The organism is Vibrio nereis NBRC 15637 (assembly GCF_001591105.1).
GTDB classification, from domain to species: domain Bacteria; phylum Pseudomonadota; class Gammaproteobacteria; order Enterobacterales; family Vibrionaceae; genus Vibrio; species Vibrio nereis.
This window is the reverse complement of sequence record NZ_BCUD01000007.1, coordinates 115,344-227,762: the sequence shown is the minus strand read 5'-3', so window position 1 is coordinate 227,762 and position 112,419 is coordinate 115,344. Positions and strand designations below refer to the sequence as shown.

The 112,419-nt window shown below is 45.3% G+C and carries 95 protein-coding genes and 1 pseudogene (1 of these 96 cut by a window edge); 58 read left to right on the top strand and 38 right to left on the bottom strand.

What is annotated here, in order from left to right:
- Positions 1-415: 415 nt before the first annotated feature.
- The 3 genes from pdhA to VNE01S_RS10140 are packed head-to-tail and all read left to right on the top strand — an operon-like array spanning position 416 to position 3,640.
- Complete coding sequence (gene pdhA, locus VNE01S_RS10150) at positions 416-1,507, top strand: pyruvate dehydrogenase (acetyl-transferring) E1 component subunit alpha (RefSeq protein ID WP_053394915.1); 1,092 nt, start codon at positions 416-418, stop codon at positions 1,505-1,507.
- Positions 1,500-2,483: an alpha-ketoacid dehydrogenase subunit beta gene (locus VNE01S_RS10145; RefSeq protein WP_053394916.1), complete on the top strand. Its 984-nt coding sequence runs from the start codon at positions 1,500-1,502 to the stop codon at positions 2,481-2,483. The genes pdhA and VNE01S_RS10145 overlap by 8 nt, the downstream gene beginning before the upstream one ends.
- Positions 2,480-3,640, top strand: coding sequence for a dihydrolipoamide acetyltransferase family protein (locus tag VNE01S_RS10140; RefSeq protein ID WP_053394917.1), 1,161 nt, complete (start codon positions 2,480-2,482; stop codon positions 3,638-3,640). Before VNE01S_RS10145 ends, VNE01S_RS10140 begins: the two co-directional genes overlap by 4 nt.
- 86 nt (positions 3,641-3,726) lie before the next feature.
- On the opposite strand, the gene VNE01S_RS10135 is transcribed toward VNE01S_RS10140, so the two are convergent.
- On the bottom strand, positions 3,727-4,686 hold the full coding sequence (locus VNE01S_RS10135) for an electron transfer flavoprotein subunit alpha/FixB family protein (RefSeq protein ID WP_053394918.1): 960 nt from the start codon (positions 4,684-4,686) through the stop codon (positions 3,727-3,729).
- A gap of 125 nt (positions 4,687-4,811) precedes the next feature.
- Here VNE01S_RS10135 and VNE01S_RS10130 point away from each other — a divergent pair, with 125 nt between their 5' ends.
- The 5 genes from VNE01S_RS10130 to VNE01S_RS10110 all read left to right on the top strand — a co-directional run bounded on the left by VNE01S_RS10130 (position 4,812) and on the right by VNE01S_RS10110 (position 12,366).
- Positions 4,812-6,482, top strand: a complete 1,671-nt coding sequence (locus VNE01S_RS10130) for an electron transfer flavoprotein-ubiquinone oxidoreductase (protein WP_053394919.1) — start codon at positions 4,812-4,814, stop codon at positions 6,480-6,482.
- Between the two features lie 289 nt (positions 6,483-6,771).
- On the top strand, positions 6,772-8,004 hold the full coding sequence (locus tag VNE01S_RS10125) for an L-lactate MFS transporter (RefSeq protein WP_053394920.1): 1,233 nt from the start codon (positions 6,772-6,774) through the stop codon (positions 8,002-8,004).
- 63 nt (positions 8,005-8,067) lie between these two features.
- Positions 8,068-9,678, top strand: a complete 1,611-nt coding sequence (locus VNE01S_RS10120; RefSeq protein WP_053394921.1) for a VRR-NUC domain-containing protein — start codon at positions 8,068-8,070, stop codon at positions 9,676-9,678.
- Between the two features lie 103 nt (positions 9,679-9,781).
- Positions 9,782-12,139 carry a fatty acid cis/trans isomerase gene (locus VNE01S_RS10115; protein WP_053394922.1) on the top strand — a complete coding sequence of 786 codons (2,358 nt, stop codon included), beginning with the start codon at positions 9,782-9,784 and terminating at the stop codon, positions 12,137-12,139.
- A 38-nt stretch (positions 12,140-12,177) separates the two neighbouring features.
- Positions 12,178-12,366 carry a hypothetical protein gene (locus VNE01S_RS10110; protein WP_053394923.1) on the top strand — a complete coding sequence of 63 codons (189 nt, stop codon included), beginning with the start codon at positions 12,178-12,180 and terminating at the stop codon, positions 12,364-12,366.
- Between the two features lie 131 nt (positions 12,367-12,497).
- Here the strand turns inward: VNE01S_RS10110 and VNE01S_RS10105 are convergent, their stop codons facing one another.
- Genes VNE01S_RS10105 through VNE01S_RS10095 form a run of 3 tightly spaced genes read right to left on the bottom strand, consistent with a single transcriptional unit; the run spans position 12,498 to position 17,402 of the window.
- Positions 12,498-13,763 (bottom strand): sigma-54-dependent transcriptional regulator, encoded by a 1,266-nt coding sequence (locus VNE01S_RS10105; RefSeq protein WP_053394924.1) that lies wholly within the window; start codon positions 13,761-13,763, stop codon positions 12,498-12,500.
- Entirely contained in the window at positions 13,750-16,110 is a 2,361-nt protein-coding gene (locus VNE01S_RS10100) for an ATP-binding protein (protein ID WP_053394925.1), read from the bottom strand. The genes VNE01S_RS10105 and VNE01S_RS10100 overlap by 14 nt, the downstream gene beginning before the upstream one ends.
- Positions 16,107-17,402 (bottom strand): ABC transporter substrate-binding protein, encoded by a 1,296-nt coding sequence (locus VNE01S_RS10095; protein ID WP_053394926.1) that lies wholly within the window; start codon positions 17,400-17,402, stop codon positions 16,107-16,109. Before VNE01S_RS10095 ends, VNE01S_RS10100 begins: the two co-directional genes overlap by 4 nt.
- Positions 17,403-17,689: 287 nt before the next feature.
- On the opposite strand from VNE01S_RS10095, the gene VNE01S_RS10090 reads away from it, so the two are divergent.
- The 5 genes from VNE01S_RS10090 (at position 17,690) to VNE01S_RS10070 (ending at position 25,394) form a co-directional block, all read left to right on the top strand.
- Positions 17,690-19,066: an MFS transporter gene (locus VNE01S_RS10090; protein ID WP_053394927.1), complete on the top strand. Its 1,377-nt coding sequence runs from the start codon at positions 17,690-17,692 to the stop codon at positions 19,064-19,066.
- Positions 19,067-19,183: 117 nt separating this feature from the next.
- Positions 19,184-20,644 (top strand): pyruvate kinase, encoded by a 1,461-nt coding sequence (gene pyk, locus VNE01S_RS10085; protein ID WP_053394928.1) that lies wholly within the window; start codon positions 19,184-19,186, stop codon positions 20,642-20,644.
- Positions 20,645-20,888: 244 nt separating this feature from the next.
- Positions 20,889-22,637: a formate--tetrahydrofolate ligase gene (locus tag VNE01S_RS10080; RefSeq protein WP_053394929.1), complete on the top strand. Its 1,749-nt coding sequence runs from the start codon at positions 20,889-20,891 to the stop codon at positions 22,635-22,637.
- Positions 22,638-22,780: 143 nt separating this feature from the next.
- A complete protein-coding gene (locus VNE01S_RS10075; protein WP_053394930.1) occupies positions 22,781-24,667 on the top strand; it encodes a putative nucleotidyltransferase substrate binding domain-containing protein in 1,887 nt (628 codons plus the stop codon).
- Between the two features lie 7 nt (positions 24,668-24,674).
- Positions 24,675-25,394 carry a 3'-5' exonuclease gene (locus VNE01S_RS10070; protein WP_053394931.1) on the top strand — a complete coding sequence of 240 codons (720 nt, stop codon included), beginning with the start codon at positions 24,675-24,677 and terminating at the stop codon, positions 25,392-25,394.
- Between the two features lie 94 nt (positions 25,395-25,488).
- Here the strand turns inward: VNE01S_RS10070 and VNE01S_RS10065 are convergent, their stop codons facing one another.
- A complete protein-coding gene (locus VNE01S_RS10065; RefSeq protein WP_053394932.1) occupies positions 25,489-27,066 on the bottom strand; it encodes a BCCT family transporter in 1,578 nt (525 codons plus the stop codon).
- Positions 27,067-27,455: 389 nt separating this feature from the next.
- On the opposite strand from VNE01S_RS10065, the gene VNE01S_RS10060 reads away from it, so the two are divergent.
- Positions 27,456-27,932, top strand: a complete 477-nt coding sequence (locus tag VNE01S_RS10060; RefSeq protein WP_053394933.1) for a MarR family winged helix-turn-helix transcriptional regulator — start codon at positions 27,456-27,458, stop codon at positions 27,930-27,932.
- Positions 27,933-28,005: 73 nt separating this feature from the next.
- Here the strand turns inward: VNE01S_RS10060 and VNE01S_RS10055 are convergent, their stop codons facing one another.
- Entirely contained in the window at positions 28,006-28,461 is a 456-nt protein-coding gene (locus VNE01S_RS10055) for an Lrp/AsnC family transcriptional regulator (RefSeq protein WP_053395115.1), read from the bottom strand.
- A gap of 146 nt (positions 28,462-28,607) precedes the next feature.
- Here VNE01S_RS10055 and VNE01S_RS10050 point away from each other — a divergent pair, with 146 nt between their 5' ends.
- The 4 genes from VNE01S_RS10050 (at position 28,608) to VNE01S_RS10035 (ending at position 32,961) form a co-directional block, all read left to right on the top strand.
- Positions 28,608-29,531, top strand: a complete 924-nt coding sequence (locus VNE01S_RS10050; RefSeq protein ID WP_174522330.1) for a DMT family transporter — start codon at positions 28,608-28,610, stop codon at positions 29,529-29,531.
- Between the two features lie 400 nt (positions 29,532-29,931).
- The gene (locus tag VNE01S_RS18905; RefSeq protein ID WP_082331659.1) at positions 29,932-30,240 is read left to right on the top strand and encodes a DUF1289 domain-containing protein; all 309 of its coding nucleotides are present in this window, start codon (positions 29,932-29,934) and stop codon (positions 30,238-30,240) included.
- 211 nt (positions 30,241-30,451) lie between these two features.
- On the top strand, positions 30,452-31,657 hold the full coding sequence (gene emrD / locus VNE01S_RS10040) for a multidrug efflux MFS transporter EmrD (RefSeq protein WP_053394935.1): 1,206 nt from the start codon (positions 30,452-30,454) through the stop codon (positions 31,655-31,657).
- 227 nt (positions 31,658-31,884) lie between these two features.
- Positions 31,885-32,961: a DUF4382 domain-containing protein gene (locus VNE01S_RS10035; RefSeq protein ID WP_053394936.1), complete on the top strand. Its 1,077-nt coding sequence runs from the start codon at positions 31,885-31,887 to the stop codon at positions 32,959-32,961.
- A 61-nt stretch (positions 32,962-33,022) separates the two neighbouring features.
- Here VNE01S_RS10035 and viaA read toward each other — a convergent pair whose 3' ends face one another.
- The gene (gene viaA / locus VNE01S_RS10030; protein WP_053394937.1) at positions 33,023-34,468 is read right to left on the bottom strand and encodes an ATPase RavA stimulator ViaA; all 1,446 of its coding nucleotides are present in this window, start codon (positions 34,466-34,468) and stop codon (positions 33,023-33,025) included.
- A 10-nt stretch (positions 34,469-34,478) separates the two neighbouring features.
- Positions 34,479-36,143, bottom strand: a complete 1,665-nt coding sequence (locus VNE01S_RS10025; protein ID WP_053394938.1) for an ATPase RavA domain-containing protein — start codon at positions 36,141-36,143, stop codon at positions 34,479-34,481.
- Between the two features lie 269 nt (positions 36,144-36,412).
- Between VNE01S_RS10025 and VNE01S_RS10020 the strand changes: the two genes are divergently transcribed.
- The 3 genes from VNE01S_RS10020 to VNE01S_RS10010 all read left to right on the top strand — a co-directional run bounded on the left by VNE01S_RS10020 (position 36,413) and on the right by VNE01S_RS10010 (position 38,049).
- Entirely contained in the window at positions 36,413-36,943 is a 531-nt protein-coding gene (locus tag VNE01S_RS10020; protein WP_053394939.1) for an NUDIX hydrolase, read from the top strand.
- Positions 36,944-37,100: 157 nt separating this feature from the next.
- Positions 37,101-37,421: a c-type cytochrome gene (locus VNE01S_RS10015; RefSeq protein WP_053394940.1), complete on the top strand. Its 321-nt coding sequence runs from the start codon at positions 37,101-37,103 to the stop codon at positions 37,419-37,421.
- A gap of 118 nt (positions 37,422-37,539) precedes the next feature.
- Entirely contained in the window at positions 37,540-38,049 is a 510-nt protein-coding gene (locus VNE01S_RS10010) for a glycine zipper 2TM domain-containing protein (RefSeq protein WP_053394941.1), read from the top strand.
- Between the two features lie 100 nt (positions 38,050-38,149).
- Here VNE01S_RS10010 and ppiC read toward each other — a convergent pair whose 3' ends face one another.
- The gene (gene ppiC / locus VNE01S_RS10005) at positions 38,150-38,428 is read right to left on the bottom strand and encodes a peptidylprolyl isomerase PpiC (protein ID WP_008074841.1); all 279 of its coding nucleotides are present in this window, start codon (positions 38,426-38,428) and stop codon (positions 38,150-38,152) included.
- A 203-nt stretch (positions 38,429-38,631) separates the two neighbouring features.
- On the opposite strand from ppiC, the gene VNE01S_RS10000 reads away from it, so the two are divergent.
- The 3 genes from VNE01S_RS10000 (at position 38,632) to VNE01S_RS09990 (ending at position 41,137) form a co-directional block, all read left to right on the top strand.
- On the top strand, positions 38,632-39,567 hold the full coding sequence (locus VNE01S_RS10000; RefSeq protein WP_053394942.1) for a chemotaxis protein: 936 nt from the start codon (positions 38,632-38,634) through the stop codon (positions 39,565-39,567).
- A gap of 266 nt (positions 39,568-39,833) precedes the next feature.
- Positions 39,834-40,850: a GGDEF domain-containing protein gene (locus VNE01S_RS09995; protein WP_053394943.1), complete on the top strand. Its 1,017-nt coding sequence runs from the start codon at positions 39,834-39,836 to the stop codon at positions 40,848-40,850.
- 23 nt (positions 40,851-40,873) lie between these two features.
- A complete protein-coding gene (locus VNE01S_RS09990) occupies positions 40,874-41,137 on the top strand; it encodes a putative hemolysin (protein WP_053394944.1) in 264 nt (87 codons plus the stop codon).
- A 5-nt stretch (positions 41,138-41,142) separates the two neighbouring features.
- Here VNE01S_RS09990 and VNE01S_RS09985 read toward each other — a convergent pair whose 3' ends face one another.
- On the bottom strand, positions 41,143-41,997 hold the full coding sequence (locus tag VNE01S_RS09985; RefSeq protein WP_053394945.1) for a YdcF family protein: 855 nt from the start codon (positions 41,995-41,997) through the stop codon (positions 41,143-41,145).
- 136 nt (positions 41,998-42,133) lie between these two features.
- On the opposite strand from VNE01S_RS09985, the gene VNE01S_RS09980 reads away from it, so the two are divergent.
- Positions 42,134-43,504, top strand: coding sequence for an L-serine ammonia-lyase (locus VNE01S_RS09980; RefSeq protein WP_053394946.1), 1,371 nt, complete (start codon positions 42,134-42,136; stop codon positions 43,502-43,504).
- Between the two features lie 412 nt (positions 43,505-43,916).
- Positions 43,917-45,392, top strand: coding sequence for a peptide MFS transporter (locus tag VNE01S_RS09975; RefSeq protein WP_053394947.1), 1,476 nt, complete (start codon positions 43,917-43,919; stop codon positions 45,390-45,392).
- Positions 45,393-45,462: 70 nt separating this feature from the next.
- Here the strand turns inward: VNE01S_RS09975 and VNE01S_RS09970 are convergent, their stop codons facing one another.
- The 7 genes from VNE01S_RS09970 to VNE01S_RS09940 all read right to left on the bottom strand — a co-directional run bounded on the left by VNE01S_RS09970 (position 45,463) and on the right by VNE01S_RS09940 (position 52,344).
- On the bottom strand, positions 45,463-45,819 hold the full coding sequence (locus VNE01S_RS09970) for a DUF3316 domain-containing protein (protein ID WP_053394948.1): 357 nt from the start codon (positions 45,817-45,819) through the stop codon (positions 45,463-45,465).
- Between the two features lie 319 nt (positions 45,820-46,138).
- A complete protein-coding gene (locus VNE01S_RS09965) occupies positions 46,139-47,041 on the bottom strand; it encodes an EamA family transporter (protein WP_053394949.1) in 903 nt (300 codons plus the stop codon).
- Between the two features lie 68 nt (positions 47,042-47,109).
- Positions 47,110-47,814, bottom strand: a complete 705-nt coding sequence (phnR, locus tag VNE01S_RS09960; RefSeq protein ID WP_053394950.1) for a phosphonate utilization transcriptional regulator PhnR — start codon at positions 47,812-47,814, stop codon at positions 47,110-47,112.
- A gap of 9 nt (positions 47,815-47,823) precedes the next feature.
- A complete protein-coding gene (locus VNE01S_RS09955) occupies positions 47,824-49,542 on the bottom strand; it encodes a putative 2-aminoethylphosphonate ABC transporter permease subunit (RefSeq protein WP_245649881.1) in 1,719 nt (572 codons plus the stop codon).
- A gap of 24 nt (positions 49,543-49,566) precedes the next feature.
- Positions 49,567-50,679 carry a putative 2-aminoethylphosphonate ABC transporter ATP-binding protein gene (locus VNE01S_RS09950; protein ID WP_053394952.1) on the bottom strand — a complete coding sequence of 371 codons (1,113 nt, stop codon included), beginning with the start codon at positions 50,677-50,679 and terminating at the stop codon, positions 49,567-49,569.
- A 136-nt stretch (positions 50,680-50,815) separates the two neighbouring features.
- On the bottom strand, positions 50,816-51,226 hold the full coding sequence (locus VNE01S_RS09945) for a GNAT family N-acetyltransferase (protein WP_053394953.1): 411 nt from the start codon (positions 51,224-51,226) through the stop codon (positions 50,816-50,818).
- A gap of 107 nt (positions 51,227-51,333) precedes the next feature.
- Complete coding sequence (locus VNE01S_RS09940) at positions 51,334-52,344, bottom strand: putative 2-aminoethylphosphonate ABC transporter substrate-binding protein (protein WP_053394954.1); 1,011 nt, start codon at positions 52,342-52,344, stop codon at positions 51,334-51,336.
- Positions 52,345-52,637: 293 nt separating this feature from the next.
- Between VNE01S_RS09940 and phnW the strand changes: the two genes are divergently transcribed.
- From phnW to phnX, 3 genes are read left to right on the top strand one after another with little or no spacing between them, the layout of a single operon-like run.
- Positions 52,638-53,753: a 2-aminoethylphosphonate--pyruvate transaminase gene (gene phnW / locus VNE01S_RS09935; protein ID WP_053394955.1), complete on the top strand. Its 1,116-nt coding sequence runs from the start codon at positions 52,638-52,640 to the stop codon at positions 53,751-53,753.
- A gap of 2 nt (positions 53,754-53,755) precedes the next feature.
- Positions 53,756-55,150: an aspartate aminotransferase family protein gene (locus tag VNE01S_RS09930; protein ID WP_053394956.1), complete on the top strand. Its 1,395-nt coding sequence runs from the start codon at positions 53,756-53,758 to the stop codon at positions 55,148-55,150.
- Between the two features lie 10 nt (positions 55,151-55,160).
- Positions 55,161-55,982, top strand: coding sequence for a phosphonoacetaldehyde hydrolase (gene phnX, locus VNE01S_RS09925; RefSeq protein WP_053394957.1), 822 nt, complete (start codon positions 55,161-55,163; stop codon positions 55,980-55,982).
- A 60-nt stretch (positions 55,983-56,042) separates the two neighbouring features.
- Here the strand turns inward: phnX and yjjG are convergent, their stop codons facing one another.
- Complete coding sequence (yjjG, locus tag VNE01S_RS09920; RefSeq protein WP_053394958.1) at positions 56,043-56,717, bottom strand: pyrimidine 5'-nucleotidase; 675 nt, start codon at positions 56,715-56,717, stop codon at positions 56,043-56,045.
- 95 nt (positions 56,718-56,812) lie between these two features.
- On the opposite strand from yjjG, the gene VNE01S_RS09915 reads away from it, so the two are divergent.
- The 5 genes from VNE01S_RS09915 (at position 56,813) to VNE01S_RS09900 (ending at position 61,145) form a co-directional block, all read left to right on the top strand.
- Positions 56,813-57,742 carry a LysR family transcriptional regulator gene (locus tag VNE01S_RS09915; RefSeq protein ID WP_053394959.1) on the top strand — a complete coding sequence of 310 codons (930 nt, stop codon included), beginning with the start codon at positions 56,813-56,815 and terminating at the stop codon, positions 57,740-57,742.
- A gap of 125 nt (positions 57,743-57,867) precedes the next feature.
- A complete protein-coding gene (locus VNE01S_RS19705; protein WP_281178091.1) occupies positions 57,868-58,002 on the top strand; it encodes a hypothetical protein in 135 nt (44 codons plus the stop codon).
- Positions 58,003-58,075: 73 nt separating this feature from the next.
- The gene (gene elbB, locus VNE01S_RS09910) at positions 58,076-58,726 is read left to right on the top strand and encodes an isoprenoid biosynthesis glyoxalase ElbB (protein ID WP_053394960.1); all 651 of its coding nucleotides are present in this window, start codon (positions 58,076-58,078) and stop codon (positions 58,724-58,726) included.
- Between the two features lie 302 nt (positions 58,727-59,028).
- On the top strand, positions 59,029-60,177 hold the full coding sequence (yiaY, locus tag VNE01S_RS09905; protein WP_053394961.1) for an L-threonine dehydrogenase: 1,149 nt from the start codon (positions 59,029-59,031) through the stop codon (positions 60,175-60,177).
- A 236-nt stretch (positions 60,178-60,413) separates the two neighbouring features.
- Positions 60,414-61,145, top strand: a complete 732-nt coding sequence (locus VNE01S_RS09900; protein WP_053394962.1) for a dienelactone hydrolase family protein — start codon at positions 60,414-60,416, stop codon at positions 61,143-61,145.
- Between the two features lie 98 nt (positions 61,146-61,243).
- On the opposite strand, the gene VNE01S_RS09895 is transcribed toward VNE01S_RS09900, so the two are convergent.
- Positions 61,244-61,909: an SH3 domain-containing protein gene (locus tag VNE01S_RS09895; protein ID WP_053394963.1), complete on the bottom strand. Its 666-nt coding sequence runs from the start codon at positions 61,907-61,909 to the stop codon at positions 61,244-61,246.
- 55 nt (positions 61,910-61,964) lie between these two features.
- Here VNE01S_RS09895 and VNE01S_RS09890 point away from each other — a divergent pair, with 55 nt between their 5' ends.
- Entirely contained in the window at positions 61,965-62,531 is a 567-nt protein-coding gene (locus VNE01S_RS09890) for a hypothetical protein (RefSeq protein ID WP_053394964.1), read from the top strand.
- Positions 62,532-62,602: 71 nt separating this feature from the next.
- Here VNE01S_RS09890 and VNE01S_RS09885 read toward each other — a convergent pair whose 3' ends face one another.
- Positions 62,603-62,935, bottom strand: coding sequence for a 4a-hydroxytetrahydrobiopterin dehydratase (locus VNE01S_RS09885; RefSeq protein ID WP_053394965.1), 333 nt, complete (start codon positions 62,933-62,935; stop codon positions 62,603-62,605).
- Positions 62,928-63,719 (bottom strand): phenylalanine 4-monooxygenase, encoded by a 792-nt coding sequence (phhA, locus tag VNE01S_RS09880; protein ID WP_053394966.1) that lies wholly within the window; start codon positions 63,717-63,719, stop codon positions 62,928-62,930. Before phhA ends, VNE01S_RS09885 begins: the two co-directional genes overlap by 8 nt.
- A gap of 198 nt (positions 63,720-63,917) precedes the next feature.
- Here phhA and VNE01S_RS09875 point away from each other — a divergent pair, with 198 nt between their 5' ends.
- Positions 63,918-65,933 (top strand): acetoacetate--CoA ligase, encoded by a 2,016-nt coding sequence (locus tag VNE01S_RS09875; RefSeq protein WP_373278544.1) that lies wholly within the window; start codon positions 63,918-63,920, stop codon positions 65,931-65,933.
- A 67-nt stretch (positions 65,934-66,000) separates the two neighbouring features.
- Here VNE01S_RS09875 and VNE01S_RS09870 read toward each other — a convergent pair whose 3' ends face one another.
- Positions 66,001-66,579, bottom strand: a complete 579-nt coding sequence (locus VNE01S_RS09870) for a class I SAM-dependent DNA methyltransferase (protein WP_053394967.1) — start codon at positions 66,577-66,579, stop codon at positions 66,001-66,003.
- Positions 66,580-66,725: 146 nt separating this feature from the next.
- Here VNE01S_RS09870 and VNE01S_RS09865 point away from each other — a divergent pair, with 146 nt between their 5' ends.
- Together VNE01S_RS09865 and VNE01S_RS09860 are read left to right on the top strand one after the other, a co-directional pair.
- The gene (locus VNE01S_RS09865) at positions 66,726-67,604 is read left to right on the top strand and encodes a LysR family transcriptional regulator (RefSeq protein ID WP_053394968.1); all 879 of its coding nucleotides are present in this window, start codon (positions 66,726-66,728) and stop codon (positions 67,602-67,604) included.
- A 196-nt stretch (positions 67,605-67,800) separates the two neighbouring features.
- Positions 67,801-68,694, top strand: a complete 894-nt coding sequence (locus tag VNE01S_RS09860; RefSeq protein ID WP_053394969.1) for a cation diffusion facilitator family transporter — start codon at positions 67,801-67,803, stop codon at positions 68,692-68,694.
- Positions 68,695-68,761: 67 nt separating this feature from the next.
- Here the strand turns inward: VNE01S_RS09860 and VNE01S_RS09855 are convergent, their stop codons facing one another.
- Complete coding sequence (locus VNE01S_RS09855; protein ID WP_053394970.1) at positions 68,762-69,202, bottom strand: GNAT family N-acetyltransferase; 441 nt, start codon at positions 69,200-69,202, stop codon at positions 68,762-68,764.
- A 188-nt stretch (positions 69,203-69,390) separates the two neighbouring features.
- On the opposite strand from VNE01S_RS09855, the gene VNE01S_RS09850 reads away from it, so the two are divergent.
- The 10 genes from VNE01S_RS09850 to copI all read left to right on the top strand — a co-directional run bounded on the left by VNE01S_RS09850 (position 69,391) and on the right by copI (position 85,134).
- A complete protein-coding gene (locus VNE01S_RS09850) occupies positions 69,391-72,738 on the top strand; it encodes a PAS domain S-box protein (RefSeq protein ID WP_053394971.1) in 3,348 nt (1,115 codons plus the stop codon).
- A 17-nt stretch (positions 72,739-72,755) separates the two neighbouring features.
- Positions 72,756-73,751 (top strand): HD-GYP domain-containing protein, encoded by a 996-nt coding sequence (locus tag VNE01S_RS09845; protein ID WP_053394972.1) that lies wholly within the window; start codon positions 72,756-72,758, stop codon positions 73,749-73,751.
- 280 nt (positions 73,752-74,031) lie between these two features.
- Positions 74,032-74,895, top strand: a complete 864-nt coding sequence (locus VNE01S_RS09840) for a DMT family transporter (RefSeq protein ID WP_053394973.1) — start codon at positions 74,032-74,034, stop codon at positions 74,893-74,895.
- Positions 74,896-75,256: 361 nt separating this feature from the next.
- On the top strand, positions 75,257-75,736 hold the full coding sequence (locus tag VNE01S_RS09835) for a putative pterin-binding protein (RefSeq protein WP_053394974.1): 480 nt from the start codon (positions 75,257-75,259) through the stop codon (positions 75,734-75,736).
- Positions 75,737-75,772: 36 nt separating this feature from the next.
- A complete protein-coding gene (locus tag VNE01S_RS09830; protein ID WP_053394975.1) occupies positions 75,773-77,686 on the top strand; it encodes a putative bifunctional diguanylate cyclase/phosphodiesterase in 1,914 nt (637 codons plus the stop codon).
- Between the two features lie 114 nt (positions 77,687-77,800).
- Positions 77,801-78,199: a hypothetical protein gene (locus VNE01S_RS09825; protein ID WP_061781638.1), complete on the top strand. Its 399-nt coding sequence runs from the start codon at positions 77,801-77,803 to the stop codon at positions 78,197-78,199.
- A 136-nt stretch (positions 78,200-78,335) separates the two neighbouring features.
- Positions 78,336-79,643: a TolC family protein gene (locus tag VNE01S_RS09820; RefSeq protein ID WP_245649883.1), complete on the top strand. Its 1,308-nt coding sequence runs from the start codon at positions 78,336-78,338 to the stop codon at positions 79,641-79,643.
- A 12-nt stretch (positions 79,644-79,655) separates the two neighbouring features.
- Positions 79,656-81,356 carry an efflux RND transporter periplasmic adaptor subunit gene (locus VNE01S_RS09815; protein WP_053394977.1) on the top strand — a complete coding sequence of 567 codons (1,701 nt, stop codon included), beginning with the start codon at positions 79,656-79,658 and terminating at the stop codon, positions 81,354-81,356.
- On the top strand, positions 81,353-84,481 hold the full coding sequence (locus VNE01S_RS09810) for an efflux RND transporter permease subunit (RefSeq protein WP_053394978.1): 3,129 nt from the start codon (positions 81,353-81,355) through the stop codon (positions 84,479-84,481). Before VNE01S_RS09815 ends, VNE01S_RS09810 begins: the two co-directional genes overlap by 4 nt.
- Before the next feature lie 71 nt (positions 84,482-84,552).
- Positions 84,553-85,134, top strand: coding sequence for a copper-resistant cuproprotein CopI (gene copI / locus VNE01S_RS09805; protein ID WP_053394979.1), 582 nt, complete (start codon positions 84,553-84,555; stop codon positions 85,132-85,134).
- Between the two features lie 49 nt (positions 85,135-85,183).
- Here copI and VNE01S_RS09800 read toward each other — a convergent pair whose 3' ends face one another.
- The 10 genes and pseudogenes from VNE01S_RS09800 to VNE01S_RS09755 all read right to left on the bottom strand — a co-directional run bounded on the left by VNE01S_RS09800 (position 85,184) and on the right by VNE01S_RS09755 (position 95,967).
- Complete coding sequence (locus VNE01S_RS09800) at positions 85,184-85,534, bottom strand: DUF3147 family protein (RefSeq protein WP_053394980.1); 351 nt, start codon at positions 85,532-85,534, stop codon at positions 85,184-85,186.
- Positions 85,535-85,758: 224 nt separating this feature from the next.
- Positions 85,759-86,775, bottom strand: a complete 1,017-nt coding sequence (locus VNE01S_RS09795) for a manganese-dependent inorganic pyrophosphatase (protein WP_053394981.1) — start codon at positions 86,773-86,775, stop codon at positions 85,759-85,761.
- Between the two features lie 279 nt (positions 86,776-87,054).
- A complete protein-coding gene (gene gabT, locus VNE01S_RS09790) occupies positions 87,055-88,329 on the bottom strand; it encodes a 4-aminobutyrate--2-oxoglutarate transaminase (protein WP_053394982.1) in 1,275 nt (424 codons plus the stop codon).
- Positions 88,330-88,341: 12 nt separating this feature from the next.
- Positions 88,342-89,772 carry an NAD-dependent succinate-semialdehyde dehydrogenase gene (locus VNE01S_RS09785; RefSeq protein WP_053394983.1) on the bottom strand — a complete coding sequence of 477 codons (1,431 nt, stop codon included), beginning with the start codon at positions 89,770-89,772 and terminating at the stop codon, positions 88,342-88,344.
- 64 nt (positions 89,773-89,836) lie between these two features.
- Positions 89,837-90,920, bottom strand: a pseudogene (gene aguA, locus VNE01S_RS09780) (agmatine deiminase).
- Between the two features lie 12 nt (positions 90,921-90,932).
- Entirely contained in the window at positions 90,933-91,799 is an 867-nt protein-coding gene (aguB, locus tag VNE01S_RS09775; protein WP_053394985.1) for an N-carbamoylputrescine amidase, read from the bottom strand.
- Positions 91,800-91,816: 17 nt separating this feature from the next.
- Positions 91,817-93,094, bottom strand: coding sequence for an NAD(P)/FAD-dependent oxidoreductase (locus VNE01S_RS09770; protein WP_053394986.1), 1,278 nt, complete (start codon positions 93,092-93,094; stop codon positions 91,817-91,819).
- Between the two features lie 31 nt (positions 93,095-93,125).
- Positions 93,126-94,610: an aldehyde dehydrogenase gene (locus VNE01S_RS09765; RefSeq protein WP_053394987.1), complete on the bottom strand. Its 1,485-nt coding sequence runs from the start codon at positions 94,608-94,610 to the stop codon at positions 93,126-93,128.
- Between the two features lie 36 nt (positions 94,611-94,646).
- Entirely contained in the window at positions 94,647-95,204 is a 558-nt protein-coding gene (puuR, locus tag VNE01S_RS09760; RefSeq protein WP_053394988.1) for an HTH-type transcriptional regulator PuuR, read from the bottom strand.
- 16 nt (positions 95,205-95,220) lie between these two features.
- Positions 95,221-95,967 carry a gamma-glutamyl-gamma-aminobutyrate hydrolase family protein gene (locus VNE01S_RS09755; RefSeq protein WP_053394989.1) on the bottom strand — a complete coding sequence of 249 codons (747 nt, stop codon included), beginning with the start codon at positions 95,965-95,967 and terminating at the stop codon, positions 95,221-95,223.
- A gap of 344 nt (positions 95,968-96,311) precedes the next feature.
- Between VNE01S_RS09755 and VNE01S_RS09750 the strand changes: the two genes are divergently transcribed.
- Positions 96,312-97,655, top strand: a complete 1,344-nt coding sequence (locus VNE01S_RS09750) for a glutamine synthetase family protein (protein WP_053394990.1) — start codon at positions 96,312-96,314, stop codon at positions 97,653-97,655.
- 13 nt (positions 97,656-97,668) lie between these two features.
- Positions 97,669-99,144, top strand: coding sequence for a Na+/H+ antiporter NhaC family protein (locus VNE01S_RS09745; protein ID WP_053394991.1), 1,476 nt, complete (start codon positions 97,669-97,671; stop codon positions 99,142-99,144).
- 353 nt (positions 99,145-99,497) lie between these two features.
- On the opposite strand, the gene VNE01S_RS09740 is transcribed toward VNE01S_RS09745, so the two are convergent.
- Positions 99,498-100,148 (bottom strand): hypothetical protein, encoded by a 651-nt coding sequence (locus VNE01S_RS09740; protein ID WP_053394992.1) that lies wholly within the window; start codon positions 100,146-100,148, stop codon positions 99,498-99,500.
- Between the two features lie 339 nt (positions 100,149-100,487).
- On the opposite strand from VNE01S_RS09740, the gene VNE01S_RS09735 reads away from it, so the two are divergent.
- Positions 100,488-102,245: an ABC transporter ATP-binding protein/permease gene (locus tag VNE01S_RS09735; RefSeq protein WP_053394993.1), complete on the top strand. Its 1,758-nt coding sequence runs from the start codon at positions 100,488-100,490 to the stop codon at positions 102,243-102,245.
- Between the two features lie 207 nt (positions 102,246-102,452).
- Here the strand turns inward: VNE01S_RS09735 and VNE01S_RS09730 are convergent, their stop codons facing one another.
- The 3 genes from VNE01S_RS09730 to VNE01S_RS09720 all read right to left on the bottom strand — a co-directional run bounded on the left by VNE01S_RS09730 (position 102,453) and on the right by VNE01S_RS09720 (position 106,247).
- A complete protein-coding gene (locus VNE01S_RS09730; protein WP_053394994.1) occupies positions 102,453-103,496 on the bottom strand; it encodes a GMP reductase in 1,044 nt (347 codons plus the stop codon).
- Between the two features lie 486 nt (positions 103,497-103,982).
- The gene (locus tag VNE01S_RS09725; RefSeq protein WP_053394995.1) at positions 103,983-105,611 is read right to left on the bottom strand and encodes a methyl-accepting chemotaxis protein; all 1,629 of its coding nucleotides are present in this window, start codon (positions 105,609-105,611) and stop codon (positions 103,983-103,985) included.
- Positions 105,612-105,806: 195 nt separating this feature from the next.
- Complete coding sequence (locus tag VNE01S_RS09720; protein WP_053394996.1) at positions 105,807-106,247, bottom strand: Lrp/AsnC family transcriptional regulator; 441 nt, start codon at positions 106,245-106,247, stop codon at positions 105,807-105,809.
- 133 nt (positions 106,248-106,380) lie between these two features.
- Between VNE01S_RS09720 and VNE01S_RS09715 the strand changes: the two genes are divergently transcribed.
- Positions 106,381-106,965, top strand: a complete 585-nt coding sequence (locus VNE01S_RS09715; RefSeq protein ID WP_053394997.1) for a LysE family translocator — start codon at positions 106,381-106,383, stop codon at positions 106,963-106,965.
- 94 nt (positions 106,966-107,059) lie between these two features.
- Entirely contained in the window at positions 107,060-107,833 is a 774-nt protein-coding gene (locus VNE01S_RS09710) for a siderophore-interacting protein (RefSeq protein WP_053394998.1), read from the top strand.
- Here the strand turns inward: VNE01S_RS09710 and VNE01S_RS09705 are convergent.
- Positions 107,830-108,699 (bottom strand): LysR family transcriptional regulator, encoded by an 870-nt coding sequence (locus VNE01S_RS09705; protein WP_053394999.1) that lies wholly within the window; start codon positions 108,697-108,699, stop codon positions 107,830-107,832. The genes VNE01S_RS09710 and VNE01S_RS09705 overlap by 4 nt on opposite strands.
- Before the next feature lie 147 nt (positions 108,700-108,846).
- Between VNE01S_RS09705 and VNE01S_RS09700 the strand changes: the two genes are divergently transcribed.
- From VNE01S_RS09700 to VNE01S_RS09680, 5 genes are all read left to right on the top strand, one after another.
- On the top strand, positions 108,847-109,248 hold the full coding sequence (locus VNE01S_RS09700; protein ID WP_053395000.1) for a hypothetical protein: 402 nt from the start codon (positions 108,847-108,849) through the stop codon (positions 109,246-109,248).
- 90 nt (positions 109,249-109,338) lie between these two features.
- Positions 109,339-111,018, top strand: a complete 1,680-nt coding sequence (locus VNE01S_RS09695; RefSeq protein ID WP_053395001.1) for an RluA family pseudouridine synthase — start codon at positions 109,339-109,341, stop codon at positions 111,016-111,018.
- Between the two features lie 163 nt (positions 111,019-111,181).
- The gene (locus tag VNE01S_RS09690; protein WP_053395002.1) at positions 111,182-111,661 is read left to right on the top strand and encodes a hypothetical protein; all 480 of its coding nucleotides are present in this window, start codon (positions 111,182-111,184) and stop codon (positions 111,659-111,661) included.
- A 108-nt stretch (positions 111,662-111,769) separates the two neighbouring features.
- Positions 111,770-112,243, top strand: coding sequence for an OsmC family protein (locus tag VNE01S_RS09685; RefSeq protein WP_053395003.1), 474 nt, complete (start codon positions 111,770-111,772; stop codon positions 112,241-112,243).
- 73 nt (positions 112,244-112,316) lie between these two features.
- A protein-coding gene (locus VNE01S_RS09680; protein ID WP_053395004.1) for a DEAD/DEAH box helicase crosses the window boundary here: on the top strand, positions 112,317-112,419 show its 5' portion. The gene runs 1,097 nt beyond the window's last position; 103 of the gene's 1,200 nt are visible here — the first part of the coding sequence; its start codon is at positions 112,317-112,319; the stop codon falls past the right edge of the window.

The window sequence follows — 112,419 nt, the reverse complement described above, 5'->3', positions numbered from 1 at the left end:
TAAGTCTGCTGTTTTTTTATTTTCTATTATTTAATACATTTCACTAACTCGCGATTAAAAACCAGAGAATCACTCTCACCTGTGTTTCTTACATTCCTCAAATTCCACACATATCCCTACAAAATCATCGATGTAAACCTCAATTTACTCTCTACCTTCGAGTCAAATTAAGCATTTTTTAACATTTTGATTACACTTAGATAAACTTTTGGACACTAAAATTGATCGCTGTTTCTTTCTGTTATATCAGCAAAAAACAATGGCGATTGAGCAACCAATAGCGATTTGTGTTGATTACCCCAACTTTTGGCTATTGCAGGCGTCTGTTAAGGCTTAAACCGAAACATGGTCAATAAGTCATGATTCGTCACTTGAAGGTGCGATCCACCTGAGAGCGACAACAAAGGAGATTCCCATGAATGTGCAATCTTTGCCTATGCTCCGCTTTATCAACCATCTAGGGGAAACGGTAGAGCAATTACCCGCATGGGCAAACAATGAAACCTTAGTTACGTTTTATCAGGATATGGTGTTAAGCCGTACCTATGATAATAAAGCCGTGGCGCTACAGCGCACTGGAAAACTGGGTACTTACCCTTCTCATTTAGGGGCCGAAGCCTTTGGTATTGGCATTGGCCATGCACTACAACCCAACGACGTTCTTATTCCCTACTATCGAGATATGCCTGCGATGTGGGTGCGTGGCATCCCGATGGAAAAGAATCTGCAATATTGGGGCGGCGATGAACGCGGTAGCGATTTTACACCGAGCGAAGATGTGCACTGCCATGACCTGCCTTTCTGTGTTCCCATCGCGACACAATGCACTCATGCCGTTGGTGTCGCCGCTGCACTAAAAATAGAAGGCGCTCATAAGGCGGCATTGGTCACTTGTGGTGATGGCGCAACCTCGAAAGGCGACTTTCTTGAATCCATCAATTGTGCAGGCGCTTGGAATCTACCTTTGGTATTCGTGATTAATAATAACCAGTGGGCAATATCTGTCCCTCGAGCACTACAGTGCGCCGCCGATTTTCTGTCTGAAAAAGCAAGAGGAGCGGGAATGAACGGCGTTACGGTGGATGGTAATGATGCCGTCGCGGTACATGACTGTGTTTTAGCGGCTTTAGATAAAGCAAGAAAAGGAAAAGGTCCAACACTCATCGAAGCCGTAAGCTATCGCCTGAGTGATCATACAACCGCCGATGATGCTAGCCGATACCGTAGTGACGATGAGCTACAACAAGCTTGGCAATATGAACCAATTCAAAGGCTGAAACTATACTTGACCAATATCGGCGCGTGGTCCGACGAACAAGAGCAAGCATGGCTGCAAGAGTGTAAAAGTTTGGTAGAAGCGGCGGTCGATAACTACACCAACCTAGTCCCGCAAGCACCAGAAAGTGCGTTCGATTACTTGTATGAATCGCCCCCTGCCGAGCTAAACGCACAGCGAGACGAACTGATTCATAAAGTCATGCGTATGCAAGGAGGTCAACATGGCTGAGATAACGTTAGTTGAGGCAGTGAACCTTGCGCTCCACCATGAGATGGATTGCGATAAAAATGTGGTTGTCTTGGGGGAAGATGTCGGTGATAACGGCGGTGTGTTCCGAGCAACTGTCGGGCTAAAAGAGAAGTTTGGTCTTCGCCGAGTAATAGACTCTCCTCTAGCAGAAGCCTTGATCGGCGGCGTGGCGGTTGGGATGGCTTCTCAAGGATTACGGCCAGTAGCAGAGTTTCAGTTCCAAGGGTTTGTCTTCCCGGCTTTGGAACACTTGATGTGTCATGCCGCACGTATGCGCAACCGAACCCGAGGGCGCCTAACCTGCCCTGCGGTATTTCGCGCTCCCTTTGGCGGCGGGATTCACGCACCAGAGCACCATTCAGAAAGTGTCGAGGCCTTATTTGCGCAGATTCCAGGCTTTAAAGTGGTGATCCCATCTTCGCCACAGCGTGCGTATGGCTTACTGCTGGCGTCAATTCGAAGCAATGATCCGGTGATGTTCTTTGAACCTAAACGCATCTACCGGACGGTGAAGTCCAATGTTATCGACAACGGTGAGGCACTGCCTCTCGACACCTGCTTTACACTGCGTAAAGGCCGAGACATCACCCTTGTGACGTGGGGGGCTTGCGTAGTTGAGTCGCTGCAAGCCGCACAGGAACTGTCAAACCAAGGCATTTCTGTAGAAGTCATTGATCTTGCCTCAATCAAGCCTATCGATATGAATACCATTATTAAGTCGCTTGAGAAAACGGGCCGACTGCTGGTGGTTCATGAAGCCAGCCGAACCTGTGGCGTTGGCGCAGAGATTTTGGCAAGAGTGTCAGAAAGTGCAATGTGTATACTTAAAGCACCACCAAAGCGTGTTACAGGGATGGACACCATTATGCCTTACTACCGTAATGAAGATTACTTCATGATTCAGGAACAAGACATCATACAAGCTGCGCGAGAGCTGGTGGAGGGATGGAAATGAAACGCTTCTTATTACCTGACCTTGGTGAAGGGTTAGCCGAATCAGAGATCGTCGAGTGGCACGTCAAAGTCGGCGATCATGTCGAACTCGACCAAGTTGTGCTTACGGTCGAAACCGCCAAAGCCGTGGTTGAAGTCCCCTCGCCTTGCAGTGGAAAAATACTCAGCCGTCATGGTGAAGAAGGCGATGTAGTCAATATTGGCGCGCTACTGCTCGAGATTGAAGAAGTGAATGCGGATAATGCTGTGCAGTCAAAGCAATCCGAGCAAAGCAAACAAAATGCCGACGCCGCTACAGTAGTGGGCAATGTGTCACACCAAACCCATCAGGTTAATGTGGATGACTTTTGGATCGGTGGCAATAACACCCCTATGGATCAGTCTCCGGTAACGGCTATGCCCTCTGCGCGTCTTCTGGCGAAAAAGCTAGGCGTTAATTTGGATAAAGTAAGTGGTACTGGACCAAATGGGTTAATTATCGACAGCGATATTTACCATGAAGCTGGACGACAAGAGCCCGGCACTGAGTTGCTTAAGGGCGCTCGTCGAACCATGGCCACAACCATGACGGAATCTCACCACGCTGTTGCTGCCGTTACCATTACCGAAGAGGCCAGTTTAGCCAATTGGAATCAGGAGGAGGATATCTCGGCTCGCCTAATCAAAGCGGTAGTTTATGCATGCAAGCAAGAGCCAGCACTGAATGCGTGGTTTGACGCCGATACCATGACCCGTTGCGTTCATAGCAAGGTCAACATCGGTATTGCTGTTGATAGTGAACACGGCCTGTATGTGCCGGTATTAAGGGATGCCGATAATTTCTCTTCGGAGGGCGTTCGTCGCTGGCTTAATGAAACCATTGAGGGCATCCGTTCAAGAAAAGTGGGGCGCGAGCAGCTTCAACATGCCACCATCACACTGTCTAACTTTGGCGCGATTGCCGGAATCTATGCGACCCCCGTCGTCTCACCGCCTCAAGTCGCTATTGTTGGAGCAGGTAGAATCATCGACAAAGTCGTCATGAAAAACGACCAGCCTGTCGCGATTAAAGCAATGCCGTTATCCATAACCTTTGACCATCGAGCGTGTACAGGCGGCGAAGCTGCAAGGTTTACCAAAAAGCTCGTCTGGCATTTAGAAAGTCAATTTAGAGAGTAACCAAACCTTGAGATGACTCACTGCCATCTCAAATAGAAAGTGGGCCCAGTTGGGTCTACTTTCCATAAATCGTGACATTGTAACAATTAAAGATTTTCTATTAGTTCCGGCACAATGGTAAACAAATCACCGACTAACCCATAATCAGCCACCTCAAAGATGGGTGCATCAGGGTCATTATTGATCGCGACGATCACTTTAGACTCTTTCATACCCGCGATGTGCTGTATCGCGCCTGAAATCCCCACAGCAATATACAGGTCAGGGGCAACCACTTTACCCGTTTGCCCAACCTGTAGATCATTCGGGACAAAACCCGCATCCACCGCAGCCCGGGACGCACCGATAGCACCACCCAACTTATCGGCCAATGTTTCGACGAGTGTAAAGTTCTCTTTGCTACCAAGGCCTCTTCCTCCTGAGACAACAACTTTGGCAGATGTAAGATCAGGCCGAGCAGATTCTGTCATGATTTGCCCGACAAACTCCGTCGAAATTGGCGAGTTAACCCGTTGCAAACGAGTCACTGTGGTCGAGCCTTCAGTCGGCTGGATATTATCAAACGCCGATTCGCGTACAGTCATCACTTTAATCGGGTCGCTCGACTGAACCCGAGCGTAAGCGTTGCCTGCGTAAATAGGCCTGATAATGGTATCGGCAGATTCTATCGCGGTAATATCAGAAAGCTGGCCAACATCAAGCAAAGCCGCAACGCGGGGCATTAAATCTTTACCAAATGTCGTTGCTGACGAGAGCACGTGGGAATAGCGTTGACTGACTTCTGCCACCACAGGTGCAATACGCTCACTTAAGGGATGAACATACCATTCGTCATCTACCAGATTCACTTGGTTGATAATGCCAAGTTGCTGCAACTCTTCGCAGACTGGCTGGCATTGATAACCCACCAGCAAAGCATCAATCGGGCACTTCGCACACAATGTTGCAAGCTGCTGCGCAGCAGAAAAGGTCGATAATGTACTCGGGCTGCAATGAGTACCATCATGCTGAACCACAACTAAAACTCTTGGTGAAGATTGACTCATGTCCCCGCTCCTTATCCCATCCCATCCCATCCCATAACTCTGGCACGCTAATCTCAGCTTAGTAAAGTTTGGGTTAACTGAACTATATTTAATGGGACAAGCTGAGCAATAGGTTGGGTTGTAAGATGGAAAGAGACACCATGGAGTTTGACGTAGTCATTGTTGGCGCAGGGCCTGCTGGCCTATCTTGTGCCTGCCAGATCGCCCAACTGAATGAATCTCATGGATTAGATTTAAATATTTGTGTGATTGAAAAAGGCTCCCAAGTAGGGGCTCATATTCTATCTGGCGCCGTTTTCGACCCCAAAGCCTTAGACGAACTCTTCCCGGACTGGCGAGACAACCCCAACCCACCACCAATGACGCCAGTGAGTGATGAATCGCTTATTTACCTAGCAACAAAACACAACCACTTTGGCCTGCCCCACTTTATTGTCCCGAATACGTTGCACTGTGATAGCCATCAGTATGTTATTAGTTTAGGTCAACTGTGTGTTTGGTTGGCCGAACGAGCAGAACAACTTGGCGTGGAAGTATTCCCCGGCTTTGCCGCAAGAAGTATCCATTACGATAACGAAGGTAATGTGGCTGGAGTTGTTACGTCTGACTTAGGGTTAGATAAAGAAGGCAAACCAAAAAGTAATTTTGAACCCGGCGTGATCCTTAAAGCTAAGTACACCGTATTTTCAGAAGGTGCCAGAGGACACTTGGGCAGAAAGCTGATCCGAAAGTTCAAACTCCACAAGGGTAAACAGCCCCAACATTATGCGCTGGGTATTAAAGAGTTATGGCAACTCCCTGACAACGATCCTAGACATAAGCCGGGCACAGTTATTCACGGTTTAGGCTGGCCGTTAAGTGAGTCGCACACTAATGGGGGCAGCTTTTTATACCATCTAGTCAACAACCAAGTTGCCGTAGGGTTAATTGTGGATCTCAATTACAGCAACCCTTACCTTGACCCTTTTGAAGAGTTTCAACGATTGAAACACCACCCTGCGTTCTCTAAACATTTGCAAGGCGCAGAAAGACTCTGTTTTGGCGCCAGAGCCCTCGCGAAAGGTGGATTATTTTCACTCCCTAAACAACAATTCCCTGGTGGCTTACTCATTGGTTGTGATGCAGGCACACTAAACAATGCCAAAATCAAAGGTTGCCACACCGCGATGAAGTCTGGCTTGATCGCCGCCGAAGCCATTGCCAAAGAGCTAACAAGTAGTCATCCAAGCTTTGAAGCCGACTATCAAACCCATTTTGAGCAATCTTGGCTTTACGAAGAATTAAGCCAAGCGCGCAATTTCAACGGAGCCATTCACAAACACGGTAACGTGTTAGGCGGCGCGATCGCGGCTATAGAGCAAAACATTTGGCCAAGGTTCAGCAAAAAACCTGTGCCTTGGAACATCAAAGATCTGCAAGCCGATTACCTTTGCTTAAAAGAAAAACACGTTTGTCCAAAAATCGATTACCCAAAACCCGATAAAAAGCTGAGCTTTGATAGACCGTCGTCGGTGTACTTGTCTGGTACAAAACACGAAGAAAATCAACCTAATCATTTGCACGTTGCTAGCCGTCGGCGTGCCATTTGCAATCATATCCCCATGTTTGACGAACCCAGCCAGAGGTATTGCCCCGCGGGTGTTTACGAGATTGTTGAGTTAAATAGCGAGAAACAGCTACAAATTAACCCAACGAATTGTCTTCATTGCAAAACTTGCGATATTAAAGACCCATCCTGCAATATCACTTGGTTCCCTCCCGAAGGTGGCGGTGGTCCGGATTACCGAAATATGTAAGCCTATGTTTTTATTGGTTATCCTCCACAAAAACTGCAACACACCATACCAATAAACGATGCGTATTATACTTCCGTTACCGAATGTCAAACCCTTACCAATAAAGGGGTTGTACACACGCTGTTAACAATTGGAAATATTTTTGTGTTCGGATTGAAAAAGAGATTCCAATCACACTTATATTGGTTATAATTCGCGCCCATTGCGTTTTATGTTGATAAACGCAAACTTAATTTGAATGTATTGACTATTAACCAATCCTCTTTATTGAGGAAAACTGGGAAAGAAAATGAGCAAGATTGATAAAGCGATGCGCATCCTGCTAGCGGGATTCTGTATCAACCTTTGTCTTGGCATCCTGTATGCTTGGAGTGTATTTAACAAAGCACTAGTCACTGAGTCTGGCTGGAGCGCGGCGGAAGCGTCTGCGCCTTACGCAACTGCAACTATCACCTTCTCTATCTGTCTTCTTGTTGCGGGCATCCTTCAAGATCGTATGGGTCCACGTATGATCCTTATCCTTGGTACTGTACTGACGGGCCTTGGCATGATCGCTTCAGGTTTTGTTGATTCACCACTCATGCTAAACATCACGTTTGGTGTGGTCACTGGTGCGGGTATCGGTTTTGGTTACGCATGTCTTTCTCCGTCTGCAATGAAATGGTTCCACCCTTCTAAGAAAGGTATGGTAAACGGTCTAATTGCAGCAGGTTTTGGTCTCGCTGCTATTTACCTTGCGCCTGTGACCTCTTCGCTAATCGACAGCATGGGTATTCAAACCAGCTTTATGGTTCTTGGTGTAGGTATCCTTGCCATTGCGGTTCCACTGGCAGCAACAATCAGCAACCCACCAGCAGGTTACACGCCAGAAGAGCCAAAGCTAAAAGCGGGTCAAGCACCAAAGGCTGTGAAGAAATCGGAAGATCTAAGCTGGAAAGCAATGCTAAAAACGCCTCAGTTCTACTCATTGTGGATCATGTACGCATTGGCAGCGTCTGTTGGCCTAATGATCATCGGTAACATCACCACTATTGCAAGTGTTCAGGCTAACCTGCCAAACGCTGTTTACCTTGCATCTATCCTTGCGGTATTTAACTCTGGTGGCCGCGTTGCAGCGGGTATGCTTGCAGACAAAATCGGTGGCGTACGCACTCTACTGCTAGCATTCGTGCTTCAAGGTGCGAACATGGTTCTATTTGCAACCTTTAACACTGAATTCACGCTTATCATCGGTACTGCGATTGCAGCTGTAGGCTACGGTACTCTACTAGCCGTATTCCCTACCCTAACAGCAGAATTTTACGGCCTTAAGAACTACGGTACTAACTACGGTGTGCTTTACACTGCATGGGGTATTGGTGGCGCTATCGGTGCAGCCGTTGTTGGTTTCTCAATGACAAACGGCGAAGGCTACAACCTGGCTTACACTGTTTCTGCAGTAATGATGGCGGTATGTATTGCCCTAGCAATCATCACTAAGCCACTTTCTGAAGTAAAAGTAGCAGAGCTTAAAAGCGCTTAATTGATTGAATTAAGTATCGAAAGGCTTACTCTTATGGGTAAGCCTTTTTTGTATGTGTAGAGTATGGATAACCCTGTCACCCTCACCCCCGACTACTATTTAGATAATTTCCAGAAACTGATCGATCACGCGTTGCAATGGTATCCGGATCTATTAAAGCGTGACGAACACGAATGGCTTGCTAAGTTCAATCAACTAGACAGGCAAAGTCAGTGCCTGTTGGTGCGTTTGTACAGTCGCCGAGGCTGCTGGTTCCGCTCTGATAAGGTGAACTATGCAGAAATTCCTGATAAGGACGCATGTTTACAAGCACTAGTAGATAACGAATTTATCGCGATAAATCCAAATTTGGATACTCATACACTCGCGTCTAGGTTGCTCACCAAACCCGAAATCTGCGTATTGTTCCCTGCGGTAAACCGCTCCCTTAAAAAAGATCAGCTCATCGAATCTCTACCTAATATTGCGTTCTCTCAGTTTGATGCAATTGAGTTTGATGTGATTCAGCTCAATTCGGAGCATATGATCGATGTATTACTCACGCTGTTTTTTGCCAATACTCATCAGGATTTAAGCCAGTTTGTACTGGATGACCTGGGTTTACACCAATTTGAGAAATACGAGCTAAGCAAGAAGCGACGGTTTTTCTCGTCACGCGAGCAGATAGATCAACTGCTCCATTTAGGTGCTCTGACGGAAGAGTATGCTTTATCAGACAGGAAATGCCCGCATACATTAGATGACCTTTACCAACGTATGCCAGCCTCAGTAGAGCACACCTATATTGAACGGAAGCGTCAACACATGCTCAATGATATTGCGCGCGATTTTGAAAGGCTGGGCGAATACCCAAAAGCGCTCTTTCTGTTCCAACAAACACACTTGCCTCCGAGTCGAGAACGCCAAGCGCGTATCTTCGATAAACTCAACCAAGACACATCATTTAGTGACGTTGTCACTGAAATATTAGCCAACCCGACGAACATTGCAGAGCTGGAAGTCGCACATAAGCTCAATCAGCGTGTGCAACGTAAACGTGGTTTAAAGGTTGCGCGCGCACCCAAGCCGAAATGCCATGAATACCGAATTGAACTTGATCTCTCAGCAGAGCGGGTTGAGCTAGCGGCCAAAGCATATTTTGAATCACAAGGCTGGACGGTGTATTACGCGGAAAATCATTTTCTAAATGGCTTACTAGGCTTAGCCTTTTGGGAACTGTTTTTTGCGCCCGTGGAAGGCGCATTCATCAACGCCTACCAGCATAAACCGTTAGATTTATATCACGCAGACTTCATTACAAAGCGTCAGAAGCTATTTGATGAAACGCTCGACAAAATCTCAACACATGGACTTAACGCTCTAAAAGCTCAGTGGGAAGAAAAACGCAATATCAGCAACCCTTTTGTCCATTGGGGTGTGTTTGAGCCAGAGCTCATAGATTACGCGGATGCTACCATCCCAAGAAAAACACTGATTGAGCTGTTTAGAGTGCAATTCAGTGACCTTAAGCTCTATCGAAACGGAATGCCCGACTTGATTGCTTTTAAAAATGACGAATACCGCTGGATAGAAGTGAAAGGCCCTGGAGACAAACTTCAGGACAACCAATGGCGTTGGATTAAAGAATTTGAGCGCTTAGATGTGCCTTTCTCTGTCTGTTACATCAATCAGTAACGGTCAAGACTAGGTAATCTTGATTTTGAATGGTGTTTTATTTGCTAAACCCGTATCCTTCTGCTGCAATCTTTTATACACAAAACATCAAAACAATATCTAGATGAAATTACGCAAATTTTTGTTACTTACAGTCGTTATGCTGTTTGCTGGCTGCGCCACTTATGCGGGCCTGAACTACGACCAGCTTTTTGGTGAAGCACAGGTGAGAGAACGACGTTCTGAAATGAGCTCATCACATAGCGAGTTCTTCTTAAATGAAGTCAAACCCATCATCGATAACCGCTGCGTGGTGTGTCATGCCTGCTATGATGCGCCTTGCCAACTTAAATTGTCGTCGGTAGAAGGGATCGATCGGGGGGCAAGTAAAGACCTGGTCTACGAAGGAACACGCTTAACCGCAGCCAAACCGACACGACTTTTCGAAGATGCTAACACCACAGCACAATGGCGTGATTTAGGGTTTCATCCGATTCTGAATGAGCGAGCGCAAAATCCAACAGCCAACCTTGAAGCTGGGTTGGTGGCCAAAATGTTAATGCAGAAAGAGGCGCACCCTCTTCCCGATCAAAAACAACTAGAAGGGTTTGATTTTGCCATCGATCGCTCCCAAGTTTGCCCAACCATAGAAGAATACGCGCAGTACCAGCAGGAGAACCCAACTTGGGGAATGCCTTATGGAATGCCAAACTTAGACAACAAAGAATACAGCACTTTGATCAATTGGCTAAGTGACGGCGCCGTCATGAGTGCTCCTATCCCTCTCACTCAAGATCAAAAACGCTTGGTGGATGAATACGAAACATTGCTGAACAAAAACTCGCTCAAAGTGCGTTTGGCAGCTCGCTACATATACGAGCATCTGTTTCTGTCACACCTCTACTTTTCTGACTTAAACGAACATCAACCGCGTTTTTTCAGTTTAGTTCGCTCGTCTACACCACCGGGTGAGCCAGTCAAACGTATTGCCACTCGCCGCCCCTATGATGACCCAGGCGTTGAACGCGTATACTACCGTCTAATTCCAGAGCAAGGCACTATCGTTGACAAAACGCACATGCCTTTCGCATTAAACGAGCAACGAATCGCAAGCTGGAAAGAATGGTTTATTGACGCAAACTACACGGTGTCTGAACTACCAGGTTATGAACCGGAAGTCGCTGCCAACCCAATGACTGCGTTTATCAACATGCCTGTGAAAGCACGCTTTAAATTCATGCTCGACAACTCGCAAAATACCATTAATGCCTTTATTAAAGGGCCGGTTTGTCGTGGTCAGTTGGCTCTGAATGTTATTAACGATCGCTTCTGGGTTTTCTTCATCGACCCTGATAAATCCGCCATTCCTGAAGTGAGCGAGTTTTATCGTTCCCAAGCAGAAAACCTGAAACTGCCAGCCGAATTAGAGAGTAATACTTTACCCATCACCAATTGGGTATCTTATTCGAGACAGCAAGCAAACTATCTAGAAGCTAAGTCAGAGTTTATTAACAACTGGTTTAAAGGTGGCCGATACCTAACCACTGACCTTATCTGGGATGGAAACGGAACCAACCCAAATGCAGCCTTGACGGTATTCAGACACTTCGACAGCGCCACTGTGGTCCAAGGCTTAGTCGGAGAGCCGCCAAAAACAGCATGGATTATGGATTACGCGCTGATAGAACGTATCCATTACCTGTTAGTTGCTGGTTTTGATGTGTATGGCAATTTTGGCCATCAGTTGATGACCCGAATGTTTATGGATTTCTTAAGACTGGAAGGTGAAAGTAACTTCGTTACTCTACTGCCAAGAGATGAAAGGCACAAAGAACAATCGAGCTGGTATCGCGATCAAAGCCCTCAGCTTAGTGACTTTTTGCTGCGTAACGTCAAACCATTTGATCAGCCAACGCAGGTCTCTTACACCACGGACGACCCGAAAACAGAGCTTTATGCGAAGCTGAAAGCCGTGTTGGAGCCGATATTAGATAACCGTTACCAGATCGAAGACACTGGCTTTAGCCCAAAGAATGAGGCGTTGCTGCGTTCGATTGACAACATTAAAGGGACAGGGCTTGCCAACTTCCCACAAATCACCATGCTGATGATTGAGTCGTCTGCTGGGAAAGATCAGCTCTTTACCCTGTTACACAATAGCGCTCATACCAATATCTCAAGCCTGTTTGATGAAGAAAGTAATCGCGATCCACAAAATGATGATCTGACTCTGGTTCGCGGTGTTATTGGTAGTTATCCAGCTGCCTATCTGTCTTTAAAAGAATCTCAGATCCCACAATTAGTGGAAATGATCAAAAATGTTCAAACAGAACAAGATTACGTTAAGTTATTAGATACGTTTGCGATTCGTCGTAGTTCACCTGAGTTCTGGCCGTTCAGCGATAGGGTTCATAAGTGGTACAAGCAGTCCTATCCTATCGAATTTGGATTGCTGGACTATAATCGTTTTGAGAATAGGTAGAACTGTTTAACCGTGCTTGCTCACTCAAGGAGGTTATTATGGGAATTCAAGACAGCATCCGTGCACTGGAGCAGCAGATCTATGTTGCGTGTTCTGAAGGTGATTATGACACCGTACAAATGCTTGAATACCAACTAGAAAGGTTAAGAACCAAAGCCGAACACCCATTTGACGAAGACCCGTATGCTCCAGAAGGAAAGTTCTTTCCTGAAGATGAGTGGTATTAATTAACGAGAACGCCCCGCATAATAGCGGGGCGTTTTTTAGTGGCCGATTGTATTTAATAACAGATTGTATTTAATTACCGAACGTAATAAGTGCCTGTGTTTTATTCAAAGCTCGCTCCGAACTCTCGTAGCTAACGGCATTTAAACGAATCTTTGTCTATGCCGTGTTTCTTCATGCGTAAATACAGCTTTTTACGTGGCACTTGTAAATACGTTGCCGCATCTGTCACTCTGCCTGAATGTAAAAACAGCGCATCTTCAATCACGCCTTTCTCATAATCATCGACCAGCTCATCCAATGGGAGCTGCACTTCTTCCTGAGTGTAGAGCTTTTCTTTACCCGTTAGCTTAATAATCCCCACTGCATATAATTCAGCGACATTACGCAGCTCTCGGACGTTGCCTGGCCAGTGGTGGGACCGTAACACAGCGAGGTAGCTAGACTCGACTTTGGGCACCGTTTTACCTAGCTTTTTACAACTAAGCTTTAAGAAATGGTGGAAAAGTACGGCCACATCATCCGGTCTTTGCCGTAGCCCTGGCACCTCAATAACACCTTGATTCAAAACGTAATAAAGCTCGGGGGTTAGGCTTTCTTTGGCAATCAGTTGCTCTGGTTGCTGACTGAAAATGGCCACCACTCTCAATGGACGGTTGTTACGCTCTTGATCGATCAACCACTGCGCTAATGCTCGCTGACAAGGTTCATTAAACAGCGCCACGTTGTCTAAAACCAGTGTACTGGAGGACACATTCTCGAGCTGTTTTGTGAGCATTTCCACTGTCATGTCCACTTCAGCGGCCAATAACTGGCATTGGTTACTGTTTCCGTTATCTGACATTTCATGGATAAGCTGGGCAACCAAGTGACGTCCTGTCCCTGACTCTCCCCACACCACTACGTGATTTTTAAGCAGGGCAAATTGAGATACGCAATGGCGGATCTGATCCAACTGGGCAGAGTTGCCAATTAGCGCTTTATCTATCGACGAAACCATCGCTCTTTTTTGCTCAACAAACGCGGCTCGAATATCAAGGTGCGATTTCACCATCTCTAATAGCTGTGCTGGATTGATCGGTTTTTCAACAAATTCACAAGCGCCTTTTCTTACCGCATCAACGGCCATCGGTATATCACCATGCCCGGTGATCACAATCACTGGGATACGTTCGTCGATCTGTTTGATTTTCTCCAAAAGCTCTAAACCGTGGATCTGCGGCATGTACATATCAAGTAAAACAACACCCGACCAATCTGTCGATATGTGCTGACAAGCCTGAGTAGGATCAGAAATCGCTTTTGCTGTTAAACCCGCAATGTCCATCAAGTGTTTATACGAGTCCAACACATCCTGATCATCATCAACCAAAAGAACCGAAAAATTATGATTTTGCATACGGCAGTTCCAAAATAACTAATGCACCTTTCTCCATACTGGACGCAAGATAGATATGCCCAGCGTACTTCTCCATTAATGATTGGCTAATATTTAATCCTAGCCCTAAACCGACCTCTTTTGTTGTTGTGAATGGAGTAAACAACTTCTCTATTATGTCTGTATCAAAGCCTTTCCCTGTATCTTCTATACCAATGACTTGGTGTGTTGACGTTGAGTACAAAGGCGCAATGGTGATCTTACGTTCATTACTGTTTGCTTCCGTGATCGCGTCACAGCTATTGACCATTAAGTTAATCAATACCTGTTCAATAGCTAATCCACTACCGAATACTTCACACTGTTGATCAATTTGGTTGTCGATCTCGATCATCTGCCGCTTGGCTTTGCTATTCACAATCGTAATCGCTTGTTCTGTCACTTCTTTTAAGCTCAGCACCTTCGCGGGCTGTTCAGCATCTGGCTTTTTGGCGAAGCTTCTTAAGCTACTAATAATTTTGCCCATGCGGTGTGACAAGCTTTCAACTTGGTCGATAGATTTAGTTACCGCTTCAACATTGCCATGTTCACACGACAGCTTGGCACTGTAGAGATACGTCGACATGGCGTTTAATGGCTGATTAAGCTCATGAGCCAAACTGGTCATGGTTTGTCCGACCACTGCCATTTTCGCCGCTTGAATCAACTCCCCCTGCGTCTGTTTCAAATGCAATTCCGTACGCTCGCGTTCGTTGATTTCTTCCGAGAGCAGTTCATTCTTTTCAACCAAATCACGCGTTTTGTCAGCCACTCGCCTCTCCAACTCGCGAGTGGTGAGCTCTTGTTGGGTAATATCGGTGATTGTGACGATCACTTTCTTAAGCTGACCATGAGAAAATAGGTGGAAATCAAAGTGAAGGTAGCATTGATTTTCCTCTGCGACGCAAAGCGTGATTTCATCTTGCCCTTCGATAAATAAAGTGCCACCTCGCTTAAATACACGTGCGAGCTTTAGCTGGCTATCACTTTCAAACGATTGCCAAATCAGCTTTTGCTCAACCTGACCTTGCATCGCCAGTAAGCGTCTAGCACTCAAGTTGGCAGATTCAACATAACCATCTAAATCACAGGTCAGTAGACTCGCAGAGGTGTTGTTTATCAGGCTAACGGCGTTAGTTCTTTGTATCTCTTTGACACTTTCCCCATACTCAATCAACTTTTCACTCAGCCTGCCAATCTCGTCCGCGCCATCTACGCGAATTGGGTGGCTCAAATCCCCTTTTGTAATAGCATCAATACTGTTACCCAACGCGGTCAATCTCGCCACAATACGTCGATTGATAAAGTAGTAGGTTAAAAATAGAGACATCAGAATCGAGACACTAAAACAGATGATCAGAATGTGGTTACCGTAAGAGACTAGACTTGCTGTTTCTTTTTTTACGTCCACAAACGTTTTATCGGCCCGACTAACCACTTTCGCGATTTGTTGGTGAATCTCACCCAATTGCGTTTCTATTCGTTGCTGCAGTATGTTAATTCTTTTATTAATGACGACATTATCAAGCAGTTGATGATAGAACACCCCTTCAGGCGCGAGCAGAACTTCCAATTCTTCCACCAATTGCTGATACGATATCGAAGAAGGCAGCGCGTAAATCACCTGGCTACTTTTAACCAGTTCATCGAGTTTATACTGGATAACCTTAGTTACATTGTGCACTTGGGCAAGCTGCTGGGCTTGCATGACGTCACTGGTCATAGAAAATACGGCGGCTTCAACATCAAGCACTTGCTGAATGGTATCTAACTGCTGCAATGCTATCGTTCTTGCTTCGCCACTTTCGTTTCGATTAATTAACCAGTGCAGTTCTTGCCTGATGGGTGTCAGCTCAGCGCGAATATCTTGATGTAGCCAATTGATTTGCTCTTTGAGTTTATTGAGCTCTCTGGTTTGCTCGACTCGACGCAAAACAAGATTGCTGTAATGAGATAGAGATTGGTCAAGCTCAAAATACAGATCAGAAAGGATCGCCGATTCACCACCTTCGATAGGATCCAATTGCCCTTCTGCTAAGATACTTTTAACTTCGGACAGTTGCCCAGACAATTCCAACGCCAGGCTGTCTATCTCAACTCTGTTGGTTAAGGTCGGCAACAACTGTACTCTATGGCGTATTTCACTGCTTCGGCTTTCCAGCAAATAGCTTGTATTGTATTTAGGAACCGCGTTTTCCAACAGCTCACTCACTTGCCCGTCTAAGCGCCCCCACGTTAACCATGCCACTACACTGACGACAGTCATCAAGACAGTGGTTCCGGTAAAGGCCAGGACAAGTTTCGCACCGATCGTGCTCCACTTTTTCATTTAGTTAACTCTTGCTGCATCTGACGGAACTCAAGTTCGACACCCTGAATGTTGGCTTCATACTCCACGCCAAAACGATAACTGAACTCAGCGAGCATCGCTTCTTTTAGCCGATCCGTATCGTGGCTGTTTTTCATTGCTTCTGAGACTTTTAAGCTAAATTGTTCTACCTGCTCCTCACTAAAAGGAATGGTAAAGAGCTCTGTCATTAGCGCATTAATACGCTCTTGGATCTCAGCATCATTTTTGTACTGAACTTTAAAGCGAGACAGGCTCAACCAAATATCCTGAAGTTCTGGTAAACGCTTGGTTATGGATTCATCAAAGATTAAGTTGACTAGTTTTTCGCGCCCCATCAGTTTAGTAAGGTTAAGCGCAGGAACCGCCTCACTCAGCAGAGAGTTATCACTAATAGAATGCTTGGCAAACGTTGATTCCAGCATGTCTCCTTGTATCTTTTCCGATACCAGCAACTCAATGAAATGATGGGCTAGCGGGTTGCCACCCGGCTTATTGAGAATAGCCACATACGTCGGCATTAGAGTGAAGTCTTGGTCGTAACCAAACCCGACATGTTGGTATCTTTCTGGCAAAACAAGCGCGTAACTGTCAATGGTGGGGCCAATTCCAAACTGGCCTTTGGCAACGTAATCACTCACACCGAAACTACGTGAGGAAATGGTCCCTAAGTTGGCGCCGACATTGAGAATGATTGACCACCCTTTCTCCCAGCCATAGCGAGCCAGTATGCTTTCGACCATCATTTGAGTGGTTCCTGAACGGCTTGGGGTGCTCATGGTGATGTGGCCGTAGTATTTCGGGGAGACTAAGTCTTTAAACTTGGATGGCGTGCTTAAATTGTTGGCCGTTAAGTAGTCGTTGTTCCACACCAACCCCGCGCCCGAATACCCAACGCTCACCACTTTATTCTGAGTAGGCAAAACAAAAGGGCTTAACCACACGGGCATCTCTAAGCTTAATGAGCTGCTTGACAACAATCGGTTATCAACGAGATCCTGCATAACATACGGCGAAGAGCTTAAAACCATATCGATGTCGTCAATATAGCCTTTGTTCAGCAATTGGCTAGCGGACTGCGTTTTACGGTATATCAGTGTGATATCCACTTTCGGGTACTGCGTTTTGTATTCTGAAATCAGTTCTGCCAATGGCTCTCCAGAAAACGTCGTCAGGATAACCAAGCCATCTTTATCCGCCTTCGCAGGGGAAGAAAAACACAGCAAGCTAGCCAATATTGCTTTCCACTTGACCCCGATGTTATGTATTTTCAAATCACAAAATCCCTTAAAAATGTGCGTCAATTCAAAGTCTCATCTTTCGACACAAAAATAATGTTTGTCAGCTTTGTGTCAGAGCTGACGCACTTCCTCAATTCGTTAGGCATAATTTTATCAATTTCATCCCCTCTTACACTGTGAAATGTGGCAATTTTAACTCACAGGTCAGACTTGTTTGAGTCATTTTTGCCTCAAAAGCACGCTTTTGAAGTTCTTCCGCTCCGTTTGCATGATGCTCCCGACAACTCATTTACCGTCACTATCTACGGAGTGAAACAATTATGTTTAATTTCTTCAAAACACGTCCGGACTTACCTTTGTCCGATGGCTCAAAAGACGCCATGCAGTCCAGATTTAAACGCTACCAATGGCAAGTGTTTTTAGGTTTGGTTTTTGGTTACGCTGTATTCTACGTTGTACGTATGAGTTTAGGTGTGGTTAAAAAGCCTATGCTTGATGCTGGCATCGTAAGTATCGAAGAGCTTGGTATCATGGGCTCTGCGTTCTTCTTCACCTACGCTATAGGTAAATTTTCGAACGGCTTCCTTTCTGATTATGCCAACATCGGCCGCTTTATGTCGTTTTCACTGCTGCTTTCAGGTGCAACAGCGATTTTCATGGGCCTTAACACAACAGCGTTCTTCTTCATTCTTTTATGGGGTCTGAACGGTTGGTTCCAATCTGTTGGTTCTGCGCCTTCATGTGTATCACTATTCCAGTGGTTCTCACCAAAACAACGTGGTAGCCGTTACTCTGTCTGGGGTGGTTCTCGTAACATTGGTGAAGGTATCACTTGGATCCTAACGGCAACGCTAGTGAGCTACCTAGGTTGGCAAGCAGGTTTCATCGGTGCAGGTATTGCGGCAATTATCGCAGCACTTTGCATGTTCTTCATCCTTAAAGACCGCCCACAAACTTACGGTCTACCAGATGCAGCAACAGCATTTGATGAAGAGCCAGAACTGAAGAAAAAGAACGACCCTAAAGAAACACGTCGTGCTCAGCTATTTGTTCTTAAGCAACCGACAGTTTGGCTAATTGCTGCGGCATGTGCGGCGATGTACGTATCTCGCTATGCGATGTCTTCTTGGGCGGTACTTTACCTACAAGAGTCTAAAGGCTACTCACTGATTGACGCTGGTTTCGCAATGTCTACTTACCCTATCGCGGGTCTAGCGGGTGCGATTCTATCAGGCATCATCTCTGACAAAATCTTTAACGCTAACCGTCACATCCCTACGCTACTTTACGGTATCGCAAACATCACTGGTATGTGTCTAATGTTCTTCGGCCCAGATAACCGCATTGTTGACGCTGTTGCTCTAGGTTTGATTGGTTTCGCTATCGGTGGTCTGGTTGTATTCCTAGCGGGTCTAACAGCTTGTGACCTAATGCCTAAGAACGCAGTAGGTGCTGTAAAAGGCTTCATCGGTCTGTTCTCTTACATGGCAGCATCGGCGCAGGAAGTTATCTCTGCATCTCTAATCACTATCACTGAAGTTGACGGCGTATCTCACTACGACTTCTCTCAAGCACAGTACTTCTGGCTAGCGGCTGGTGTGGTATCTCTACTACTTGCTCTAACCGTATGGAACGCGAAGAAAGTGGTTGATATCGATACTCCTGAAACAGAGCTAAAAGAAAGCACTGCTAACTAATAACACTGGGGGCTTCGGCCCCCTTTGCTGGTGAAACCAAACAAACATGATCGGTTTAGAGCCACCAGCTCCCCCTCTTTAAATTTCTCTTTTCATGGTGTTGTTATAGGTAAGGTTATGAATAAAACAAAAATCGTCGCAACGTTGGGCCCGGCGAGCCAAGGAGTCGAAACTCTGACAGAAATGATTCGTGCAGGCGTAAACGTTGTTCGCCTTAACTTTTCACACGGCACACAGGAAGACCACGTAGCGACCGCAGTCAAAGTCCGTTCTATTGCGAAATCGCTAGGCAAACACGTGGGCATTTTAGTTGACCTACAAGGTCCTAAGATCCGTATTTCTGGTTTCGAAAATGATGCCATTGTTCTTAATGAAGGTGACACTTTCTATCTTGACGGCAACCTAGACGCGAAATCAGGTAACCAAGAAGCCGTTGGCCTCGATTATCCAGAACTTATCGATGATTTAAACGTTGGTCATGTTCTTCTGTTAGATGATGGCAAAATCCAGCTAGAAGCCACAGAAGTCGATAAAGAAAACAAGCGCGTAAAAACTCGCGTACTTAACAGCGGAAAACTATCTAACCGCAAAGGAATCAACTTGCTCGGTGGTGGCCTATCTGCCCCAGCATTAACCGCTAAAGACAAGCAAGATATCGCAACAGCAGCCGTGATTGATGCAGATTTCCTTGCTGTTTCATTCCCACGCAATGAAGACGATATTCACTACGCGCGTTCTATTGCTCGTCAGTCGGGCTGTATCGCGCAAATCATCGCCAAAGTAGAGCGCGCTGAGATCGTTGCCGACGAGGAATCCATGGACAAAGTGATCGAGGCCTCCGATGTCATCATGGTTGCACGTGGTGATTTAGGGGTCGAGATTGGTGACGCGCGCCTACCTAGCGTACAGAAAACGTTGATCTCTCGCTCTAAACATCTAGGTAAACCAGTGATCACTGCGACGCAAATGATGGAATCGATGATCGAAAATCCACTGCCAACGCGCGCAGAAGTTATGGATGTGGCGAATGCGATTATTGATGGTACCGATGCGATCATGCTTTCAGCAGAGTCGGCCATGGGTGAATACCCGATAGAGGCCGTCAAAGCCATGGCACGCGTGGCAAGTGGTGTAGAAGGCGAAACCATGTGTTCTGGCGCTTGTTGGGATCAAATTCAACAGCTTTGCAGCGATATGAGTAAAAGCTTCGCCATCTCTTCAATGATCTCTGCCGCGCAATCACAAGATAGTCTAGGCGTTGCCGTATTTACTGAAAGTGGTGAAACACCGCTACTGATGTCTCGCTGCCACAGCAAAGCAACCATTTGGGCACTGAGTGACAATGAAAAACTGCTCGCCAAATTGTCTATTTTACGTGGCGTGGAACCTGTTCTCGCACTCCCAGTACCAAACAATTCAGAAGTCACCACGACCGTATTACCTCTAATCAGAGAGGAACTTGATAAGCGCAATATTTCGTCGCTGCTCATTTCTCGATTTGAATCCGTAGAAGGGGTTGGCGACATCAATATCAGTCGCCTGGTTCAACTTAAACAGAAGGAATGTGTGACCGCTTAACTTTTTTCTCCAAGCAGCAATTACCCTCCCCCTCTCCCATGCTCCACAGGGAAACATTAGGGATTTTGGCCTACCCTCGCGGTAGGTCCTTTTTTTATAATTAATTTCTTTATCAATATCTACTGTCTTATTTTGCGTACGCCAATAACATCGCTACAATAAGCACTTTACAACGCATATTTTAACGCTATTATTCAGCCGCAAACGTTTGCCTTACTATTTGTGTGTCAATTCCGAGGATTTTATGCTGTCTGATATTGAAATTTGCCGCTCTTCTGCACTGCTCCCTATTGCTAATGTTGCAATACAAGCTGGTTTACAAGACTCTGAGTATCACAGCCAGGGACAATATAAGGCCAAAGTCTCATTAGACAGCCTCAAGCGACTGCAAACGAACCCCACAGGGAAACTTGTTCTTGTCACGGCTATTACGCCTACGCCATTGGGTGAAGGAAAAACGGTCACTACAATTGGGTTAGCGCAAGGCTTGGCGAAACTTAAACACTCCGTCATGGCGTGTATCAGACAGCCATCAATGGGGCCTGTTTTCGGTGTGAAAGGCGGCGCGGCTGGCGGCGGCTATTCTCAAGTTGCACCAATGGAAGAGCTGAATTTACACCTCACTGGCGATATTCACGCAGTTACTGCGGCACATAACCTCGCAGCCGCCGCTATTGATGCGCGTATTTACCACGAGCAACGTAATGGCTACGACGACTTTGAGCAACGCAGCGGCCTTAAAGCACTGCGGATTGACCCAAAACGCGTGGTTTGGAAGCGTGTAATGGACCACAATGATCGCGCACTACGAATGGTCACCATTGGTCGTAACGAAGAAGGCAAAACCATTAACGGTTACGAACGCGAAGACGGTTTTGATATTTCCGCCGCATCTGAATTGATGGCTGTGCTAGCGCTGGCTAGCAACCTTAAAGATCTGCGGAACAGAATTGGTCGAATTGTAGTGGCTTATGACTTAGATGGCGCTCCCGTGACAACGGAAGACTTGCAAGTTGCAGGTGCAATGGCAGTTAGCATGAAAGAAGCCATTGAGCCAACTCTGATGCAAACGTTAGAAGGTGTACCAACCCTGATTCACGCAGGCCCATTTGCCAACATTGCCCACGGTAACTCTTCCATTATTGCTGATAATATCGCGACTCGATTAAGCGACTTTACAGTCACAGAGGGCGGTTTTGGCTCTGATATGGGGTTTGAGAAAGCCTGTAACATCAAAGCGCAAATGTCGGGTAAAGCGCCGGACTGCGCGGTGATTGTTGCAACTCTACGCGGTTTAAAAGCCAATTCCGGCCTGTATGACCTAAAACCTGGTCAACCTATTCCAGACACTCTGTTTGAACAAGATCATGAGGCGTTGAAAGCTGGGTTTGAAAACCTGAAGTGGCACATCAACAACGTAAACAAATACGGCATCCCTGCAGTTGTTGCAATAAACCGTTTCCCTCAAGACAGTGAAGAGGAACTCCTTCAGCTTAAGGCTATGATTGAAATGCTGCCAAACAATGTAGAAGTGGCAATCAGCGAAGGTTTTGCAAGTGGTGGTGAAGGCACGCTAGATTTAGCTCAGAAGGTCGTATTACAAACACAAAGAAAAGTAACATTCACACCTCTTTATCGCCTGGAACAAACAACCGAAGAAAAGCTGATGGCGGTTGCAGAAGCGGGCTACGGCGCTGCAAGCCTGACATTGAGTGAGAAAGCAAAGCAGCAGTTAGCTGAATTTAAAAAACATGGCTACGACAATTTGGCTGTATGCCTGGCAAAGACGCCGTTGTCCATTTCAACTGACGGCTCTGTAAAAGGCGCACCAGCACATTTTGATGTACCCGTTCGTGAATTAAAGTTATGTGCAGGCGCTGGCTTTATCTATGCGCTCTGCGGCAACGTAATGACCATGCCAGGGTTACCAGATAAACCCGCATTTATGAATTTAGATCTGGATGAAGATGGCCATATTATCGGCCTAAGCTAACGTCTAGTTATTCCTTCTTTCTCATAAAGGCTTAGATTGTGTTCTAAGCCTTTATTTTTTAAGCCTGATTACGCGGATTAAACGAAATTCAACTCAAGATCATGTACCATTGAAAGATAACTCAGCTAACACTGGAATTCTTCATGGAAGCAGAACTACTGGAAATTAAAAACTTCCTTACGCAACACCCGCCTTTTGACGAGCTTGAAGATGATGTTCTCAATTTCATCACACAGCATATTGAAATCTCATATTTCCGCGAAGACACACCCGTTATTCACTTTGGTGATGAAATCCATGATCTTTACATGGTACGCAGTGGTGTGGTGGAAGTTTATCGACGTAAAGGTGAACTGTATAACCGCTTAGATGAGGGGGCACTATTTGGACAGATGGGATTATTAACGAATAACAAAGTTCGTTTCCCAGTCAAAGCGATTAAAGATACGCTGCTCTATTGCATCCCTGAATCCGTATTCCAAGAAGTGTATGACAACCACGAGTCGTTCGCTGACTTTGTCGAAGTTCAAGACAACGCTCGACTGCGTCAGGCTGTCTCTAACTCCAATGAGCAAAATGATCTTACAACGTCAAAAGTAAGAACACTGATCACCCGCGATGCTCCCTACATCTATCAAGATGAAACCATTCAAAGTGCTGCCGTGAAAATGGCCGATGAGAACGTTTCCGCTCTATTGGTGGTTGATCCCGAGGTGATGGAAGATGATGAAGATAACTCCCCTCTTGTTGGCATTATTACTGACCGAGACCTATGTACAAGAGTGTTAGCGCAAGGGTTAGATTCTAGTGAAGCAGTCTCGGATGCAATGACGACTGAACTCATTTCTATTGATCACAATGCGTATGTGCATGAAGTGATGCTAAAGATGCTGCGCTATAACGTGCATCATTTACCTGTCCTAAAAGACAACAATCCAATCGGTATTATCGAAGTTTCAGACATTGTTCGCTATGAGTCTCAAAACTCATTGCTCTTGGTGAGCAGTATCTTCCAACAGCAGTCGATAGAAGATCTTGCCGCAGTGTCTGAGCAAGTTAAAAGCAGCTTTGTGCGTATGGTCAACGAAGACGCAAACTCGCACATGGTTGGAAGTGCTATGTCGGTGATTGGACGAAGCTTTAAACAGCGCATTATAGAGTTGGCTGAGGAAGAGTTGGGTGAGCCGCCTGTGCCATATTGCTTCTTAGCACTTGGCTCAATGGGCCGCGATGAACAATTGCTTGTTACCGACCAAGATAATGCGATTATTCTCGACAATACCTTTATCAAAGAAGAGCACGACAGTTACTTTGTTGAGTTAGCCAAGCGTGTCTGCGATGGCCTTGATAAGTGCGGGTACCGTTACTGTACGGGCGATATCATGGCGACCAATGATATGTGGCGAATGACGCGCACGGAATGGGAAGAGTGTTTCGCTGACTGGATTGATGATCCTAACCCGAAAGCTCTGCTCAATGCCTCGATCTTCTTTGATTTAGATGGCGTATATGGCCGACTAAAATGGGCGGAGCAACTTAATGGCTTCATTGTCAGACGAGCGAGAAAAAACAACCGATTCCTTGCTTGCCTCGCACGTAACGCTTTAAACAGAACGCCACCACTCGGCTTCTTTAAAGATTTCGTGATGGAAAAAGATGGCCAGCACAGAAACTCGATTAACTTAAAACGCCGTGGTACTGCACCTTTAGCCGATCTCATTCGTGTTCACGCTCTGGCCGTTGGTTCACGTTCCAAGAACTCTTTTGAGCGACTAGATGACATCACTGAAGCTGGTATTTTGCCAAAAGGAAAAGCAGAAGACCTGCGTGACGCGCTGGAGTTTATTTCGATGGTACGCATCCGGCACCAAGCATTTGATGTCGAGAATGAAATCGATCCAGACAACAACATCGAACCAGAAAGCTTATCTGATTTCGAACGTAGAAATTTAAAAGACGCATTTCAGGTGCTCAGCAACGCGCAAAACTTCCTGAAATACCGTTATCAAGCCAGCAACAGCTTTAAGTGAGGGAGTCATGCTAAAGAAACTGATGCATCCACCGAGTATAGACTGGCCGAACAAATTTAAGCGAAAAGTTGAAACAGCGCGCGATGAGCATATAAAACGCTATTACGAACGCGATTTACCCGATGCGACAACACCAATAGAAGATGTCGTGTTCTTGGCAATGGATTTCGAAACCACTGGGTTGGATGCGGACAACGACGATATTATTACCATCGGAACCGTTCCTTTTACTCTGAATCGCATCTTCATCAATCAGGCAAAGCACTGGACAGTCAGGCCCAATAAACAACTTGAGGAAGAGTCTGTCGTAATACATGGTATCACCCACTCAGATGTTTTAGACGCACCAGACTTGTCAGAAGTTTTTGATCAAGTGCTAGAAGAGATGGCGGGCAAAGTCATGGTTGTTCATTATCAACGCATCGAGAGAGAATTTTTCAATCGAGCATTGATGATACGTATTGAAGAAGGCATCGAATTTCCGGTGGTCGATACCATGCATATTGAAACGCAAATCCAGCAAAGGGATATGGGTGGTTTGATAAACAGAATTCGCGGTAAGAAACCTCAATCTGTTCGATTAGGCGCAAGTCGTACCCGCTACGGTTTACCGCAATACACGCCTCACCATGCATTGACGGATGCAGTAGCAACAGCAGAGTTACTGCAAGCTCAAATCGCCTACCACTACGATAGGAAGCAACCTATCGGTCAGTTCTGGCTATAGCTAACCAGTAAACTTGCGTAAGCAGTAAAATGTGTACAAAAAAGGGGGCGAATCATCGCCCCCTTTTCATTAAATTCAATCTATTGAATCAGTGTTATCGCTTGTAGTCTTCTGTGCGCATACCCATGATAAGGCTAACACACATTAGCAGCAGAACAATTGTGAACGGTAGTGCCGTTGAGATTGCACCTGCTTGAAGTGCTTGAATGGCTTCTGTACCGCCAATCCAAAGCAAGGCAATCGCAATTGCACCTTCCATTAATGCCCAGAAAATACGTTGCAGTACTGGCGCATCAACCTTACCACCAGCAGTAATACTGTCGATAACTAGCGAACCTGAGTCTGAAGACGTAATAAAGAACACTAAGACAAGTACTACAGCAATGAATGACAGCACTGTACCCATTGGTAACACATCGAACATTTCAAACATTGCTAGTGATACGTCTGTCAGGCCTTTCGTACCAAGCTGACCAACATTGTTCACTACCTGTTCAATAGCCATACCACCAAACACTGACATCCAAATAACGGTCACTGCTGTTGGTACAAGTAGTACCGCAGTAATGAATTCACGTACTGTACGACCTTTCGAAACACGTGCGATAAACATACCTACGAATGGTGACCATGAAATCCACCAAGCCCAGTAGAATACAGTCCAACCTTGGAACCATGCTTCATCTTCACGACCATGTGGGTTACTTAGTGGGATAATATTCTCGACGTATGACATGAACGTTGTGCCAATGTTACCCAAAGTAATCGCGTAACCAATTAGCGCTACTAAGATCAACAGTAAAAACGCCACGACCATGTTGATATTACTGATGACTTTAACACCACCATCAATACCTCGAATAACCGAAACAACCGCAAGAAGCGTTACAACCGTGATAACAACAATTTGTAGACCAAGACCTGCTTCGATACCAAATACATGGTGAATACCACTTGCTGCTTGCTGTGCACCCAAGCCTAGAGACGTCGCAAGACCAAACAGAGTCGCAAGTACCGCTAGGATATCAACAACGTGTCCTGCCCAACCCCAAGCACGGTCACCCAACAAAGGATAAAAGATCGAACGGATCGAAAGTGGTAAACCTTTATTGTATGCGAAGAATGCTAGCGATAGAGCTACAACACCGTAGATCGCCCAAGGGTGTAGACCCCAGTGGAACATGGTTGCACCTAATGCAAGCTTGGCAGCTTCTGGTGTGTTCGCTTCAACGCCTAGAGGTGTTTCATACCAGCCTGTAAAGTAAGCAACAGGCTCTGCCACACTCCAGAACATAAGGCCGATACCCATACCGGCAGCAAATAGCATAGATAGCCATGAAATGAATGAGTAATCTGCAGTCGCATCGTTTCCGCCTAGACGAATCTTACCTAGTGGAGAGGCGATCAGTGCTAAACAGAAAATAACGAAGACGTTACCCGACCAAATGAACAACCAATCAAAACTGCCGATAATTTGCCATTTAATGCCATCCAACGTTGTTTTAGCGGTTTCCGCATCCACAACTAAGGTTGCAACCAAAAATAGCGCAATAAGTCCGGCACTCCATCCAAAAACAGGGTTGTGTACATCGAAGCCCCATTTCTGCACATTATCTTGACCGATTGTATAATCAGTACTATCAATACTGTATTTATCAATACCTTTCGTCATCTTTCCTCTCTTGATGAATTTCAATCCCTAATCAAGGCTTAAGATAGAGAAATCGTTAGTGATGAAAATAATTTTCTCTATATCAAAACTTGATTGATGCGCAATATTGTACGCTTTCATTCAATTCATGCCAGCAAATCGCTCTCAACTGAGCATTATTTAATCAATAATTAATATATCAGTAGATTTTTTGCTCTACACCCTAGTTTATTGAATTCAAACAACCTTCGAATACTAAACATTTTAGCATATCAAATCGAAGTATTCGGAACGCTCGAAATTAATACTATACTTACTAAACTGAACTCTTATTAGTTTTGTCTCTTCAATTAGGGAGTAATTTCATGTATTTTCTCGCATCCAAACGCTCTGTTGACTAAGGATGAACATTGGAAAAGCACGAAGAAGTATTAATTTCGATTCGCCAAATCATTCGCGCTATCGATCTGCATTCTAAACGCCTAAGTAAAGAGTCTGGTTTAACCGGTCCTCAGCTTATTCTTATGCGTTCAATTAAGGAAATGGGTGAAGTGACAATCCGCGAGTTGTCCAAACACACCAACATGAGCCAAGCAACGGCAACAACCATACTTGACCGCCTTGAAAAGCATGGGTTAGCGCATCGTGTACGTAGTGTAAAAGACAAACGCAAAGTACACGCATACCTTACCGAAAAAGGCCATGAAACATTAAGCCAAGCACCTATGCCTCTTCAGCAGAACTTCATTAACAAGTTCCAAAGGTTAGAAGAGTGGGAGCAATCTCTTTTACTTTCTTCTGTACAAAGAATTTCAACAATGATGAATGCAGAAGATATTGACGTTGCGCCTGTTCTAGAAATTGGCAGTATCACTAAGTCAGAGTGATATATTTTACCTAAAACGTTTAGTTTAATACGGTTAGACTAAACGTTTTTTGGTGATAAAGTCCGTAATAGATTTAAGTAAAGATCGGAAGTTCACTAAACTCTTTCACTTGACGTATCGCCAAATGCGTATGGATATCTTTCACATTATCATGGCGTTGAAGCTTCCGCGTGAATGACTCGTAACCAGCAAGATCATGGCTCACCACCTCTAGCAGGTAATCATAGGCGCCAGAGACCACGTGACAACTTATTACCTCTCCCATCTCTTGAATGGCTGTTTCAAATGCATCAATTGAGCTGGCTTGGTGATTATTCAGGCTAACTTCCACAAAGACCGTCATCCCTACTCCGACTTTTTTCTTGTTTAGTTTTGCTTGATAACCCGCAATCAGACCATCATCTTCTAATTTCTTGATCCTGCGTGCACAAGGCGACGCGGACAACCCTACTTTATCTGCAATGTCAGCGGTCGACTGACGAGCATCTTTTTGTAAAAGAGAAAGAATATGGCGATCAATCCTATCCATTGCAATCATTAACCTTTTCTATCAAAAAAATATTCAATATTGGTGGAAACAGTCAAAATATTTATTTTATTTAGTCCACTTTGCCATAAATCATCACACCATACGACTCATAATTACCATTAACAATAACAAACCGATAACACTCTATGATTTCAGGCTACTTGGCAATGTTTGCCACTCTACTACTTTGGTCCGGCTTTTTCCTTTCACTCAGAAGTGGCGCACATTCAGACTTAACGCCAGCAGATATTGCCATCACCCGCTTTCTTATCCCGTGTTTGGTCTTACTGCCTTTAGTAATCAAATCGTTTAACAAAATCAGCGCCGTACCAAAGCGCTACCTTACCGGCATGTTTATTGGAAGTGGACTGCCCTACTTATTGATCGCAGGTACAGGCATGCAGTACGCCCCTGTCTCGGATGGTAGTGCCCTGATCCCCGGTACACTGCCACTGTTTGTATCAGCAATTGCAGTTATCATGTTTAAGCAACCGCTCAGTCATCACCGTATTGCTGGTTTATCACTTGTTGTTAGCGGGATTTTTGCTTTCCTCTATCAAAGTTTGAGTCATCTAGATCAAGGCTTATTACAAGGTCACTTGCTGTTCTTGGTTGGCAGTATCATGTGGGCAACTTTTACCATCTGCGCTCGAGTTTCAAACTTAAGCCCGATGGTCGCGGCAGGTTTTATCTCGTTAATCTCGAGCGCTTTTCTCTTAGCCTTGATAGCAAAAGGTATCTTGCCAAGCTATTTAGCTTCGACACCTATCTCTCAATGGCCATGGCAAGAGCTGATTGGCCATATTACTTTGCAAGGTATTGGTGCCGGGTTAATCGCCTCTTTCACTTACTTGAAAGCCATCTCTGTACTTGGCGCTGAAAGAACGGCCGCATTTGGTGCAGCCACTCCTGCCATAGCCACACTGTTAGCAATACCGGTATTTGGTGAAGAGCCAAGTTTACTTGGCTGGGCGGCACTGTTCTTGGTTTGCATAGGTAGCTTGATTGCGAGCAATATCTTTATGAAACAAGATACTTCTTTGTTATATCAACCACCTAAATTTAAATAGAAATGTACCGCGAGAGGAAAAAGCGCAACAGACCGGAATATGGGTTTGGCATAAGGAGGGTTCTTGACTCTCGCCATAATTGGAGCAAACAGAAAGAGTGCAATTAACATATGAATTGCACTTTCTTCGATAAAGAATTCGGCACCGAGGAGATAACACAGCCAGCACACTATTTCTGTACCAGATAAATGTACTTTTTTTCCTAGTCCAACTAAAAAGAGAGCAGCAGCAAGTAAAGGTATCATCAAACACTATATCATTTGAGATTAATTATCATCTACATGCATGATAGTGATAACTATTATCACTTGCAAGTTGTGTTTATCACAAGCCGAACGTAGTGATTTATCTCTATTCGTACTATAGTCGCCATCATTGAAAAGAATAGGATAATTGTATTGTGAAAACTCCTTGTGTCGCAGCATGCAAAAACAGCGGCGGTTTATGCAGCGGCTGCCATCGAACCATGGAAGAAATTACCAGTTGGCGTCTTATGAATGAAGAGCAACGAGAACAAATAATGGACGTGCTTTCAGGTTCACAGGCTACCCACCAATGCCCCTCTTGTAACTCAAACACCATGTGTGACATCAGTTTAGGCAAAGAAACCTGCTGGTGCTTCTCACTAGAGCAACGCGATACTTCTCTTCTAGAAAATGCAGAAAGTTGCTTATGCCGTAAGTGCCTTAGTAAATTGCCTCTCGCATAAAAACCCCACGTCTTATGCATTAAATTTTGGATTAGTTTTTCTAATCCAAATGATAGATTTTTATCTTGCTCAAGATCACATTTTAAGATTGCGAGTCTCTTCAACACACTCTAATATCTCGGATCTAGAAGTCTCCCCTTTATGTTTATTTATTAGCTTTGTTACGGCAAAGCTATAGTTTCTTGCGCTTTGGATTTAGGTGTAGTTGGAAATGTCCGCTTCTTCTCAAGTTATTAAATTAACCTTTTTAATCGCTATTTTGACCGCTGTTGGTCAAATGACACAAACTATGTACGTCCCTTCAATGGGCCATATGGCAAGTGAATTTCTTGTAACGCCCGCAGCGCTACAAGCAGTAATGGCTTGCTACTTAATCCCTTATGGCCTGTCACAATTTGTATATGGGCCCTTATCGGACCGTTTAGGTCGTAAGCCAATTATTGTCTTTGGCCTGTTTATTTATATTGCAGGAACAATTTTGGCCTTATTTGCCGATCAGTATGAGTGGTTTCTAGCAGGTAGCTTTATTCAGGGGCTTGGCATAGGTTGTGGTGGCGCCATGTCGCGTACTCTGACGCGCGATGTTTTTTCAGGCGCAGAACTACACAAGGTGAATAGCCTGATCAGCATGTGTGTGATTTTCTCTCCTTTACTTGCTCCTGTGCTGGGCGGCTACTTAACTGAAGCCTTCGGCTGGCGCTCGAGCTACATGTTTTTGGCGTTGTTCGCTATTGCTGTTGTGATCACTATGATGACCAGTTTCAAGGAAACGTTACCAAAAGAGAGTCGTCGCAATGAAAGAGTCAGCGATAGCTACCGATTTGTATTGTCTGGCCGTAAGTTCCAAGGTTACCTGATTTGCTTAGTGGCAACCTTTGCTGGCGTGGCTATTTTTGAAGCAGCAGCGGGGGTGTTACTGGGAGGCGTACTGCAGCTTCCAGCAACAACGGTGAGTTTGTTATTTGTATTGCCGATCCCGGGTTACTTAATTGGAGCTGCACTTTCAAGTTTGATTGCGGCTAAACGTAATGAGAAAAGCGCTCTATTTGTCGGCCTTGTAGCAATCATGCTGGGATCACTTATTGTGCTTATTCCTGGGCTATTCGGGCACACTACGGCACTGACCCTTATTGGTGGTGCGACGATTTATTTCCTTGGTTCTGGCATTTTATTCCCAGCCGCGACAACAGGTGCACTTGCCCCTTTGCCCTACCACGCAGGTACTGGTGGCGCGGTGTTAGGTGGTATGCAAAACCTCGGTGCAGGCCTTGCTACGCTTGTTGCATCAATTATCCCAACCACCGACCAAATGCCACTGGGCGCCTTAATGTTGTTAATGTCGGTGTTAGCACTTATCGGATTAATCCGTGTTTACCGAAAGCAAGACCCTTCACAGGAGCTACCTTTAGCAATCTAAGCGTGCACAGGTTTCACATGCCCTCCCATGCACCGTACTCGGTGTATGGGAAACTCACTTCATCTCCTATTGCTGAACCTTTCTTCGCTACCTATCTTTAAATGAGATCTTAAGCCAAGATCAGCTAGGTCATTATCAATTATTGACATAACTATCATATTTTTCTGATTCAGTTGACCTACAGTTCTTCGCAAACACAGCGCGAAAATAGAAAAAGGTAATATGCAATGGATACTCTTAAATTCAGCTTAGTTGGCGCAGCAGTGGCTTTAACGCTAGTTGGTTGTGGCTCAGACAGTGATGCCACCTCTAGTTCAACAACCCCTGTGACACTGTCTGTCTCTGACGCTCCAATCGACGACGTTTCTGAAGTTGTGGTTAACTACAGTAAAGTTGCTTTCCTTCCAGTCGGTGAAGGCAAGCCTCTCGTTTTCGAAATCAACAAGACGAATGAGGAAGGTAAACTTGTTGATGAAAGCGGTACCGAACTAGCCGACGACGCAGATCCTCTACCGCTGAGTGTCGATCTACTTAACTATCAAGGCAGCAATGCGATTGAATTAGTGAAGGACCAAGAGATTCCAACGGGCAGCTACAAGCTATGTGTATTCTCCAATGATGGTACTCATCCAACCTACCCGTCTTATGTTGTCGGCACCGAAAACGGTAACCAGATGCCATTAACGGTGAAGGGCGAAGGCAAATGCCCACAAGGAGTGGGAGCTGAGCCTAATGCTGGTGTGCTCTACTTTAACGATACCTTTACCGTAAATGCCGACAATAACAATTACGTGGTTGAATTTGATCTGCGTCGTGGCTTAAAAGAAGTGACTGGTGAAAACAGCTATACGCTTCAACGTACGTCAGTTTCTTTGATTAACACAGTCACCACTGGCGATATCAAAGGCAACGTTGCACTTGAGACTTATCAAAACTGTGAGCTAAATTCAGCAGACTCTGCAAACGGTTTTGCGCACGCGGTTTACTTGTATCAAGGAAATATAGCGCAAGATGCAATGGGCCCATTTGCGACTCTTCCTGATACCCAAACGCCAATCGCAGCAGCGAATGTGAATGTAACGACTGGCGAAGAAGGTGATACTTACAACTATGAATTCGGATTCGTTGAACCAGGTACATATTCTGTTGGCTACACCTGTACTGCAAACGATGATTCTGAAGCGGGCCTTGTTGAAGGCGAGACGTTCACTGTCTTTAAATCTGTCAGTGATTTAAGCGTCGTCGCTGGCACACAAACTTCAGCAGATATCAACCCATCAGCCGATCTAGACACTCCGCTATAATCCCAATGGCGTGAACAAGAAAAGGAGCTCAATGAGCTCCTTTTGCGTTAATGACGTTTGATCACCACTTCTTCATAATGCGGCCAACCAAATTTGGGTGATATGACCAACAATGGTCAAACATTATCATGAGTTCAGGGTTGCCATATTTGGATAAGCTAATGGCATGAAAACGGTTCTTACGCGCTTTTAACTGCTCGACACGCGCTGCCATTTCGTCTGACTGTTTCGGTGCAATAAAGTCGGAGATCACCACCATATCGGCATTTTTATACTTGTCACCTGACATCAGATCGATAGACTTCATCAAAACGGGTTCTAAGTCCGTACCACCATGGAAGCTATAAGTAAGAAAGTCACTCGCTTCACGTAAACCGTCTTGTTTGGTCAATTCATAGGTGATCTGCTCGGTCGAGAATAAAATCACATAGCAATCGCGATCTTCAGCTAATGCGATTTGCATAAGCGCGTAGGCCATAGCTTTAGCACATTGCTCAGGGAATCCACTCATAGAACCGGACGCATCCACACAAACAATGAACGGCCCTTGTTCAACATCGACCGATTTATTGTCTGGACGTTGCGCTCTAACTTTGCGTAGCGTGCGTGACTTTCCTTGCATCTTGTAGTTCATTAAACGCTTGTCAACCAAGTGCTTATAGAACACCACCTCAAGCTCAGGATACGCAAGGAACATAGTTTCATTCGGCAATAATTTGTTGAGGTCGTCACTTTCGTGAATCCCAACAATATCATCCGTTGCTCTATCCGATTTTTCTTCGATCATTTGAAGCTCTTCCGCCGGTGCTCGGTTTAACTCAGGGTCATTGACCTGCCCCGCCATACGTCCCAGCTTCTCAGCGATCTCTTGCAGCCCTTTGTTCTTTTTTAAGAACTCAGCATGGCGCTTCATGACCGTTAAATCAGACTTGCTCAGCTTTGCAGAGGCCATATCCCACAAACGCCCAACACTGCCCTCATCCCCCTCTTCTGTCACTTTGTCCATGTTCTTCATGGTTTCCATGCGCTGGTAAAGGTCTTTGAGTACTTTTTCTTTGTTCGCTTCAAGCTCTGTTAATTGCGCCTGTTTGATCGCATCCGATAAACTCTGATACCACTGATCGCAAAAGTAATGTGGGAACATTGGGTTATGAAACCCTTTGTTCTTTTCAAGTAAACGACGTGCTTGTAGATAAAAAGCAGAATGCCACTCTAGCTGTTTAATGATTGATGGGATCTCGTCAAAAAAACGTTCTTCATCCCAATGGATCACTTCTTGGTACAACGCCAGTTCTTGCTGGAATCGTTCTGTTTCGCAGACTTTAGTTATGCGTTTCTTAACGCTACCACGCCATTTAAGCAAATGACTCTTCACAGAGGATTTTACCCCTCTGTTTTCAGCCATTGCCATGACCTGTGAGCGAGCCAACAGATCATTGACCGCCGAATCAATGATACCGGAGTCTGCAACCATTAAGGCTAGGTTTAATCCGTCTGCTCCTAACATTGGCCGCTCCTTATGAGAAGAACTGATTCAGGTTTTTAAAACGGAAAACCGTACGCTCACATTCCGTTTGCGTCGACTCTAAAACCTGTTGGATATTTTGCAGACTCGCTTCCATCGATCTTGGTAACTCAGGGTCAACAAAGTTATGTGGCAAGGCACCATGGAAATGAGAACGGACTTTACGCAGATGGTGTTCAGCCTGGTTAAGCTGGTCTAAGGCTTTTTCAGACTTACCTAACCATTCTTGGTAGGTTGAATCGTCAAGTCCTTTGGTAGTCACAACAGCAACCATCACCGCACGATTAGCGATATCTTTGATCACTAGATGGTTCGAAGCGTCAACATCGAAGCGGAGGCGGCACAAGTTGGTGTTCTGGTTAACATACCCATACACATCCCCGCTACCTTCTTTAATCACACGCTCAAGTTCATTCTTAGGTAGATACACCCAGCGGCTATCGCCTTTTTCTGACTCAGAAACTGACATGTTACTTTGCAGCAGCACAAGTTTAACTAAGTCATATGCGCTGCCCACTTTGTAGCTTTTCGCGTTTGAGATATCGTAGCTATTGACCTGTTTTTTCAATAATCCTGTTGAAGACTCGGTAGAAAGCATAATGCCAAACTGTGATTCCAACTCTTCTTGAATATCGCTCAGCTCCTCACGACATAGCGTGATCTGTTGTTCAACTTCTTGCTGGTCAAACGCGTGCTTGAGGGCAAATTCTCTGATGACGTTTTGTACCACTTCTCGTGATTCTGGGCTGTTCCAAAGGCAATCTTGCAGTAACAGTAAATCAAGCGGGTTGATAGAATCACGACCATTAAAGTACGCACTGGCTTTAAGAAGTTTAACGGCCTTTTTCCAGCGACGGTCAGACACATACATATCGGTATTCGCAATATCGACACCTGTACTTTCTGACGCTGCTTTTTCCAGCATGCTTTTTAAATCAAACAGTTTTTCGAACACTTCATCAGAAAGCTCTAATTGCTCTAGTTCCGCCTGCCACTGGTGGTATTCAGCGTCAGTAATAGCTAAGCCTTCTGGTACTTTTGCTTCTTGCAGCGTGCCAACCGTCAGCATGGATTTAAAGTTCTGTTTGTTTTGAATTCGGTTAACAAACACACGGACAAGCATTCGATCGTATAGCGCTTCCAATCCACTGTCTTCGTCTGGTAATTCGTTGGAAGCAGACACCAGCAGGCGCATAGGTACACGCTCTATATCACTGCCATTTTTAAAGGTCTTTTCATTCACCACCGTCAGCAGCGTGTTCAGAATCGCAGGGCCAGCTTTCCAAATTTCGTCTAGAAAGACGACTTGCGCAGTCGGAAGATAGCCCTCTGTTAGACGTAAATACCGTCCATTGTCTTTAAGTTCTTGGATACTTAGCGGGCCAAACACCTCTTCCGGTGTAGAAAAGCGAGTCATTAAATATTCAAAATAGGAAGAGTTATCAAATGCTTGGATTAAGCGTTTTGCAATTAAGCTTTTTGCAATGCCTGGAGGGCCGAGAAGAAAAACACTTTCACCTGCTAACGCAGCAAGCAAGCACAACTTGATGGTGTCTTCGCGTTCATAAACACCATCTGACAGGGCACTTGCTAACTTATTAATTCGTTCAGAGAGCAATGCTTTGTGTGCATGAGACACCTGAGTAGGATTTATCATTATCGCGCTCCTCTGAAATCAACGAAATGGTGTGTATGTATAATTTTATACATTTGTTATCACTTTGTTACAAGTGCAATTTTTATAATGAGCGAATCTTTATATCAGAGGCATTATTGGGGAAACGGAGTGAAAACATTGTTTGCATTATTGCGACGCCAATCACCTAATGGGCTCTTTTTTTCTCAGGCTGTCTCTTTATTAATTCTTTTCTTCATTTTGATATGCGTTTAAGGTAGCGACAGCGTTAGTTGATAAGTAATAAAAATATGACACTGTCTTCCTCAAAAAAAACCATCCATACTTGGAAAAGTATCTCTTTGGTTGAAGAACCAATAACACTCCCCAACGGAAAAGAAATTACACACACCACCATTGTTCACCCAGGAGCTGCCGTCATTTTGCCCGTATGCGAAGATGGTCAAATCGTCATGGTGAACCAATTCCGCCCCTCTCTGAACAAATGGCTACTTGAACTACCAGCAGGAACACTAGAGAGTTCTGAAGACGTAGAGGCATGCGCCAAGCGTGAGTTAGAAGAAGAGACAGGCTTCAGCGCCCAAGAGTTTTTTTCACTCGGACAGGTGACTCCACTCGCTGGTTTTTGTGACGAAATTCAGTATCTGTACGTGGCAAAAGGGCTGTGCAAAACATGCCGTTATGAATGTGATGACGATGAAGTCATTGAAGTTGTTCGAATTTCTATAGAAGCGCTAGAGCAAAAGATCATCAACGGCGAGATCACAGATGCAAAAACAATCGCCTGTATAAGCAAAGCCAAGCTGTGCGGATACATATAGTTGCTTCAACATCACCTCACCCATTCCTGAAATCCAATAGCAACACTTAATTCTTCATATCCCGCTTTATTTGTTCTAAGTATTGATCTGACACCATTGAGCTTCCCCCTAGGGGAGGCTTTAATGTTTATTAAATTTCAGTCACTTGAGATCCAATATGAAGCCATTACTTACCTGCATAGCTATCACTATGGGTTTTATAGCCACTACAACATACGCGAATGAATTCGGTGATGCAGAACTAGGAAAAATAAAATCGCCGAGCTGTGTATTTTGCCACGGCCCAACAGGTGAAGCCGTTTCGCCAAACTACCCCAACCTAACAGGCCAAAACGCGCAGTATCTTTATCAATCGATGAAAGCTTACCAAGAAGGCAATCGTAGTGGTGCGCTTGCTGCCATGATGAAAGCGCAACTGTCCAAGCTTAACGATCAAGACTTAAAAGACATTGCGGCGTATTACGCGAGTCAACAGTAACGACAACTCACCAACACACATGACGTAATACTGACAAAACCATTTACGTACTCTGATTTACGGCCGAAACCAATCACCTATGCTAAACCCATTAAAGTATGAGTTTAGGAATTAAATGATGAAAACCCGTGCCTTGGTTCTGGCCGTTGTCGCGACAACAGCTTTATCAGCATGTAAAGACGACACCCCAAAAGTGGCCAACATCACTATGATTGAAGCCGCGACTAAAACGGTGAAAACTCCCTATCAAGAGTGTCTCAATGTTGTTGTCACGAAAAAGACCGCCCCAAGTGATGAAAATCGCATTATAGGTGCCGTGGGTGGTGCAGCGGCTGGTGCAGCATTGGGCAATCAATTTGGTGGTGGTTCAGGGAAGGTGATCGCGACTGCAGCAGGTACTATCGCAGGCGCACTCGCAGGCCGAGAGATTCAAGGTAACATCCAGGACAATAACACCATCAGCACAACAGAAAAGCAGTGCCAAACCAAATACAACTCAACGACACAAGTGGTTGGCTACGACGTTACATATGAAATTAGCGGTGTACCTACGACGGTACGTTTAGCTAAAAAACCAGCAGTGAAAACCTTCCCTATACAAGATGGCAAAGTTGTTCTGCCAGAATAACTCGATAACTCAAACTAACAACGTCATATATAGAAGGCCCCTCCTTTCTATGGGAGGGGCCTTGCTGTTTAATAACATAAAAACGTGCTAGCAAAGTGCGCTATGTTCTATAAAGAACCTTAACCACGTGCCAACCAAACTTAGTCTTCACTAGATGCGGGACCAAGGTTTCACCAGAAAAACAGACTTTGTCGAACTGAGGCACCATTTGACCGCGCTTAAATTCACCTAAATCGCCGCCACGCTTTCCAGAAGGACATGTCGAGTATTTCTTTGCCAATGTTTGGAATTTCGCACCTTTTTTAAGCTGCTTGATGATATCTTCCGCTTGTTCTTTGTGTTTCACCAAGATATGAAGTGCCGCTGCTGTATTTGCCATGTGATTGCCTGTGGAACCTAGATTAATGGGCGCGATTGTAGCGGAATCTTTTCACATCTTCACCTTAGCTTTGCGCTTGTTCTAAAATAAACGCTGATTAAATGTTCGCTCGCAGACGAATTTGAACTATCTCAATTGAACAAGTTGCTATTTTGGTTACTATTCAAAGTAATTCTCTCCATTTTGAGTATACGAGATCCCTCATGGCTAAAATCGCAAGCAAAGCAAATCAATCGCAAGGTATGTTGATGTTCAGTTTAACATCCCGGAAGCAGCTTTTTGCTATTGGCACACTAAAGGTACGTGAGATAGTTCCATTTCAACCCACAACACAGATCCCCTACTCACATCACCACGTGATCGGCACGGTCACGATCCGAGATAAAACGATTCCGGTCATCAATATGCCGGCAGCGATCGGGTTTAGACCAATCCAGCCAGAAGAGTATTCTTCGTGTTACCTCATTGTCACCGATTGCTTACGCACTGTTGTTGCCTTTATGGTTCGAACCATAGAAAAAATCATCGATTGTGACTGGAAAACGATCGAGTCTGCACCGACTTCTGCGGGTAAAAACATTTTCGTCACTGGCATTACGCGCTATGAAGATCAGATCGTACAAATGCTTGACGTAGAGTTACTGCTGTCGAAGATTTACCCGCAGTATGAGTCGACTAATATCCCAATGCTGACTGACATCGAACGAGAAAGGTTGAAAGCACTTAACATTTTACTTGTCGACGATTCATCTATTGCACGTAAACAGCTTGCTGACGCACTGGACAGCATCAATATTCCTTACCAGATTCGTAATAATGGCCTTGATGCTTTAGAGCTGATGAAAAGTGAAGCCGCACAAGATAGACCGATTGATCTGCTGGTCAGTGATATCGAAATGCCTGGGCTAGATGGCTATGAGCTGGCTTTCGAAACACAAAATAGTAACGACCTTAAAGGGGCATATATCATTTTGCACACATCTCTTTCGAGCGAGATTTGTGTTCAGAGAGCTCAGCAAGTAGGCGCACACGAAGCGTTAGAGAAATTTAACGCCGGAGATTTGATAAAAGCAATGTTGCGCGGAGCTGCGAAGCTAGAGACAGGTGAAGTCACAAAACATATTCTGGTTGATGTGTAAGGCTGCACTGACATAATTGCTGTTGCATCAGAGCAACAGCACTATTCTCTTACTTTTTTGGTCAGCTCTAACCCACTGAACCACCTAACAAATAAACCCAAGGTGGTGACAAAAAGACCCGTAAAACACATTTGCACAGCAATATGCCCTACTAAACATATAAATATCATTGATTAACTTCATTTTATTGATATTTAATCAGGCAACAACTCACTAAATCCGCTACCCTAAACGCAATTGGTAGATTAATAAGAATTAACTCAACAATGACCGATGAAGACTTCAAGAGATCAACAGAAAACCTGAAAAAAGCGGTTCCGCTGATGATGAAAAATCATGTCGCAGCGACACCAGCGAACTACGCTCTATGGTATACCTATGTTGATCATTCAATGCCGCAGTTAAATATTGCGCTTGATGATGTATTGAAGAACTATGGGGTTTGCCCACCCGCAACAGGCACAAAACTCTATAACAACTACGTGGCACGCCAAGTAGAGACGGATGTCAGTGACCTACGTGCAAATATCGAATTATTGGTTGGTGAAGTCTCCTCTTCCATGACCGATACCCTAGCGGACACGTCTCACTTTTCCGCGACGATAGACAAAAGCTTCCGTAGTCTAGAACAAGTACAAGACGAAAGCATGTCACTCAGCGAAGTGATGGATGTTGTGAACCAGTTTGTCGCAGAATCCAAAGATATTCGACATTCAACAAAGTTTCTCAATCGCCAACTAGAAACAGCCAGTCGAGAAATTGAACGACTCAAATCAGAGCTAGCCTCTGTTCAAAAGAATGTATTATTCGACAGCTTAACCAATCTGTATAATCGCCGCTCGTTTGATCGCGATTTGAAAGTGCTGTGCGAGTCAGACCAGGAAATGTGCTTAATCCTCGTCGATATCGATCACTTTAAGAGTTACAACGATACTTACGGCCACCTATTTGGTGACGCTGTGATTAAAGGTATTGCCAAACGAATTTTATCGAGTACTCGGGACGGAGTCTGCGCATATCGATTTGGTGGTGAGGAGTTTGCGCTAATCGTGCCAAACAAGCCGCTGCGAATCAGCCGTCAATTTGCCGATGGTTTACGCCGCAACATCGAAAAGATTACAATTAAAGATAAACGAACTGGTAAACAAGTCGCGAATATCAGTGCCTCTTTTGGAGTGGCTGAACTGATAAAAGGTGAGGGGCCAGAGTCCCTAATCGAAAGAACAGACGCATTACTTTATGAAGCTAAACATTTAGGCCGCAATCGAGTAATGCCAGTATAAGTAGAGCCCAAAGGAAGAAAATAATGAAAATGCCGCTTTTTTTCTGCACAGTCGCAGGTTCAATGTTGTTAGTTGGTTGCAACGCGACACTCGAAGACTACCAAGAAAGAAGCTACACCTCGATGGCGAACCCAGCCTCTGTTTACTGTGTTCAGCAACAAGGTCAATTGAAAACTATCACTGAAGAGGGCCAACGAGTCACCTATTGCTTGCTGCCAAATAATCAGCAAGTCGAGCAATGGGAACACTTCCGTGCACGCCCAACCACCTCGGAAAGTGACTCTTAAGCGCACTAATAGGAGTTAACTCGCTCAGGGTCCACAAGCCGATTGAGAGACGTTAACTCCTTATTGAACCTGCCGACAGCCATCATTAGATCATCTGACCCAGACTGCCCATCGACCGTCTCAACTAAATTCTCTAACACCTTTATTTTTTGCAAGTATTCTTGCTCTTTGACTAAATCATTCAGCTTGGTAATCGCAGATTTTGCAATACGGTACGGTTGCTGCCGCCGAACACCTTTAACGTCGGTAAACGCTTTGCGCGCTAAACCTTCTAGGTACACTCGGTATACCGTCAACTCATCTACAGACAGAAAAACTTCACCTGCCTTATTGTTGTATGGATAAGAAGTACACGCGTGATCGGACAGTTCATCAGAGATGTTCAATTCGATTCCAGCTTTCTGACATGTTCCTATTAATACACCCAGTAACCCTTGCTCATTCAGCAGCTTTTGGATTTGGAAGATTCGCTCCAAATGATAGTCATTACTTACTAAATGAACCTTGAGACTTTTTTCACTCTGATGATCTGCAATATCAACAATATTGCGCGCAGCATTTTGGATATTTTCTACCGTCGTTTGCGACTTGTCTTCTAGCAGGGTCAACGCAGGTTCAGGCTGTTCTTGACCGCGCAATTGCTGATAATACTCGTGCATCAATGCCGCTTCCGAAACGGACTGCCCTTGCGTCACTCCTCCACAAAATATAAGTGCCGTTTTCGTCAGCAGAAACTGCTGCAAATAATCGGGCAACGCTTCTACTCTTGAACGCCCTTCTAAGGTAAGTTGATTAGATTGTAATCTTTTGCCTAGAACAAGGATCACATCACTAATACTCTCTGCCTGACGACTTCTCACTTACGAACTCCTGCACTGACAATCACTGTACAAAATCAAATTTTGTAGGTAGCTTGGTTATAAATTTGTTAACTATCATTAACAATAAATGCCTTTCTAAAAGGCCATATCAACAACGATATACAGGAAGATGTTTATGCTGTCGATTTTTGATATTTTCAAAGTAGGTGTCGGCCCTTCAAGTTCACATACCAACGGCCCTATGCTCGCCGGGTATCACTTTGCACAGTCGCTTGCCTCATCGGCTGAGCAGGTTCAACGCGTTCAAGTCGATCTTTATGGCTCGCTCTCTCTGACGGGGAAAGGACACCATACCGACAGAGCGGTAATCCTAGGGCTACTTGGTAACAAACCTGACACGATAAAAATGACCAGCGCCAAAGAAGCTCTGCAAAAAGCCATTGATGAAGGTGAGCTACCTTTTGCTGGTCAGCATACAATTCATTTCAACTACGAAACAGATTTGCTCTTCCACACTGAGAACTTACCACTACACGAAAATGGCATGCAAATCAGTGCGTACAATGCTCAAGGTGCTGTCCTTTTTGAAGAAACGTATTACTCGATCGGTGGTGGTTTCATTGCAACCGCCAACGAACTAGAGCATGGCAGCAAACAACAGGTTGTGGATGTACCCTTCCCTTTTGCGAGTGCAGACGAAATGCTCGAAACAGCGGAGAAAAACGGTTTCAGCTTAGGTGGCATGATCTTGCAAAACGAGCTGAGTTTCTGGCAACCCGAAGAAATCGATAGCAAAGCAGAGCAAATATGGAAAGTAATGTCACTGTGTATGCAACGTGGGTTTGAGACAGAAGGGATTTTAGAAGGTGGGCTTAACGTTACAAGACGTGCACCAAATTTGCTTAAAAAGCTAGAAGCCAACGCCGCAATTGAAAGCGATCCAATGGAGATTATGGACTGGATTAATCTGTTTGCCTTTGCAGTGAGCGAAGAAAACGCCGCTGGCGGTCAAGTCGTAACATCTCCAACTAATGGTGCAGCTGGCGTTATCCCTGCCGTACTAATGTACTACCACCGATTCATTAAAGAACTAGACTTAACGCAAATTAAAGACTTCCTTGCCGTCGCTGGCGCTATTGGTATTCTCTACAAAACGAATGCCTCCATTTCAGGTGCAGAAGTGGGCTGCCAAGGTGAGATCGGCGTGTCTTCTTCAATGGCAGCCGCTGGCCTTACCGCGTTAAGAGGTGGTAGCAATGAACAAATATGCATTGCGGCCGAAATTGCTATGGAGCACTCTTTGGGGATGACCTGCGATCCAATCGGTGGTTTGGTTCAAGTCCCTTGCATCGAGCGCAATGCCATGGGTGCGATGAAAGCGATTAACGCATCGCGTATGGCGCTAAAACGTACCAGTAAGTGTCTAATCTCGTTAGATAAAGTCATCGAGACTATGTACCAAACGGGTAAAGATATGAACAAAAAGTATCGTGAGACTTCGCTAGGTGGACTCGCTGTCATCCATATGGCTCCGCCGTGTGAATAGCATATCCTTCTGTGCCTTGGCCTTGATACGTTAGCTACGACAAATGACACAGTGCCCTGCTAAATAGGGCACTTAATTTACAAGCTGGTATCAACCCCCTCCTTCCGCGTTGGCCCCTATCTTCCATTAAAACACTCAGAACTTTTCGCTGACTTTCTGTGCTAACAATGATGATCGCTCTGCAAACGAGATGCTAACGCCACTACCCCTGTTACGTTTTGTTCACCCATGAACTTAATCACGTAAGCAAAAGTCCTAGTAACTGTTTTAAATCAACGAGCTTGCATAATTTTTTGCGACAGAGTTAAAAAAACAGTGCATCGACGTGGTTTTCTGCGATAATCCCCCTCGAAATTTATTACCCACTAAAAACTAGCATATTGATAGTTTTTAATTCCAAATAAGGTTCATCATGTGGAATAAACTCAACAAGTCTATGATGTTCTGCCAAGCAATGTTTGGTTTGTCATTTTATGGCGTAATGATCATTCTGACCCGATTTTTTCTGGAAGACTTAGGATACAGTGAAGCAGACACCATGATGGTGGTTGGCGCGTTTTCGTCTATTGGCCCACTGTTTGCGATAGCGGGTGGTGTCATCGCGGATAAATTCTTGGGGGCATATCGCTCGCTAACAATTTCGTACGGCGCATTTGCGACAGGGTATGGTCTACTTGTGGTGGGAGCTTCAGCATTAAATGTGCCTTTAAGCCTTGTCGGCATCGCGTTATCCAGCTACGCATGTGGACTGATGCTACCTGCCTACCCAACCCTATACAAACGAACCTTTGCATCCGAAGACGACTTCGAAAATGCTTACCCGGTTAACTACTCTGTTAACAATATTGGTGCTTTGTTAGGGCAATACCTGTTTCCTATGTTTGTTCTGCTCATTGGCTTTAATGGCAGCTTCGCACTATCCGCAGTACTTGCCGCACTGGCTTTTATTACTCTGATCGCGTTTAACAAGCCACTAGTAAAAGTGGGAGAAGAAATCGACCAAAAACCCGTGAGCCTTAAAAACTGGATGTCATTTTTGGCTATTTCAGCGGCCATGATTAGCCTAGTTTTCTTCATGTTCTCAAACATGGATGTCGGCAAAAATATTGTTTACGCCATTGGTGCTTCAGCAATCCTATACTTCATTTCATTGATGATTAAGTCAGATAGGTCAGATGCACTTAAGATGGGTACAATTCTGATCATGACGGTACTAACAACTTGCTTTTTTGTTTATTACGGTCAAATGATGACATCCATGACTATGGTGACCATCAACACAATGCGCGGCGATTTATTTAACTTGGTCCCGATAGCGCCTGAAGCTTCAATGGCGATGAATCCGCTGTGGTGCATCGTGGCTGGGCCAGTCATCGCCATGACTTTCTCTTCACTAGAAAAGAAAGGTATTCATTTTTCTACAGCAACAAAGATTGGTTTTGCATTTGTCCTGACTGCCATTGCTTTTGGCATTCTGACGATAGCGGTAATGAACGTTGGCGATGATGCCATCATCCGCCCAGAAGTCTTCCTTGTGATCCACTTCTTCCAAGCATTTGCGGAGGTGATTGTAGGTAGCCTTGTTGTGGCATTTATTCTCTCGGTTGCCCCAAAAAATATTGAAGGCTTTTCGGTATCTCTCTTCTCCGTGGCGAGAGCTCTAAGTGGGATTATTGGCGCGGTGTTCTCAACCTCGATTGCATTAGACAAAGGCCAAGAAGTAACGAAAGAGATTGTCCAAACCGTCTATGGTGAGTACTTCCAACTGCTCACGATCTTAGCCATCGTGATGGTGGTTATCTCAATTCTGGCCTCTTTGCTGATTAAAAAAATGCTAGCTTCGGCTAAGGCGGGTCAAGAGCCTGAACTGGCAACAGCCCAAAGCTAAGCTGAAAACAATAAGCCCCAGTCAATCTGGGGCTTAGTTTTATGCTAGCAAAAACTTCAATCAACAGTGTTTAATCACGATCTCTGTAGCGATAAGTATATCTAATATTCATTACCGGTTGATAAGCAATGTCACCTTCACTAGTCAACACCTCTTTAACTGTTACTTGTGAATCCAAAACCTCAAATGAACGTTTGTCTACAAAGTCATGACTATTACGAGAGATGCTTCGACTAAGCTCGTACGACGACTGGTTATTCACATTCATGAGCATTTGTCGACCAGCAGCATAAGCAGCTTCTTTACTTGCAACAGCTTTGCCGGTCATACTACTAGCATCTACTCTCGTTTCGTAAGGGCCTGACAGCCCAGCGAATGAAACAGTACTGACGAGAGCCAAACTAGCTAAGCTTAATACCTTAATCATAACTGACTCCTTAGTTACTAGAAGTCGAGCTTAACCGCACTCGACTAACTAAATGGTACGTAACAAATGACCGCTGCGATGTCGAAATAATTGCACTTGTTGTTCAAATTTTTGGAAGCTAGATGTACAGGCTGTTTGTATGATTTTCTTACATTTATTGGTCTGCATTATGCAGAGATAATTAACGCCCAGTATTTCATACGGTTATTGTTTTGGTCCGACAATTAAGAATAAGGCGCATTTTGATTTAATAGAACCATTAATTATAAAACTATCACTAAATATCATATAAGAATTGACCTACATATGCGCTTAGCCGCTATAGAACAACGACAATCAGCCCCATAAGGATCAGTATTGAGCCCACAATACGCGTCAATAACACCTTCTCTGATAGAACGATGATCCCAAGAACAATACCAATCACAATACTCATTTGTCGCAGTGCAACCACATAACTGACGTTTTCAGTCATCGTCATTGCATACAACACAAGCCCATATGTGGCAGACATCATCGCACCTGCAAGCGTTGCAAACTTACGAATCTTCCATGCTTGAACAACATCTTGCCTATTATTCGTGGCAAGAAAATACAAAACAAAGCACATCGAAATAGACCAAAACTGTAACCCAAGATAAAAGATGGCCGTGGAGATGTCCCCGACAAGGTGCGACACATCTTGACTCAGTAGTGACAGCGCTTCCTTATCAATAATCGAATATCCCGCCGTTCCTACTGCGGCTATAAATGCCCATACCACACCAAAGTTTGCGTAATTGCGTATGTTGAACTGCTTAAAAGATTCAAGAGGGACAAACAGGCAGCCCAGCGTGATGATGAGGAAACTGAACCAAGCTTGAAATGATTGCGAATACCCCAGCAAAGCCGTACCCACACCGACCATAAGCACAGGCAAAGCTCGGGCAATCGGATAAATGACACCAATGTCCGATTGTTTGTATGCATTTGCAAGCCCAAGTAAGTAGACCATCTGTGCCATACCGCTGAGTACTAATAATAACCAGAACTGGCTTGGTAACGCGCCCAGCCCAACCACATTGAGATACCAAAGAATAAACGGAGAAAGCAGTACAGCGGCAGAAGTCGCACTAGAGAAAAAGAATGCAGGCCCAGAGGAGTGATTGGCTTTGCTAAGAATGTTCCATCCTGCATGAAGAAACGCAGAGATAACGACGAGAATGATCGCCCACAGCGACATATTAAGTCCTTATAAAAAAGGCTCCCCTAGGGAACCTAGGGAAGCCCTGATCTTCAAACCTAAGCGGCTTAACGCTTCAGTTCCGCCAATGATTCTATGCTGATCGCATCATGTCTCCAATACTCGATATCGCAGTCGATCAACTCATCATTTTGATTGTAATTCACGCGCTCCACCACCATCGCTGGCGTCCCTGACGTTGCTCTTAGCGCTTGAGCAGTTTCACCTAAAAGCGTGCTGGTTGAAATCCGGTAACGCGTTTTCTGATAAACCACACCAAAATGTTCACGATAAATGTCGGTGAGCGAATTTGAGAGGTCGAAATCTAACAAGTTAGGAAACAACTCTGGACGGATATAGTTGGTGACATAAACAACCGGACGCTCTTCCAAGAACCTCACTCTATCAACACGATAGACGTCAGAGAAAGGTTGAAGATTCAGTAAACTCGCAGCTTGCTTGTTAGCTAGAATCCCTTTTGCCGCGACCACTTGCGTTTTAGGCACTCTATTTTGCGCCAGCGCCATATTGGGAAAGTTCAGTGTCTGAGTTGGATCGTATTTCAAAGGCTCAGGAGAAATAAACCAACCTCTCCTGTCTTCTCGATAAATTCGCCCTTCTGCTTCCAACAGGGACAACGCTTCACGCAAAGTTACTCGTGTGGTATCAAATGATTCTGCCAACTTTCTTTCTGCTGGTAGTTTCTGTCTTGGAGACAGCAAACCCGATTCGATTTGTTCGACAATGGAGTCTTTAATTTTAACGTACTGCACTTATTGTCCTTATCTGTTACGCCACGCTTGTGTTCGATTCTCTAACCATTTGCCCAGCGTCATGTGAAGCAACTTCGCTACTGCAGCCGACAGCATGATCATGACTGCCATTGCCGCCGCTGACCCCGTTTGCCCTGCATCGTCCATATTCAAAACCGATACCGAAGCAGGAATGGTGTCTGTCGAATAGATAAATACTACCGCAGAAGTGGTAGTTAATGCATTAATAAACAGGTAGCTAGCGATATCTAGAATCGCTGGCATACAAACCGGCAGCGTTACTTTTAAAAACAACTTGTACTGCGGAAGTTTCACTGACGCGGCCGTCGCCTCTATTTCAGCAGGAATCTGCTTTAATGCTGTCAGCGCTGTCATATGACCAACGGTGTAATAGTGCACCACTGTGTTAGCGACAAGAAACGCCATCGAGCCATAAAGTACATTCAACGGGTTGTTCACATCATTGAAGTAAAAGATATAGCCTAGGCCTAACACCATACCGGGCACCGCCATCGGCATTACACTCAGCATCTGCATCACTTGTCGAACAGGAGAAAATGCACGCCCTTTTTCGATGCAATACGCACCAACAAAAATGATCGCGGTCCCTATGATCGCCGTCCATGTCGCAAGTGATAGAGAGTTAAAGTACGGGCTCCAGCCGTAGGTACTCATTTCCGCAAAGTTATAGTTGTTGAGTGTCAATGCAGTATTCCACGGCCAGAAAGTGACTAGCGAGCCATAAACTGCCATTCCTAGCACAGCAATCACCGCACAAGAAATCAACGTGCAAAAGACCAAACACACACCATCACGCACTGGATTCGGTTCGGGCTTGTAAGGCACTGAGCGAGTATCGAACAAACTCTTTTGTTTTTTCTGCACCCAGCGGTCGGCGGTAAAAGCAAACAACGCTGGAATCAACAATACGATACTGGTGACAGCCCCCATCGAAAAGTTTTGCTGCCCGACAACTTGCTTAAATATATCCGTCGCCAAAACGTTGTAACTACCACCGATTACTTTCGGCACACCGAAGTCACATACCACCAGCGTAAACACCACAATCAAAGTGCTAATAAGGCCATACTTGGCGGCAGGTAATGTGACGATAAAAAAGGTTTTGAATGGAGAAGTTTTTAGCGCACGCGCAGCTTCATACAATCTCGCATCCGATGTGCGCAGAGAAGTGGTCATGATCATCAATGCGTGTGGAAACGTCCAGAATATCAGACCAAGAGAAATACCAATCAAACCGTAAATTGAGTGCCCGGCTAAAAGTTCCTTTGCAATCCCCTGATTACCAAACAAGAAAATCAAACTGATGGCCGGAAGCAAAGACGGAGCCAAAATTGGTGCGGTCCCCAATACGTAAAATAGACCTTTGAAAGGCATGCAGGAGCGAGTCAATGCGTACGCATAGCCAAATGACAACACACCGACGACAACGGTCACTAAAAGCCCGATTTTGAACGTATTACCAAGTGATTGCCAAAGCGCAGCTTGTGAAAAATAGTTGGCAAAGTTTGCCAAACCGACAAAGTCCCCAGCACTGTTTTGCACACTTTTTACCATCATCGCCCATAGCGGCATAACGATAAACAGCACCATCAATACAGACAGTAGAGTAAGCAGCGTAAACAACACTACATTGTCACGACTCAAACGACTTACCCACCCAATTGCGCCTAGTGATGAGTTCGAGACTTTCATCGTTGGGTTACTCATAGTAGAAAACTCCATTACTCTCCCCTACGCGGCTTTGCTGTTTAACTCAGCAGGGGTAGTCGCTGGATAAGCCAAGTTCCCTTGCTGTGTAAACTTCACGTATCGCAACTCACCGACCGTCAAATTCAGTTGCTGCACCGTCTCGCCTGTTATATCAGCGTAAATTGGCGCTGCATGTTTATCGTCTTGTAGTTCGCACTCAACACGATAAAACGCACCCAAAAATTCGCATGACTTGATACGCACAGGCAGAGCATCTGTGGCTCTTTGAACAATTCGGATCCCTTCAGGGCGCACCGCAAGAGTAAAACGGTCACCGCGCGATAAGTCGTAGTTATTTACTTCAGGCAACGGCAGCAAAGACTCCGCTACACGCAGGCTGGTATCGGTAGCCAAAGAGGCGTCAATAAAGTTCATTTTACCAACAAACCCTGCAACAAAACGCGTCGCTGGACGCTGATAGATCTCTTGCGGCGTACCGACCTGCTCAATCACACCATGGTTCATGACCACGATACGATCCGCCATGGTCAGCGCTTCATCTTGGTCGTGTGTGACCATAATCGTCGTGATACCCAATTTGCGTTGCAGCTTACAGATTTCATCACGCAGATGAACGCGCACTTTTGCATCGAGTGCAGACAAAGGCTCGTCGAGAAGCAGTAACCCTGGCGATAATGCCAGCGCGCGAGCCAAAGCAACGCGCTGTTGCTGCCCACCAGAGAGTTGATTAGGAAACTTATGCGCAGAGGTTGGCAAGCCAATCATCTCTAGCCAGTATTCCACTTTTTCTAACGCGTCTTTGGTCGACATCCCTTGGTTTTTCAAACCAATAGCGATGTTCTCTTGAACAGTCAGATTGGGGAACAGAGCGTAAGACTGAAAGACAATACCGAAGTCTCGCTTTTCTGGTGGTAGGAACGTGGTATCTTGGCCGTCTTGTTGAATCGCACCAGAAGTTGGTAAATCTAGGCCTGCGATAGCTCTTAGCAACGTGGTTTTACCGCAGCCTGAAGGACCAAGAAAGCAAACAAATTCACCTTTTTCGATCGCCAGTGAGATTTGCTTTAACGCGGTGAACTGTCCAAATTGCTTCACCACATTCTCAATTTGTAGGTAAGGTTGGTTAGTTGACATAACATACTCTCCAAATGGTATATACCAACCTTAAATCTGCTTTATTGCAGTCGAATGACAAATTTATAGACGAAAGATGACAGCAAGATGAAACCGAGTGGAGAGAAAGCTCGGTAGATGTTAAGCCGTTGTCGCCCTAGTCGTGCCATTCAACCGACATTCTGAAATAAGGGACGTCTCCTTTATAGAAACGCTCACCACATTTATTCATGGCAAAACGTTGATACAAACCTGCCGCCGTTTCGCGTGCATCACACCACAACTGACGGATCTGCTTCGCTTGTAAATCACTGATGATACGTTGCAAAACCTGGCTACCGACACCTTTACCTTGATAATCATGCAAGGTCGCGAACTTTCTTAACCGCGCACTGTCGTTTTCAATAAATATCGATGCAACACAAACTAATTTGTCGCCATCAAATGCCCCATAATGCAGTCCTTGCTCGTCTTCTTCGACGCGGCAAAACTCTTCGCTTTTGCTTGGCCACAGCACTGCAAATCGTATCGGCAGAGTTTCTTCTGCGCTGATCATTTTAATCTTCATAATGTTCCCTAATTAACCGAGCACTAATGTGCCTTGCTTTAATACAAAATGCAAAAAGGAGAGCACAGGCTCTCCTCTCGTTATTAGTCTTTATCTGACTGAAATGATTACGATTTAGGCTCAGATTTCGCGTCAAACTTCTCTGACCAAGTCGCTAAGATATCAGCGCGCTTACTACCCATTTGCGCAAAATCCATCTTTGCCATATTAGCTTGTACGTTCGGGAAGTTCGATACTGTCGCTTTTACGTCTTTGTGAGCAACAACTGGGTACATTTCTACGTACAGCTCGTTCGCCGCTTTCGAAATTGACCAATCGACCACGCGTTTAGCCGCATCAGACTCTTTTACCAGCCCAACTGCTTCTGATTCCCAGCCAATACCTTTTGGCGTGATCACGTCCAAAGGCGCGCCCTGAGTCTTCAACTTCGCACCACGGCTTGCCATAGAGATACCAATTGCGACTTCACCCATCCCCGCTTGAACACATGGCTTAGAACCGGAGTGGGTGTAATGTGCGATATTGTTATCGAGCTTTTTCATGTAATCCCAAGCTTTGTCTTCACCCATATTTTGTAGCCATGCAGAAACCTGCATGTAACCTGTACCTGATGATGCAGGGTTTGGCATCGCAATATGGCCTTTGTAAACTGGCTTAGTTAAATCTTCCCAGCTCATTGGTTTTGGCAAGTTTAATTGCTTAGCCACCACTTCGTTGAAACACACCGCGTTAAAGAACGCATCGTTGCCAAACCAAGCTTGGTTCGACTGAGGGTCATTCAGGCTAGCATTAAGCTCATTTACACCTTTTGGCGTGTAAGGTTTAAGAATACCTTCCTCTTTCAGCAACGCCATCGAAGAACCAGCCAAACCCCAAACGACTTCTGCACGAGGGTTGTTTTTCTCTGCCAGTAGCTTCGCGGTCATGATGCCTGTTGAATCACGTACCCACTTTATGTCTACGTCTGGGTTTTCTTTTTCAAACGCCGATTTGTACTTAGCCAGAATGTCAGTTTCGAAAGCGGTGTAAACCGTCACTTCCTGTGCTGCGAATGCATTTGTTGCCAGCAGTGAAACCAGTGCAGCTAGCGATCCTTTCATCAAACGGTTTTTCATCATCTTCTCCAATTTAGACTGTTTCGTTTGAAGACCACTTGTTTAACGTTTCGGACTAATAATGTGGTCTGTACCAGTTGATGGTGTCCACCCTAAAATGTGTTTATGACGAAAGCATGAACAAAAAATGGCAGTTGTGCGAAACAAAGACCAAATCTATTTTCGATAAATTTTCCTGTCGATCTGATATTAAAGTTTTATGAAATCCGCCTGCGAGCTATTTACTCCGATTTTTTGCTGCTGATAAAGTACCAATAAATTCTGGTATACACCAAAAATACAAAACGGATATTGTCATGAAGAACGAATACTTATTGTTGACCCCTGGACCACTATCGACATCGGAGACGGTACGCGAAGCCATGCTTAAAGACTGGTGTACTTGGGATGACGAATACAACAAAGGTGTGGTCGAGGTGATTCGCAGCAAGCTGGTTAAACTGGCGACTCAGCAAGATGGATACACCAGTGTACTCATGCAAGGTAGCGGCACTGCATCTGTAGAAGCCACTATCGGTAGTACAATTGATAACAATGGAAAGCTACTCGTGGTCGACAATGGCGCTTACGGCGCTCGTATTGCTCAGATTGCCGACTACCTAAATATCCCATGCCATGTCGTTTCTCCTGGCGAAACATCACAGCCGCACTTGAACGAGGTAGAAACGGCATTGGCATCGGATACCGCGATCACTCACGTCGCGATAGTCCACTGTGAAACCACCACCGGCATGCTAAACCCGATTGAAGCGATTGCAGCGCTGGCAAAGCAACACAACAAAACCGTGATTCTCGACGCGATGTCGAGCTTTGGTGGTATTCCAATGGACATCGGCGAACTTGGCATCGACTTTATGATCAGCTCTGCCAACAAGTGTATTCAAGGCGTACCTGGCTTTGGCTTTGTCATTGCAAAACAAGAAGAACTCGAAAAGTGCAAAGGCCGTGCGCGTTCACTAAGCCTAGATTTGTATGATCAATGGCACTGCATGGAGGCCAACCACGGCAAGTGGCGCTTTACCTCCCCTACTCATACCGTGCGCGCGTTTTACCAAGCGCTGCTCGAACTTGAGCAAGAAGGTGGTATCGACGCCAGACATCAGCGCTACAAAACGAACCAGCAAACGCTAGTGGAAGGCATGCGCAAACTTGGCTTCAAGACACTGCTGAGCGATGAACTTCACTCGCCGATCATCACCTCTTTCTACTCCCCAACGAGTGGCGCTTATGAATTCAAACGATTCTACGCTCAGCTCAAACAACATGGATTTGTGATTTATCCGGGCAAAGTCTCTAACGCCGACTGCTTTCGTATCGGCAATATTGGCGAAGTCTACCCAGAAGACATCCAACGCTTAATTCAAGCGGTGAGCAAGTCTATGTACTGGAACGACAACGTAACGGCAGCGTAATCATGGATAGCAACGTACAACCGACCCACTTTCGTAGCGAAGGCGATATCAATACCACGCCTGCACGCGACAAATGGAACAAATCGATTGCAGACCAAGACACCCAATCGCTGCTGAAACGCGATAGCGATGTGTTTCTGCATCAAGCAATGTCAACGCCATGCCTAGACTCACTCGCAGGCGCAGAAGGTATTTACTTGCAAGATACCTCTGGCAAGCGCTACATGGACTTTCATGGAAATAACGTCCATCAGCTTGGCTATGCTCATCCACACGTCATTAAGAAAGTGCAAGAGCAGATTGCCAAACTGCCTTTTTCACCTCGTCGTTTCACCAATGAAATCGCGGTTCAATGCGCTGAAAAACTCACGGAAATCTGTGGTGGTGAATTAAATCGAGTGTTGTTTGCACCTGGTGGAACCTCAGCGATAGGTATGGCGCTCAAACTGGCACGTCATATCACTGGCAACTACAAAGTGGTCTCGTTGTGGGATTCTTTTCACGGTGCATCACTTGATGCTATCTCGGTCGGAGGTGAAGCCTGTTTTCGTCAAGGCATGGGACCATTAATGGCCGGCGTAGAGCGTATTCCACCAGCGGTTTCCTATCGTGGCGCGTTTCCATTACACAATGATTCCTCAAATGAGAGTGGCGATGTCCACTATGCCGATTATCTTGAGTACGTCATCGAAAAAGAAGGTGGCGTTGGCGCTTTTATCGCAGAAGCCGTACGTAACACCGATGTTCAAGTGCCAAGTAAAGCCTACTGGAAACGGATACGAGAAATCTGCGACAAACATAATGTCATGCTGATCATTGATGACATTCCTAACGGTATGGGGCGCAGTGGCGAATGGTTTACCCACCAGGCTTACGATATCGAACCCGACATCCTTTGTATTGGCAAAGGCTTAGGCGGTGGATTAGTACCAATTGCCGCGATGGTCACCAAAGACAAGTACAACACCGCAGAGCAAATCTCAATGGGTCATTACACCCATGAAAAAAGCCCGATTGGTTGTGCGGCAGCGCTTGCGACAATCGAAGCCATCGAGAACGAAAATCTACTAGAGAAAGCCCAAAACGACAGCCAATTCATGCGCGATGAGCTACTACGCATGAAAGAACAGTACCCATTGATAGGCGACGTGCGTGGGATCGGATTGTTGTGGGGCGTGGAGTTGGTCACTGATAGAGAGTCCAAACAACGCGCCTACGACGAAGCAGAAGCCGTGCTCTACCAATGCTTGAGCAACGGCCTGAGCTTTAAAGTCTCTCAGGGTAATGTGATTCAGCTTAGCCCTCCGCTGATCATTACTCGCCAACAACTAAAACAAGCGCTGGCAATATTTGAACAAGCCATTGCTGATACATGTAAAGAATACAACTACTTATAAGGGATAAATGATGACTCTTTCTCCTTCACCGCTGCAAGCCGTCATTTTTGACTGGGCAGGCACCATTGTTGACTTCGGATCGTTCGCGCCAACCAGTATTTTTGTTGAAGCGTTTAAACGTGGTTACGAGTTTGACATCACACTCGATGAAGCGCGTGAGCCAATGGGCCTAGGCAAGTGGGACCATATTCAAGCCGTGGGCCGTTTACCGAGCGTCGACAAACGTTGGCAAACTCAGTTTGGTCGAGCGATGAACAGTGACGATATCGACCGTATTTACGCCACATTTATGCCGTTGCAGAAAGCCAAAGTGGCGGATCATGCAGCGCCAATTCTTAACGCCATTGAGGTTGTAGACGGGCTTAAGCAACGTGGAATCAAAATTGGATCTTGTTCTGGCTATCCTCGCGAAGTAATGGACGTTCTTATCCCAGCGGCGGCCGATTACGGCTACAAGCCTGATTACGTGGTTGCGACTGATGATTTGCCTCAAGGCGGACGTCCCGCTCCGTTTATGGCATTGAAAAACGTAATTGAACTGGGCGTCACTAACGTATCTGCCTGTATTAAAGTCGATGACGCAGCACCTGGTATCGATGAAGGCCACAATGCTGGTATGTGGACAGTAGGTTTGTTGCTGTCCGGCAACGAAGCAGGTTTAACCTTCCAAGAGTACCAAGCGGCGAGTGAGGAAACTCTGGCAATCGCACGTGAAAAAGCGCGAGTAAAACTCAGCAAAAGCGCACCGCATTACCTGATCGATACCATTGCCGATCTACCTGCGGTCGTGACTGAAATCGAACACCGAATCGCTGCGGGTGAGCGTCCTTAAGTAACAAAAAAATCGGGCGCTCTTTCTCAAGAACGCCCGATAGCTCATCTCTGTAAAACCTTAAGCTACCAAGATGTTTTTCAATTCATGTAATGAGTTTACGGTGTAGTTTGGCGCAATGCCCTGTACTTGCTCTGCGCGATGAGTATTCAACCAACAAGTCTCAATCCCAAAGTTGATCCCACCTAGGATGTCAGAGTGAGGGTTATCACCCACCATCAGAATCTTGCTCTTACACGGATTACCCATCACTTCCAATGCGTGGCTGAAAATACCCGCGTCCGGTTTCGCAACACCCACCTCTTCAGAGATAATCACGTGGTCGAAAAACTCGGTCATACCGGTGCGCTCTAAACGAATCGCCTGAAGTTCAGTAAACCCATTAGTAATGATGCCCATGTTGGCTTTGCCTTGCAGCGCTTCCATCAACTCTTTCGCCCCCGGTAACAAGGTGCAAATATCGGCCATCGCTTCTAAAAAGGCGCTGTTCAGCTCTTGAGTCGTGGTTTCAAGCTTGGTCGCCCACTCTTGGAAGCGAGTGTGTTTCAGCTCGTGCGCGGTAATTTTTCCGTCTTGGTAATCCACCCATAACGGTTTGTTGACCTTCTGGTAATGCTCAAAATCTTGCTGGGTAAAATCCACACCTTTGCGAGAGAACATTAGCTGCATCCCTTTAAATGAGTCAAAGTGGAACAGGGTTTCGTCAGCGTCAAATAAGATCCAATCGTACTTCATTTTTCTCTCCTCAAATTTGCACCGCTAGTGTAGATTGTTTTCCATTAGATGATAATCTAAGAATATAGAAATTAATTGTAAACTAAAATTCAACTATGCAAGCATTCTCATCCATTCCTGTTTTTGTCGCCGTCGTTGAATGTGGCGGTTTTTCTCCAGCGGCAAACAAGCTCAATATCACCAAGTCGGCGGTAAGCAAGCGCATCAACCAGTTGGAAGATGAACTGGGAATTCGGCTGCTTAATCGCACTACCCGAAAGCTGAGTCTCACCGAAGCAGGAAAACGCTACTACGAGTATGTTTCGCAATCTCTCAACCTCGCGCAGCAAGGTATTGATGCGGTTACCGAGCTGCAAGGAAATCCACGCGGAAAGCTCAAGCTCACGGCTCCGATGTCATTTGGTGTATTGCATGTAGCGCCTTTGGTTGCTGAGTTTCTCGCGCTATATCCTGATGTGGAAATCGACCTACAACTCGAAGATCGCATGGTGGATTTAGTCCAAGATGGTTTCGACTTAGGTATCCGAATTGGCAACCTGCCATTATCTAACCTTGTGGCAAAACGGCTGACACCTTGTCGCAGCGTGCTCTGCGCCTCGCCAGATTACTTGCAGCAACACGGCTCACCGAGCAAACCTTCTGACTTATCCAATCACAACTGCTTGCAATATACCTATTATCGGGGCGGCTCTGAATGGGTATTTGAGTCCATGGGTAATGAGTTCCGAGTCGTTCCCAAAGGACGCCTAACCGTCAACAACAGTGAAGCGATCCGCAGAGCCGCCATCGAGGGGGTTGGCATCGGTCAATTACCGACATTTATCGTCGCCAAAGACATTGCTGCTGGGAATCTCGTTCCTGTAATGCAAGACTACCAATTGCCTGTCCATGCCGTTTACGCAGTGTTCCCTGAACGTAAACACATGCCAGTAAAAGTACGGACCTTCATCGACTTTATCAGCGAGCGACTGGGCGCCGACAGCCCCTACTGGGACAACCTTATCCAGAAAGCATCCAGTTTGTGATCTCTCGCTCAGTGTTTGATACCGCTAATTTTTCTTCGCAAATACATGATGTTAGACACATTTATCTTAACCATACAATTTAAGATTGGCATGCTGTATCAAGCAACACAAACTTGGAGACTGCTATGAAACACTTTTTACCATCTAGCGTCATGCTTACCCCTTTTGTTGTTAAACATTACGAGTCTGAAGAAGACAATAATGAGGAAGAACAACTCAGTAAATCGCCTCAAAGTGAAAACGTTGAAGAGGAAGAATGAGACCCACTTCAGGTCGTTCACAACTAAGATCATCTACCCTAGATAACGTTGAAAACAAAAGGAAAGGTAAACGATGAAAAAAGTAGCAGTCATACTGAGTGGTTCCGGTGTGTTCGATGGAGCAGAAATACATGAAGCAGTTCTTGCATTGCACGCGATTGAAAAGCAAGGAGCAAGTTGGCACTGTTTCGCGCCTAATATTGATCAACTCCATGTTATCAACCACAAAACCGGCGAAGAGATGGACGAGACGCGCAACGTGTTGGTAGAAGCAGCTCGTATTGCACGCGGTAATATAGAAGATGTAGCTAAGTTAAACGTAGACGATTTTGACGCCCTACTTCTTCCTGGTGGATTTGGCGCAGCCAAAAACTTAACAGATTTTGCCGTAAAAGGGGCTGAATGCAGTATCAATACTCATGTAGCATCTGCATGTCGTGCTTTTGCTAATGCGGGTAAACCTGCCGGGTACTTATGTATCGCACCTGTCATTATGCCAATGATCTATGAAAATGGCGTAAAAGGAACCATAGGTAACGATTCAGCTGTTGCGGCCGCTTTTAACGCCATGGGCGGTACTCACGCTGAGTGTACAGTCGATAACATCGTCTATGACGAGGAACATAAAGTCCTTTCCACGCCTGCATATATGTTGGCTGAATCCATCTCAGATGCCGCGACTGGTATCGAAAAGTTAGTGGAAAAGTTACTAGCTATCACTTAGTTAATGTGAATTGTTATGCAAAACATCCCATTCATAACCATTGTGGATGGGATGTTGCATTCAAAGGCTTCACCTTCTTTCGTTAAAGCAGAAATACATATAAACAACTAATATTTAACAGTTATATCAACAAAAATACACAACAAGATTCATATCACAAATATGACGTAAACTACTACTTTTGGGCTATGCGCCAATTCAATATCGCCTATACTCATTGGGCATTTACGGAAATTTATTCACTTAGTTCGAATTGATGAATTAATTTTCGTTTTATAATCCCATAATAATGGAGCAAGCCAATGACAAGTGCATTTTTCATTCCTACAGTAAACTTAATGGGTGCTGGCTGTCTTAAAGACGCAGCAGACAACATCCAATCTCAAGGTTTCAAAAAAGGTCTTATCGTTACTGACAAGATCTTGAATCAAATCGGTGTTGTGAAAAAGATTCAAGACCTACTTACCGAACGCGGTGTTGGCACTGTAGTATTTGATGGCACTCAACCTAACCCAACTATCTCAAACGTAAACGGTGGTCTAGCTCTATTGAAAGAGAATGACTGTGATTTCGTTGTTTCTCTGGGTGGTGGTTCTCCGCACGACTGTGCAAAAGGTATCGCTCTTGTTGCTTCTAACGGCGGTGAAATCGCTGATTACGAAGGTGTTGACCAATCAGCTAAGCCTATGCTGCCGTTGATCGCTATTAACACAACTGCGGGTACGGCTTCTGAAATGACTCGCTTCTGCATCATTACTGATGAAGAACGTCATATCAAAATGGCAATCGTAGACAAACACACAACACCACTTGTTTCTGTTAACGACCCAGAGCTGATGCTGGCGAAACCTGCATCACTGACTGCAGCGACAGGTATGGATGCTCTGACACACGCTGTCGAAGCCTACGTTTCTACAGCTGCAACACCAATCACTGACGCTGTTGCTATCAAAGCTATCGAACTTATCCAAGCTCACCTACGTACTGCCGTAAAAGATGGCGGCAACCTAGAAGCTCGTGAGCAAATGGCATACGCACAGTTCATGGCAGGCATGGCGTTTAACAACGCATCTCTAGGCTATGTTCACGCTATGGCGCACCAACTAGGTGGTTTCTACGACCTACCACACGGTGTTTGTAACGCAGTTCTTCTTCCACACGTACAACGCTACAACTCTCAAGTTGTTCCTGATCGTCTACGAGACGTTGCTAAAGCAATGGGTGTTGATGTTGAAGGTCTAACACCAGAGCAAGGTGCAGACGCGGCAATCGCAGCTATCGTTGATCTTGCAAAAGATGTAGGTATCCCTGCTGGTATCAAAGAGCTTGGTGCGAAATCAGAAGATATTCCAACACTTGCTGACAACGCACTAAAAGATGCTTGTGGTTTCACTAACCCTAAGCAAGCAACGCACGAAGAAATTTCTGCAATCTTCGAAGCAGCGATGTAAATAGATTCATTTCCTTATTCCTTACCTAATTCAAGCCTCTTCGGAGGCTTTTCTCGTTTCTAAATATCAAAATACCAACTACAATTTTAAAGTCCCCAACGGATTCGATGACGATTTAAGTGGTTGTACAGTAAAGATCTGTGCGCGGTTAGCTTATCTCTTTTGTATTTTCGTCAAAAATGTACAGAGGTAAAAATAACCACTTCGTATAAAACCGAATGACATGGAGAAAGTAAATGAAATTAGCGTTAGCAGTGGGCTTAGCTATTTTGAGTGGTTCGGCAATAGCAGGTGAAAGTAAAATTTACAATGTAAATGGTAGTGATTACGAGGGCTACTGGGCTAGTGTTGATGACAACGCACCACTTGTTTTGCTTGTTCATGATTGGGATGGCCTAACGGACTACGAGATCAAACGTGCGCAAATGCTAAACAATTTAGGGTACAACGTATTTGCCGTCGACCTGTTTGGTAAGGGTATTCGTCCAACAAAAATTGAAGACAGACGGCAACATACTGGTGAGCTATACAAAGACCGAAACAAACTGAGAGCACTTATGCAAGGTGGGCTTGATTTTGCTTCATCTCTAGCGAAAAACTCTGCAAATACTGTGGTGATGGGATATTGCTTTGGTGGCGCTGCAGTTTTAGAGTCTGCTCGCGCAGGCATGGATGTCAAAGGCTTCGTCACCTTCCATGGAGGACTTTCTACACCAGAGGGACAGACTTATGAAGAAACCAAAGCCCCGATATTAGTGCTTCATGGTACTGCAGACTCAGCGATAACCATGGATCAGTTTGCCGATCTGGCAACAGAATTAGAAGCTCAGCAAGTCAACCATGAGATGATCACCTACAGCGGTGCGCCTCACGCTTTTACCGTTTTTGACAGCCCACGTTATCGAAAAAATGCCGATGAGAAGTCTTGGAAACGTTTTACCGAGTTTCTTGCCCAAAACACTCAGTAAACATTTGAACAGCAATACGATTTTGGGTGTGGCTCTGGACTAACAGTCTAGGAGCCTTCCCCTCTCTAAGCCTCGTGTTTAGAGCCACACTCATACCATTAACGGAAAAAGATTTCTCCCGTTTGAACATCAAGATAGATCTTGTTCGCTTGCTTTAGTCCACCGCAATACACAAAGTACACATCCTGGTCTTTGAAAGTGATGGACCGCATCCACCCTTGAGTTTCTTCGAAATCTTCAGGAGTACATGTTTTCTCCTTCAATAATTCATCCGTTTTCGCGATGAATGCTTCAAAGTGCTCTTTAAAGTCATCAGAGGATTCAATATAACGACTGATAGTTTCGATACGTTCTTGTTTAGTCACTGTCGGAGGAACCTCTAGAAGACGCTCCATGGGCACCCATTCTGCAACTTGCTCTCCCCCCTCTTCATACACGTAATAAACAGAGATTCTGCCCCAGCCGTCTTTCTTTTCAAGAATATGAAGCTTATCGCCTTTGTAGAGCACACTCTCTACAAAAGCATCATAATCAGGGTGCTCTCTCACACCCAGCCTTTCAACATTGACATAATAATCTGTTTTGGGCTTTGGCTCTGGTTCCGGCTTTTTTTCAACCGTTGGAACAACAGGTGGCGCAACTTCTTCGACTTCCTCAGGGGTATTCTCAAGCTCTTGCTGTGGCTTCCAATAAAACATGTAATACCCACCACCAGCACACGCGAGCCCGAGCAATAACAAGACAATCGTGACTATCTTTTTCATATCTTGACGCTGACTTCCTATACTTAATTTATTGCTAGCAACTTTTGTATGACATATGAAATGGCACTGGTTCTTTCTAACTATAGCGGCGACAACCGCGATCACTTTACCGATTCCTGCATTGAGTGAGGATTGCAATGTGGAAACGTGGAATCAAACGCTCAAATATCAAAGAAAAGTTGACCATTGGTACAACGAGCAAGCCACTAAGTTCAACGTGTTTCTAAAAAAGCATCGTCATCAAGTTTTTCTTCATCAGGAGTTTAATACTCAAGAATTAGAAATGTTTTGGCGTCCACAAAAGCGCAACCTACATAAAATCATCAGCCAGCAAATTGATGCATCTCGTGAGGTCATTAGAGTTCTTGACTATCAGTCCAATAGAATTAGCGAAGAATCAAGACGAGTAAAGTCTGCACAGCAACGTTGGTACCGTATCAGCAAGCAATGTGAAAAAGACAATCAGCTAGCAAATGCTGCGACGAGTTTAGGCTATGTAAAGTCAAATAAAGCTTTGAAAGCCGACGTAACGCAACTGCTCTCAAAAATGGAGCAAATAAAGGCGATTTATCAAAGAGAGGTAGACATACTGACCTGGACTAAAGATGAAGATAAACACTAACCTCAACGGCCATAAAAGAGCCTGAAGCACTGAGAGAAGGGAGGTGCGGCGTGCTTCAGGCTAGTAATAAGTTAGTCTTGCAGTTTGTCGCACTTAGCTGCGCAGATAAAATCGTTTTGATGCAGACCTTTGATCGAGTGGCTCCACCAAGTGACTGTTACCTTACCCCACTCCAGCAAAATGGATGGGTGATGGAACTCATCTTCCGCTAACTCAGAAACCAAATTGGCAAACGCCCATGCCTGTTTATAGTTTTTGAACGTGTATACTTTTTCAAGTTGAGGGATCCCGTCTCGCTCTAGCATTTGCCAGCCATCCAACTCCGTCAGTAATAACCGTCTTTCTTCTTGCCCTAGCGCAACAGCGTCGCTGCTGCATGCCTCACAACGTAAATCATTAAGCATGTGTCACTTCCTTTGGTTCAAATAATGGGGGTAATAATCCCGCTTTCATTGCTTGTTTTACATGGAACATTAAATCCATTTGGCTGAGCTTATACAGCTCTTCAATACTATCTAAAACGAAGTACTCCGGTTGCATAATATCAATGCGATAAGGTGTGCGAAGTACGGTATGAATATCAAATGGTTCTCTGAGAGGTTTCGGATCATCTAGGGAGTAAACCGTCTCACCTGGAGAAGATAAAATGCCTCCCCCATAGATCTTGCAGCCACTCTCTTCCTTGACTAGGCCAAACTCAACGGTAAACCAGTAAAGTCGAGCTAAATAAACGCGTTCTTTGCTTGTTGCATTTTGCCCTAACTGCCCGTAGGTATGCGTGAACTCAGCAAACTGTGGATTAGTGAGCATGGCACAGTGACCAAAAATTTCATGGAAGAAGTCGGGCTCTTGTAGGTAATCAAACTCGGCTCTTGAACGCAAAAACGTCGCGACCGGAAATTTCTTATTGGCAAGTAAAGCAAAAAACTTATCGAAGTTGATGAGTGCTGGTACAGGTTCTACTTGCCAGCCCGTTTCCCTCTTTAACACTTCGTTGATTTCAGGTAGCTGCGGCACCCGATCTATCGGTAAATCAAGCAATTCCAAACCACGCAGATATTCTTTACATGCGCGCTGCTTAATAAACCCAAGCTGTCGAGTAACCAGATCATGCCAGATCTGATCTTCTTCGTGGCTCCATTCCACAAACCCTTTATCATTCACAGGTTTAGATACGTACTGAGTCATTGCCTTTCCCTTAACAATTCCTTTACATAAAGCCTATCCTGATGTCTGAGTGGTGACAATCTAGCCAAAGACAAACGTCGCCTAATAAGTGTAACATTTATTTTACATTTGAGGTTTTTTTACTTATTTTTCAGTTATCTGATTGTTTGTGAGAGTTTGACTTTGAGCGTTTTTCAATCAAAACTTAATCGGTCAAATATGGATCATCAAGACGAGGGCGTCATGGCAGATTGCAGAACAACATCAGCAGAACCAATGTGGGTTCCTAGCAAAAAGCGCGTTGAATCATCGAACCTTCAGCAGTTTGTTCAACATATCAATATTCAAGGAAACCAGATCGACAACTATGCTGAACTGCACAAATGGTCTGTCGAATGCAAAAAGGATTTTTGGCTAGAAGTTTGGCAGTTTTGTGATGTGATTGGCTATAGAGGTGACTGCATACATGGGGAAGGTTTGGCGAAGTGGGGAGAATTTAACGCTAGCCGAGACACGATCTGGTTCCCTCAGGCTCAACTCAACTATGCTGAAAATCTGTTAGCGTATGCTTTTCAGGCTCCTGAAGATATTGCCATTTGGTTTACCAATGAAAGCGGCGAAACAAGCACACTCACTTGGCAAGAGTTGTGCGATAAAGTATCAATTGTCCAACAATGGCTTAAGCACAACGATGTCGGTCAAGGAGATGTTGTAGCTGGCTACCTACCGCATATGCCAGAAACAGTGATCGCAATGCTCGCGACCACAAGTTTAGGTGCAATCTGGACATCTACCTCCCCCGACTTTGGCGTCGAAAGCGTCATAGAACGATTTGGCCAAGTACAGCCAAAAGTACTGTTCTGTTGTAATGGCTATCAATTTAACGGCAAAACATTCGATATGCGGAAGAAAAACCATGAAATTGCACAATCACTGCCAAGTATCGAGAACACCTGCCAAATAGAGTACCTAAAAACTCAGGTCTCTGGTGATTTGAGTAATGAAACCTTTTCTGACTGGGAAGCGATATTGGCGAGCTTTATGCCTAGAGGAGTGGAATACAACCGGGTCGGATTTAATGATCCTTTATTTGTTCTTTACTCATCGGGGACGACTGGCAAGCCTAAGTGCATCGTTCATTCCGTTGGCGGCACGACCATCAACCATCTAAAAGAGCATCAATTGCATTGTGATATACAACCGAAAGACAACGTCTTTTATTACACAACCTGTGGCTGGATGATGTGGAATTGGCACGTTTCTGCGCTTGCAAGCGGTGCCACATTGGTCATTTTTGATGGTAGCCCGATGTACCCAAGCCCAGATACTCTTTGGCAACTGGCGCAAGAGGCAAACGTCACTCTATTTGGTACGTCAGCCAAGTATTTAGAAGCGTTACAAAAAAGTGACTTTTCCCCCCAAGAGCATTACCAACTAAGCCACTTAAAAACACTTTGCTCTACGGGTTCTGTCCTTTACCCACAGCAATTTGACTATGTTTACGCTCATATAAAACAAGATTTGCATTTGGCGTCTATTTCCGGTGGTACCGATATTTGCGGCTGCTTTGTTATCGGCAACCCGATATCCCCAGTGTATCGCGGAGAATGTCAGGCCGCCGCTCTTGGGCTAGATGTAGCGGTGTTTAACGAGCAAGGAGAAGAAGTCACTGGAGAGCGTGGTGAGTTGGTTTGCCGAAACAGCTTCCCTAATCAACCTTTAGGATTTTGGCACGATAATGGCGAAAAGTATCACGAAGCCTATTGGGCTAAGTTCCCTAACACCTGGCATCATGGTGATGATGTCGAAAAAACGCCTTCAGGAGGCATGGTCTTCTATGGTCGCAGTGATACAACGCTCAACCCAGGGGGCGTTAGAATCGGTACAGCTGAGATTTACCAACAGGTGAATCAGCTCGCTGGGGTAAAAGACTCAATCGCCGTTTCTCGCCATGTGAGTGGCGATGAGAAGATTGTTCTTTTCGTCCAACTTGAGCGGCCTGAATGTTTAAACGAAGAGCTGAAATCACTCATCCGCTCCACGTTGAAAGTGAAATGCTCCCCTCGACATGTACCTAGTGAGATTTACGCGCTGAGCGAGATCCCTAAAACAAAATCAGGAAAACTGGTAGAGCTGGCCGTTAAACAAGTATTACACGCCCAAGAAGTAAAAAATAAAGGTGCAATTGCCAACCCTTGGGTACTAGAAGAGATCGCTCAATACTCACATCAATAACATAGAAACCTCGGAAAATGAAAAGCCCGGCAAATTGCCGGGCTTAATAATTGAATTCAGTTGGTTGTTATTTTTTGGCTACAGCCATCAAAACTGTTGCTTTGCCTTGCGGTGTTTCAATCTCAAACGGCGTACTTACTGTCACTTCAGCAAAACCAACGCACGTTAGAACTCGTTTAGCATGTGATATGGTCATTCCGCCCATTTCATCAGTCTCTGACAACCAATCCCAGTGGACAAAATAACCGCCCTCATCCAATAGGCTATACACAATATCAGCTACATCAGAGTAATTAGGAAGAAAACTACACACGGAAGAAGCGACAACAGTATCAAACTGACGACGAAACGCAGGGTGCATTGCAACTAACCCACGGGTCAGCATATCAACCACAGGCTCAACATTATCTAACTCTTTTTGATCGAGCTGCTCAATCATGGCTTCGGAGCTATCCAAAGCAACCACGTCTTTTACAATAGGAGACAACTTTTGGCTTAGTAACCCTGTACCACATCCAAAATCTAGAATGTGTGAACCCTGCAGTTCAATGATATCTTGCAGTGATTCAAACGCTTTGTTGGCGAAAACCGCGGTTGATTTTTCATTTTCCCAGTTCGCTGCGACATCATCCCAACTCATTGCCATCATGATCTCCCTATAACTTCATTCACTTGGCGCCTCCCAAGAGTACCAAAACTTCATGAAATTCCTAGCGTTTCAAAGCGCAAAACGGACAATCTACGAAGAATGTTGTACTATTCGGCTAAAAGATCACTGTTAATGACTAATAAATGAACTTATCTCAAATAGAAGCTTTTTGCAGTGTTGCGGACACAGGCTCCGTCTCTGAAGCTGCTCGCCAGCTTGACTGCAATAGAACGAAGTTAAGCATGGCTATCAAAGCATTAGAGAAAGATCTCGACATCGAATTATTCATTCGTAGTGGTAATAACCTCACCCTCTCTGAAGCCGGAAAAGCGATCTATAAAGACTGCCAAAACCTACTGATTACCGCTTCTCGAATTCGCCAAACGTGCGCGCAAGTATCAGGGGAATTTAACGCCGAAGTATGGATTGCTCGTGACGATTCCCTACCCGATGATATGTGGCAAGATCTTTCACATCGCCTAAATAAGCGCTTTCCTGCAACCTCTTTCAACACTGTATTGGCATCATCGGGTGACTTAGCCAACCTAGTCGCAACGCAGCAGGTCGACTTTGCCTTTGGCGTTGACTACGATCGCTCTGGCGATCCGCATATTGCTTATCAGCCCCTAGGTAAAATTCGCATGATGTCCGTCTGCCGCGCCGATAATCCATTGAGTAAACTACGACGCGTTTCAGATGATGAACTACGTAACTCAATGCAAGCCGTCATGGTGTATCTAAACGAGAAAGATAATCCTGACCTTCAACCTTTTTCACTCAGGCATATTGGGTTTTCAAGCTTCGATTACATGCTTTGCACTATATTGGAAGAAGATGCTTGGGGAGTCCTACCTGAGCCACTCATTCGCCATCTACTAAGAAAACAGGAACTGGCTGTGATCAAGCACACCTACGGTCTAACTCAAGAAGACTACTGCATGTTCACGGCTGTCGGTATGGCTGAGCACCCGGGCATGTCATGGCTAGCTGACAAACTCAACGAGTATTTGTTTGATTTTTAATTATTTTTTCCTTATTCATCTTTGTGAATATCAGTGAGCGTCAATTTTATTGACAGGAAGAAATAAGCATAACCATATGAATTTAAAAGAAATAAAATAATTACCGTAAAAGAAAGTCATTTTTCGTACAGATGTCATTTGTCAAACACTCATATATTGAGAAGAATATATAGGTGTTTAACAAAGAGATTCTGCTATGTGTGCCAGGACAAGTTTAAATGAAAAAAGAATACTCACCTTTTCAGCCCTGTTAGCATCGGGGTTTGCAGGTGGTGGCATGGTGCTTGGTTTGCTTGTTGGCTCTCTAGTTATTGTTTTTGATGGCGTTTACTCCCTAGTAAGCTTGCTGTTAACATTATTGTCACTGGCAGCCTCGCGCTATATTGAACATCCAACTAATAACCACTTCCCTTTTGGAAAAGCTATCTTAGAACCCGTGGTTATTGCGATAAAAGGGCTGGTAATTTTACTGGTGGTCAGCTATTCACTGTATTCTGCTGTCGTCTCAATGTTCAGCGGCGGGCGTGAAGTCGATGCCTCTATTGCTACTATATTTGGCGTAGTGAACGTTATCGGTTGTGCGTACGCATGGTGGTACATTGCCAACAAGTCTAAACGCTTTTCATCTGGTTTGATTGAAGCGGAAGCGACTCAATGGCAAATGGATACCCTGCTAAGTGTCGCGGTGACATTAGGATTCGTGTCTGCTTGGTTAGTGTCTATTTCGCCTTACTCGGAATATGCCGTATACGCTGACCCAATGATGATGATTTTAATGTCTTTTTACTTCATCAAAGTGCCGTTTGAGATGCTTCGTGAAGCAATACGTGAGCTTCTAATGATGACCCCTAGCGACGAAATTTGCTCTACGGTAAACCAAGAGGTATCCGCTTTGGAGACTCAAATGTCTCAAAGCTTAGCCGTTGCAGGCGTCACTAAAGTTGGGCGCGAGTTACGTGTGAATTTGGATGTACATGCCAATGGCAACGAACTGCAAGTTGCTGAGCTCGAAAAAACGCGAAAGATCCTCAATGACAAACTTTCAAAGTTATCTTTGAATTTGAACCTGACGATGAACATCGCCAGTTAAGTTAAACAATAGAAACCTCACCAAAGATAACCGCCTTATTCGGCGGTTATCTTGTTATAGAGCCTATCTAAAGTTGCAAAGCGAATGTATAGAAATCTTCTTCGCGATCCGTTATTTGATAGCCCAACATTTGGTAAAATCTCACAGCCTGCTGATTAACAATAAAACTAGACAGCGTTATTTTTTCGCGTTGTTCGCAAATCGCATCCACTTTTATCTTCTCCATAATTCTGCTCCCGTAGCTTTTCCCTCTCATTGTAGGAAAGATCACCAGAAGGTGAACATGCATCGCGTTGTCGTAGGGCTTGTAACATAGCATCCCGACTTTCTTCCCTTGGCAATACACCCAGTAGAACCAATCGGCTTGATAACTATTTCTTAACCGCGAATGTTGAAATTCATCGTCCCAGCCAAACACCGCATCAATATGGTGGTACAAACCTTCCTTTACGACCTGAAACAGAGAATCGTATTCGCTCTCTTTGACTGGCTTAAACTCAATTTCCATATTTGTACCTATAATAGGGTAACAACAACGCATTCACTCAGAACACGCACCAACCATCCATTTGTCCGAGTAAATCGACAACAACTTATTATTTGTGCCACAAATTACTACACATTTATTGATCGCAATAGTAGTTTGTTACGCCATACCCATGATCGCCAAGCCATTACTTTTTATAGGCCTTTATAATGCTTGACCAGTTTTTTATCACTAATGTAGAAAACGCTCATACTCTGACTGGAACATATGTCCCGTGGTTAGTTGTGCTGTCCATTTTTCTTGCTTCAATGGCTTCATTCTTCGCACTCCGTTTGGCTGCTGCGGCCAGGCATATAATCAGTAAGCCTCACCAGCAACTCGCACTGGTTTCAGGTTCGTTGATCATGGCTGGTGGTATATGGAGCATGCATTTTGTCGGTATGCTGGCGTTTAAAATGCCGCATGAGATGAGCTATGACCCACTGCTCACCACAATATCTTTGCTGCCTGCGACAATCTCTAGTTACATTGTTCTAAAGTCTCTGATCAACAAACACGACTCCCTAAAGCTGACACTTAGAAATGGCGTCATCGTCGGTTCTGGCATTGGTGCTATGCACTATTTGGGTATGGAAGCGATGATCATGGACGTCATTTTACGTTACGACCCGTATTGGTTTGCACTATCGATTGTGGTCGCTGTCGTATTGGCCTTTATCGCGCTATCGGCGCGGCGTTTACTGCGCTACCACTTCCCAAAGTTGCGCTCATTCCACGTCAAATTGATCAGCGCCTTAATCATGGGGGGAGCCATTTCTGGAATGCATTACACGGGAATGGAAGCAGCCCGCTTCATTGTTTTGAGTGGCCACACTGCGCACCCTCATGCACAAGATCCTGCATTCCTTGCCATTGGTGTCGCCATCGCGACGTTACTTATCTCTACACTCGCCGTCAACGTTAGCTCGCAGCTGCGCTATCGCCAACTGCTGTCTGAAAAAACGGCCAGTGAAACCCGTCTGCAAGCCATACTCGATACCGCAAAAGACGGCGTCATTACTATTGATGCCCAAGGTATCATTCAAGGCATCAACAGCGCGGCGAGTTCTATTTTTGGCTGGGAAGAAGCAGAAATCGTCGGACAAAATGTATCGACGCTAATGCCCAACCCTCACCGAGACGCCCACGATTCCTACTTAGCCCGTTACTTCGCAACAGGGAAAGAAACCGTACTCGAGTCATCAAGAGAGGTATACGCTCAGCACAAGCTTGGACACCTAATCCCGGTAAGATTAGGCGTTGGCCGCGTTGACCTCGAAGGGGGTGAAACTCTATTTGTGGGCTTTGTTGCCGACATTTCTGAACGTAAAGCGATGGAAGAAAAACTACGTGAGAGTGAAGAGCGTCTCAGCTCATTGATGCAAAATATCCCGGGGGCGTCTTTCCGTCGTCAATTTGATAAGAACTGGACGCCGATATTTCTCAGCGACGGTATCTTAGACATTTCGGGTTATTCATCCGCGCGTTTTTTTGCAGAGCAGCGTTCATTTGCCGATCTCGTCTATCCAGATGATTACCACAACGTCTGCCAAATTATCGAATCACTCGACAATGACACGAATACTTATGCGGTCGAATACCGATTGAAACATAAATCTGGTGACCCTGTTTGGGTGTTAGAAAATGGCCTAGTGGTCAAAGATTCCAACGGTAACGTTCTCTGGATCGATGGTGTAATGATCAATATTTCCACGCGCAAGCAAATGGAAGAAGAGCTGCTTAACGCGAAACGTCTTGCGGAAGAAGCGGCAGAAAGCAAAGCTTCTTTCCTAGCCAATATGAGTCACGAAATACGCACTCCGATGAACGCCATCATCGGGTTCACTGACATTCTGCTCGACTCATCGATTAGCGGAGAGAACAGACGACACCTACAAACGATCGATAAGTCCTCACGCTCATTGTTGCACCTACTGAATGACATTCTAGATAGCGCTAAGCTTGATAAAAACAAACTTGAAATTGAACAGGCCCCGTTCAACCTTGCGGCGTGTGTCGATACCGTCATTTCAACACTTTGGCTTAATGCCAAAAGCAAAGGTATTGAGTTAGAGCTTTCACTTTCTGATGAATTACCACATGTCATTTACGGTGCTGAAGACCGTATCAGACAAGTTCTGATGAATTTGGTCGGTAACGGCATTAAATTCACTGAATCAGGCAGTGTTACGCTAGCCATTTCCCCTATCCATGATCAACCTAACTATATTCGATTCAGTGTCACCGATACTGGCATCGGGATCGCACCAGAACGGTTAAGCGCGATCTTCGATGCATTTACTCAAGCCGATGCATCCATGAGTCGCCGATTTGGCGGGACCGGATTAGGTACCACAATCTCGCGTCAATTGGTTCACCTCATGGGCGGGGAGATCAGAGCTTGCAGCGAAATAGGCAAAGGCAGTCAGTTTAGTTTCGACTTACCACTGCCAGAAAGTACTTTGGATATCGCTCATTCCAATTCAGCCAAACTTGTCCTCCCTCCTCTGCGTATTTTGGTTTGTGATGATATAGAGCAAAACATCAGGCTGATAAAGATTTTGTTGGAGCGAGATGGGCACAGCGTGATCACAGCTCAAGACGGCATAGAGGCCGTTATCAAGTACAAAGAAGAAAGACCACAACTGATCTTGATGGATTTACAAATGCCAAGGTTGGATGGCTTACAAGCTAGCCGAGAGATTCGAACGTGGGAGCAGGAACACGATCAAACAAATGTGCCGATTATTGCGCTCACGGCAAGCGTTTTAACCGAAGACAGGCTGCAAGCTCACCATGCAGGCATGAACGGTTTCGCCAATAAGCCCGTTGATCTTCCGCAATTAACCCAAGAAATCGCGAGGGTAATGGACTTGCATGATTTACAAAGCATCCATCACGAACACAGCTATGAAAGCGAAACTAAACCAACACGCTTGGAGCTACTCGACATCAAGAAAGGGCTCAAACTTTGGGGCAGTGAATCCCTATACATCAGCGAACTTCATAGTATGGTAAACAAACAGGCCGACCTGATAGACAGCCTGAGAATGTACCTTCAAGGTCATCATTGGGACGAGCTCGCCAGTCGAGCGCATGCAATGAAAGGTCTGTCTGGTAACTTTGCCTTGCTACCACTGCATCAAATGTTTAGCCAGCTAGAACACGCGGCCGATAAGCATTGCACTAACGCCGCGCAACACGCGCTTGAAGATATTACCCAGCATTGGCCTAGTCTGGTAACTGAGGTAGAGGTTCTCGTTCAACAAAACATTAATAGCCCAACGCCGCAACCCCATGCCTCCATAGAGCCAGGCCAGCTACGAGCCTTGCTGACCGAGTGGTTGCAAGCCACACAAATGGGAGAACTGCGTGAAGATATTGCCGAAAGCGTTCATAATGCGGCACCTAAAACGATACAAAAATTCATTATCAATGCCATGAGCGCTATTGACGAGTTCGACTTTCATATCGCTGCTACCCAATTGGAAACAGCGCTAGATACGTTAGAAAAATAGGAAGGAAACATACTGCCGTGTTTACTAAGCCTCAGCCACGAATTCTCATCGTCGATGATGAGCCCGCGAACCTAAAGGTAATGAAGCAAGTGCTTCAAGACCATTATCGGCTATCCTTTGCGCGCTCGGGGCAAGACGCCCTAAAGCTAATGGAAAATGATGGGTTCGACCTAGTACTCCTCGATATCATGATGCCTGGCATGACAGGATTTGATGTGTGCGAACGACTCAAAGCCAACCCGGATACGGCGGCTATCCCTGTTATTTTTGTTACGGCATTGCGTGATTCCATTGACGAAGAAAAAGGCTTTGATATAGGTGGTGTCGATTACATCATCAAACCTATCGTTCCTGCTATTGTGCGGGCACGCGTTAAAACGCATCTTTCGATGGTCAAAATCGACGCCCTGCGTGAAACACAGGTAGACCTTATCCAGCGCTTAGGCCGAGCAGCCGAATATAAAGATAATGAAACTGGCATGCACGTACAGCGGATGAGCCATTACGTGAAAATCTTAGCGACTGCGATAGGCATGGACGAAGAAATCGCCGACGAGCTACGCATGGCCGCGACCATGCACGACATAGGCAAAATTGCCATCCCTGACAAAATCTTGCTCAAACCAGGGAAACTGGACGAACAAGAGTTCGAACGTATGAAAAAACACGTAGAAGTGGGCGTTAGTATTTTAGAGTCTCCTCGCTCTACGCTGATTTCACTCGCACAGAGCATTGCATCGACCCATCATGAAAAATGGGATGGCACAGGCTATCCGCAAGGGATTGCGGGTGAGTCTATCCCGATCGAAGGTCGCTTGGCCGCCATAGCTGATGTGTTTGATGCCTTAACCAGTGAGCGCCCATATAAAAAGGCGTGGCCAGTTGAAGACGCAGTCGCATTTATAGAAGAGCAAGCTGGCAAACATTTTGATCCTAACCTTGTGCCTGTATTCATCCAACAGTTGCCCTATATTTTAGAAATAAAAGAGCGCTTTAAAGAACGACAAGTTTAACCATATAACGTAAAACAAAGCTCCAATCAGGTGTGTCTGGCCTAGAGACACACCTAAGTTTTTCCATACTAAACCAAGGCTGTATTGTGAATACATCGCCAAAATTTTCATCAATTCCCAACACCGCAACAATACAACTAATTAGCCTAATAACCATAAATAGCTAAAGTAATCATGTAGATTGAATAAAAATAGAAACTTCTCGGTCTAGGTGTAGATGCACAGCTCCACAGTGATTAGTGCCAACATTAACCAACCTGTGTTGAAGGAAAGGATTTCAATGTCGACTTTTATACTTACATCTATTGCCATGCTAGCCTTTGCGGCCAACTCCATCTTATGTCGGCTTGCGTTAGCAGAGGGAACGATAGATGCGGGTAGCTTTACACTGATTCGCTTGATTTCGGGTGCCATTGTCTTGGCTGCTATTTTGCTTTTTAGACAACGAGGCTCTAACACAGAATCCTTAGGTTGGGCGTTTAGCTTACTTGCTGGAGGAGCACTATTTGGTTATGCCATCTTGTTTTCATTCGCGTATATCAATTTAGCCGCAGGCACTGGCGCATTATTGCTATTTGGTGCGGTTCAACTCACCCTCTTAGGGCTGCATTGGTGGCAGGGGCAGCGTTTTAAAGCATTAGAGGTCATAGGCATACTTTGCTCACTGGGTGGCTTTGTATGGCTCATGCTGCCATCAGCGACACGACCAGACCTAGTATCAGCCTTACTCATGCTATTTTCAGGCATTTCATGGGCACTGTTTACCGCTTTGGGTAAAACCATTAAGTCCCCCATTTTAGGCATAACAAGAGGCTTTATTATTGCTTCTTGTATTGCACTACTCTTTACACCTTGGCTCTTTAATCATTCCACGCTGTCCACACAAGGCATCGTGCTCGCTGTTCTGTCGGGTAGCATTGCTTCAGCGATGGGTTACGTTTTGTGGTATCGGGTTATTCAGCAACTCACTTTGCTTCAAGCATCCATCAGTCAATTATCTGTCCCTGTCATCACGCTCATCATCGGTTTCATCATGCTGGGAGAAGAGCTATCGCTTCATCACATTGCCACCAGTAGTGTTATTTTAGGTGGAATTGCATTGGTCTTCATCGCACGCTGGTACCACGAGCGTCAGAGAGCTTAAGTGCGCAGTAAACCCTCATTAACCTGATATCCCTTTAAAGTGGTTGATATATATCACATTACCGAATTTTTTGATCTAAAAAAAACGACATTGGAACTTTGAGTCCAGTTTCAAAATAGCAATGACATTAATTTATATTTCATACACTTAGGTCTGACGCATTAAACCTGTGCGATTAACTTCGCAATTTGCAAAATAAAATTATGTCTTTATATATCAATAGATTAGATGGCATATCAATGACTAAAAAAGCGACCAAACACTTAGTTGCGTCTTTCGTTAATTATCTTTATATGTACATCCGAAGTTATATTTTGGAACAAACCTCTCATTATCAATAACAACCATATAAGGAGTCTCCATGTTAAAAAGCCTTTATCTTCGCCTAGCAGCCACTGCCCTATTGTGCTTTAGCGCTTTCTTTAGTCATGCAAGCACAGATACCATTTTAACGATTAATCACCACGGCGAAGAAGCAAAGTTCAGCCTTGAACAACTGCTCACTCATGCCGACAAAGAGATCGTAACTGATACGCCTTGGACCGAAGATAAAACAACGTTTATGGGTGTATCGGCCAAAGAAATTCTCAAAATAACGGCTACCGACAAAGCAAGTCTAAAAGTGACCGCCTTAAATGATTATTGGTCTACCATACCGTATAGTGATATTGAGCAATACAACCCAATCTTCGCCGTGAAAAAAAATGGAGATGTAATGAGTATCCGTGACAAAGGGCCTGTTTGGGTTATTTATCCTTTAAGTCAATTTGATGAAATGAACAACGAAGTGCTTCACAGCCGAATGGTGTGGCAAGTTCGTAGCGTTGAAATCGTCCAATAACGTCGATATCTCTAACAGTGGAGTGTGCTAGATTCTATGAATCGCAACATTGCTTTATTTATCACGATGGTCTTTGCACTTTTCTCGTTCTCTATCTGGACGTTAGTTAAGTTCAACGACACATATAACATGCTCACAAAGCACACTCAGCTTTCTGCTTGGGCGCTTGCGCAATTAGAGTTTGAAACACTCTTATTACACAAAGAAGTGGATAAATACGTTCTGGACGAAAATGCATCTAAAACAGAACTCAACCTCAAATATGACATCCTTTGGAGCCGCTACAGCACTTTTTTATCCAGTGACGAAACGGCCTCAATCCGTGTAGAACACAAATCTGGCGAGGTAGTCACAGAAGCCTTTCACCTTGTAAAGAAATATGAGCACGCCGTCGTGATTGGTGACAGAGCGCGTTTAGCTGCCTTTTCTGCTGAACTAGAAGCATTAACCCCCCAATTACGCGGTTTGATGGTGACAAATTTTACGGGAGAGGCATCGGTAAAAGAACGCGAGGTGATTGCAGAAAGCAGAAAGACGGTACTTACGGATATGTTCCTCATTCTGCTCGTTCTAAGCTTGCTCTCATATCGGTTATATAAAGATTCACAAAAGCAAACTTACATTGCTTGGCACGACCCACTAACAAAGCTAAAAAACCGTAACTTTCTGCTAAACGAGTTAAAAGAACTGAGTGAGAAAGATCAAAAGTATGCCATCGTATTGCTTGATATCAGTCACTTCAAAGAGATTAACGATACTGTTAGCTACGAGTACGGTGACCAAGTGCTGATAGAGATCAGTCAGCATATCAAAGCAAAAGCAGACAAATTTGCGTTCTCTTGCGCGCGTGTCGGGGCCGATGAATTTGCCATTCTGATCAACCAAGAAGACTTCCATCTAGAATTTTTCGTTAAAAAGCTACTCAGTGACTTAAATTCTGCTTTGCACGCGATGGATCGTTCTGACCGCATGAGTATTTCTATGGGAATCGCAACGTATAAGGAGTCAGGGGACAGCAATGAACACCTACTAAAGAAGTCAAACTTAGTCCTAAACAATGCTGACTTTGCGTTAAACATTGCCAAAAAGAGCAATACAGAACAAGTGGTCTATTTTAGTAAAGAGATCGAAATAGAGCACAGGAAAAAGCATAAATTAAGTGAAGAGCTAGAACTGCTCATCAGCATTCAAGAACAAAAGCAGCTGTTTATGGTTTTTCAGCCAATCGTGTCTCGTCATACCAATAAGATGGGCTGCGAAGCACTGATCCGTTGGCAACACCCACTGTATGGGTTTATCAACCCCGAATATCTTATCTCGATTGCCGAGGAGTCGGGGTTAGCTAAAGATCTGGGCAAATGGATCATGAAAGAGGTTCATCACGCGCTTGCTGTGGATTGGTCGGAGTTTAATGACCAAGTTGAAATTGCCATCAATTTATCCGATTCATTATTTGATGAAGAGCTACCCACCTTGGTAACCGAAGTTTTTGGCGGCAACCCCAACTATTTAGACTCCATCGTACTGGAGATAACAGAAACGATGACTCTTGATGAAGTTGAGCGCAGTAGCAACATCATCAATGAATTAGAAAAGATTGGCGTTCGCCTAGCACTGGACGACTTTGGGACAGGCTGGTCTTCACTGTACAACTTAAATCATTTGCGGTTTAACAAACTTAAAATAGACAAATCTTTTATCCAAAACCTTAACTGTGAGAAGAATCAGACGTTTTTTGTTTCAGCTATCGTCAATCTTTCCCATCAATTAGGCATTAAAGTGGTTGCGGAAGGCGTGGAGGATGTAACGCAACTCAAGAGTTTAATTGAACTCGGCGTCGATGAATTTCAGGGTTACTACTTTTCTAAACCAGTGTCTAAACAAGAATTTACTCACTTCTGCAAACACTACTTTGACGAAGACCCTCTGGCTGCCAACATGATCATATAAACCCAAGTGGCCCGTGCGATGTTGAACAGCATCGCACAAACAACTCTATAAGCCTTGACCTTACCCTAGGGGTAGACTTTACTCTTGTAAGGTCATTTTTACTGCGGATGTTGCATGGACTTCTCTCCAATACGCAAAATTTGGATTATCACATTCAGTATGCTCGCCATCCTGATGTCCAGCGTTGCCAGCAGTTCACCATTAATGACCTTTCAAATGCTGGCGGCCAGCAACACGGACGCTGTCAAACATTCCTCTGCTCATCATGCAGATCATTCAACTGTAAAAGAGTTCGAGAGCAAATATCACCACCCTGCTCCCACCTCCGCATGCCCCGACGACCACGGAATCAACAGTAGTTGCTGCAGCGCGGCATGTGCGAATGTTGTCACGATTCCATCCCCCATAAATGAAGCATTGCAGCGCAAGGTTCAGCTTGCTCTGATATTCCCTGAAATAGAAGACAAACTCGTCTCGCGTCAAACATCGCTTTTAAGACCCCCAATCGCCTAATCCGCTTTCTTTGACTTGGTACCTCTGTGCCCTTTTGCACCGAGGAGAAGTTTTCCGCCCTAAATGGCATTAAGAAACGGATTAAAACGTGAACACTCAATCCACTATTATCGCGCTTTCGGTAAGCGCAGCGGTAGTGCTTGCTCCCCTATCAGTAAGTGCTACACCTGCCAACGATTCAGCGCAAGCGACGTTGTCGCAACTTATTCATACGGCATTATTAAACGATTCAAGCCGAGAGCAATTTTACGCTCAATCTTATTCCAAGCGTGAAGCCGGAATAGCGAGCGCCACCCTCATGGATCCTAAAATTAAAGTTGGTGTGACCGGATTACCTGTCGACAGCTTTGAGTTTGATGAAGACCCGATGACCAATATCTCTGTCGGTTTAATGCAACAGTTCGAACGCGGCTCTACGCTCGATCTCAAGCAAAGAATGGCCAACCAGCAAGCCGATGGGTTAGCACTGCAAGTTCATGCCCGTGAACTTGAAGTTGCCAATGCCATCACGTCACTTTGGTTAGAGCTCGGTTACCAGCAAGCTAGCGAGCAAATCCTGCGAGAAAAACGACGTTTACTAAAAGAGATGGAAGGTTTTGTGCGAACCAATTATTCAATTGGTAAAAGTGAAGCTCAGGATCTTTTAAATGCGCAACTGCAAGTCAGCAAATTGGATGAAAAACTGCTTGCGAATCAACAAATGCAGAAACGCATCACAGGCCAAATGTCAGAATGGCTTGGCGATGAATGGTTAAGCACGGCAACATCGCTAAATGCGAACGGTCCACTTAACTGGACTAAGCTAGAAGACGCACTTTCTGCGACCAACGCCCAGACGAACTATTACACTAAGCTAAGCCAGCACCCGATGGTGAAAATGGCAGACGTCAATATCTCCGTCAATCGTACCCAAGTCGATATCGCAGAGCAGGCTTACGCGCCGCAGTTCGGTGTCGAAGTGATGTACGCTTATCGCCAAGCCAATAACATGCGAGGCGAGCCAGCGTCTGATTTAGTTAGTGCTTATCTCACCTTAGATGTGCCACTATTTACCGGCAACCGTCAAGACAGAAGCCTATCTTCCGCCCAATATCAGGTTGGCGCATCTCAAGCTCAAAAAGACACATTGCTTAAACAACTTAATGCAAAATTGAATGCGCTTACCTTGGAGCGAGACAAACTAAAACAGCGCTTAAGCCGCTATCAATCTACCTTAATTCCTCAGGCGTCAGACCGTATTAAAGCCGTTGAACGAGGCTATCAAAACAATACCGCGCAGTTTAATGATGTCATTTTGGCCACGACCGATGAATTGGCGTTAAAGCTAGAGCATCAACGTCTGCTGACCGATCTAAACATCATTAACAGCAATTTAGCTGCACTTCTCAATGGGTTTGAATACCAAGTCGCAGCACCAGAACTGACCAATATCGAAAAAGAATAAGGTAGCGAAATCATGAGTTCATTAAAAATCGCCTCTATTGCACTGCTAGTTGGCGGTGCACTGGGATTCAGCGCCAATCACTTCCTAGTCGGGCCAAATCAAGCCGCAACCGTGGCATCAACGTCGAGCAATGAGCCTTTGTACTGGGTTGCTCCTATGGATCCAAACTACAAGCGCGACCAACCAGGTAAGTCCCCGATGGGCATGGATTTAATCCCAGTTTACGAAGAAGACCTAAACTCAAGTGACAATAAAGCAGGCACGGTTCAGATCGACCCAGCGGTTGAGAACAACCTTGGCGTGAAAACCGAACAAGTTAAGCAGGAACGATTATCGCCACGAATTGAAACCGTTGGCTACATCGCCTTCGACGAAAGCAAACTGTGGCAAACCAATGTGCGTGCCTCTGGTTGGGTTGAAAAACTCAATATCAATGCGGTTGGTGAAAAAGTCAGTAAGGGAGAAGTGCTCTTTACCCTCTACTCTCCAGAGCTGGTTAAGGCGCAAGAAGAACTGCTTAACGCATATCGAACCAAACGAAATGGCCTGATCAAAGGGGCCACCGAACGCTTAGTAACACTCGGCGTTGATCGAGCACAGATAAAGTCGATAGTTCGTAAAGGGAAAGCCTCGCAAACCGTCGATATAAAAGCGCCAGCGGATGGTGTTATTGCAAGCCTAAACATTCGTGAGGGGGGATACCTATCACCAGCGCAAGCCGTAATAAGTGCAGGTCCACTAGACGAGGTTTGGGTAGACGCTGAGGTGTTTGAGCGCCAAGCACAATGGATAAAAACGGGCAGCAGCGCCGAGATGACGTTAGACGCTTTACCCGGTGAAACTTGGCAAGGTGAAGTAGATTACGTCTACCCTATCCTTGACCCAGCGACACGAACACTGCGCGTAAGGCTGAAGTTCTTAAATCCACAAGGCGAGCTTAAACCAAACATGTTTGCCAACATCGCACTTCAACCCGTCACTGATGAAACGGTACTGACCATTCCGAAGCTGTCTGTGATTCGCTCCGGTGGCATGACCCGCGTTGTTTTGGCGGAAGGCGATGGAAAATATCGCTCTGCACGTATTGAGGTTGGTCGAGAAGCCGCAGAAAGAATCGAAGTATTAGAAGGGTTATCTCAAGACGACCGAATTGTCACCTCCGCGCATTTCATGATCGACTCCGAGTCTAGCCAGACAGCCGATCTTTCTCGAATCAATGGTACTCAGCCAGTGATTGAAACAGCTTGGGCCAAAGGTGAAATCACCGACGTAATGGCCGGCCACCGTATGCTGACGATTAACCACCAGCCCGTACCTCAATGGAACTGGCCAGGTATGGTCATGAACTTTAACCTCGCCCAAGAGGTTGAAATGGAGAATTTGCAAACAGGCCAATCGATTGAATTCGAAATGCAAAAAACTGAATCCGGTCAATACGAAATCATCGATTACAAAACCAGTGAAAGCACAGTCGCCAAAGAGGTTTGGGCAACGGGCAATATCACCATGTTGATGGCTGATTTTGGCATGATCACACTGCAGCACTCTCCTGTCTCTGAGTGGGGTTGGGACTCAGGCGAAATGAACTTTACCGCTGGCGAAGACGTCAACTTATCTCCTTATAGCGAGGGCATGAAAGTACGCTTTCTGATCGAAAAGCAAGGCACTGAATACCTGCTGAAGAAACTTGAAGCGGATGAGGGTGCACTATGATTAACGCGATTATTCGTTGGTCCATCAACAACCGCTTTATGGTGTTAATTGCAACGTTTGCACTGGTATTAGGTGGTTTATACAGCGTTAAAAATACGCCTGTGGACGCGATCCCAGATCTTTCTGACGTGCAGGTCATCATTAAAACCAGCTACCCGGGGCAAGCTCCCCAAGTGGTTGAAGACCAAGTCACCTATCCGCTCACCACAGCAATGCTGGCGGTTCCTGGTGCTGAAACCGTACGTGGTTATTCTTTCTTTGGAGATTCCTATGTTTATATCATTTTCAACGATGATACCGACATGTACTGGGCGCGTTCGCGTGTTCTGGAATACCTAAGCCAAGTTGCGCCGAAACTGCCCGCAGACGCAAAACCAACACTCGGGCCAGATGCCACTGGTGTTGGTTGGGTCTATAGCTACGTATTGCAAGATAAAACCGGACAACATGATTTAGCGGAACTTCGCAGCCTGCAAGACTGGTTTTTAAAGTACGAGTTACAAACAGTCGATGGCGTGTCCGAGGTGGCCAGTGTTGGCGGCATGGTTAAGCAGTATCAAGTCCAAATTGATCCAGCCAAGCTGCGCGCTTACAACCTGACGCTTCAGCAAGTAAATGCGGCGATTAAAAACGGTAACCAAGAAACCGGCGCGTCCGTTATTGAAGTCGCGGAAGCCGAGCACATGGTTCGAACTACAGGCTACTTAACCAGCATTGAAGACATTCAGTCACTGCCGCTAAAAGTGACCGAAAAAGGCACCCCACTGCTGTTGGGTGATATTGCCGATATTAATCTTGGCCCTCAGATGCGACGTGGCATCTCAGAATTTAATGGCGAAGGCGAAGCGGTAGGCGGCGTCATTGTGATGCGATTCGGTGAGAACGCGAGCGAAGTGATTAGCAACGTGAAAAACAAGCTTGGTGAACTGCAACGCAGCCTGCCAGACGGTGTTGAGATCGTTGCCACTTACGACCGCTCGACTCTGATTAATGCCGCGGTTGAAAACCTTTGGAAGAAACTCGCGGAAGAGTTCATTGTTGTCGCAATTGTATGCGCGTTGTTCTTGTTCCACATTCGCTCATCGCTCGTTATTGCCTTGAGTCTCCCTGTCGGTATTCTGGCTGCGTTTGTGGTCATGCACTGGCAAGGTATTAACGCCAACATCATGTCTCTTGGTGGTATAGCCATCGCCATCGGCGCCATGGTGGATGGTGCCATTGTGATGATAGAAAACGTGCATAAGCATATTGAACGCACACCTCTGACAGACAAAAACCGCTGGCAAGTGATAGGTAAAGCAGCAGAAGAAGTCGGTGCTCCGCTGTTTTTCTCGCTACTTATTATCACGTTGAGCTTTGTTCCTGTGTTCGCGCTAGAAGGGCAAGAAGGCAAGATGTTCTCTCCACTTGCCTTTACCAAAACCTACGCGATGGCCGCAGCGGCTGGCCTAGCAATTACACTCGTGCCTGTGCTGATGGGCTACTTTATTCGCGGAAATGTACTGCCAGAACATAAGAATCCGGTAAACCGTAGCTTGGTTGCGCTGTATAAGCCTTTGCTCAATGTTAGCCTGACCTACCCTAAAACCATGATAGCGATCGCGCTGGCATTAATGGCATCAGCCTACTACCCGACCAGCAAGCTGGGTAGTGAGTTCATCCCACCCTTGGACGAAGGCGACTTGATGTACATGCCAACCACCTACCCGGGTATTTCTATTGGTAAAGCGCGTGAGCTTCTGCAACAAACCAACAAGCTAATCAAAACCGTGCCAGAAGTCGAAACGGTATGGGGCAAGATTGGCCGTGCGGAAACCGCGACGGACCCAGCACCGCTGACCATGATTGAAACCGTGATCCAACTTAAGCCGCGAGAAATGTGGCGTGACGGCGTCACAACTGAATCACTGCGAAAAGAGTTTGATCAACTGGTTCAATTCCCAGGCTTAACCAACGCGTGGGTGATGCCCATCAAAACGCGCATCGATATGTTGGCAACGGGGATCAAGACGCCAATCGGTATCAAAATCGCAGGGCCAGATCTCAAAGTCATTGAAAAGATAGGCTCCGAACTAGAGCCCATTCTTAATGGGATCGCAGGAACTGCATCGGTTTATGCAGAGCGCGTTGCGGGTGGCCGCTACATTACGATTGATATCAAGCGCCGCTCTGCCGCTCGTTACGGGTTAAGCATTAAAGAAATTCAGCAAGTCATTTCTACTGCGGTCGGTGGCATGAATGTGGGTGAAACCATTGAAGGGCTGGAACGCTACCCTATCAACGTTCGTTACCCGCAAGATTACCGTGACTCAGTGGTCAAACTGCAAAACCTACCGTTAGTGACGCCTAACGGTGCCCGTATTGCGTTAGCCGATGTTGCGAACATCCGTTACGAAGATGGCCCACCGATGATCAAGACAGAAAATGCACGCCCGAATGGCTGGGTGTTTGTCGACATCGCAGAGCGTGATTTAGGTTCATACGTACTAGAGGCGCAATCGACGGTAGCAGAGCAGTTAGATTTGCCAGCAGGCTACTCTCTCGCTTGGTCCGGTCAGTATGAGTACATGGAACGGGCGAAAGAACGCTTGAGTGTGGTGGTCCCTATCACCATCGCCATTATTATGCTGTTGCTCTACTTCAGCTTCCGACGCATTGGCGAAGTGTTGATCATTATGCTGACACTGCCTTTGGCGATGGTGGGCGGACTTTGGTTGATGCACGCCTTACATTTCAACTTCTCTATTGCCGTGGGTGTGGGCTTTATCGCCCTAGCTGGGGTTGCGGTAGAAATTGGCGTCATCATGCTCGTGTACCTCAACCAAGCGTGGCACCACAAAAAGCTAGAAGCAGAAGAAAATCAACAAACCCTGCAATTAACCGATTTGACCGCCGCAATCCGTGAGGGTGCTGGTTTGCGCGTGCGCCCGGTGATGATGACGGTACTCACGGTCATTATCGGCTTGATTCCCATCATGTATGGAGAAGGTACAGGTTCTGAAGTCATGCAGCGCATTGCCGCACCAATGATTGGCGGTATGGCTTCGGCATTATTGCTGACCCTTCTGGTATTGCCAGCTATCTTCAAACTTTGGAAACAGCATGAAGTTACTAACCACAAATAAGCTTTAAACATAGTGCCCTTGCAGATTGTTTAATTAAGGGCGCATTTCTCATTAAAAAGGAATAACAGATTATGAAAAAGACATTGTTAGCAATCACATTGACCGTCGCTGCATCAGGTGCTTTTGCGCAAACTCATCATTCAGAGTCAAACATGCCCCACGGTGACATGCATTCTAACGACATGCACAACAGTGAAATGAATCATGGACAGGTCGATCACAGCAACATGACGAATGAGAAAATGGACCATTCCAACATGATGAATATGGAAGGTATGTCTGATGTTGGTATGCCTGCAAAAGGTGCCAAACCAGACAAAGTTGTTCACGTCATTCTGAGCGATGACATGAAAATTACCTTTAGAAACAAAGTGACGATTGAACCGAACGACGTCGTACAGTTTGTGGTGATGAACACTGGCAAAATTGACCACGAGTTTTCGATTGGTTCAGCGAAAGAGCAGTTGGCTCATAGAGAGATGATGAAAAAAATGTCGAGTCACGCCCACGATTCAGGCAGCACAGTTACTGTGAATCCAGGAAAAGCCAAACAACTCACTTGGCATTTTCACGGCGACAACAAAGTGGAATTTGCTTGTAATATCCCAGGCCATGCCGAGGCGGGTATGATGAAAAAAGTCACGCTGAAGTAATTAAAACGATCACGAAAGGGTCACCATGTGGCCCTTATCACCAATCCACTTACATCAACTTAACGCCAAACCCTTTCATCACAAAGGCGACAGCAAAAAAACAGCCGATGGAAATAACAGCGCAAATTGCTAAAGAAAGCCAGAACGAGTATCGACTCAATAGGTAGGGAAAGATAAGAAACATAGGCAATGTGGGTAAAACGTACCAAAACGTATAATAGGCATGGTTCGCCAATTTAGGCTGCCCCTGCCCTTCTAAGTACATCCAAATCAGCGCCAGAATCGTGACCGTTGGTAACGCTGCTATCAAAGCCCCAACTTTATCACTGCGTTTTGCCACTTCAGAAATGAGGACTACAATACCTGCCGTAAGAAGGTATTTAGTGATTATCCATACCATAGCCGCATCCTTTGCTTAATAGAGGGCATACCTGTTCTGATCATTCTAGCGCTAAGATTGCCTTAATAAAGTGAGTAGAGCGCCATTATCTTGCCTGCTGAGCTGACACCCTCTAATTATTTCAAGAAATAACCAGTCTATGTAGAGGTTGTGAATAGGAAATGTGGAGAGTGATTGAAATGGCTTAACCCGTCATAAAATTAAGCCATGGAATTCAGGTCACATTAAAGCGCTTCAATCGCTTTTTGAATCGCGGGACCAATTTGACGCTTACGTGATGTCACGCCATCTAACACTAAGATGTCACCTTTAATATCTTTCTCAAATGCGTTCGCAAGCACCTTTTGATCGTGCTTGTCTGCCCAAAGGATATTTGCGCGCTTGTTTTTCGTATCTGTAATAGAGAAGAACAAATAATCCAGACCTTGATCTTCTTTGTACGACTCCATCGCTTTTAGGAAGTCGGCTTTACGATCAATCAGTTGCTGCGCCATCAAGGTTTCTGCTACACCGATGCCAACCTTTTTACCGGCAAACTCAAAGTTTTTGTAGTCCATCGTTAAAATAGTCTCAGCTGAGAAGTGGCTTAAGTCTGATTTTGCTACCAACATCTGCTGGCCGAAGTCTTCAATGTCTTTAATACCGGCAATTTTCGCTAGCTTGGTGGCGTATACATCATCGTATTCGGTTGTCGTAGAAGATTGGAACACAACCGTATCCGAAAGGATTGCACCTAAACCCGCACAAGCCACTGACTTCGGCAATTTCACCCCTAACTTTTCAGCATTATGAGCAAGGATAGTTGCCGTTGAGCCCCACGCACGAATGTCCATACTCACAATCTGAGGCATGCTGATCGGTGAACTGCCCATAGAGTGGTGGTCGATAATTGCAACAATCGAGCTTGGGTCAACAGACTTCGCCAATTGAGTGGATTGGTTAAAATCCAATAAACCAATTTGATGCGAAGAGAAATCCGTTTTAACTGCTGGCGCTTCGATATCACAGTAATCGAAAACGAATTTACTTTCTGGATTGATTGCTTCCGCCACCGCTGGTGTGCCACCGTAAATATTTGCAGCAACCAGAACAGAAGCGGCGCTATCTGTATCTGGGCTTAAGTGCCCAACCCAAACAAGATTCTCCGTGTTGTTATTTTCTAATGTTTCTAAATCCAACGCGCCGTTTGCCACACAGCTAAACGAAGCAAGAATAGTCAATCCAAGAAGTGAACGTTTCATTTAAATCCCTAGTAATATTTACAATTGAGTAATTAATAAGATATAGATTATTGATTTAAATGTAGTTTTATAGCCTACCTAATTCACCTGATATCTCTATACACCTGCTTTTTTTTCGACGGAATACACACTTCACCCTAAAGGCGTTTACTTAGTCGCCAACCTCATAGAGCCAATGAATCTAATCCCAAGGTAATTCGCCACTCCATCTCACATAAAAAAGGGAACCCGCCCCACGCGGATTCCCTCTGAAGAGATAAACATTGCTTTTATCTAAGGCTATTTAGACACTTCGAGTATCACTTTCTCTAGTTTATCTAAACCTTCATTCAGCACTTCCGTTTCGATTGTTAACGGCGGTAACAGGCGAATGACGTTCGCTTTGACACCACAAGACAGCAGGATTAGGCCATTTTCTTGTGCTTTGCCAATCACGGCTTTGGTCATTTCTTGGAGCGGCTGACCAGATACAGGATCAGTGAATTCAATCGCCATCATGGCACCGATGGTACGGATATCACCAATTGCAGGCACTGACTTTTGTAGCTCACTCATTCGAGCATTCACGACTTCGCCAATACCCATTGCTTTTGCGCACAAATCTTCTTCTTCGATGATGTTCAGTACTTCCAGACCGGCAACACAACCTAATGGCGAACCGGCGTATGTACCGCCCAAGCCGCCCGGTAATGCAGAGTCCATCACGTCAGCTTTACCGACAACCGCTGAGAGTGGGAAACCACCAGCAATACCTTTCGCCATCGTCAACATGTCTGGTTCAATGCCAAGATATTCCGTTGCGAACATCTTACCTGTACGCGCAAAGCCCGTTTGAATCTCGTCAGCAATCAGCATGATGCCGTGTTTGTCACACACGTCACGCAGACCTTGAGCAAATTCAGCGGGTGCTTGGTAAAAACCACCTTCGCCTTGTACAGGCTCAAAAATGATCGCAGCAACGCGTGATGCTTCAATGTCACACGCGAAAAGATCTTCAAGCGCTTGTAGGCTTTGTTCAATGCTTACACCGTGATACGCATTTGGATACGGAACATGGAAAATATCGTTCGGGAACGGGCCAAAACCTGTTTTATACGGCGCGATTTTACCTGTTAAACCCATGGTCATATTAGTGCGACCGTGGAAACCACCTTTAAATGCGATTACGCCGCTACGGCCAGTGTGTGCACGTGCCACCTTAACCGCGTTTTCTACCGCTTCCGCGCCTGTTGTCAGGAACACGGCTTTTTTCTCAGACTCTCCCGGAGCAACCTTTGTGAGCTTTTCCGCAAGTTTAACGAATGATGCGTACGGCGTGACCATCGCACAAGTATGAGAGAAGTTATCCAATTGCGCTTTCACCGCTTCGGTAATGCGCGGGTTTGAATGACCGGTATTGGTTACCGCGATACCCGCAGCAAAGTCGATGTATCGGTTACCTTCAATATCCCACACCAAAGCATTCTCTGCTTTTTCAACATATAGTGGGTACATTGCGCCCATACCTTGAGCAATTACTTGGGCTCTTCTTTCGTGTAGTTGTTGGTTCGTCATTGTCTTATCCTTTTATTTGTTTCCGCCGAAGCAGAGATATTTCACGTCCATGTATTCATCGATACCTTGTTTAGCACCTTCACGCCCGATGCCAGACTGCTTCACACCACCAAAAGGCGCCACTTCGGTAGAGATCAAACCTTCATTGATACCAACCATGCCGTATTCCAAAGCCTCTGCAATCTTCCAGACTCGATGGATATTTTGGCTGTAGAAGTAAGACGCCAAACCATAGATGGTGTCATTCGCCATCTCGATCAGCTCTTCGTCCGTTTCAAAGCGAATAATCGGAGCAACAGGGCCAAAGATTTCTTGTGAGACGATCGCCATATCATGGGTGACGTTCTTTAAGATCACTGGCTGCATGAAGAGGCCATCTAAGGCTTTAAGCTCAGACACTGGCTCTGCACCTTGTTCCACCGCACCATCAATCAGCGCTTGAATATTTTGCTTGGCTGACTCACTCACCACAGGGCCAATCGTCACACCTTCTTCTAAACCATTACCCACTTTTAACTGCTGAACGGCAGCGTCAAATTTGGCCACAAACTCGTCGTACACTTTGCTGTGCACATAAAAACGGTTGGCACACACACAGGTTTGCCCTGCGTTGCGGAACTTCGATGCCATTGCGCCTGCGACTGCTTCGTCTATGTCAGCATCATCAAACACGATAAACGGCGCGTTACCTCCCAGTTCCATTGAGGTGCGTTTCACATCGTGCGCGCTTTGCTGCATCAAAATGCTGCCAACCTGAGTTGAACCAGTGAAGGAAACCTTACGAATCAATGGATGAGAGGTGAAAATGCCGCCGACTTGGCGTGAGCTTTCACCCAATACCACTTGAAGCACATCACGCGGGATCCCCGCTTGGTACGCCAATTCAGCCACCGCAAACGCAGACAGTGGCGTTGACTCCGAAGGTTTGACCACAAAGCTACAGCCCGCTGCTAGTGCCGGGCCTGCCTTACGCGTAATCATCGCTATTGGGAAGTTCCAAGGTGTGATCGCACATGCCACACCCACAGGCTGTTTGATGGTCACTAAACGTTTGTCTGCACTTGGAGCTGGGATAGTTTCACCGTACGTACGTTTGGCTTCTTCGGCGAACCATTCAATAAAGCTTGCGCCGTAAACTACCTCACCTTGCGCTTCCGCCAGCGGCTTACCTTGCTCTAGCGTCATAAGGCGAGCAAGGTCTTGTTTGTTCTCGAGCAATAGTTGATACCATTTGTGCAGCAACGCGGCGCGGCTTTTGGCAGGCATTGCTGACCACTCTTTCTGTGCGATACTCGCACGTTCAATACCATCGAGAATGCTTTGCTCTGACGAGATAGGTGCATAGCCAATCATTTCGCCTGTTGCCGGATTGGTAACCGCAATGCCTTGCTTTTCATTTGGCACCATAAACGAAAGAAGGCTTTTATTGTGTATGTGTTGCATGGTGATTCCTTTTGACAGCAATAGAGACCACTCACAGAATCGAGTCAGTGGCTCTTAATGAGTATTAAGCTGGGATTTGCTGAGTAATACAGTGAATATTTCCACCGCCAAGCAGTACTTCCCTTGTTGGTATTCCAATGATGTGATGCTGCGGCATCGCACGTTGCAAAATGTCTTTCGCAATGGCATCCGTACTCTCATCTAGGAGGGGTAAAAATCACGTAACCATTGACGATTAAAAAGTTGGCATAAGAGGCACTAAGGCGCTCCCCGGCAAGTCGATTCATGCCATCGCTGCTCTCGATACCATTGGCTTCCTCTTCGCTGTAGTGAAGCGGCCCAGGCAGTGGCAAACGAATGACCTCAATGTCACGTCCTTTGGCATCTCGCTGCTGTTTGAGTACCTGCTCAGCCTGACGGGAGAGCGCGTACTGAGGATCGTTGGGATCGTCCGTCCAGCTCAATACCACTTTCCCCGGTGCGATGACGTGCATCAGGTTATCAACATGACCGTCGGTTTCATCGTTAAACAGCCCCTTGGGTAACCAAATGATCTTTTCTATTCCAAGGTACTCTCTGAGCTTTTGTTCAATCTGATCTTGGCTTAGATGAGGATTTCGCCCAGGGCTGAGTAAGCACTCTTCCGTAGTGTAAAGCGTTCCTTCCCCATCGGTATGAATAGCGCCACCTTCAAGCACAAACGGCGCTCGATAATGATCAATCCCGAGAATCTCACACACCGAACTTGCAACAAGGTCATCGTGCTGCCAGTTCTCGTACAGGCCGTTGTACTCTCCACCCCAAGCGTTGAACTGCCAGCTAATACCGCGACGTTCACCCGCCTGATTCACTAAAACCGTTGGACCAATGTCTCTCATCCAGGCATCGTTTAATGGCATTTCAACCAAACGAACACCGGAATGAAGCTGTTCTCGTGCGTGGTCAAATTGTTGTGAGCTCACGGCAACGCATACTTTGGTGACTTCTGCGATCGTATTGGCAACGCTGGCGAATGTTCTTTGTGCTGGCAAAGCCCCTTCACGCCAGTTATCTCGCCTTTCCGGCCACGCGAGCCAAACTTCACTCACCGGCTGAAATTCAGCCGGAAAGTAGAACCCATCTTGAGCGGGTGTGGTCGACAACTGCATTTTAACGCCCTCTTAAACAGCCAATTTACCGATGCTTGTGTAAAGGTCTGGACGACGGTCGCGGAACAATCCCCACGCATGACGTGCTTTTGCGGTTTCCGCTAGGTCAATCTCTGCATAAATGATCGCTTCACCTTCGCGGGGAGCTTCGGCAAGTTTTCCACCGGTATGGTCGGTAATAAATGACGAACCATAAAAGGTAGTTTCAACGCCATCATCCAGTTCTGTGCCAACTCGGTTTGAAGCAATCACAGGCACTAAGTTCGCCGCAGAGTGACCTTGCATGGTGCGTTGCCAATGGTCACGCGAATCCAAAGTCAGGTCTTGTGGCTCACTACCAATCGCGGTTGGGTAGAAAATGGCTTCTGCACCATGCAACGCTAAGCTACGCGCAAGTTCAGGGAACCATTGATCCCAGCAGATACCTGCACCAAACTTACCAAACTGGGTCTGCCATACTTTGAACCCTGTGTCTCCCGGGCTGAAGTAGTACTTTTCGCTATATCCCGGACCGTCAGGGATATGCGATTTACGATAGTTCTCGAGTACCGAGCCATCTGCATCAATCATTACCAATGAGTTAAAGAAGGTATTGCCAGCTTTTTCAAAGTAACTGACCGGAATAACGACCCCGAGTTCTTTAGCAAGCGCACTCATTTCTTGAATCAGTCGACTGTTTTCTGTTTCTTCCGCCAGCTCAAAGTATTTCGCTTCTTGCTTTTTACAGAAGTAAGGCGCCGCGAAAAGCTCTTGTGGCAGAATAACGTTGGCACCGTTTCCCGCCGCCTCGCGTATCGCTTGTTTCGCCTTATTGAGGTTGTCTTCGAGATCCCAGCTTTTGGTTAACTGAAGCGCTGCAAATTTCACTACTTTACTCATTGGATATTCCTTATCTCTTAAATCGCTAGTTTGTCTCGCAGGTTGTAATAAGCCGCACCAATTGCAGTGAACGGAATTTGGAAATGACGCCCACCCGGGAAGGAGTAATGTTTAAGTGCTGCAAAGGCATCAAAACGTTCTGCGTGCCCGGTTAGTGCTTCGGCCAGTAGCTTGCCTGCCAAGTGTGTACAGGTAACACCGTGGCCACTGTAGCCTTGCAAGTAATAAATATTGTCGGCAAATGAACCAAACTGCGGCATACGTGAGTAAGTTAGTAGGAAGTTGCCCGTCCAAGTGTAATCAATGTTGATACCTTTTAACTGCGGGAAAACTTTCTCTAGTTTAGGGCGAATCAGGGCTTCTACGTTTTCTGGGTCACGTGCACCGTATACAACACCACCACCAAACAGTAAGCGTTTATCGGCACTCAAACGGAAGTAGTCGAGCAAGTAGTTACAATCTTCTACGCAGTAATCACTTGGCAGAATAAACTTGAGTTGCTCTTCTGTTAGCGGCTGCGTTGCAACCACTTGTGTGCCACATGGGATTGCTTTGTTACTGATGTTTGGCGCTAACCCGCCTAGGTACGCGTTTCCAGCTAATACTAAGTACTTGCACTTCACGCTGCCTTTCGCAGTTTTCGCGGTTGGCTGCGCGCCTTTCACAATCTCTGTCACGGCGGATTGTTCAAAGATTTGCCCGCCCAGAGAAGTAAATGCCGCGGCTTCACCGAGTGCCAGTTTCAGCGGGTGAATGTGACCGCCGCGCATATCTAAAAGGCCACCGCTGTAGACCTTTGTACCAACCGCTTCTTCCACTTGATTGGCATCCAGCATTGAGAGTTGATCGTTACCGTAACGCTCCCAATTTTTCTTGTGCTCTTCTAGCCCTTTCAGTTGTTTGCCATTAAGCGCGGTAAACAGACCACCTTGCTTTAAATCACAATCGATATCGTATTTGTCGACTAGGCCACGAATGATGTCGCCGCCTTCAAAGATCATGTCACACAGTGCTTTTGCTTGGTGCTGGTCGTAACGGCTTTCAATCACGTCAACATCTCGGCTGTAGCTGTTCACGATCTGACCGCCGTTACGGCCAGTGGCTCCAAAACCAACTTTTGCGCTTTCTAGTACCACCACTTTGAAGCCTTTTTCAGCTAAGTGGAGAGCCGATGAAAGCCCCGAAAATCCAGCGCCGACGACACACACATCGCACTCGATATTATCTTGAAGTTGTGGGTATTCCGGCATATTTGGCACAGAATGAGCGTAGAACGAATCCGTATGCTTGTTCATAGAGATATTCCTTTATTAGTCGTCAGCAGGCTTAAGGGTGTAGACGAATCCATGTCGTCTTAGTTTCGGTGAATTTTTCGATAGCGTGTAATGACTTGTCTCGGCCATTACCACTCATTTTGAATCCACCAAATGGGACGGTCATGTCACCTTCGTTGTAGTTGTTGACCCAAACTGAGCCAGCTTGAAGTTGTTTTGCCACGCGGTGTACGCGGTTGATGTTGCTGCTCCAAAGCGCAGCACCTAGGCCGTATTTAGAATCGTTCGCGATAGCGATGGCGTGCGCTTCATCTGTAAATGGAATCACACACAAAACAGGACCAAAGATTTCTTCTTGAGCAACGCGCATCTTGTTATCGACATTATCGAGAATGGTTGGCTCGACGAAGGCACCTTGTCCTTCCACATTGCCACCGCAGCGCAGAACCGCGCCCTCTGATTGGCCGAGTTCAATGTATTCCAGTACCTTGGATTTATGATCTTGGTCGATTAGCGCCCCCATCGATGAAGAGGTATCCATCGGATCTTTTGGCATAAAAGACTGCGCCGCAGAGATGACTTTATCGATAAATACATCTTTGATGCTTTCGTGCACCAGCAAACGGGTCGCCGCGACACACACTTCACCTTGGTTGTAGAAGCACCCTGCTGCGGTTTGTTTTGCTGCACGATCGAGATCATCACAGTCTTCAAAGACGATGTTGGCGTTTTTACCCCCCGCCTCAGCGAAGACACGTTTTAAGTTAGTCTCACCCGAACGAACCATCAGTTGGCCTGCAATTCGAGTGGAGCCTGTAAACGCAATACAATCAACATCATCATGTTTGGCTAACGCGTCACCGGCTTCGTGGCCAAAACCTGTGATCACTTGGAACACACCATTAGGTAAGCCAGCTTGTTCTGCAAGTTGACCAAGGTAGATCGCTGTTAAAGAGGATTTTTCAGACGGTTTTAAAATAACGCTGTTACCAGCGGCGAGTGCTGGACCTAGTTTCCAACACGCCAGCCAAAGCGGAAAGTTCCAAGGAACAACAGCGGCAACGACACCAATCGGCTGGTGCGAGATAAACGCGTGTACGTCTTTTTCGGTTGGCGCAACTTCGCCATAGACTTTATCAATTGCCTCAGCGTACCAGCGGATAGCGCTTGCAGCGCCTGGAATGTCGGTAGAATAGCTGTGAGCAATGGGTTTGCCAGTATCGAGGGTTTCAAGCAGTGCCAACTCTTCACGGTGTTGATCGATCAGATCAGCGAATTGAATTAGGATCGCTTTGCGATGAGACGGAGCGCTTTCACTCCACTGACCTGATTGAAAAGCTTGTCGAGCGTATGCAACCGCCAGATCTACGTCTTCATCTTGGCAACGGGCGATGTTTGTTAACTTCTCGTCCGTTGCTGGGTTAATGACTTCTAAGGTTTGACCGCTCTTTGCTGAGCTGTACTCACCGTTAATATACGCCCTACTTTCAATGTTAAGATTGTTTTTTAGCTCAATCCATTGCTCTTGGGTTTTCATACGCTCTCCTTGTTATCACAACAAGGCAAGGCCCACTTAGAATGTGGTTGGCGTATGCGCGCTTATCATTCGACAAGCCTTGTCTGTGTGATTTGTAAACTTATGCGGTTGGGTTGTGTCAATGACATACGACTCGCCCGCTTTTATGACGTAAGACTGTCCTTTATATTCAAGGGTGATTTCGCCCTCTAAAATGGTGCCAATCTCTTCGCCTTCATGTTTAATTTCTGTCGAACCTGTTGTTCCGTGCGGTGCATATTCTTCAATCAGGAATCCAATCACCTGATCTTTTGTACCGTTTGTCACCAGCCTCATCGAAACCGACTCACTGCCCATTTCGACTAATTCTTCCGGTGACACGACCACTTTCACTTCATCACTTTTTGGTTGCTCAAAAGTGAAAAATTCCGAGAGTGATAACGAAAAAACGTTCACTATTTTTTGCAGCGAGCTAACCGACGGGCTTACCTTACCGTTCTCAATTGACGATATAGCACTGTGGGTAATACCAGCTCGCTCCGCTAAATCTCGTTGTGACAATCCATGTTGTTTTCTTAACTGAACAATATTTTTACCAATCTCTTGATTGTCCATTCATGCAGCTCCAAGTTTAAAGAGAGGCTGCCATCATAAATTCTTTAAATAAAATCTGTGAGAAATGATTGGTTTTTGCTTTCCATTCTGGGTGCCACTGCACGCCGACAAAATATTTCTGTCCTGGTAGGCTAAATGCCTCAATTAATCCATCCGGTGCTTTCACCTCCACTTGTAGTGAAGGTGCAAGCCGATCAACCCCTTGATTGTGTAAAGTATTCACTTCAAAAAAGCTGGTGTTTTCCCAATGGTTCTCTATTAGCCACTGTTCAAATAAGCCCTGTTTTTGCACTAAAACAGCGTGTGCTGGGGCATATTTTTCTTCGAAATCCTCGACCTGAGCTTCTCGGTGATCATTAAATCCAGCGTCATGTACTGCCGGGTTCAGAGTCCCCCCTAAAGCGACGTTCATTTCCTGAAAACCACGACAAATACCCAAACACGGAATATTTTTATCAATAGCCTGACGAATAATATTCAACGACAGTTCATCACGAGCTTCATCTTTCTTCGTTTCAGTGTGAGAAGCGTTGTAATGATGTGGCGCTACATTGGAATGACTGCCTGGGAACAAGAAGCCATCACATAACGCCAAAATGGTTTCCATTTCATCAGCGGACATATCTGGAGCCAGCATAAGTGGCAATCCGCCAAAATCTTTCACTGCACGTAGATAAAAGTCATTCACTGCCTGGATTTGGTAACCACCTAACTCCTTCGCGCAGCTAACAACTCCGATAATTGGTTTTTTTACCTCTGACATAGCTCTTCCGTGTTCGATTTATTTAACATTCACACTACAAACCAAGTACAAAATTATCAACACTCATGTTCGATATTATGACCAAATCGTGACACGGCCCACTTTTTTGGTCAAAAAAAAGCCTATTTATGCTCATTATATTGTGCAAAACAAAACCACCTGTTACAAAATAGTTAACAAACAAAAACAACGATCAACCAATAAAGCTTAATTAGATCAATACAAGTTATTGTTTAAAAACAAAATAATTGAAACACTTAATACTTTAGTCTAATAGATGTAAGTTATTTGTTAAGTAAATTATTTTTAGATCACCGCTCGTCAGTCTACTTGGAGAACTAAAAATGGAACCCTACCTACAGGAAGTTAAAAATTTTAGACAAGAATGGCCCAATATCGAATTTGTTGACCTTATTTTCACCGATATAAACGCCACACCGCGAGGAAAGCGCATACCCGTCAATGCATTAGAGAAACTACACAAAGGTGTCGCTCTTCCTCTCTCTACTATTACGCTTGATACAAAAGGGAACGTAGTGGAGTCTGCCGGACTAGGTGAGGAGTTAGGAGAGCCGGATAATATGTGTTTTCCGATCGCAGGTACGCTAATGCCCACTGCCAATGAACAAGTCGGTCAGATTCTTCTGACGATGATGGATGAAAATGCGACGAACCCCAGCCCTCTGTTTATAAGAAACATTGTGTCCGATTTACTGGATAAGCTGCACGCGAACAACCAGTATCCTTGTGTAGCCTTAGAACTCGAGTTCTACTTAATTGACAAAAAACGCAGCCCAAGCGGTGAACTACAAACGGCGCTAAACCCAAAGAAAAAGACTCGAGAGAAAGACACGGAGGTCTATGACCTCGATGGGCTGGATGACTACGCGGACTTTCTGTCAGACCTTAATAAGGTTGCTCAAGAACAGGGCTTAAACACCTCTGGTGCTTTATCAGAATCGGCACCTGGTCAATTCGAAATCAATTTCAACCATTCCAAAGATGTGCTTCGAGTCTGCGATGAAATCATCATCGCAAAACGCTTGATTCGACAAGTTGCCCACCAGCACGGGTTCGATGCCACATTTATGGCAAAACCTTTCGGTGACCAAGCGGGTAATGGTATGCACATTCACCTGAGCTTGGTCGATGAGAGTGGTAATAATCACTTCAGTAAACCAGACGGCCAAGCCAGCGATCGCTTTTATCAAACTATGGCTGCGATGCTTGCACAAACATCGGATTCCATGGCTTTGATTTGTCCTAACGTTAACTCATTTCGCCGCTTTGTTCCTGGCGCTTACGTACCAACGAAAGCGGACTGGGGTGAAAACCATCGCGGTGTTGCACTGCGTGTGCCTATCAGCGACAGCAAAAACCGCCGTATAGAGCACCGTATTGCAGGAGCTGACGTTAACCCTTACATTCTCGCTGCAGTAGTACTTTCCGCAGTATTAGCGAGTGATAACTACACCAAAGAGCAATGTCCGCTTCCGCTAAGTGATGAAGCCATTGAACTTCCATTGCGCATGTCAGAGGCACTTGAGCAACTGGAACACAGTGAACTGGCTTTGTACATCTCTAGGGAATTCATTGATTTGTATCTTGCTTGCAAGCGGAGTGAACTCGCAGAATTTGAGCGAGCAATCACACCACTAGAAATCGACTGGATGTTGCACTCAGCATAAAAAGGAAAGAGTTATGACTACGCAAACTAAGGCGCTGGATGCGCCGCTGAAAATGAACAGTCAACATATTATTGTAACCCTGTTGGTTATTGCGGTTTTCATTTTCTTCACTTCAATCGGATTGAACCATGAAGAAGGGCAAAATTATGGATGGATGAGCCTTCTTCCCACATCGTTGGTACTGGTTTTTGCTTTAACCACTCACCGAACTGTCGAAGCACTGTTTAGTGGCGCGATCGCTGGCGTGCTGCTGCTTAACCCTAGCGAAGCTGTCGAACAAATTGTTGATATTTCGATAGGCGTTATGATGGATGAAACCATCGCTTGGATTATATTGGTATGTGGTTTGATGGGAGGCTTGATCGCTGTACTTGAGAAAGGTGGCAGTATTCTCAGCTTCTCTGATATGTTGGTCACTAAGGTTAAGAGCCGTAAACAATCTATGCTGATGACCTTTTTCCTCGGTATCCTGATCTTTATTGACGACTATCTAAATGCCATTGCTATCTCTTCTTCTATGAAGAAAATTACAGACAGCTATCAGATCTCTCGTGAAAAGCTTTCATACCTAGTGGACTCGACTGCTGCGCCTATTTGTATCCTTGTTCCGATTTCAACTTGGGCGATCTTCTTTAGTTCTCTGCTAGAGGCCAACGGTGTGGCTGAATCTGGCGAAGGTATTCAAGCTTACATGGAAGCGATTCCGTACATGGCTTACGGCTGGGTAACACTTGCGATTGTGATGCTGGTTGCTACCGAGAAACTCCCAGACCTTGGTGCAATGAAAAAAGCAGAATTGCGTGCCAAGAAGGGACAGGTTCGCCCAGATGGCACAACAGATATTGACTTTGGTTCTGACATTTCAGCTCACACAAACCCAACAATGGGACTGATTAACTTCATGTTACCTATGGTTGTTCTGGTAGCCGCGAGTTGGTATTTCGGTATTGACCTGTTGGCGGGCGTGTTTGTCGCACTTATCTTTACTATCTGTTTCTATGGTGCACAAAAACTGGTTTCCATGAACGACATGTTCGAGGCCGTGTACGATGGTATTAAGGTGATGCTACTGCCGCTTGCGACTGTGATTGGTGGCTTTATGCTGAAGTCTGTTAACGACTCTTTAGGTCTGACGCAGTACGTGATTGAAACCGTTAGTCCATACCTATCGGCTTCTTACTTCCCTGCCATTATCTTTATGATTACCGGAGCGCTGGTTTTTGCCACCGCGTCTTCTTGGGGCACCTTTGCTGTCGCGATGCCAATTGTTTTACCACTGGGTGAACAACTGGGTGTTCCACTGCATCTAACAGTAGCGGCGCTGCTTTCAGCATCAGCAGCAGGTAGCCACTCATGTTTCTTTAGTGACTCAACTGTACTGTCTGCACAAGGCTCTGGCTGTACGTCGATGCAACACGCAACCACACAGTTCCCATATGCTCTAATTGGTATTGTAGCAACGGTTATATTCTTCCTGATTATTGGTTAAGTTCTCCAGCCAAAACAAAAAAGGCAGCCGTTGACTAGGCTGCCTTTGTTTTTCTACCCATTCGGGTAATTCTTTACACACTGTTGTTGAAGCTACCATAAAGTGATTTTCGAGAGTTCATTAAAGTCAGCGGCTTACATCACACTATATCTTATAGTACTTACCAGCCGCTGAAGTAGCATGTTACTTCTTGTGCTTAATATCTCTTATGATCATCAGCATAAGGCACAACAAGGCTAAATTTAGAGGTGAAGCAGACAAAATTTGAGACATATACTCAACCATTATTACTCTCCGTTTTTAATACCTAGCCATTATCTCTAGTCCATATATGCGAGTTAAGGACAGGTAATTTACTTGTTTGTCCGCTTCCAGCGTCTATAACCTCTCAGATAACTTTCGGGGTCAGGAATATTATGGTAATCAGGCGCTTTATTGTATATTTTCGCTATTTCAGGATTCATTCCATATGCTAAATACTCGATTGCCTTACTTTCTAAACTCATATTTTCGTGGGCATCCCTCTCCTCTACCGTCATAAAGAGGCCCCCACCTCTGGCATAGAAATCGAAATCTCCGTAGGTCGATTTTTTACTTCTTCTAGCTGCATAGTTCCCTACACCTTTTTTCATGGGGCCAAAAAATACGTCCTCAAGAGTGAGCTTTCCTTGTGCAAGCATATAAATATCAAATGCTTCTTTTACTGAGGCGAGGACTTCCATTGGTTGATATCGAGGTATTTCTACGCCACTAAATAATGCTTCTAGTGGTGTTTCTGCGCATCTATCTTGTCGATCAATTTTCATCAATTCGTCATTTTGAGCACGAGAGAGCTGTTCCCAGAGTTCCTCTACTTCAGCTCGCCAAGGGTAGTTATCGGTATCGGTAAGTAGTTCTTCTCTGATTTCTTCTACTCGTTCCCATGAATTTGGCTTTGTTGGCATTTCACATCCAACAAACATACTCAGTTGTTTTATTAGTTCATCTTTGTCGTTATCGTCCATAGGATGTCACAGCTCTCTTTTGTAGATTTAATTTGAGGTCAGCTTGGAAAACAAACTGTAATTCAAAAAATTGTACATGCATGAGGAAAAACATGTATATAAATGCACCGATAAAATGACAAGATTGATGCCTGAAACTCAAAAGTGGGGCACAAATTAGCCAGCACAGCTCTTGCCTCCACAAACCTTGCACGAGATTGGTCACCAACCAAACCAGAAGCAAGCATTCTCTTGTAGCAGTACAAATAGATCACCGTTCTTCAAAAATAACTCGTTACTGGTCTCACTTGGCTAAGTGGCTTACTATTCCAAACATCAGAATAGCTTTGTGAGTCATTCATGAGCAGCAAAAACAACAACCTGAGCATCCTTCTTAAACTCAATACCTTTGTTTCACCTTATAAGTGGCGTGTTACCGCAGCTTTGGTCGCACTAGTCGCGACGGCGAGCCTGACGTTGTCGGTTGGCTATGGTGTGCGTATTCTGATTGATCAAGGTTTCGCTCAGCAGTCGTTGCAAGAGCTCACCAATGCGATTCAGTTTATTGTTGGTATCACTTTGTGTATTGCTATTGGAACGTTCTTTCGCTTCTATCTGGTTTCATCAGTGGGTGAGCGCGTCAGTGCAGATATTCGCCTTGCTGTGTTTAACCATGTTATTTCGCTGCATCCGAGTTATTTTGAAACCAACAGTAGCGGCGATATTATGTCGCGCCTCACCACTGACACCACTTTGCTACAGAGCATCATTGGCTCCTCCTTTTCTATGGCAATGCGCAGCGCCTTAATGTGCGTTGGCGCCATCATCATGTTGTTTGCCACCAACTTTAAGCTCACATTGATTGTGCTTGCTTCTGTGCCATTCGTTTTGGTGCCCATTTTGGTGTATGGGCGACGAGTGCGTGCCCTTTCACGCCAAAGCCAAGACTCGATGGCCGATGTGGGCAGCTATGCAGGTGAAGCAATAGAGCATATTAAAACGGTACAAAGCTTTAGCTCAGAGCAATATGAAAAAGCCGCCTTTTCCGTCGAAGTGGAAAAAGCGTTCGAGGTTGGCAGACAGCGAGTGAAGCAACGCGCGATTTTAATATCTGGTGTCATTGTGATTGTGTTTAGCGCTATTTCGGGCATGCTTTGGGTTGGAGGCAGTGATGTGATCCACGGAAAAATGTCTGCGGGTGACCTAGCGGCATTTGTGTTTTACGCCATCATGGTCGCGTCATCCACGGCTACCATTTCAGAAGTGCTGGGGGAGCTACAAAGAGCCGCAGGCGCAACTGAAAGGCTGATCGAGATCCTGCAAGTAGAAAGCGATATTAGTGCGCCAAACAATCACTTACCAATCAGTTTAGATATGCCTGCCGAAGTCAGCTTTAAGTCGGTTAACTTCAACTATCCTTCTCGTCCTAACCAACCTGCTATCAAAGAGTTAACCCTAACCGCTGAACAAGGCAAGGTATTGGCGTTGGTTGGTCCATCCGGTGCCGGTAAAACGACACTCTTCGAGCTGCTACAACGTTTTTACGATCCGCAGCAAGGCCAAGTTTTGTTCGGAGGAGAAGATATTCGCCAGTTCAATCCGAAAGACCTTCGCCGCCAAATGGCACTGGTACCTCAGCAGCCAGCTCTATTTAGCCACGACGTGTTCCATAACATTCGGTACGGCAATCCAGAAGCAACAGACGAGCAAGTTATCGAAGCAGCGAAAAAAGCACATGCACATGAATTTATTGAGAAGCTACCTGAAGGCTATCATAGCTTTTTAGGAGAACGTGGGGTGAGACTGTCCGGCGGCCAAAAGCAGAGAATTGCCATTGCTCGTGCCATTCTAAAAGATCCGAAAATCCTACTACTTGATGAAGCCACCAGTGCACTAGATAGCGAAAGTGAACATCATGTTCAGCAAGCACTTGAGGTGTTGATGAAAGGCCGTACTACGCTGATCATTGCTCATCGTTTATCGACCATTCAACACGCAGATAAGATAGCAGTATTAGACGGTGGCACACTGGTCGATATTGGTAACCACCAATCATTGATACAAAGCTGCGAGTTATATCAACGACTGGTAGCGTTGCAGTTTAAGCACTTAGAATAAACGCTTATTTAAGCTCGTTATACATAGCAGGCTTAGAATGCGTCAAATGAGCGCTGTTCATAAAATATCCCCCCTTGCACTCTTCGGGGTAGGCGTTTGCAAAAAATTGCCTCTTTCACCATAGGCCGTAAACTTACAAAGTATGATGTAGAAGAGGCAATCTCAATTTATGGTTGTTTCAACAACAGCTGGAACAATACTCGCTATTTACTCTTTACCAAACACGTTGTTTTCTTGTTCCTGTACGCGAATGAAAGTCGTTCTCTTGGTTAGCTCTTTAAGCTTTGCAGCACCGACGTAAGTACATGTAGAGCGAACACCGCCAAGGATGTCAGATATCGTGCCATGAACACTACCACGATATGGCAACAGTACCGTTTTTCCTTCCGCTGCGCGGTATTTAGCCACGCCACCAGAGTGCTTATCCATCGCAGATTGGCTCGACATTCCGTAGAATTTCATGAACATCTCACCATCCTTTTCGATTATTTCGCCGCCAGACTCTTCGTGCCCTGCTAGCATACCGCCAAGCATGACAAAGTCGGCACCACCACCAAACGCTTTAGACACATCACCCGCACATGAACAGCCACCATCACCGATGATCATACCGCCCAGACCGTGCGCCGCATCACCACATTCAATGATGGCTGAAAGCTGAGGATAGCCAACACCCGTTTTGACACGCGTGGTACACACAGAGCCAGGGCCGATGCCTACTTTCACAATATCCGCACCCGCAAGAATCAACTCTTCACACATATCGCCAGTGACGACGTTACCTGCAGAGATGACTTTGTCTGGAAATGCAGCGCGAACTTTCTCAACGTACTCAACTAAATGTTCCGAGTAACCATTGGCAATATCGATACAGATAAAAATCAGATCATCTGTCATAGCCATGATGTCTTGGGTTTTCTGAAAGTCTGCTTCTGAGGTTCCTGTAGAAACCATCACATTGTTTAATACTGATGCATTAGCACCATGAATAAACTCAGCCCAATCGTCGACGCTGTAGTGCTTATGAACAGCAGTCATTACACCATGTTCCGCAAGCGCTTTCGCCATGTCGAAACTGCCGACAGAGTCCATATTGGCAGCAATGACAGGCACGCCAGACCATTGACGGCCACTGTGCTTGAATGTAAAATCGCGGGTTAAATTTACTTGAGAGCGACTTTTTAGAGTGGAACGTTTCGGGCGAAACAGGACATCTTTAAAGCCTAACTTAAGTTCTTGTTCGATACGCATTGTGTAATTCCTTGATTCATAACTTATATGCGTCACTCAGAGTGCGTAGTAAACCCGTTGGCAGACGAGCTTACTGTTCTTCGGACACAAAAAAACCGGAGCGTTGGCAGACGCTCCGGTTTTCAGCATTATAGGCTGTGATTTAATTCTAACAAGACTGATATTTTCGATTTTATTGTGATACAGTTTGGTTAAGTTGCATACCTAGCTACCCACCCTAACCATCCATTTTCTTCTTTATCAATTCAAAACAACATCTTAGCGAGCCAACCGCTAACCGTTTGCGCAATCCTTTTCGCTATTCACTCGTGTAACTTTTCATCGAACCATCAAACTATTCGGTTACTTACTCACAAAAATGTGATTTTTACGTATTGCAGGCCCGATTATTTTTAGAAAAACAGTGAGACTTTAGCCCATATTTTTGAGCAAAAAATACAAAAAAGGCAGCCATAACTGGCTGCCTAGTAATAACGTGAGCTCGCTTTAGAGCTTGAAGAACGCTAACTGAGCTTTCTGCTTTTCTGCCAGTTCAGATAGCTCTTCACTCGCGCTTGCGCTTTGACAGATACCAGCAACGTTTTGGTTAACCAGTTCCGACATGTTCACCACGTTACGGTTAATATCTTGAGTCACTTGTGACTGCTGCTCTGCTGCTGTTGCAACCTGAGTATTGGCATCATTGATGTTAACAACTGACTCTGTAATACCGCCTAGCGCGCTGTTTGCCTGCTCAGAAAGCTCATTGGTTTTCGAAAGCATCTCTAAGCTGATCTGCATACTGTCGTTCGCCAAGCCAGATTGCTTCTGTAGCTCTTCGATGATTGCCTGGATTTCTCCAGTAGAATCTTGGGTACGGGCCGCAAGCATACGAACTTCATCAGCGACTACTGCAAATCCTCGGCCTGACTCACCTGCACGTGCAGCTTCAATCGCAGCATTTAGCGCCAATAGGTTTGTTTGTTCAGAAACACCGCGGATAACTTCAACCACATCATTGATTTGCTCAGACTGCTGTTGCAATGTTTGCACAACTTGCGCCGCATCATTTAATGCGTTGCTCATTTGTTCACTTGCACGGCTGCTTTCACTAAACACTTCAAGGCCTGATTGTGCTAATTGATCCGCTTCGCGTGCTGTTGAATCTGCCATTTGAGCATTATCACTCACATTGTCGGCGGTGCTAGAAAGCTCGTTCACCGCAGATGCAACTTGCTCGATCTCAGCCAATTCTTGCTGGGCATTCGCTTGCGCTTGAGTCATTACTGCCGCAAGCTCTGTTGATGCTGACGCAACTTCTTCACTGATGCTCATCAACTGTTGCACAGTCTTGTGTAGCTGCTCAGCTGTTTGGTTGACATCTTGCCCAAGCTGAGCAATTTCATTTTTGCCATCCACATCGGCTTTAGCCGTTAAATCACCGCCCGCTAACTTACGCATGACGACTTGCAAATTAGAGATTGGGCTAACAATCATGCCCGCTAAAATCCAGGCAACAAACATTGAGATAGCAAGAACAGAAAACACCAGCATTGATGCCATATTGAGTACTGCTTTGTTCTGCTGTTCGCTGTGGTCCATTGAGCGCTCAGAGAAATGATTGACTGTGGCAGATAAGCTGTTAATAGACTCAACCATTTCTTGGCCATATCTCTTGTATTGTTCAATGAACTGGTTGTGCTCCGAAGACGATACAAGACCTTTGTCATGACGCGTGAAGAAATCAACTGACTGGCGTGCGTAATCCATGTATTGATCAATTGCTGCTAAAGTCAGCTCAGCGTCTTCGCGAAATGCTTCTTCCTTCTGCAGTACTTTTAGATCTTTACGAATCGGCACAATGCTTTGGGCTAACTCATTAATAAATGTTTGGCGACGATCTGCATCGTAAATTGCGTAAACGGCAGAAATACGTATTGGATATACCTGATCATCAATTTTTGCCAACGTATCCTTGTACATCACAAACGCATCCGTGTTGTCCACAACAAGTTGTTGTTCACTTTGCAGGTTAACTTTAGTGAACCACAATGTCGCGACAAGCGCTGTGGCAATGAAAAGTACAGGGATTAACACCTGAGTCTTAATCGACAAGTTCTTTAAAGATATACGCATATATTTAGCTCAAACTCAAAAATGGCTTGTTATAGGTAATGCACACATGCTTATGTGCAACTGAGGAAGTTACTTTGCGGTGTCTAAACAGTAACCGCTTTGATTATGAACAATAATACGTGATACATGTCACATTTAAAAAGAGAAAAGTGAACTTTTTGAACGAATATAAGAAAAAAGATACTAATTGATTATTTATCGCTCATCTTTAGGTGAATCCATTACGACCATTGTGGTTATAGACTGTACTTGAGAGCATTCTCCTAGCACATCAGCATGAAACTTTTTGTAGCTTGATAAATCTTTTGTTTCAACTCGGAGCAAATACTCGTTTGCACCCGTGATGTTATGGCACTCGACCACCTCATCAACAAACCTGACATGCTCTTCAAACTCAAGCTGGGCCTGTTTACGGTGGCTTGACAGACCGATAGAGACATACGCAATAAAGCCAATTCCCAACTCTACGCTGTTGAGCATGGCTCGATAGCCTTTTATTACGCCTTTTTTCTCTAACTCTTGTACTCGCCTGAGCGTAGCCGAAGGGGACAACCCTATTCTTTCAGCCAGCTCAACATTAGAGATTCTCCCGTCGATTTTTAGCTCATGCAATATTCTTTCGTCAAATCTATCCACTACGCATCCTTATTGCAAAATTAACACTCTAAACTCGAATAAAAGCACACAATTGCGATTAGTTCTACATATTATGGCTATTGACCGGTCAGACAATAATCAATGATTCATTTTTACGTTTCAGGAGAGAAATATGGAATTTCAACAGTTAAGCGCACTTGCCTTGTTCGCGTTTGTTTCTACATTTACGCCCGGTCCTAATAACTTGATGCTCATGACATCTGGCGCCAATGTCGGTTTTAATCGCACCGTACCGCATATGCTAGGCATTACTCTAGGCTTTGGTTTTATGGTTTTGCTGGTTGGCGTGGGGTTAATAGGCATATTCAATGCTTATCCTATTACTCACACGGTTCTTAAATGGATAAGCCTTACTTACTTGCTGTATTTAGCACTTAAAATTGCGCTATCTGGCAAAACCGAATCAAAAGACAACTACAAACCGATGACATTTCTTGGCGCAGCGTCATTTCAGTGGGTAAACCCAAAAGGCTGGTCTATGGCATTAAGTGCGGTGGCTATATACAGCAGTCAAGGCCAGTGGCAAGAACTACTGCTTATCGCCATGATGTTTATGCTAGCAAACTTACCTTCATGCAGTTTTTGGGTAATCGCGGGCCAACAGTTGCAGAAATGGCTAACATCGCAAACTCGGGTAAGAGCCTTTAATATTGGTATGGCTATGTTACTTATTGGTTCGACTTTTCCGATGCTTTAAAGCAACAAAAATCGTAAATGAGTTTAAAGTCTCTTTTCATCTCCGCACAAAATGATAATCTAGATGCAAATACGAATAATTATCGAATAAAGTAATGAAAAAGCCGACTCCAAAATGCGTGACTGTCGTATCCTCTTTGTCAGTCACACCAAACATGCAACGTATCGTACTAGAAGGTGAAGATCTGGGGGACTTTCCTTTAAACTGTGAAGGCGGATACATCAAACTCCTTTTCAACAGTGAAGGAGGAACTGATATTGACTCCATGCAAAGCGATACGCGTCCAAGCATGCGAACTTACACCATTCGACGTTTTGACGCAGAAAAGCAGCAGATAGAAGTCGATTTTGTACGTCATACAACGCAGGACTTGGGGTGTGGCTTTGCTTCACGCTGGGCTGAATCAACCAAAGTTGGAGATACGATCAACATCGTCGGCCCTGGTACGATTCAAGATATGAATATTGAAGCCGACTGGTTCTTTATGGCGGCAGATATGACAGCATTACCAGCGTTATCGGCAAAAATTCAGCGACTACCGGAGAACGCGAAAGGCTACGCGGTGATCAAAGTGTCTAGCGATGAAGACGTACAGTCACTAATAAAACCAGACAATATGCACGTGGCGTGGATTTTCCAAGATGAAGATCTGGTGGATACAATTCGAGCATTGCCTTGGCTAGAGGGAAAAGCGTCCGTTTGGTGCGCTTGCGAGTTCGATTCGATGCGCGCACTCAGGCAGTATTTCCGTAACGAAAAACACGTAGATAGAGAAAACATCTACATCAGCAGCTATTGGAAGCAAGGCGTCACAGAAGACGGCCATAAAGTCATCAAGCAACAAGACGCAAAAGAACAAACCGCCTAATCGAGGTGCTCCGCAAGAAAATCAATTAATAAGCGTACTTTGGGTGACAAATTCCGGTTTTGCGGATAGAGCGCCCAAATACCTTCTCTTACATCTCTATAATCGCTCAGTACTTCCACCAGCTCTCCACTGTCTAACGCGTCTTGCACGTAATAGTCTGGGAGCTGTGCGAGACCCAGACCTCGTTTTGCCGCATCCAGTAACACGATGCCTGAGTTACAATGAATTCGCCCGTGAATCCTTAAAGACTTTTCGCTTTTCTGATTCTGGAAGCGCCAATAATCAACCGAGCCCACCAAACACTGGTGACTGCTTAATTCCGACAGTGTGTGTGGTTCACCATAGCGTTCAAGGTATTTAGGGCTAGCGCACACGTAGAGCTGACGGCTGGATAGCTTTTTGGCCACTAAGCTGGAGTCTTGCAATCGACCCAAACGAATCGCCACATCTACGCCCAGTTCAATCAAATCTAGTTTTTGGTTGGTCAGCATCAGATCCAGGTCGACTTGAGGGTATTTCTCTAAAAACTGATGCAGTAATGGCGCGATGCGCTGCTCTCCATAAGTGACGGGGGCAGTAATACGCAGCAGTCCTTTTGGCGTTGATTGCATTTGGGTAACGGCCAGCTCCGCCAACTCCAGCCCCTCGACTAAATGTTTACACTGAGTGTAATAAAGCTGCCCTGCTTCAGTTAATGTCACTTTACGCGTTGTTCTGTGGAATAATTTTACCGCCAGTCTTTCTTCTAATGTCGCCACCCTTCGACTGATTTGCGCTACCGACGTATCCAGCTTGTTCGCAGCGGCAGTGAATGAGTTCAACTCAGCTACTGCCACAAACTCACTCACACCTTCCCAATTTGCCATTGTTTAATCTCTAACAATCACCCTCTCAGAGCCTAGATTTTTACACACATGCAATAATAAAGGTATCTTCATGACCAATAAAATCGTCTTTTACATTTTAGAATCATGCTAATATGACCGCTTAATTGGCTCTCCATTCTCAGTATTATGTCTAGATTAAAACTCTCTTTTTTAGTGGTCATCGTTGCGGTTGCTGCACTGCTAACGTATGTATTTGTTCCTACTCACGTTCGCCTTGGCTCTGAAGTCCTTAACAAGCCGATCAACGAGCAATACACGCTGCTTGGCTACAAGGCTATATCCACCGAACCCAGTGACGGCAAGTTGAATCACTACTTTCTTGTTCCAGTAAACACGACTGTCGAAGACGTAGAACCTTTTTTAATCAGTTCAGATCCGTTTATTAAAGTGGAAAGTTTTGAGGACAATAAGCTCTCGCTGAGTATTAAGGGACGCGTAAAACACTTTGATAATGACCTATGGGTAGAAAAACCAAACGGTAAAGTGGAGCACTGGTTGATCAGTGCTGACATTCGCTACATTCGATAGGCATACCTAAGCAATCGCGCAACCACTGGCAATCCCAACGCAAACAGGTAAAATCACGCCCCTGTGATTTTGCCTGTAGTGATTAGAAAAATGCACCAACCTGAAAACTTGTTTACCCGCTTTACCTCAGACATCAGCCACTATTCACTGCCCGATAAGTTTACCTTCCCGTTTTACTATCAACCTCACCCTTTGTGTGAAGTTGCCGCACAGCAGTTACAACAGCACTTGCTCACCCAAACCGATTGGCAGCACGACTTTGGCGTGGATGGTAACCCGCAAGGCACTGGCAAAATGTTTGGCGTTCTGTTGGTTAAGTCACCGCAAGGTGAACTAGGCTTCCTTTCTGCTTTTTCTGGAAAAATAGCGGATCAAAACTTATTACCAGGGTTCGTACCACCTGTTTTCGATATGCTGACGGAACAGAGCTTCTTCCGCAGCGATTTAGCAGAAATCACGGCGATAAATGAACAAGTTAAACAGCACCAATCGAACCCAAAACTCGCGCACCTTAAGCAGACGTTAACAAGCTATCAAGCTGAGTATTCACAGGCAGAACAAGCGCAGCGTGAACGAATGATTCAAGGCCGTGCAGCGCGCAAAGAACAGCGTAAGCAAGCTGAACAAACTCTGCCACCTCAGGACTTGAGCAACGTCCTAGATCAACTAGGCAAAGAAAGCGTGGCCGAAAAGAATGTGTTGAAGTACTTAAAACTGGAGTGGGAAGCGAAGATTGCAGACGTTCAGGCTGAACTGGAGCAACTCACATCACTACTAAATACCCTGAAAGAGCAGCGAAAAAAACGCTCTAATACGTTACAGAACAAGTTGTTTGAGCAATATCGTTTCCTCAATATTCGCGGTGAAGAGAAGTCATTAAAGTCGATTTTCTCTGAAACAACCAACCCTACACCTCCCGCTGGTGCAGGCGAGTGCGCAGCGCCTAAATTACTGCACTACGCGTTTAAACATGGTTTCACCCCTATCGCCATGGCCGAATTTTGGTGGGGAGTGTCACCGAAATCAGAAATTCGCCAGCACACGAAGTTCTACCCTTCATGCAATAGCAAGTGCCAGCCAATCTTAGGCCACATGTTGGAAGGCATGGCCGTTGATGACAACCCACTTGCTGAAAACTGGGCTGAGGATAAGGAATTAGAGATCTTATTCGAAGATGAAGCCATGGTGGTGGTCAACAAGCCGTCTGGCCTGCTTTCAGTACCAGGAAAAACGATTAAGGACTCTGCCTACACTCGCCTTCAACAAAGACATCCAAATGTAGAAGGTCCGTTTGTGATCCATCGACTCGATATGGCAACTTCGGGCTTGCTAGTATTTGCCCTTACCAAACGCGCGAACAAGAGCCTGCAAAAGCAGTTTATCTCTCGCAGCGTGCAAAAACGCTATGTCGCTTTACTAGAAGGCGAAGTTCAATCTTTGAATGGTGAGATAACTCTGCCGATGCGCGGCGACCCTGAAGACCGCCCTCGCCAGTTGGTTTGTTTCGAGCATGGAAAACCAGCAGAAACCTACTGGGAACGGATCGAAGTTCAAGGTGGCCGTTCTAAACTGTACCTATACCCAAAAACAGGTCGTACTCATCAGCTTCGAGTCCACTGTGCTCACCACTTAGGACTTAACATGCCAATGGTGGGTGATGGGCTTTATGGTGAAAAAGAAAACCGCCTTCATCTGCATGCGGAAAGGCTCGAGTTAGAGCACCCGTATACAAAAGAAGCGATGACTTTCCAGGCAGAGTCTGAGTTTTAAGCAGCTCAGACTCTACTTTGAGATCCTGAGCCAATGCTCTTTCCTCACTCCTAAATTACTGAGCTCTTAGTGAGTAAGCTAAGAGCCTTAATTGACATTCATGTCATCAGCGCCCAAAACTTATAACTGCGCACGCAATAATAATTATATTTAGGAGAGACGAATGAATAAGCTACTGACTACTTCGATAATCTGTGTTCTGGGTTCACTTTCTACTTACGCTATAGCGAACGATGAAGAGCAGAAACTGTTTGTAGAGGGTATTAAGCAAGCTGAAGCAACAAGCAAAGATGAAATCGCTAAAGAGATCAAAAAAGAGCAAGGCCAACTGAATCGAGAAATGAAAAAAGAAGAACAAAAGTGGCTTTTGGAACAAGAAAAGAAAAAAGAAGAAATGCGCCGTGAGGCACGAAAGGACCGTGAAGAAACAAAACGAGAAACACGCAAATACCAAGAAGAAATGACGCGAGAAGGGCGTAAAAACCAAGAGAAAGGTAAGAAATACGGCGAAGAAAAGCGTCATAAAGGCATGAAGAAAGCCGAGGAAGCGAAAAACAACGCCAAGGGTAATAAAGATAAGGCCATGAAACTTCAAGAGTGCATGAAGTCTGGCAAAACCAAGCAAGAATGCTGGGGTGAATAAAAAATGTGATTAGGGTTGTCTTTTAAAGGCAACCCTTTTTTCTATCCAGCATTGACACTCAAAACATGTGTAGAATCCAAACATTCTCGCCCACAAGGAAGGTTCTACATGTCAGACTACACAGCGACCGTTTACTGGAAGCGCAACCCAACCGAAGCGTTCAAAGACAACCAATATAGCCGAGGCCATACATGGGAGTTTGATGGTGGTGTTACAGTGCCAGGGTCGGCCTCACCCCATGTGATTCCGCTGCCCTATTCAGTAGAAGAAAATGTAGACCCGGAAGAAGCCTTTATTGCTGCGATTTCTAGCTGCCACATGCTGACCTTTCTGGGTATCGCAGCTAAACGTCGCTATGTGATCGACGCGTACACCGATCATGCGGTTGGTATTATGGAAGAAGACAAGCAAGGCCGAACGTCGGTAACCCACGTCACCCTTAAACCCATAATTACCTTCTCCGGTGACAAACAGCCTAGTTACGAACAGTTGGAAAAGATGCACCACTTAGCGCATGAGCATTGCTTTATCGCCAATTCGGTCAAAACAGAAATCGTCACTGAAATTGTGATGCCTGAGTAATAGGTTGTGCTAAACTCTGCGCCAACAAATTTAGGCGACAAGCCTACCCATATTATAGATTCAGAGTGTCATCATGCCTTTTTCAAAACTTGGTTTAAGCCAACCTATCACAGATGCAATTCGTGAGCTTGGTTACGACAAACCAACCACTATTCAAACCAAAGCGATCCCAGCCA

Excerpts from the sequence above, each read along its gene's own strand:
- pdhA (WP_053394915.1), top strand. The coding sequence starts at position 416 with ATGAATGTGCAATCTTTGCCTATGCTCCGCTTTATCAACCATCTAGGG.
- VNE01S_RS10145 (WP_053394916.1), top strand. The coding sequence starts at position 1,500 with ATGGCTGAGATAACGTTAGTTGAGGCAGTGAACCTTGCGCTCCACCAT.
- VNE01S_RS10140 (WP_053394917.1), top strand. The coding sequence starts at position 2,480 with ATGAAACGCTTCTTATTACCTGACCTTGGTGAAGGGTTAGCCGAATCA.
- VNE01S_RS10135 (WP_053394918.1), bottom strand. The coding sequence starts at position 4,686 with ATGAGTCAATCTTCACCAAGAGTTTTAGTTGTGGTTCAGCATGATGGT.
- VNE01S_RS10130 (WP_053394919.1), top strand. The coding sequence starts at position 4,812 with ATGGAAAGAGACACCATGGAGTTTGACGTAGTCATTGTTGGCGCAGGG.
- VNE01S_RS10125 (WP_053394920.1), top strand. The coding sequence starts at position 6,772 with ATGAGCAAGATTGATAAAGCGATGCGCATCCTGCTAGCGGGATTCTGT.
- VNE01S_RS10120 (WP_053394921.1), top strand. The coding sequence starts at position 8,068 with ATGGATAACCCTGTCACCCTCACCCCCGACTACTATTTAGATAATTTC.
- VNE01S_RS10115 (WP_053394922.1), top strand. The coding sequence starts at position 9,782 with ATGAAATTACGCAAATTTTTGTTACTTACAGTCGTTATGCTGTTTGCT.
- VNE01S_RS10110 (WP_053394923.1), top strand. The coding sequence starts at position 12,178 with ATGGGAATTCAAGACAGCATCCGTGCACTGGAGCAGCAGATCTATGTT.
- VNE01S_RS10105 (WP_053394924.1), bottom strand. The coding sequence starts at position 13,763 with ATGCAAAATCATAATTTTTCGGTTCTTTTGGTTGATGATGATCAGGAT.
- VNE01S_RS10100 (WP_053394925.1), bottom strand. The coding sequence starts at position 16,110 with ATGAAAAAGTGGAGCACGATCGGTGCGAAACTTGTCCTGGCCTTTACC.
- VNE01S_RS10090 (WP_053394927.1), top strand. The coding sequence starts at position 17,690 with ATGTTTAATTTCTTCAAAACACGTCCGGACTTACCTTTGTCCGATGGC.
- pyk (WP_053394928.1), top strand. The coding sequence starts at position 19,184 with ATGAATAAAACAAAAATCGTCGCAACGTTGGGCCCGGCGAGCCAAGGA.
- VNE01S_RS10080 (WP_053394929.1), top strand. The coding sequence starts at position 20,889 with ATGCTGTCTGATATTGAAATTTGCCGCTCTTCTGCACTGCTCCCTATT.
- VNE01S_RS10075 (WP_053394930.1), top strand. The coding sequence starts at position 22,781 with ATGGAAGCAGAACTACTGGAAATTAAAAACTTCCTTACGCAACACCCG.
- VNE01S_RS10070 (WP_053394931.1), top strand. The coding sequence starts at position 24,675 with ATGCTAAAGAAACTGATGCATCCACCGAGTATAGACTGGCCGAACAAA.
- VNE01S_RS10065 (WP_053394932.1), bottom strand. The coding sequence starts at position 27,066 with ATGACGAAAGGTATTGATAAATACAGTATTGATAGTACTGATTATACA.
- VNE01S_RS10055 (WP_053395115.1), bottom strand. The coding sequence starts at position 28,461 with ATGGATAGGATTGATCGCCATATTCTTTCTCTTTTACAAAAAGATGCT.
- VNE01S_RS10050 (WP_174522330.1), top strand. The coding sequence starts at position 28,608 with ATGATTTCAGGCTACTTGGCAATGTTTGCCACTCTACTACTTTGGTCC.
- emrD (WP_053394935.1), top strand. The coding sequence starts at position 30,452 with ATGTCCGCTTCTTCTCAAGTTATTAAATTAACCTTTTTAATCGCTATT.
- VNE01S_RS10035 (WP_053394936.1), top strand. The coding sequence starts at position 31,885 with ATGGATACTCTTAAATTCAGCTTAGTTGGCGCAGCAGTGGCTTTAACG.
- viaA (WP_053394937.1), bottom strand. The coding sequence starts at position 34,468 with ATGTTAGGAGCAGACGGATTAAACCTAGCCTTAATGGTTGCAGACTCC.
- VNE01S_RS10025 (WP_053394938.1), bottom strand. The coding sequence starts at position 36,143 with ATGATAAATCCTACTCAGGTGTCTCATGCACACAAAGCATTGCTCTCT.
- VNE01S_RS10020 (WP_053394939.1), top strand. The coding sequence starts at position 36,413 with ATGACACTGTCTTCCTCAAAAAAAACCATCCATACTTGGAAAAGTATC.
- VNE01S_RS10015 (WP_053394940.1), top strand. The coding sequence starts at position 37,101 with ATGAAGCCATTACTTACCTGCATAGCTATCACTATGGGTTTTATAGCC.
- VNE01S_RS10010 (WP_053394941.1), top strand. The coding sequence starts at position 37,540 with ATGAAAACCCGTGCCTTGGTTCTGGCCGTTGTCGCGACAACAGCTTTA.
- ppiC (WP_008074841.1), bottom strand. The coding sequence starts at position 38,428 with ATGGCAAATACAGCAGCGGCACTTCATATCTTGGTGAAACACAAAGAA.
- VNE01S_RS10000 (WP_053394942.1), top strand. The coding sequence starts at position 38,632 with ATGGCTAAAATCGCAAGCAAAGCAAATCAATCGCAAGGTATGTTGATG.
- VNE01S_RS09995 (WP_053394943.1), top strand. The coding sequence starts at position 39,834 with ATGACCGATGAAGACTTCAAGAGATCAACAGAAAACCTGAAAAAAGCG.
- VNE01S_RS09990 (WP_053394944.1), top strand. The coding sequence starts at position 40,874 with ATGAAAATGCCGCTTTTTTTCTGCACAGTCGCAGGTTCAATGTTGTTA.
- VNE01S_RS09980 (WP_053394946.1), top strand. The coding sequence starts at position 42,134 with ATGCTGTCGATTTTTGATATTTTCAAAGTAGGTGTCGGCCCTTCAAGT.
- VNE01S_RS09975 (WP_053394947.1), top strand. The coding sequence starts at position 43,917 with ATGTGGAATAAACTCAACAAGTCTATGATGTTCTGCCAAGCAATGTTT.
- VNE01S_RS09970 (WP_053394948.1), bottom strand. The coding sequence starts at position 45,819 with ATGATTAAGGTATTAAGCTTAGCTAGTTTGGCTCTCGTCAGTACTGTT.
- VNE01S_RS09965 (WP_053394949.1), bottom strand. The coding sequence starts at position 47,041 with ATGTCGCTGTGGGCGATCATTCTCGTCGTTATCTCTGCGTTTCTTCAT.
- VNE01S_RS09955 (WP_245649881.1), bottom strand. The coding sequence starts at position 49,542 with ATGAGTAACCCAACGATGAAAGTCTCGAACTCATCACTAGGCGCAATT.
- VNE01S_RS09950 (WP_053394952.1), bottom strand. The coding sequence starts at position 50,679 with ATGTCAACTAACCAACCTTACCTACAAATTGAGAATGTGGTGAAGCAA.
- VNE01S_RS09945 (WP_053394953.1), bottom strand. The coding sequence starts at position 51,226 with ATGAAGATTAAAATGATCAGCGCAGAAGAAACTCTGCCGATACGATTT.
- VNE01S_RS09940 (WP_053394954.1), bottom strand. The coding sequence starts at position 52,344 with ATGATGAAAAACCGTTTGATGAAAGGATCGCTAGCTGCACTGGTTTCA.
- phnW (WP_053394955.1), top strand. The coding sequence starts at position 52,638 with ATGAAGAACGAATACTTATTGTTGACCCCTGGACCACTATCGACATCG.
- VNE01S_RS09930 (WP_053394956.1), top strand. The coding sequence starts at position 53,756 with ATGGATAGCAACGTACAACCGACCCACTTTCGTAGCGAAGGCGATATC.
- phnX (WP_053394957.1), top strand. The coding sequence starts at position 55,161 with ATGACTCTTTCTCCTTCACCGCTGCAAGCCGTCATTTTTGACTGGGCA.
- yjjG (WP_053394958.1), bottom strand. The coding sequence starts at position 56,717 with ATGAAGTACGATTGGATCTTATTTGACGCTGACGAAACCCTGTTCCAC.
- VNE01S_RS09915 (WP_053394959.1), top strand. The coding sequence starts at position 56,813 with ATGCAAGCATTCTCATCCATTCCTGTTTTTGTCGCCGTCGTTGAATGT.
- VNE01S_RS19705 (WP_281178091.1), top strand. The coding sequence starts at position 57,868 with ATGAAACACTTTTTACCATCTAGCGTCATGCTTACCCCTTTTGTTGTT.
- elbB (WP_053394960.1), top strand. The coding sequence starts at position 58,076 with ATGAAAAAAGTAGCAGTCATACTGAGTGGTTCCGGTGTGTTCGATGGA.
- yiaY (WP_053394961.1), top strand. The coding sequence starts at position 59,029 with ATGACAAGTGCATTTTTCATTCCTACAGTAAACTTAATGGGTGCTGGC.
- VNE01S_RS09900 (WP_053394962.1), top strand. The coding sequence starts at position 60,414 with ATGAAATTAGCGTTAGCAGTGGGCTTAGCTATTTTGAGTGGTTCGGCA.
- VNE01S_RS09895 (WP_053394963.1), bottom strand. The coding sequence starts at position 61,909 with ATGAAAAAGATAGTCACGATTGTCTTGTTATTGCTCGGGCTCGCGTGT.
- VNE01S_RS09890 (WP_053394964.1), top strand. The coding sequence starts at position 61,965 with ATGAAATGGCACTGGTTCTTTCTAACTATAGCGGCGACAACCGCGATC.
- VNE01S_RS09885 (WP_053394965.1), bottom strand. The coding sequence starts at position 62,935 with ATGCTTAATGATTTACGTTGTGAGGCATGCAGCAGCGACGCTGTTGCG.
- phhA (WP_053394966.1), bottom strand. The coding sequence starts at position 63,719 with ATGACTCAGTACGTATCTAAACCTGTGAATGATAAAGGGTTTGTGGAA.
- VNE01S_RS09875 (WP_373278544.1), top strand. The coding sequence starts at position 63,918 with ATGGATCATCAAGACGAGGGCGTCATGGCAGATTGCAGAACAACATCA.
- VNE01S_RS09870 (WP_053394967.1), bottom strand. The coding sequence starts at position 66,579 with ATGGCAATGAGTTGGGATGATGTCGCAGCGAACTGGGAAAATGAAAAA.
- VNE01S_RS09865 (WP_053394968.1), top strand. The coding sequence starts at position 66,726 with ATGAACTTATCTCAAATAGAAGCTTTTTGCAGTGTTGCGGACACAGGC.
- VNE01S_RS09860 (WP_053394969.1), top strand. The coding sequence starts at position 67,801 with ATGTGTGCCAGGACAAGTTTAAATGAAAAAAGAATACTCACCTTTTCA.
- VNE01S_RS09855 (WP_053394970.1), bottom strand. The coding sequence starts at position 69,202 with ATGGAAATTGAGTTTAAGCCAGTCAAAGAGAGCGAATACGATTCTCTG.
- VNE01S_RS09850 (WP_053394971.1), top strand. The coding sequence starts at position 69,391 with ATGCTTGACCAGTTTTTTATCACTAATGTAGAAAACGCTCATACTCTG.
- VNE01S_RS09840 (WP_053394973.1), top strand. The coding sequence starts at position 74,032 with ATGTCGACTTTTATACTTACATCTATTGCCATGCTAGCCTTTGCGGCC.
- VNE01S_RS09835 (WP_053394974.1), top strand. The coding sequence starts at position 75,257 with ATGTTAAAAAGCCTTTATCTTCGCCTAGCAGCCACTGCCCTATTGTGC.
- VNE01S_RS09830 (WP_053394975.1), top strand. The coding sequence starts at position 75,773 with ATGAATCGCAACATTGCTTTATTTATCACGATGGTCTTTGCACTTTTC.
- VNE01S_RS09825 (WP_061781638.1), top strand. The coding sequence starts at position 77,801 with ATGGACTTCTCTCCAATACGCAAAATTTGGATTATCACATTCAGTATG.
- VNE01S_RS09815 (WP_053394977.1), top strand. The coding sequence starts at position 79,656 with ATGAGTTCATTAAAAATCGCCTCTATTGCACTGCTAGTTGGCGGTGCA.
- VNE01S_RS09810 (WP_053394978.1), top strand. The coding sequence starts at position 81,353 with ATGATTAACGCGATTATTCGTTGGTCCATCAACAACCGCTTTATGGTG.
- copI (WP_053394979.1), top strand. The coding sequence starts at position 84,553 with ATGAAAAAGACATTGTTAGCAATCACATTGACCGTCGCTGCATCAGGT.
- VNE01S_RS09800 (WP_053394980.1), bottom strand. The coding sequence starts at position 85,534 with ATGGTATGGATAATCACTAAATACCTTCTTACGGCAGGTATTGTAGTC.
- VNE01S_RS09795 (WP_053394981.1), bottom strand. The coding sequence starts at position 86,775 with ATGAAACGTTCACTTCTTGGATTGACTATTCTTGCTTCGTTTAGCTGT.
- gabT (WP_053394982.1), bottom strand. The coding sequence starts at position 88,329 with ATGACGAACCAACAACTACACGAAAGAAGAGCCCAAGTAATTGCTCAA.
- VNE01S_RS09785 (WP_053394983.1), bottom strand. The coding sequence starts at position 89,772 with ATGCAACACATACACAATAAAAGCCTTCTTTCGTTTATGGTGCCAAAT.
- aguB (WP_053394985.1), bottom strand. The coding sequence starts at position 91,799 with ATGAGTAAAGTAGTGAAATTTGCAGCGCTTCAGTTAACCAAAAGCTGG.
- VNE01S_RS09770 (WP_053394986.1), bottom strand. The coding sequence starts at position 93,094 with ATGAACAAGCATACGGATTCGTTCTACGCTCATTCTGTGCCAAATATG.
- VNE01S_RS09765 (WP_053394987.1), bottom strand. The coding sequence starts at position 94,610 with ATGAAAACCCAAGAGCAATGGATTGAGCTAAAAAACAATCTTAACATT.
- puuR (WP_053394988.1), bottom strand. The coding sequence starts at position 95,204 with ATGGACAATCAAGAGATTGGTAAAAATATTGTTCAGTTAAGAAAACAA.
- VNE01S_RS09755 (WP_053394989.1), bottom strand. The coding sequence starts at position 95,967 with ATGTCAGAGGTAAAAAAACCAATTATCGGAGTTGTTAGCTGCGCGAAG.
- VNE01S_RS09750 (WP_053394990.1), top strand. The coding sequence starts at position 96,312 with ATGGAACCCTACCTACAGGAAGTTAAAAATTTTAGACAAGAATGGCCC.
- VNE01S_RS09745 (WP_053394991.1), top strand. The coding sequence starts at position 97,669 with ATGACTACGCAAACTAAGGCGCTGGATGCGCCGCTGAAAATGAACAGT.
- VNE01S_RS09740 (WP_053394992.1), bottom strand. The coding sequence starts at position 100,148 with ATGGACGATAACGACAAAGATGAACTAATAAAACAACTGAGTATGTTT.
- VNE01S_RS09735 (WP_053394993.1), top strand. The coding sequence starts at position 100,488 with ATGAGCAGCAAAAACAACAACCTGAGCATCCTTCTTAAACTCAATACC.
- VNE01S_RS09730 (WP_053394994.1), bottom strand. The coding sequence starts at position 103,496 with ATGCGTATCGAACAAGAACTTAAGTTAGGCTTTAAAGATGTCCTGTTT.
- VNE01S_RS09725 (WP_053394995.1), bottom strand. The coding sequence starts at position 105,611 with ATGCGTATATCTTTAAAGAACTTGTCGATTAAGACTCAGGTGTTAATC.
- VNE01S_RS09715 (WP_053394997.1), top strand. The coding sequence starts at position 106,381 with ATGGAATTTCAACAGTTAAGCGCACTTGCCTTGTTCGCGTTTGTTTCT.
- VNE01S_RS09710 (WP_053394998.1), top strand. The coding sequence starts at position 107,060 with ATGAAAAAGCCGACTCCAAAATGCGTGACTGTCGTATCCTCTTTGTCA.
- VNE01S_RS09705 (WP_053394999.1), bottom strand. The coding sequence starts at position 108,699 with ATGGCAAATTGGGAAGGTGTGAGTGAGTTTGTGGCAGTAGCTGAGTTG.
- VNE01S_RS09700 (WP_053395000.1), top strand. The coding sequence starts at position 108,847 with ATGTCTAGATTAAAACTCTCTTTTTTAGTGGTCATCGTTGCGGTTGCT.
- VNE01S_RS09695 (WP_053395001.1), top strand. The coding sequence starts at position 109,339 with ATGCACCAACCTGAAAACTTGTTTACCCGCTTTACCTCAGACATCAGC.
- VNE01S_RS09690 (WP_053395002.1), top strand. The coding sequence starts at position 111,182 with ATGAATAAGCTACTGACTACTTCGATAATCTGTGTTCTGGGTTCACTT.
- VNE01S_RS09685 (WP_053395003.1), top strand. The coding sequence starts at position 111,770 with ATGTCAGACTACACAGCGACCGTTTACTGGAAGCGCAACCCAACCGAA.